Raw genomic sequence first — 103,666 nt, 5'->3', positions numbered from 1 at the left:
CCACCTCAACCGCCGCCTTAAAGTGCTACTTAAAGCGGCAAGCGGTGCCCGCCCAGGCGGCCTTCGGCGGAGGCATACTCTGATATTGAACCGCGACCCAGAGATCCGTCATGGCACGCGAAGGCGTGCCATCCACGCCTTGCCTTCGTAACGCAAGCGAAGGCGTGGATGCTCGGCCTTCGCCGAGCATGACGTGGTGGAATGGACACAGCGCGAACCTGAGACAATCTGCTCAAAAGGGCCGAAGTGGATGAGAGGGCGCTATCTCCACCCCTCCGTGCAACGGAGCGGAAGGCTAAGCTAACGCGCGGAGGCGCTTGCCTCGCTGCGCGTGGCGCCGACGCGGGCGGCGAGGGCGGCGGCCATGAATTCGTCGAGGTCGCCATCCAGCACCGCTGCCGGATTGCCGCGCTCGACATTGGTCCGCAGGTCTTTCACGAGCTGATAGGGTGCCAGCACGTAGCTGCGGATCTGATGGCCCCAGCCGATATCCGTCTTCGACGCGGCCACCGCATCGGCGGCGGCTTCCTGCTTCTGCAGCTCCGCCTCGTACATCCGCGCCTTCAGCATCGCCATGGCGGTCGCGCGGTTGCGATGCTGGCTGCGGTCGGTCTGACAGGCAACGACGATGCCGGTCGGGATATGGGTGATCCGGATCGCGCTTTCGGTCTTGTTGACGTGCTGGCCGCCAGCGCCGGACGCCCGGAAGGTATCGACTTTGAGGTCCGCCGGGTTGATCTCGATCTCGATCGTGTCGTCCACCACGGGATAGACCCAGACGCTCGCGAAGCTGGTCTGGCGCCGGGCCGCCGCATCGAAAGGGCTGATACGAACGAGACGATGCACTCCGGCCTCGGTCTTGAGCCAGCCATAAGCGCTGGGACCGGTCACCTGCATGGTCACCGACTTGATACCGGCCTGCTCGCCCTCGGAGGTTTCGAGGAACTGCACCTTGTAGCCGTGTTGCTCGGCCCAGCGCAGATACATGCGCTGGAGCATCTCGGCCCAATCCTGCGCCTCAGTGCCGCCGGCACCGGCGTTGATCTCGAGATAGGCGTCGTTGGCATCGGCCTCGCCGGACAACAGGCTCTCGATCTCCAGGCGCTTGGAGGTCTCGGCCAAGCGGTTGAGGCTCGCGAGAGACTCGGCAACGATGCCCGCATCGCCCTCGCTCTCGCCCATTTCGATGAGGCCCACCGCATCGGCCACGTCACGCTCGAGCGCGCGCAGCCCGTCGATGCTGGTGGCAAGCCGCGTGCGCTCCCGCAGCATCACCTGCGCGGCAGAGGAATCATTCCAGAGGGCGGGGTCTTCGGCGAGGGTGTTCAGCTCGTCGAGGCGAGCGACGGCGACATCCCAGTCAAAGATGCCTCCTCAGCAGTGCCACCGACTGCTTGATCTGTTCGGAGAGGGCGTCGGATTCCGCGGACATTGGCTTTCAATCACGGCAAAGGGGGAGGCGGCCGAAGGAGCGGCGCGATGGCGCGCTAATAAAGGCCGCCCACCGCGTTGTCGAGACCACCGCTGCTGCCGCTGGAACCGCCGCCGCCGCTGGTATCCGGCGCACTGCCTTGCGCCACACTCACGCTGCCGCCGCCGCTTTCGTTAGTCTTGAAGGCCTCCATAATCCCGCCGGTACTGCGCAGGCTGACGCCGGGCGGCAGGGTGAACGGAATCTGCGGCTGATCCTTGAGCGCCACGGTCATGTAGCGATTCCAGATCGGACCGGCGACGGTGGCACCCTGCTCGTTGTCGCCGAGGCTCTGGGGCTGGTCGAAGCCGACCCAGACGGAGGTCATCCGGGTGGGCGTGAAACCGGTGAACCAGGCGTCCTGGAAGTTCTCGGTCGTGCCGGTCTTACCGGCGACCTGCCAGGCGGCGAGACCCGCGTTCGCCACACGGCCGGTGCCGCGCACCATCACTCCCTTCATCATGGTGACGAGCTGCGCGACGCTCGCGGGGTCGGCGAGCTGCGCCCCGCCATAGGTCAGCGCAGGCGGCTGATCCATCGCGGGGGCGGCGCAGTTGTCACAACCGGTGCCGGGGGCGCGGTAGATGATATTGCCCTGCGCATCCTCGACCCGATCGATGAAGCTCGGCGCAACCTGGCGCCCCATCTGGCTGAATTCCGCATAGGCGGTGCCGAGCCTGAGCATCGTCGTCTCGATGGCGCCAAGAACCGCCGGGTAGAGCAGCGGCATCTTATCGACCACGCCAAAATCCTGCGCGGTCTTGGCGACAGATGACAGGCCCAGCCGCGCCGCGAGATGCAGGGTCGCGAGGTTGATCGATTGCTCCAGCGCCACATGCAGCGGAATCGGGCCGAGGAAGCCTTCCTCGTAATTGCCGGGGCGGTATTCGCCGGCGGAGCCCATGTTCACCACGAAAGGCGCGTCCAGCACGCTCGCATCCGGCGCGATATTCTGCTCCATGGCTGTCAGATAGACGAGCGGCTTGAAGCTACTGCCCGGCTGGCGCTGCGCCTGGGTCACGCGGTTGAACTGGCTGAGATCATGGCTCCAGCCGCCCACCATGGCCAGAACCCGGCCGGTCGATGGGTCCATGCTCAGCAGCGCGCCTTGAACCTGCGGGATCTGGCGCAATGCGACATCCTCGGAACCCGGCTCGTCCGAGGGCTGGATCATCACGACATCGCCCGGCTTGACGACATCCGCCATGCGGCGAGGGCCAGGGCCGAGGTTGGTGCCGAAGGGTCCGGCATGGCGCGCCCAGCGGACACCCGCGAAGCGCAGGTCGCCGCGATGGCGTGCGGCGCCGGGATCGCGCGCGTTGGCGCCAGGATCGAGCCAGCCGATGGAGGCCTGCACCGGCGTCTCCGCCAGCACCACGCCGAGGCGCCAATCCGGCAGAATGCCCGGCGGGACCTGCACGGCGGCGAGCGCAGGGCCCCAATCGCCGGTGGTGATATCGATCTGCGTCACCGGGCCGCGCCAGCCGTCATGGCTGCGATCGTATTCGGTGAGGCCGCGGCGCAGCGAGGTCTCGGCGGCCGCCTGCAGGGTCGGGTTGAAGCTGGTATGGACGACGAGGCCGCCATCGGTCGCCCGCTTCTCGCCGAACAGCGCGACGAGCTGCTGGCGCACCGTATCGACGAAGTAGCCGGCCCCGGCGACCGTTGCCGGACGGCTGGCGGCACGCGGCACCAGAGGCTCGGCCTTGGCGGCGACCGCCTGCTCATGGGTGATGGCGCCGTCATCCGCCATGCGGTCGATCACCCAGTTGCGCCGCGTCAGCGCCGCCTGAGGCTGATGATAGGGGTCGTAGTTGTTGGGCGCCTTGGGCAGCGAGGCGAGCATCGCATCCTGCGCGATGCTCAGCTGGTCGAGCGGCTTGCCGAAATAGGTTCCGGCCGCCGAAGTCACGCCATAGGACTGCTCGCCGAGATAGATCTCGTTGAGATAGATCTCGAGCACGCGTTGCTTGCTCATCGCCCGGTCGATGCGCAAGGCGAGGATCGCTTCTTTGATCTTCGTGCCAAAATTGATGTGATTCTGTAGCAGAATGTTCTTGGCGACCTGCTGCGTGATGGTCGAGGCGCCAATCGGCCGCTTGCCGCTGCCCATCTTGGCGATATCGGTCACCGCCGCGCGTGCGATGGCGACGGGGTCGATGCCGGGGTGGTGCCAGTAGTTCTGATCCTCGGCCGAGATGAAGGCCTGGGCGAGCTGCGGCGGGATATCGGCGAAGGGCGTGTAGATGCGGCGCTCGGTCGCGAGTTCCGCCATGAGCTGCATGTCGCTGGCATAGATGCGGCTCATCACCGGCGGCTGATAGGTCCGCAGCCCATCCACGCCCGGCAGGTCGGCCGTGTAACGGTGGAAGACCGCGTAGCCAGCAATGCCGCCACCGACCACGAGGACGCCCGCTAGGGCAAAGAGGCTTGTGACCGCACGAGCGGCAACCAGCCCAAGGCCGGTCCGGGCGCGCTTGCGGCTATTACGTGGGCGCTTCTCACGCCCACCGCCGATTTGCGGTGCGACGGGCGCGGGCGGCCTAACCCCATCTTGGCTAGGGCGCGGCATCATGGGATCGCCGGCTCTCAATGGCCCGGGCATAGCATGGTCTCTCTCAGCGGCGTCCGCCTCCTGGTCGCAGGATCGCGGCAGGCGGATCGCCGCCCGTCTAGCAGATATGATACGTCTGGCGCAGCTTTCGAGTTCTAGCCGGTGGCCTCGACATATGGCATCGGGCGAAAAGGCTTAGAGAACCGGTTAATAATACGCGTTTTGCGTGATCTCATCAAACTCAAGCCCGTCAGCACTCCCATCCCTGAAAGGGAGGGGTCGGGGGTGGGTTCGTCCGGGCGCCGATGATCAAGGTCTCGCCGCAGCACCGGACCCACCCCCGCTCCTCCCTTGCAGGAGGGAAGATCACGCTTCTCAGGCGGACAGCAGCCCGCCCAGCACGCCACAGCACACCGCCACAATCAGCGGGTTAACCTTGGACGCGCAAAGAATGATCGTCGCGACCGCCGTCATCGCCAGTTGCAAGATCGAGCTTTCAGCCTCCCGCGCGACGACCAGGCCGCCGGCCAGAATCAGACCCACCGCGATCGGCGCCATGCCGTTCTGCACCGCATGACGCAGGCGGTGCTCGCCATGCCCTGCATTCCACAGCCTCGCCATGACATAGACGATGATGCTGGTCGGCACGACCATGGCGGCGGTCGCGATCAGCGCGCCCCACACGCCGCCCGCACGATAACCCAGCAGGCTGACGATAAGGGTGCTCGGCCCCGGAGCCGCCTGGGCGATGGCGAAGGCATCGGTGAACTGACGGCTGGTGAGCCAGTGGTAATGCTCGACCGTCAGCATCTGGAACTGCGGGATCACCGCATTGCCGCCGCCGAAGGCGAGCAGCGAGGTGATGCCGAAAACCTGGCAGAGCTGCAGCGCGAGGGTCAGTGTCATGGCGCGGCGCTCCCCGGCGTCACTTCCAGCGATGGTCCGGGCGGCGTAGGTTTCGCCGGCGCCGCCTGCCGCCAGGCCCAGGCGATGCCGATCGGCGCCGTGATCGCCAGGGTCCACCACAGCGGCCAGCGCAGGATGCCGTTGAGAACGAAGGTCGCTGCAAACAGCAGGATGGGCATGACCGAGGTCAACGTCGATCGCCCGGTGCGCCAAACCATGGAGAGCGTCATCGCGATGGCGGCGGCGGCGAAGCCGCCTAGCACATGGTGCAGAATCGGCGACTTCTGAAAGATCGCGTAGATCGCGGCAATGCCGACCAGCAGCAGCGTCGGCACGGTGATCAACCCGACCAGCGCCCCGGCCGCCCCTCGCGCGCCAGCCAGTTTGGTGCCGACGAAGACCGCGACATTGACCTGATTGGCACCAGGCAGGATGCGGCAGATCGTCATCGCGCTGAGGAACTCGGCATCCGTCATCCAGCCGCGCCGGGACACCACCATCTCCCGCGACCATGCGGAAAGCCCGCCGCCGAAGCTCGACAACGCGATCTCGTTGAAGGTCACCGCGAGCTGCCACGCCGGCACCTTCGGCAGTTCGCCCTCCTGCGCGGCGGGATCAGCCGCCTTGCCATCCACCACCTGGGGCGAAATGTCGTTCATGCGGTCTCCCTCTTCGGGAAGGTCACTCGTGAACCAATTCGGGATCGTGGGCGTGATCGTCTTCCTCGACCAGATGCACGCTCAGCGGATCGGGCGGATCGTAATGCGAGCCGTCGTGCCAGTCCTGCTGGAAGACCGTCTGCAGCCGCTCGACGACCTCCTTGTCGTCCACCAGGCAGCCGAGTTCGCGGCGGAGGTCGAAGGCACTGCGGTCGATGTTCATCGAGCCGGTGAGCACGCGCTTGCCATCAGCCAGCAGCAGCTTGGCATGCAGGCGGAGCTTCTTCTGCTTGCGGATCTTGATGCCGTGCAGCTTCATGAGCCGGAGCGAGGCGAAGGTGTCGAGGATATCCCAGGCGCTGATGCCGTGCTTGCCGCCGCAGAGCACCCGCACGCGTACCCCGCGCTCATTGGCCTGAACCACCCGCTCCAACACTGTCGCATCGACGAATTTCGGGTGCTGCACGTCGAGCGTATGCTTGGCCCGGTCGATGAAGGCGCACATCAGCACCCGTGAGTCGCGGTTGCTCCAGAGCAGCGGGCCGGTGGCCGGGGGCGCGAACTCCCGCCTCTCCCAGTCGGCGTGGAAGCCCTCCTCGATCTCGGCGACGACACCAGTGTCCTCGGTCAGGATGCCGTAATCGCGGGTGGCGGTGAAATATTTCTCGCCGTAGTTGAAGGTGGCGATCATCGCGGTTCGCCCATCGACCACCATCGACTTCTCATGGGTCACGGCGAAGGCGGGGCTGCTCCAAGCGACTGTGATGCCGCCGTCATGCAGCCTCGCCCGCATGTCGTCATTCGCCCGGCTGCCGGAAGAGCGTGCCGGGTTGAGCATCACCCGCACATCCACCCCGCGCTTCTGCGCGGCGATCAGGCTCTCGGCGATATCATCGATCGTAAATGTGAACATCTTGAGAAGGATGGTGCGCTTCGCCCCATCAATGAGTTCACGCACCGGCGCGGTACCGTCGTCTGGCTGCACGATCGCCCGCGCGCCGTCGATAAACTTGACCCCGATATCATTGTCCATAGGCGGTCTTCTGTCCCCCCTGTTGTCCGAAGTCGAGGAGGTTTCGTTAAGAAAAGCAAGCCTTGACCCGGAGATCCCCCTGGAGGCCGGCGGCCCGGCCCCCACTTGGCCTCTTGAGACGGGGGAGGCTGGCGGTGGCAGAGATGCAGCAGGTCGCACGGCTGGCGGAGATCGCCGAGAATCGACCGTTTGGCGTGATGCTGGGCGACGATTCATTCGTGCTTATCCGCAACGGCTCCGAGGTCCGCGCCTTTTCCGGAAAATGTCCCCATGCCGGCGCTCCGCTGGCGGAAGGTGCCATCTGCAACGGCCGGCTGATTTGCCCCTGGCATAAGGGCAGCTTCGCCATAGCCGATGGCCGCTTGCTCGAACCGCCGCCGCTCGAGAGCCTGCGGCGTTATCCGACCCGGATCGAGGGCGACGCCGTTCTGGTCTCGTCTGAGGCCGAGCCGCCGTTACCCCGCACAGCTGCCGGCAGCGACCATCCCGTCTTTGTTGTCATCGGCGCGGGCGCGGCTGGAACCGCCGGGGCCTGCGCGCTGAGAGAGGCAGGCTTCGCGGGCCGCCTGGTGCTGATCGGCCCCGAGGCACCCTATGACCGCACGGCGCTCAGCAAATTCGTAGTCTCCGGCGAGATGCCCGCGGCGGAAACCCCCCTGCTCCGAGACGATGCCACCCTCGCCGCCTTGGCGATCGAGCGCGTTGTGGAGAAGGTCGCGCGGTTGGACACCACGGACCAGAAGGTCGTGCTCTGCAAGGGCCAAGCCATCTCCTTCGATGCGGCCCTCATCGCCACCGGCGGCACGCCGCGCAGGCCGGACATTCCCGGCGCCAGCGGCCCCCGCGTGCATGTGCTGCGGAACCGCGAGGATGCCGTGGCCATCCACGAGGCGCTGAAGGCTCACGGGACGGTCGCCCATGCCGTGCTCCTCGGCGGCGGCTTCATCGGCATGGAGGCGGCGTCCGCATTTCGAACCCGCGGCGTCGCTGTCACGGTCGTGACCTCCCAATCCGCGCCTTTCGCCGAGCAGATCGGGCCGGCGGCGGGCGGGCGGCTGCTCCGTCTGCATGAGGAAAACGGTGTCGCCTTTCGCAAGGCCCGCAGAGCCGTCGCCATTGCCGATGGTCCGCAGGGCGCCACGCTCACGCTCGACGATGGCGGAAGTCTCACGGCCGATCTCGTGCTGCTCGGCCTCGGCATCCGGCCTCGCACCGAATTCGTGCAGGGCATTGCGCTCGGCAATGATGGCGGCTTGACCGTAGATGCTGGCCTGCGCGCGGCGCCCGGCATCTATGCCGCCGGCGACATCGCGGCGATGCCGCTCCATGGCGAAAGCCGCCGGATCGAGCATTGGCGCTATGCGCAGCAACAGGCGCGGCTGGCGGCCCGCAACATGCTCGGCGCCGAAATCAGCTACGACGACGTTCCCTTCTTCTGGACCCAGCATTATGGCCATCGCGTCGAATGCCTCGGCGACCCGCGACATTGGGACGAGGAGATTGTCCTGGGTGATCTCGGCAGCCTCACCTTCGTCGTCCTGCTGGCGAAGGATGGTGAGGTGCGCGCGGCCGTCGCTTGTCAGCGCGAGCGAGCCATGGCTGTTCTCTCCGACGGCTTGCGCCGCCCACTGCCCGTCGCGGAGGCGCAAGCGCTGATCATGGAGTGCTGAGCGATGACGATGGACGACATCCCGATCTCCGACGCCGCGAGCGATGGCGAGGATCCGCATCCCGCGACGAAGCCAGTGCCGCCGCGCCGCAGCATCGGCCCGGAAAGCGAAACGCGCGGCGGTCCGGAAAGCCTCGACGGTCCGCCAATCGAGCGGAGCCAAAAGTCAGACGCATAGTCCTCCGCGACTTGGACTAGGCGCCGCCCCGAACGCGTGCGAAAAGCGGGTTGCCCCCGAGCGTGTGGAAGATCTCTGCCGGCCGCTCCACATTCCAGATGGCGAGATCGCAGGCCTTGCCCGGCTCTATCGAACCAATTTCGTCCCAAAGTCCGAGCGCGCGCGCCGCCTCGCGCGTGACACCCGCCAGCACCTCGTCCACGGTAAGCCCGAACAGGACAGCAGCCATGTTCATCGTCAGCAGCAGCGAGACCAGCGGCGCCGTGCCGGGATTGCAATCCGTCGACACCGCCATCGGAACGCCGAGGCGGCGGAAGATTTCGACGGGCGGCGCCTGACGTTCGCGCAACATGTAATAGGCGCCTGGCAGCAAGACAGCGACGGTACCGGCGTTTCGCATTGCCTTGGCACCCGCCTCATCAGTGTATTCGAGATGATCGGCCGACAGCGCGCCGAACTTGGCCGCAAGAGCAGCACCGCCCGAATTAGTCAGTTGATCCGCATGGAGCTTCACCGGCAGGCCGGCGGCACGGGCTTGCTCAAAGACAAGAGCAATCTGCTCAGGCGAAAAAGCAATGCTCTCGCAAAATCCGTCCACCGCGTCAGCGAGTTTGGCTGCCGCGACCGCTGGCAACATTTCGTTACACACTAAATCTATATATCGATCGCGGTCACCTTCCGCTTCCGCCGGCAATGCATGCGCGCCGAGAAACGTTGTGCGCACGCCAAGGTTCCGCTCAATTCCGAGCCGCCGCGCGACCCGCAGCAGCTTCATCTCGCTCGCGGTCGAAAGCCCGTAGCCTGATTTTACTTCGATTGTGGTGACACCTTCCGCGATCAGCCGATCTACCCGCGGGAGGGTTTGCGCGAGAAGCTCCGCATCGCTTGCATCGCGAGCGGCGGCGACGGAGGATCGGATACCGCCACCAGCACGGGAAATCGCCTCATAGCTCGCGCCCGCGAGGCGCATTTCCCATTCGGCGGCACGGCTGCCGGCAAAAACGATATGGGTGTGACAGTCGACCAGTCCGGGCGTTATCCACCGCCCGCCGAGCCTGATGGTTTCACCGGCTGACCAGCCTTGCGGGAGATCTGCCTCGGCACCGGCAAAAACGATGCGGCCACCCGACGCGGCGACCGCGCCTTTGTCGACAATCCCAAGACCGGGCCGCTCAACCGCCAGCGTCGCGAGCCGCGCGCCGGTCCAGATGCGATCGAAGGATGCGCCGGCCATATAGAGTCTCCGCTAGCCTCAAAGTATCGAGGCTAGCGCCTTCGCGTAATTCAGACGACCTTCTTGAGCGTGGGCGAAGCCTTGAAGCGCACGGTCTTGCCGGCCTTCACCTTGATCGACTCGCCCGTGCGGGGATTGAGGCCCTTGCGAGCCTTGGTCTTGCGCACAATGAAGGTTCCGAAGCTCGGCAGGGTGAAGCGGCCGCTCTTCTTCAACTCGCGAACGATCGCCTGCATGAGGTCGCCAGCCGCGCGGTTCGCGGCGACGCCCGTGGTCTCAGCCGACTCTTGGATCACCTGGGCCAGGAACGCTTTCGACATTAGAAACCTCTTTAATTAAGCGGGGCACCGGCGAACCGAGCCGAAAGCGCCGCGAATCCTGAAAGATACCTTGGGCGTATCCCCGCGCTTGTTCCGCATTGCTCCTGACACGTCAACGGTTTTCTCGGGCGAAGAGAAAGTTTGCACTGTCAGGCGAAGGAATCGGTAACTAACCTTGGCATTGCATCGCTGCCCGGAAGTATGCGCCGCTTGACAGGGAATAAAGCCTCGCGCGGGCATCGGGAGTCGAAGTCAGGGTCGGGGAGATTGCGAATCGCGCCGTCGCGTCTGTTATCATTTGTTACAAACGCGACGGCTGACTCGCAGCGTTAGAAGGTCGCGAGCACGCTCCGCAGGATATCGAACATCTGATCGATATCGGTTTCCTTGCAGATGAAGGGCGGCGCAAGGATGACGGTATCGCCGGAGACTCGCGTGACAAGCCCGATTTCGAAGCAGCGCTTGAGAAGTTCGAAGCCCCGCGCACCAGGCGACGCGCCGGCCGCGAGATCGAAAGCGCCGAGCAAGCCGTACCCTCGCGTGTCAGTTACAATTCCGACATCTTTCATCTTGGCGATCTGTTCTAGAAAGTAGGGAGCCAGCGTGCGGGCTCGTTCAAACAGCCCGTCATCCTGGTAGATCCGCAGCGTCGCGATGGCCGCGGCGCAAGCCACGGGATGGGCCGAATAGGTGTAGCCGTGGAAGAACTCGATAGCGTCAGGCGCGGCGATATCCATGATGGCATCGCAAATGCCCTCACGCACGGCGACGGCGCCCATCGGAATATTGCCGTTGTTGATGGCCTTGGCCATGCACATGATGTCGGGTGTGACGCCGAAGGCCGTGGCGCCGAAAGCATGGCCGGTGCGGCCGAAGCCGCAGATGACCTCATCGAAAATCAGCAGGATGCCGTGCTTGTCACAGATCGCGCGCAGCCGCTCGAGATAGCCCTTGGGCGGCACCAGGATGCCGACCGAGCCCGCGATCGGCTCGACGATGCAGGCGGCGATCGTGTCTCCGCCGTAGAGATCGACCTGGCGCTGTAAGTCGTCGGCGAGCGCCTCGCCGCCATGCTCGCCCTGGCCGATCTGGAAGCGGTTCTCGGGGATCATGGTGTGGCGAATATGCGAGACCCCGGGCAGGCCCATGCCGAACATCTGGCGATTTTTCACCATGCCGCCGACCGACCAGCCGCCGAAGTTGACGCCGTGATAACCCTTCTCGCGCCCGACCAGCCGCAAGCGCTGACCCTCGCCGCGCGCGCGATGGTAGTTGATGGCGATCTTAAGAGAGGTCTCGACCGCCTCGGAACCACCGCCGGTAAAGAAGATCCGGTTGAGGTCCCCCGGCGTCAGCGCCGCGACTTCGGTGGCAAGACGGAAGGAACCGGGGGTGCCAAACTGGAAGGCGGGCGCGTAGTCCAGATCGGCCATCTGGCGGTTCACCGCCTCGCGGATCTCGGTGCGGCCGTGCCCGGCGGGCGTCGTGTAGAGGCCCGAGATGCTGTCGATCAGCCGGTCACCCTGCGGGTTCCAGTAATGGATCCCCTCGGCCCGGACGATGATACGCGGCGCCTCCTTGAATTGCCGGTTGGCGGTGTACGGCATCCAGTGGTTCTCGAGCGGCTCGTTGAACCTGGAGGTGACAGCTGAGTTCATGAGGGGCCTCGTGCGGAGATTCGGGTGCCGAAGACACTAGACCTCTTGCCAAGCCCTCGCCAGCGCCCGGCTTTAACCCCGGTTTAGACCGCGTTCTCGCCCCAGATCAGACCCAGCACCTGCTCCCGCAGCGCGACGAAGTCGGCGCTCGCCTTCACATGGCGGATCTCACTATCCGCCGACTGCCGGGCGAAAGGCGCCGGAATGCGCGCCAAAATCCGGCCCGGGCGCTGCGACATCACAACAATCTCCGTGCCGAGATACACCGCCTCATCCACGCTATGCGTGATGAACAGCACGGTCATGCCGCGGCTGCGCCACACCTCGTGCAGCGCCTCCTGCATCTTTTCACGAGTCAACGCGTCCAGCGCGCCGAAGGGTTCGTCCATGAGCAGGATCTCGGGCTCGTTCGCCAGTGCCCGCGCAATGGCGAGGCGCTGCTGCATGCCGCCGGAAAGCTCATAGGGGTAGCGGTCGCGAAACTCCCACAGCCCGACTGAATGCAGCCAATATTCCACCCGCTCACGCTGCACCGCGCGCGGCAGGCCGCGCATCGCCGGGCCGAAACCGGCATTGGCGGCGACCGTCTTCCAAGGAAACAATGCCGCCTGCTGGAACACCACGCCGCGCTCCGGCCCCGGCCCGCGCACAGCCTGCCCGCCGACACTCACCATACCTGTGGTAGGCGGCAAAAACCCAGCGAGCGTCTGCATCAGCGTCGTCTTGCCGCAACCGGAGGGGCCGACGATGCAAATGAACTCGCCCCGGCCGAAAGCGAGGTCGGTGGGGCTCAGCGCCGCCACCGCCTGCGGCGTCCCCGCGCCATAGGTGACGGCGACGCCCGCGAACTCCACGAAAGGCGCGGAGGTCACGCCCGAAGGCGTGACGCTCAAGGGCGCCCCGGAATCAGGCAACCGCGCGCTCCAGATACTGGGTGTCGATGCCCTTCTGATACACCGCGAGGTCCCGCGACTTGCGAATGCTCTTCTGTTCCACGAGGAACTCCGCCGTGTGCTGCAGCTGCTCGGCGAAGGCTCCCGGCTTGCCCGGCGTTCCCAACCACTTGGCGGTGAGCTGTTCTTTCAGCGGCACGAAGTCGTATTCCTTGAGGTTGTCCTCGGCGACCTGCGCACTGACACCCGCCGCAGTGCCGACCACCGCCGAAGCCTCGGTCGGGTTGCTGGTATAGAGGTCCAGCGCCCGGCCATAGGCTTTCAGCAAGCCGACAACCGCCTCCGGATGCGGCTGCGCGAAGCCATCCCGCGCGATGATGAGATCGGCGATGACATAGCCTTTCTCATCTAGCACATCATAGGTCTTGTAGACCTCACCGCCATCGGCCAGCAGCTTGGCCTTCGCCGGGCTCCAGACATAGGCGCCGTCGATATCCTTGCGCGCCCAGGCGGCGACGATCTGCTCCGGCGGCAGATCCAGCACCGTCACATCCGACAGCGACAGGCCATTGGTCTTGAGAAAGCCAAGCAGGCGGAAATGCGAGGTCGAGCCGAAAGGCGTCGCGAGCTTCTTGCCCTTGAAATCGGCCGGGCTCTTGATGTTGTCGCTGGCGCGGACCGTCATCTCCTCGGCGGCGCCGATATTGTCCAGCATGGCGATCAGCTTGTAGGGGATGCCCTGGCTGAGTCCGGCGGCCGTCGGCGAGGAGCCGATGCCGATGCCGATATCGATGCTTCCGCCGACCACGCCGGCATTGATCTGCGCGCCGCTCGCGACCTCGATCCAGTTGATCTTGGCTTTCGCCTCATCCTCGAACCAGCCCTGCGCTTTGGCGATCATGGTGGGCTTGGTCTCGATGAAATAGCCGATATTGATGGTCGGCACCGCCGCCCTCGCCGGCCGCAGCGGCAATGCGGCGGCAGCGGCCAATCCAGCGGCACCCGCGATGAGCTGGCGCCGGGTCGGAATCAGAAGATCACTCATGCACATATCCTTATGTGTGTATGCGTTTCAGCGGCCGGCCCAATGCACGATGCGGTGCTGTGCCAGGATGAGGAGGCGGTCGAGCGCGATACCCATGACCGCGATGAGCAAGATTCCGGCCACGACATAGTCGCTGCGCAAAAACCGTCCGGCGTCGAGGATCAGCCAGCCGATGCCGCTTGATCCCGCGATCATCTCGGCGGCGATGAGCGTCGCATAGACGATGCCGATGGAGAGCCGGGCGCCGATGAAGATCTCGCCCAGCGCCGAGGGCAGCACTACATGGCGAAAGATTTGCGCCCGGCTGGCGCCGAGCGATTTCGCCGCCAGCACCCGCGCGGGCGAGACGTTGCGCACCCCGTCCCGCGCCGCGACGGCCGAAACCGGGAGGGCGGCGAGGAACAGCAGCACGATCTTGGGGGTCTCGCCGATGCCGAACCAGACGATGAGCAGCACGAGATAGGCAAGCTGCGGCAGCGGCCGGAGGAACTCGATGAAGGGCGCGGCCAGGGCATCGATGGTCGGTGAGACCCCCATCAGCAGCCCGAGCAGCGTGCCGAGTATGGTGCCGATGCCGAAGCCGAGGCCGACGCGCAGCAGACTCAGGCCGATATGGCCGCCCAGGCTGTAGCCCTTGTAGCCGTTGAGCATGAGGTCCAGCCCACCGCTCCATAGCTCGTCCGGCGTCGGCAGCAGCAGGTCGCTCACCAGCCCGCCCCAGGTCGCCGCCGCCCAGGTCACAACCACCACGATGATGGCGGCGATGGTGACCAGCCATTGCGGCCGGGCGCGGAGATATCTCATTCGCGGCCGCGCCAATGGATAAGGCCACGATCGGCGGAGAGCAGCAGGGTGTTCAGGCCCATCCCCAGCAGGCCAAGGATGAGGATGCCGAGCAGGATGACGTCATTGCGCAGGAACTGACTCGCCGAGAAGATCATCCAGCCCAGCCCATCGCTGCCCGCCATGAGTTCGGCCGCGACGACGGTGGAGAAAGCAGCGGCCAGAGCGATGCGCAGCCCCGTCGAAATCTGCGGCAGCGCCGCCGGCAGCAGGACATGGCGGAAGATCTGCCGGCGATTGGCGCCCAGCGACAGCGCCGCCTGGATTTTCTGCCGTGGCACCTGCGTGACGGCGGCGAGCGTCGCGCTCGCGATGATCGGGAAGGCAGTCAGCGCCAGCAGCCCGACCTTGGCGGTGTCGCCAGTCCCCAGCCAGAGCATCAGCAGCACAAGAAAGGAGAGAGGCGGCAGCGGTCGCAGGAACTGCACAATCCAATCGGCCCCGGCACTGGCGTAACGGTTCATGCCCATCCAGAGACCGAGCGGAATGCCGGCCACGGCACCGACGGCGAAGCCACCCAGCGCGCGTAGAAGCGTGGCGCCGATATCCTCGCCGAGGCTGGTGCCGCGATAGCCGTGCCGCGCGATGTCGATGAGCGCCGCCACCACCTCGGCCGGAGTCGCCAGCAGGCCCTTCGGCACGAGATGGAAGCTGCCGACCGCCTGCCACAGCACAACGGCCCCGGTTACCGAGACCGAGCCTAGAAAGAGTCGCTGGCGGTGCGAAATCTCGGCGGACATTTTATGTCCGTATCTGGATCGTTCTACTCAGTCAATTGGCGTCAGTAGATCGTGCTTTGGTCAGGCTCACGAACAGGCTGCGTATGGTTTGATTTACGTGGCTTTGACAGTCCGCCGAGTAACGGCGCGCCAGATCACCACGTCACCACTCGCCACGTCACCCACTAACCACGTTACCACCTAATCACGTCATGCTAGGCGAAGGCCGAGCATCCACGCCTTCCGTGCTCGACGAAGGCAAGGCGTGGATGGCACGCCTTCGCATGCCATGACGGAACTGAGGGGCCTTCGGGTACCACTAGCCCTCAACCCAGCAGATCCTCCAAACTAATCCCCATCTTGGCCTCGTTGAACACGTCATCCGCGTCTGGCGCCGCGCGGTCACGGAACAAAAGATCCTGGTTCGCCTTCACGAAGGGCCGCATACGCGTTTCGTATTGGGCGAAAGCCGTCTCGTGGTCGGCGCCGCCGCGCGCCAGTTCGCGGGCCAGCACGAAGGCGCCTATGAGGGCGAGGCTTGTGCCTTGGCCCGTAAAGGGCGAGGGGCAGTACCCTGCGTCACCCACCAGCGCGATGCGTCCCTTGCACCAGCTCGGCATCCGTACCTGGGCCAGGGCGCCGAAATACAGATCCTCCGTCGCTTCAAGCGTCTCCAGAACACGCGGCACCGGGCCGCCAATCGCGGCGGCGCGTTCGCGGATCAGCGCCTTTCGCGCCGCAAGGTCGAGCCCCCGTTCCTCATCCAATGTGAGGGCGAAGCCGATATTGACCCGCAATTCGCGATTGTCGCGGGTCGGGTAGATCGCGTAACCGGCGGTCTCGTCGCGAAAAGAGAGCTGCCAATCCTGTAGGTCGAGCAGGTTCGGCGACGCCCAAATCGCGAAGGCGACGCCGAGCGGGCGGAGGAACGGCTCCTCGTCACCGAAGGCAAGCTGCCGGACCTTGGAATGCAAGCCATCCGCGCCGAGGACGAGATCGAACACTTCCGTCGGATGGCGGCTGAAGGATGCCACCACGCCATCGGGCCGCGTCTCCAACGCCGTAAGACTATCACCGTATAGGTATCGCGGGCGGCTGCCGCAGACCTCCCGCAGCAACGCGGCCAGATCATCGCGGAAGATCTCGATATCGCCGGAATCGAAGCGGCCTCCGGTCGCCGTGCGTTCGGTGGTGCGCTCGATCTCATTGCCCGCGATATCGAGAACCGTCATGCCCTTCATCCGGGTCCGCAATGCCGGGACGCGCTCGCCGAGTCCCATCGCGGCGATGACATCCAAAGCAGGGCCGCGAATGTCGATGGCCTGCCCGCCGGGCCGGGGCTCGGGCGCCCGTTCGACAATGGTGACTTCATAGCCGGCCTCGAGAAGCCAATAGGCGAGGGCCGGTCCGGCAATACTGGCGCCGGAAATTAGAACCTTCGGCATGGGTTCGGTCTCCTTCTCTGAAACGGCCTCGGCGCAGCCCAAACTCCTGCCGCACGCCTGACGCCGCACATACCGCACCGGCGTTTGCACCGCACCATCGGCCCCTCCCAACGAGCCTTGGGAGACGCTATGTCTAGTAACTTGCCCACATGAACCGGACTCGGCCCATGCCCTACGACTTCGACCTTTTCGTCATCGGCGGCGGCTCTGGCGGAACACGCTGCGCCCGTATCTCGGCCACCCACGGCGCTCGCGTCGGTGTCGCCGAGGAGCGCTTCTGGGGCGGGACCTGCGTCAATGTCGGCTGCGTGCCGAAGAAGCTCATGGTTCAAGCCGCGGAATACGGCCAATGGGCGGAGGATGCGCGCGGCTTCGGCTGGCACATCGTGAAGGGCGGCCATGACTGGAAAGACTTCATCGCCGCGAAAGACGAGCAGATCGACCGGCTGAAAAACATCTACAAGACCATGCTGCAGAAAGCCGGCGCGCATGAATTCGAGGCGCATGTCCGCTTAATCGATCCGCATACACTCGACATCGGCGGCAACCGCAAGACGGCGGAACATATCGTCATCGCCACAGGCGGCACGCCGCGAAGGCCCGTCTGTATCGGCGCCGAACTCGCCGGAACAACCGATGACCTGTTCTACCTGCCTGAGCGCCCCAAGAGCATCGCGATCATTGGCGGCGGCTATAGCGCCGTGGAATTCGCCGGCGTCTTCGCGGCTCTCGGCACGAAGGTCCATCTCGTCTACCGCCAGCCTCTGCCGCTGCGGGGCTTTGACGGCGACATGCGCGAAGCCGTGGCCGAGGCTCTGGCCGCCCAGGGCGTCTCGCTGCATCACGGCGTGCTGCTCAGCAAGATTGAGGCGGAGCGGGAAGGCCGCTTCGTCCATCTCTCGGACATGACGAAACTCCATGTCGATTACGTCGTGATGACCACGGGACGCGTGCCAAATACGCACGACCTCGGCCTGGAGGCGGCGGGTGTCGCTCTCGACGACAAGGGAGCCGTGCGGGTCGATGAGGGCGGCCACACCAATGTGCCGGGCATCTATGCCATCGGCGACGTCACCGACCGGCTCAACCTGACGCCGGTCGCGATCGCGGAGGGCCACGCGCTCGCCGATACGCTGTTCGGTCAAAAGCCGCGCACGGCGTCGCATCGCAACGTTCCCACCGCGGTTTTCACCAGCCCGCCCTTGTCGACCGTGGGCCTGACGGAGGAAGAGGCAGCGCGGCGCGGCGCGACCGACATCTACCTCAGCCGCTTCAGGCCGTTGCGCCACATCATGACCGGCCGCAATCGTCACACGGTCATGAAGCTCGTAGTCGATCAGGCGAGCCAGAAGGTGCTCGGAGCCCATATGCTCGGGGAAGATGCCGGAGAGATCATGCAGGGACTCGCCATCGCCATCCGGATGGGCGCCACCAAGCAGGATTTCGACAGCACCATCGGCATCCACCCCACTGCCGCCGAGGAGTTCGTAACGATGCGGACGCGCAGCCGCGTTGCAGGCGTGGCAGACGAAGCCGCCGCGGCGGAGTAGCTTTTTGACATATTGAGGTAGATAAGCCGCGGCTACGCGCGGGCCATCCCGCCTGCGCGGGCGTGCGTCCGGCATGTGGACCCAAAGTCTACAAGCCCTTGCGAGGAACGAAACGATGAGTATGGCGGCAGCGAACCGTCCCTTCGACCTTCAGCCCTGGAGCCCGGCGAGCTGGCGCGCCAAGCCGGTGCGGCAGATGCCCGTCTATCCGGACGCCGACCGGCTGGAAGCCACCGAAGCGCGCCTGCGGCGATACCCGCCCCTCGTTTTTGCCGGCGAGGCGCGACGCCTCAAGACGGCCCTGGCCGAGGTCGCGGCCGGCCGCGCCTTTGTGCTGCAAGGCGGCGACTGCGCCGAGAGCTTTGATGACTTCACCGCCAATATCATCCGCGACACCTTCCGGGTGCTGCTGCAGATGGCAGTGGTGCTGACCTTTGGCGGCGGGGTGCCGGTGGTGAAACTCGGCCGCATGGCCGGGCAATTCGCCAAGCCGCGCTCTTCCGACAACGAGACGGTCGACGGCCAGAGCCTGCCGAGCTACCGCGGCGACATCATCAACGCCCCGGCCTTCACCCCCGAGGCGCGGACCCCCGATCCGGCGCGCATGGAGACCGGCTATTTCCAGTCGGCCGGCACGCTGAACCTGCTGCGTGCTTTCGCGACCGGCGGCTATGCCGACCTGCATAGCGTCCATCGCTGGAACCTCGGCTTCGTCGAGCGCAGCCCGCTCGCCGCCCGCTACCAGGATCTCGCGACCCGCATTGATGAGACGCTCACCTTCATGAGCGCCTGCGGGATGACCGGGCAGACGGCGCCGCAGATCCGCGAGACCGACTTCTACACCAGCCACGAGGCGCTGCTGCTGCCCTATGAGGAAGCGCTGTCCCGCGTCGATTCCACGACGGGCGAGAGCTATGCCTGCTCGGCGCATTTCCTCTGGATCGGCGACCGTACGCGGCAGCTCGACGGCGCGCATGTCGAGTTCATGCGCGGCATCCGCAACCCGATCGGCCTCAAGGTCGGCCCCTCCACCGAGCCGGATGACCTGCTGCGGCTCATCGAGGCGCTGAACCCGGCCAACGAGCCCGGTCGCCTCACGCTGATCAGCCGCATGGGCTCCGACAAGCTGGAAACCAAGCTGCCACGCCTGCTCCGCTCCGTGCGGCAGGAAGGCGCGGAAGTGGTGTGGCTCTGCGATCCGATGCACGGCAACACGATCTCCACCACGCATGGCCGCAAGACCCGCCGCTTCGACGCGATCCTCGGCGAGGTCCGCGGCTTCTTCGAGGCTCATGCGGCGGAGGCGACCTGGCCCGGCGGCATCCATGTTGAGATGACCGGACAGAACGTGACCGAATGCGTTGGCGGGGCTCATCGCCTGACCGAAGCCGATCTCGGCCGGCGTTACGAGACTTTCTGCGACCCGCGCCTGAACGCCGAACAGTCCCTCGAACTCGCCTTCCTGGTGGCCGAGGAGCTGAAAACGCGGCGCGTGCCCACACGTGCAGTAGCGGCCGAATAGGAGCGCCGCGCCATGGATACGCTGGTCGCCGAGGATCTGTCGCAGCCGGAAACGATCGCCGCCTATACCGACACCTACTTCAAGAAGACCAAGGCGATCGTCGCCCGCTATGGCGATATGACCGTGACCTACGCGGTCTTCCTGCGGCGGCCGGTGATTTCCGCGCCACGCCTGATGCTGGACTGGATCACCGAGGTCGCCGCCGTGCGCGGCACGGTCTTCGACATCGAGGTCCTGCATCCCGAGGGCGAGTGGGTCGGCGCGGGCGAGCCGATGCTCTACATCACCGGCAGCTACGAGCATCTCACGGATCTCGAGACGCTGATCCTGCAGAAGCTCGGCGCGGTTTCGGTCGCCGCGCATCACGCCTATCAGATGTGTATCGCGCTGCCGCATGTGACCTTCCTCGCGATGGAGGCCCGCCACTGCGCCGGCACCGAGATGCAGGCGATGATGTCCTATGGCGCCGCGGTGGGCAGCCGGGCGGCGCAGAAGGAAGGCGCCAAGGGCTTCATCGGCAATGCCAATGACGCGACCGCGCATTTCTTCGGCGCGACGCGCGGCCTGGGCACCATGCCGCATGCCCTGATCGGCTACGCCGGTTCCACGCTGCGGGCGGCCGAGATGTTCCACGAGACCTTCCCCGACGACACACTGACAGTGCTGGTCGATTACTTCGGCCGGGAGATTAGTGACGGGCTGGAGGTTTGCCGGCGCTTTCCGGAGCTCGCGGCATCGGGCCGCATGTCCCTCCGGCTCGACACCCATGGCGGCCGTTTCCTCGAAACCCTCGATCCCGCGCTGAGCTATGCGGTACTGGAGCGTCATAATCCGGGGGCGATCCGCCGCTATCGTTCCGATGCGGAATTGCGCCACCTGGTCGGCACCGGCGTTTCGGCCGCCGCGATCTGGCGGATGCGGGAAGCACTGGACGAGGCCGGCTTCGATCGTGTGCGCATCGTCGCGTCTTCGGGGTTCGGCGTGGACAAGTGCCGGGTCATGGCGGACGCCGCCGCGCCGATCGACATTGTGGGCACGGGCAGTTTCATTCCCGACCATTGGCACGAGACTTACGCTACCGCCGACATCATCGCCTACGACGGCGTCGCCCGCGTCAAGGTGGGCCGCGAGTTCCTGCTGCAACACCGGAACGGCAAGAAAGCCTAAAGACTCTGCGCGCCACACCGCGTGCCCTTGCCTCGGACTTTCGCCCGCCCCATGCGACCCACCCCGACCCCTCCCTTTCAGGGAGGGGAAACAGGCGCCGTTCCTCTTATCGCTAGGCTCGTTCCGTGACCTCTCCGCTCCTCCGCTTCGCCCCTAGCCCCACCGGTTACCTGCATGTCGGCAACCTCCGCATCGCCGTGGCGAATTTCCTTTTCGCCCAGCGAAACAACGGCCGCGTGCTGCTGCGCATGGACGATACGGATGCGGCGCGCTCCAAGCCGGAATATGAGGAGGCGATTCAGGAGGATCTGCGCTGGCTCGGCCTCAACTGGCAGGATTTCGCGCGCCAGACTGAGCGGCTGGACCGTTACGCCGCCGCCGCCGAGCGGCTGAAGGCTTCCGGTCACCTCTATCCCTGCTTCGAGAGCGAGGAGGAACTCGCCGCCAAGCGCGCCACGCGCCTCAAGCGCAAGTTGCCGCCCGTTTATGACCGCGCCATGTTGTCGCTGACGCCCGAGCAGCGGGCCGCTGCCGAAGCCAATGGCAAAACCCCTTACTGGCGCTTCAAACTCTCGCGCGAGATCATTACCTGGACCGACCTCGTTCTGGGCGAGCGGCGCGTCAAGCTATCCAGCGTTTCGGATCCCGTGTTGATCCGTGCGGACGGCACGCCGCTCTATACCTTCACCTCCGTGGTGGACGATCTCGAACTCGGCATCACCCATGTGATCCGCGGCGAGGATCACGTCACCAATACCGGCATTCAGCTCGATATCATGGCGGCCCTTGGCGCAAAGCCGGGGCGGATCGCTTTCGGGCATCTGCCGCTGCTGACGGATGGCGAGGGCGGCAAGCTCTCCAAGCGTTTCGACTCCCTCTCCGTCCGCAGCCTGCGGCGGGACGGGCTGGAGCCGGATGCGATCGTCGCCTATCTCGCGCGGCTGGGGTCGGCGGACGACATCCTGCCGCTCAGCCGGGGAGAGCTGGTGGCGCATTTCGACCTCGGCCGCATGTCCCATTCGGCGGCGGCTTTCGACCCGAAGCAGTTGCTGGCCCTCAACCGCCATTTGCTGCACCGCATGCCCTTCGCCGCCGTCGCCGACCGCCTGCCGCCGGGTGCGACGGAGGCGTTCTGGCTGGTGGTGCGCGGCAATCTCGACCTGTTCTCGGAGGCGCGGACCTGGTGGAGCGTGGTCGCCGGCGAGATCACCCCGCCGGACCTGCCGGGGGAGGCGGAATTCCTGCGCGCCGCCGCCGCCGCGCTGCCGCCCGAACCCTGGGACCAGACGGCGGCGAGTCTCTGGACCAAGGCCCTCGCCGCGGAGACGGGGCGAAAGGGGCGGCCGCTCTACCACCCCCTCCGCCTCGCGCTGACGGGCGAGGAAAGCGGCCCAGACCTCAAGGACCTGCTGCCGCTACTCGGCCGCGCTAGGTCGGAGCAGCGGCTGGCTGAGGCTAGTCGGGGCGGGACGCAAGTCTGACGGGACGCGCGCGGCAGCAGAACCAAGGTGCGGACCGCCGCTTGCGCGTGATCTGTTCGAACAATCCAGCAGCAGGAGAGGGACGATTGTTCAAACCGCGTCGCCCGAAGCGAGCGGCGGTGAGTTCAAGTGGTCGTCAGTAACCGAGAGGGGCAGCATTAGTATCGAAGGGACGCGGTGGAAGCGAGGAGCATGACACGGTCTGCGGTGATGGAGCCGCTGCGCCGGGCGGGGCCACCTAGGCGAGCCGACCATATCACTCCAATGGTCGACTCGAGGGGCACCTAGCCTGCGGGTGGCACGTATAGGTAAGGCATCTGTGCATGAGGGCCCTGATTTCCTAGCGGTAACAGATTAAATGTCGGAGCCCGCTCCCACGAAGAATGAATGCCCGGAGGCGGCGACGTTTGTACGTAACTCCTACGAGTAGGCTTGTTGCTCCAGGCATAGCTAGGCAGCAAGTTGTTCGGAAGGTAGTAGCAACTCAACAGGTTTGTCAGTCGCGATGTCGCAATAAAAGGCGAACGCGTACTCTGGGAGAGATACACCTCTAACTCCGTGCGATATCTAGGTCCTAACACTACACCCACGTTTGATGGCTCCGTTTGATTGTCGAGTTGGTCAACCGCGACGAGGCTAGCGCCATTGGCGCATTTTCGATCCATGAAGGCTCTGTCTGAGTCGGTTCGATCCCTCACAGACAATGTAGCGACGAAGCGCTAAAGAATTGTTGACGGGTAATTCCGATTTACGGAATGACTCGTAGCGTGACCGTTTCGGCTTAAAAAGCGAGCCGACTATTCCGCAGCGAATCGCTTCCTGAGAAAGAATCGCTGATGCGGCGCCGGAAACTCGTCCAGGGTGCCGAACACCTCATACCCGTGCCGCTCGTAAAAGCCGCGCGCCTGGAAGCTGAACGTGTCCAGCCAGACACCAACACAACCGAGCGCCCGCGCCTCGTCTTCCGCCATCGCCAGCAGGCGCGAGCCTAACCCCTGACCGCGCCCCGCCTCGGGAACGACCAGCAACTCCAGCCAGGCCCAATCGTAATAGACGTCGCCCCACAACCCGCCGACAATCTCGCCTCTGTCGTTCTCGATCAGGCGGGCGAGGCCACGATCGGTTTGTGGTGCGCTCGCTCCGATCTGCTTGTTGTTGAAGGCGCCCAGCGGCTCCAGGATTACCGCGCGATCCGCCGCGCTTGGCGCGGCGACTTGCCGAATGTCCGCTTCGACGCGCGCCCCATCCGCTCCTAGGCGCTTGCTGAGCAGGAAGCGGCTGTGCGGCGCCGGATAGTCCGGTAACTCGCCGAAGACTGTGTAGCCGAGGCGCTCGTAGAAGCCTCTCGCCTGGAAGCTGAAGGTGTCCAGCCAAAGGCTATGACAGCCCCAGCCCCGCGCCTGTTCCTCCGCCCTCGCGAGTAAGGCCGCGCCAAGGCCGCGCCCCCGCAAGGAGTCCGGCACGAACAACAACTCGACAAACAGCCAGTCGTAGAAAGCCTTGCCCCAGAGACCACCAGCGGCCTTGCCCGCATCGTCATGCAGCAGCAGACAAAGATCGTGCTCGGGCCATTCGCGGGGACCGGCACGCGGATCGCTATAAGCGACGAGCGCCGCGAGGATGGCCGCGCGCTGGGCCTCCTCAGGCGGATCGGGACGGCGGATCGACAAGGGCTCCATGCGCCGAGTATCGGACCTGCCGCGCTCGCCGACAAACCAAGGCTTCCGCCTCGGCGCGGGCGAAGACCGCCGAGACCCAGGCGAACATGAGACTCGCCGTCGTCGCGATCAGCGTGTTGTCGGTCGCCGAATGCGCCGCGAAGGCGAGGAAAACGCAGATCATCACCGCGCGCTGCCCTCCCGCCATGCGCCGCGTGCCGAAACGCAACCAAAGCGCCAGTGAGAGGATGAGTAAGACCAGTCCGAAGCCGCCGCCCTCGACGGCGATGCGCAGATATTCGTCATGCGCGGCATTGGTGCCGATGAGGTCGAACAGCGGCGTGCCGACTTTCACCAGCACTTTGTCGGTGCCGATACCCCAACCGACCCAGGGCGAGGCGTGAAAGGCAGCCTCGTAGGCGGGCCAGATCAGCGTGCGATTGCTGAGGTCGGTCACATCGCCCTGCCCGGCGAGGTTGAGAACGCGCACGAAGCCAAGCGCGGGCGCCGCGACGATGGCAATCGGCGGCGCGGCGGCAAGTCCAAGCACCAGCCCTGTGCGCGACCGCCAGGACCAATCCGGCGCAGGCACCATCAGGGCGACGACGAGAATGAGAATGGCGGCGATGAGCAGCGGCCCCCGGGCGCCCGTCGCGAGCAGAATGATGAGGTCGCCGCCGAGCAGCATCAGATAGGCACCCCGCGCGCGGCGCGTGATCTCCAGCAGCAACGCGTAGACACTGATCAGGGCAAACCCGGCAAGAAAGGCCGGATGGGTCGAGGCGCCGAGCCTGAGCGCCCCCACCTCCAGCTCGTAGAGCGGCCGCAGACCGAGGCCCGCGAGAACCAGGCCCAAGGCGAGAATGAGATAGGGCGAGAGGATCGCGACTCCGATGACCCGCCGTGACCAGCCAGGGGGCAGCCGAGCAAAGGAAAAGGCGAAGGGTGCAACCGACCCAACCAGGCTGCGCAGGCTGTCGACGAGAAGAAGACCGGGCCAGTAGCCATGAAGAAGCCCCGCCGCCGACATGGCCGTGAAGGCAAGGCCAGGGTTCGCGATATCGCGGCGGGGACCGTAACGCGCGACGCAGACCAGGGCGATCAGCAGTCCCACAGCCTTGTCCACGCCGATGATGAGCAAGCCATTGCCGACCAGGTCGCCAAGCCACATCTCCGGACAGGTCGCTAGAACGGCGAGCCACAATGCCGTCGCTTGGGGCGGATAGGCGAAGGAGAGGCAGATCGCCAAGGCGGCGGCGGGGAGAACGAGGCCGAGGAAGAATAGCGACGGCACGGCCCATGCGGTAGCCGCCGACGCGCCAGCAATTCCAATGCCGAACGCCCAGGCAGCCGCACGGAGCCCATACGCGGACAGCAGCCAATTCATTGTAAGACCGTATCGGAATTGTCGCCTTTTGGCGAGCGACGGTCTACTGGCTGACGACGCTATGAGTCGCTGCCGGCTCGGAGGCCATGGCGCCCGCTTCTCCCCCCTTCCTTGCAAGGGAGGGGCCGGGGGTGGGTCTGGTTGTGCGGCAGTTCATTGAGCCGTTGCGCCCGGACGAACCCACCCCCAACCCCTCCTTGCGGGGAGGGGAGCGAGGCGTCTTGAACTAGCGGCGAGCCTTGCGGGCGGCGTAGCGGCGGTCGCGTGCGGCCTTTTGCTCGGCCTTAAGCTCGGCTTCGGCGGCGGCGGCGGCGGCGGCGCGGGCTTTTTCCTCCGCGATGCGCGCGGCTTCCTCGATTTTGCGCTGAGCCTCGAGTTCTGCCTGGTGCTTGCGCTCCTCCTCCCGGGCGATCTCGCGGAGGCGCTCACGCTCGGCACGGGCTTCCGCAAGGACACGCCGCTCCTCCTGCCGCTTGAGCACGGCGGGATCGTCCGGGCCCGGGCGGGCCTGGAACTTCTCCAGCAGAGCGCGTTTCGCCTTTTCGGCGGCCTCGCGGCGGTCGTTGAAGTTCTTGTCGTTGTAACCAGCCATCGTCCTCGTCTTCCTTTGGGCACGCCGCGGTCAGAAATCCGGCGCTCCTCATACACCCGTGCGTGCTTCGGGGAACCCGGATTTGTGGCAACCCGCCTCCGCGTCCGCAAAAATCCGGCGTATTATCTTGCCGGATGGGGTAGCCGTAGCCGTCAGGTGGGGCTATCTGTCCACTTCGGCAATCTGAAGAGTGATGCGTTATGGCGACAGGCACGATCAAATGGTTCAATGGGGAGAAGGGCTACGGCTTTATTAGCCCTCAGGACGGCAGCAAGGATGTGTTTCTTCACATCACTGCGGTGCAGGCAGCGGGCCTCACCACGGTGAATGAAGGTCAGCGCGTCAGCTATGACGTCCTCAAGGAGCGCGGCAAGGACGCCGCATCCAACCTCCGCGTCCTCTAGAGCGCCTACCCCATTGCCGCTCCGGCTCACGCCGGGGCGGCGATTTCTTGTTTGGGGCTTGGCGGCTCTCATCCCGGCAGACCCGCACGGCGCGCGAATAGGTCCAGGCCGGTTTGTTGTCGCTGATCGCGCAAGGCTGCGCCTCCCGATTTCGCGGAAACGACGGGCGCGATGCCGATAAGCTTCGGCTCAGGCGCGTGCGTTCGGTTGCGAAGCGAAGGCCTAACACCACCTCGCCCAGCTCTTGGTCTAGGCCGCCCAAATCACCCTGAGGCGGCCACCGGTCCCGCGACGCGACTCGTGGTCGCAGAGGCCAGCAATGGCTTGTGTTGCGTCAGTGCTTTCGCACGAGATCGGGGCGGAACGCTGGAGATACGCGCTCCGCCCCGCCGCGTCACACATTCATGTCTGGATCGGCGACTCAAACAGGGACGAGAAATTCAAGCCACTGCCCAGACTGCCTAAACTGCCCAGACCGAAACCACTTGAGCCGAGGCCACCGAAGCAGGACTGCAACTGTGACAGCTCCTGCTGTTGCTGCTGTTGCTCATAGGTAATGATCATGTTTAGCAATTGCTCGATCTGCTGCATCGATGTCTGGGCGCCCGAGGACGATACAGCGCCGGTTGCCTGCTGGTCCGTATCCAGGTTAATCGGCGTCCCGTTCGTCGCGGTCAGCGAGTCGAGGCCGCCCGTAGAGTCGTTGGACGCAAAAAGGTTGCCATCGTCGGCCGCGTAGAGGTTCACGCCCGAGGCATTGTTGTATTGCGCTTCGGACGCCGCGCCCGGAACAAAGCTGACGCCCGTCGTTTTAGCCCCATTCTGGAAGCCTTGGCCGGCGCCGGTCTTGCTATTGATCTGGACTTGGTCGTCCCCATTCGAAACCGTCACCGCGCCGACATGGGAGACACCATTAGTGAGCGCGGTCGGATCGACGGTTACGATTGTGCCGTCCGAGAGTTTGACGTTGAAGGGGCTTTGCTGGATGTCGGCAACATGCTGACCATCGGCGTAGACATGCGGGTCGCCCTCGATCTCGTCCACGACCGTTCCGTCTTTATTGATGATCTTGACGGAGCCGTCATCCTCGGAACCCTCCTCGATCGTATAGGTTCCATCATTGACATTAACGTTGCCGGATGAGTCGGTAGATTCGGTGAGAGTTGGTGCCGAGCTGGTACCGCCGAACGAGTCGCTCAAATAACCTTCGTCACCGCCCGTCGTTTCGCCATCCGTCGAGCCATCGTCCGAGGTCGGGATCAAGCCCATCTGCGAGAAGATGGAGGTTAACTCAGAAGCCTCGTCGGTCGGCACGGTAAAGTTAAGAGTGGTGGTGCCAGTCACGCTAGACATTGGGCGATCCTTTCGTTTCCGTTCGCTTCCATCCAGCGCCTTGCCGGCGTTGCGCCGGCACTAGCCTGCTTCGCCTGGAACGGATGAAGCGAGCAGTGGCTGCTACGCCGGTGTTGAGGCGTGACCGTAACGGTCGGATCCCTAGCGATTCGTGAATTTTCCCTCACCGCTGGCCGGAGCAGGGCTATTGCGCAGAGAAATCCACGTTAGCCTTGCCGACGATGCGGTTAGTTAATCGATCGGCCGCTATCGTTTCGATACTATACCGAAACGGAGTCTCGCTCAGACGCCGAAGAGGTCGATCTGACGCGGATCCGCGTCCGCCGTCAGTGTCGCGTCCGGCGGATCGGACGGCTCGGGCAAGACCTCGCCGGCCGCGAAAGTGACCACGCTGTCGGGCACACCGATCAGCAGCAGCGGGCAGGGCTGGCCGAGCCCATGGGCGATGCGGTCACCAAGCTTGCGCCAATGTGTCGTCGCCTCGCCGAATTTATCGCCGGCGAAGACCTCGGCCAGGGCCTCGCGGCCACCCAGCGGATCGCGGGCACGGCTCATGCGACGCAGGATTTCCTCGCGCTGACGCGGCGTCGGCTCGTAACCCCAGCGGCGCATGTCCTCGACCGTGTCGATGCCGCGCTCCTCCAACAGCCGCCGAACCAGCGCGCGCATGCCAGCCTGACCCAGGGACGGGCCACGCGTCACGATGACGCCGAGGGAGATAAACCCCTCCGCATGCAGCCGTCGGAAGCTTTCCAGGTCACGGTCGAAGAAGCTGTCCTTGTTGTTCCACTCGACTTCCAGGGCGATGGCCCCCGCGCCGGTGCCGCTCGGGGCGAAGCGGCGCAAGAAGCCGATCGTCCAGGTGCGGGACTGGCGACTCTCGCCATCCACCCGTCGCTCGACCGCGATGCGCCGTTGCAGCCAGTGGCGCTGATTGAACCCACGGCGCAACCTCGCCGTGATGGGTGCCTCACCGCCGCCGCCCTCGATGATCTCGGCGATCGGGATGCGCATCTCCGCGAGCACGGCGGCGATGTCCTCGATCGCCTCGGGGTAATCGGCTTCCAGTATTGCGCCGGCATGGCCGCGATAGTCGATCGTGAATCCCGCCGCGAGGAGCGGCGCGAAAGCCAGGCAGCCGCGGCTCACGGCACGGTCTCCAGCCTCGGCGCGCCCGAGTTATGGGCATAAGTCGGCCAGTCGGGGGTATAGGCCTCGGACTGATTGCCCCAGACCGTCCAACCCGGCCGGGGTCCACGGGCGAAAAGCTCGAGGAAAGGTCCGGGACTGCAAGATTCGATGAGGGGATACTGCTCGTCGGGCTTGCGGCTATGCTCGCGCTTGCGTGTCGCCAGCAGGTTAACCTGCGAGCGGCCGGGCGCCAGGGTTCGCGCGTGGCGGCCCCGTGTACCAAAGAGCAGCAGCTCCGTCACGTTGCGAAAATAGAAGCCGACGCCGCGGCCATCGGGGCCGCCATCCCGCCGGATCTTGTGCCAGACGATATTGGCCTTGTAGGCGAAACCCCAAGCGGCGAGCACCGCGAGCCCATCGGGCAGCAGCGCATTCGGCACCCACAAATAGAGATGCGCCGGGTCGGCGACGTGCTCCGCCACCGGCAGCGCCGCGATCGCGGCGAGATCCATGGTGCCGTAACGGCTGAGGCGGCGATGCTCAGGCGCCACTTTTCCGGTGCGGTTCGTGAATTGCCAGGGCGGATCGGCCAGCACGGTCGCGAAGCGACGGCCGGAGAGCGCGGATCGCAGCGAGGCGACTGGATCGGCGGCCGCTGCGGAGGAAATCGAATCGGCGGAGAGCACGCGGGCAGGCTAGCGCAGGCGAGCCGGGTGGCGCCATCCTCACCTACGGCCAGGGTCGGGCCGCAAACTTGTCGGGAGCAGACGGATATGGACGTCGGTGTGATCGGGATCGGGCCAATGGGTTCGGGCATGGCGCGGTGCCTGCTCAGGGCCGGGCATAAGGTGACTGTCTATAACCGCACCCGCGCGCGGGCCGAGGCGCTGGTCACGGACGGCGCCACGGTCGCGGATAGCCCTGCCGAAGCGGCGGCGCGCGAGGTTGTGATTACCATGCTCGCCTCGGACGATGCAGTCGAAGGTCTCGTCTTTGGAGCGGAGGGGTTGCTCGCCGGCCTGCCCCGCGGTGCCGCCCATATCGCCTCGGGCACCATGTCGCTCGACCTCTCGAAGCGCCTGGCGGAGGCGCATGCGGGGCTTGGGCAGGACTACCTCACCGCCACCGTGCTGGGCCGGCCACCGGCGGCCGAGGCCGGCAAGCTCTTCACCATGGCGGCGGGGCCGGAGGCGCTGATCGAGCGGCTGCGGCCAGTGCTGGAGGCTCTGGGTCAGCGGCTGTTTGTGGTGGGCACGGAGCCATGGCAGGGCAATCTGGTAAAGCTCTGCTGCAACTTCATGATCTTCTCCACCATCGAGCAATTCGCGGAAGTTTTCGCCCTCGCGCAGAAGGGCGGGGTCGATCGCGGCATGCTTTACGAGGTGCTGACGGAATCCTTTTTCAGCGCGCCGGTTCACAAGAATTATGGCCGCATGATCCTCGACCGGGCCTACGAGCCGCCGGGAGGCAAACTCGGGCTCGGCGCCAAAGACAATCGGCTGATGCTGGAAGCCGGGGAGGAACTGAAGGTGCCGCTGCCCTTCGCCTCGATATTGCGGGACCGCTTCCTGGCGAGCGCGGCACGGGGGGACGGAGAGAAGGATTTTTGCGTCATTGCCCGGCGCGCCGAGGAGGACGCTGGTCTCTGACCTCCTCATCCACCCCATTCGAGGAAGGATGTTCCAGCGAAGCGGCCGGTTCGGTCAGGGCGGTTCTGACGTCAGGACTGCTCCGCGGGTCCGCCTTGCCGGAGGACCGGGAGACGCCATACATCGGCCTTCGTGCAATGGCTGGATGACGCGGTGAGCATGCTGGCCTTGGCACGCGATAAGAAAACGACGAGTTGGGCGGAGCGCGGCGTCACGGCCGGGGTGTTTCTAGGCTTCGGGCTCGGAGTCGGCGCCTGGGCGTCGTCGATCCCGTATTTCAGGGCACGTCTCGGCCTGTCCGACGGGGAGTTGAGCTTCGCCCTGGTCTCGCTGATGGCTGGCTCCATTGTGAGCATGCCGGTCATGGGCCCGCTCGCTGCGCGCATCGGATCGGGCCGATCGCTGCGGTTCCTCGCCTTGGCCTATCCGCTGACCATGCTGCTGCCGAGGCTCGCGGATAGCCTGCCGATGCTGATGGCGGCGACCTTCGCCATCGGATTGGGCAACGGCGCGATGGACGTCGTGATGAATACCCATGCGAGCGATATCGAGCGGCGCTGGAAGGTCCCGATCATGTCCTCCTTCCACGCCGGCTACAGCCTCGGCGGTCTCCTCGGCGCCGCGCTGGGCGGCTTGCTTGCGGCGCGCGGCCTGATTGTGGACGCGCTGCCGGTGGCGACAGCGATCTGCGTTCTCATCGCGGCCCTAAGCTGGACCAGCGTGGGGCGCGGCGCCGTGGCGAAGGGCGGAGGGTCGGGCCTCGCGCTGCCGAATCTCGCCGTGCTGCCGCTCTGCATGCTGTGCCTGCTTTGCCTGCTGTGCGAGGGCGCTATGGCGGATTGGAGCGCGGTTTATCTCTCGACCGTAGTGGGAACCGGGCCAGCCCTCGCGGCGGCCGGCTTCGCGGGATTCTCGGCGGCAATGATCCTCGGGCGGCTCACCGGCGATGCGGTGACCAATCGCTTCGGCCGGCGGCCAGTGGTGCGCGTGGGGGCGGCCTTGGCCACCATCGGCTTGGCCCTGGCGGCAGCCGTGCCAACGAGCAGCGCGGCAATCATCGGGTTTGCGCTCGTCGGCATGGGCCTTGCGAATGTCGTGCCGCTCACCTTCGGCGCGGCTGGGCGGCTTGCCGGGCTGTCGCCGGCGCGCGGCATCGCGATGGTGGCGACCGCCGGATACACCGGTTTCCTGATGGGACCGCCGCTGGTGGGCGGGGTCGCCTCACTGGTCGGGCTGCGTAGCGGGGTGGCTCTTGTGGCGATCTGCGCGGCGGCGGCGTTGTTGCTTGCGGGACCGGCGTTTCGCGGCGGCACGGAGTGAGCTAATTAATGGGTGATCCGCCTAAGACTCGAAATCGGGTGTCACACGGAGGTTTTCGATGGTGAAGCCATGGCGGACCGAGAGCATTTCACCGACGCGGCGGCGATGGCAGATGCAGGGGTCGGCTTCATAGCAAAGCAAACAGCTTGGTCTGGCCGAGGCGGTGCTGGCGGCTTCCTCGAGCGCCGCCACCGCCTCAGGCAGGGCCAATCTCTCCTCGACGATTTCCCAGAAGCGCGGCCATTGGCGGCGCCGGTTGGCCTCGCGGCCCTCGGGTGGCGTGCCTAGAGCGCGGAGATGGAGATAGCCGATGCCCGCCTCATCCAAACCCGCCGCGAGCTGGCGCTTGGAGAAGCCGGCTCGGCGTGAGAGGGGCAAGTCGCGCACGTCGATCACGGTCGCGACGCCCGTCCTCTTGAGAGTCGCGATGAAGTTGGCGAAGCCCGCCTTCTCATACCCGATCGTGTAGAGGATGTGTGGCGGCTGTACCAGCCTGGGATCCTTCGATGGGTGACGGGGCATCGCGACCTTGCTCCTGGGCAACGGGATAGGCTACGCCCAATAAACCCAACAAACGGCGCGGGCGGACAACCGGCTGTCCCGGAGATCCGAGCTTCCCGCCGCCCGTCATCCTCATCTTCGCGGTGAACTATGGCTTTGCCTATACGCTCGGAGTCGATCCCGCCCCTGTCGCCGCGTTCCGCGGTGCGACGCCTTCTCTGCGTGCTCGCTGCGGTCGTTTTGGTCGGCGCCGCGCCTGCCGTCCAGGCCGCCCCGGCACCGGTGCCGCTGGCCGCGCATCGCGCCTTCTATCGGCTGACCCTCGCCTCCACCGAAAATAGCGGGGTCACCAGCGCTACCGGCGCCATGGAATACGAGGTCATCGACGGCTGCGAGGGGTGGGCGACGCAGCAGCGCATGGACATCACCGTGCTCGACCGTGAGGGCGGCGATACCCATACGGTCTCCGACTACTCGACCTGGGAATCGAAGGACGGCCGCGACTTTCGCTTCCGCATTGCCCAGAGCATCAATGACAACAAGGTGGTGCGCGCGGGCTATGCCGAACTCGTGCCGGGGCATGGCGGCTTCGCGGTCTATACCCAGCCGGCGGCGAAGCGGGTGACGCTGCCATCCCGCACCGTATTCCCGATGGCTCAGACGGCGGCCGTGCTGGCGGCGGCGCGGCGGGGCGACAAATTCGTCTCGCTGCCGGTTTTCGATGGGACGGCGGCGGATGCGATCGAGAATAGCTTCACCGTCATCACCTCACACGGCATGCGCGTGCCGACGAATTTCGCGCCGCTGCGTGATCTGGACAGCGACTTCGTCCATATCGGCTATTTCGATACTGACCGGGCTCAGCAATTACCCGGCGCGCTGCTGACCATGCGGTACTGGGATAATGGCGTCGCCGACCAACTCGTGCTCGACTTTGGCAATTTCACCGTCAACGGCGTGCTCGACCGATTCGAATTGTTGCCGCATCACTGCTGAGAGTTCGTTCAGCTTCCAGCCGCCAGACGCAAACCATTGTCGCTCGCGGCCATCGGCACGCCAGGAGGCGCGGAGGGTGAGGCGCTGCCCCTTGCCGGCTGCGGCAGGATGAAGCCGAAGGTGGGGTAGACGGTCTGGCCCCAGTTGTTGACCGGCGGCCACCAGACACGCACCGCGCTCCAGTCATTCGCGGCGGAAACGTCCAGGACAGGCTGGTTGCTGGTGATGCGGTACGGGAGCCAATTCGCCTGGGTTACCAGGATGCGCCGCTGCGACGTGACGGCTGAGACGACGGCGAGATGACCGCTCGGCAACCGCGACGTGCGCCGGAACACGAGCACACCGCCGGGCGCGGGCGCGATGGTCTCGACGTATCGGCCCTGAGCCGCGTTCCACCATTCCCAGGCGTCACCACTGATCGGCAGGCCGGTGACCTGGCGGGCATAGGGAACGCAGGTATAGGAGGTCGATTGCCCGTAGCGTGCATAGCCGCCACCGCAGGCGGTGAGGCATAGTATGAGGCCGAGACTTAGCCAGCGACCGCTGTTTCGCGGACCGACAATCATCGCCTTCACCGCGACCCTGGGTTGTTTCTGAAGCTCGGGCGCAACTGAAGGCTATAAGCCTATGTAAGTCAACGTATTTTGATATGTGGCGGAGCGGCCTGAAGTGAGATGATGAGCGACACCTTCACCGAGGCTGAGATCGAGCGCTATTCGCGGCATATCATGCTGCCGGAGATTGGTGGCGTCGGGCAGGCGCGGCTGCGGCGGACGAGGGTGCTGGTGATCGGGGCTGGGGGGCTCGGCAGCCCGCTGCTGCTCTATCTCGCGGCGGGCGGCGTCGGCACGATCGGGATCGTCGATGATGACAGCGTCGATCTTTCGAACTTGCAACGTCAGATCGCACATTCCACCGGCCGCCTTGGACAAGCCAAGACAGGCTCGGCGGCGGAAGCGGCGCGGGCGATCAATCCGCTCGTCTCGATCGTCGAGCATCGGCAGCGGCTGACGGCTTCAGAGGCTGAGGAGTTGATCGGCGGTTATGATCTGGTGTGCGACGGCTCGGATAATTTCGCGACGCGGTATCTGGTGGCCGACGCCTGCCTTGCCGCCCGCCGCACCTTGATCTCAGCGGCGGTGTCGCGCTTCGAGGGGCAGATCACGACCTTCAAGCCGCATCTCGATGAGAGAGGCCCCTGCTACCGATGCCTCTATCCCGAGGCGCCGAGTGATGCCGCGCTCTCGGCTTGCGAGGCAGAGGGGGTGTTGGGGGCGGTGACCGGCGTCATGGGGTCGTTGCAGGCGACCGAGGCGGTTAAGGAGATCCTTGGTATTGGCGAGAGTCTATCCGGCCGCCTGCTGCTGTGGGATGCGCTGAGCTGTCGTTTTCGCGTGATCCGTTTGCCGCGAGACCCGGACTGCCCGGGCTGCGGCCAGCGGGGGTCGTCTCACTAGAGTCTGGCCCCCGGGATTGGACGGGTGTTGGCTGCGAGGCGACGGCTGAAAGCACTCGTAAAACCCTCGATCGTTTCGTCCTCGTTCGCCATGTCATCGAACGGCGATCTTTTTCCGCTGAGTAACCGCTGCTCGTTAGAGGTCGATTTCGGGTTGACGTAGCTGCCTGCTGGTTGACGTAGCTGCCTGCTGAGAGTGCGCCCCCGTCTACTAGCCGACGGATTGTAGAAGAACGCTGGCATCGTGCCATTTTTGAATTGCGCCCCAGAGACTGACGCGGCGAGAGCCTCATTGAAGGCCGCTACATCCTCTGGCTTCGGGCCAATCCGACGCACGTTTCCTATCGGCTGGGTCGTGATGGGCCTCCGGACCACCGGGTCTGTTGTCCTGTATCCCATCGCACTTTCCTTTCGATCGCGGTACCTAGACGCAACTCAGACCGCATCCTCCCGACCTAGGGCGATATGCTCGGCTCTGCAACTACAAGTAGCAATTCATTCATCGATAACTTCATATGGTTGAGTTTGCGAGGAAAACCCCTCGACTGCGTGAACAACGCGTCACACTCGCTCCGCCGCACCCGCTTGACCTGCGGAGCCAAGCTTGGCACCGACGCGGCATGAGACATCGATGGCTGCAACTTCTCGCCGTATGCGTAGTGGCGGGGCTGACGAGGGCGGCCGAGGCGGCTAACACGCCTGACGCGAGCAAAACCGCCGCCCCGGCCACAACCGCCGCGCCTGTGAAGCCGAAATTCGATCCGCATATCGGCAGTGCCACAGGTCTGCCGCTGCCGCGCTTCGTGTCGTTGCGGGCCGACGCGGTGAATATGCGCGTGGGTCCTGGCGACGCCTATCCGATCCAATGGGTCTATCACCGCGTCGGCCTGCCGGTTGAAGTGCTGCGGGAATATGACGTCTGGCGCCTCGTGGTGGATGTCGATGGCACCAAGGGCTGGGTGCATGAGGCGACCCTGGTGGGCGGCCGCCGTTTTGTGGTGATCGGCCAGGATCCGGTGGTGATGCGTCACCGGCCGCTCGACAGCGCGAATGCCGAGGCCGATCTCATGCCTGGCGTCATCGGCAGTATCGAGCGCTGCGATGCCGGCGCCGCCTGGTGCCGTGTCCGCGTGGCACATCATCGCGGCTGGCTACCCCGCGCCGCCTTCTGGGGCAGCCTGCCGGGTGAGGAGATCCACTGACCCGAGCCAGCCGCATCCTCGCAGTCGGCACGCCTGGCGAAATCCGGGCCGTGGCCTTCGCGGAACGGAGCGGGCGCGCGCTGGACTGCGCGGTGGAGCGGCCGGGCGGCGGACCCGCCGTCGGAGATGTCTTTGTCGGCCGGCTCGCCACCCGCCTGCCCGCCATGGCCGGCGCTTTCGTGGCTCTGCCCGAAGGTGCCGCGGACGGGTTTCTGCCGGATTCCGCCGGGGGGCGCGACGCCCGCGAGGGGGATTGGCTGACCGTCTGGGTCACGAGAGCGCCGCAAGGAGGCAAAGGCGCTCGCCTGGCCCGCACGGAAGTTCCCTCAGACGGTCCTCTCAGGCGCCTGGCGCGCGGGCCCGGAGCCGTCGAGCGGTTGGCCGCGCTGCATCCCGAAGCGACAATTCTGGTCGATCGGCCTGGCCTCGCAGCAACCCTTCCCTTCGCCTTGCGCGAGCGTCTGCGTAGAGACGATGTGCCCGATGACACTGTGCAAGAGGTCTTCGAGGCGCTCGAATCGCCCAAGGTCGCCCTGCCTAGCGGCGCGCGCCTCACGGTCACTCCGACGCCCGCGCTGACCGCGATCGATGTCGATGCCGGGGGCGCTTCCGGGGAACGATTGCCGAAGGGGCAGGCGCAGCGTGCACTGAACCGCCGGCTGCTGCCGGAAATCGCGCGGCAGATCCGGCTGCGCAACCTCGGCGGCGCGATCCTGGTCGATCCCGCCGGGCTCTCGGTCAAGGATCGCGCGGCTCTCGCGGCTGCCTTAACCGAGGCTTTAGCCGATGATCCTCTGAAACCTCGGCTGCTCGGCTTTTCCGCGCTTGGCCTGGCCGAGATCCTGCGGCCGCGCCTCCATCCGCCCATGCACGAAGTTTTGACCGGCGGTCACGCCGAGTCGCTAACAGCCTTGGCGGCCCTCTGCCGCGCCTGGGAGACCGCGCCTGCCGGGAGCCGGCACGCCATTATCGCCTCCCCCGCCATTGCCGCGCGGATCGAGGCGGATCGTGCCGCGGTCACGGAGTTTCGCGAAAGGGTCGGACAATTGCCGCGCGTGATTGCGGATCCGGCGCTGCGCCCCATACCTCTTTCGACTGGCTGGCGGCTGGTCACGGCGGCGGAAGGCTGTTAATGGCCGAGCAACCGACGCGATCATCACGCGCCAGAGGAACGTCCCTCTTCCGCCTTCCAATCGGGCGACAGAACTCCATGCAGGCTTCCGAGACGCAGACTCATCGTCCTCACTCCGCTATGGATTCGGAGGCAGTGCGCGCCGCTTACCGGCGATGGGCAGGAGTGTACGACGGCGTTTTCGGGCTGATTTCCTCCGCCGGGAGAAAGCGCGCGGTGGCGATGGTCAACCACCTGCCGGGGAAGGACGTGCTGGAAGTCGGCGTGGGCACCGGTCTCGCTTTGCCGCATTATGATCGCACCAAGCGGGTGACCGGGATCGACCTTTCCGCCGAAATGCTTGACCGCGCACGCAATCGCACCCGCAAGCTTGCCCTTGACCATGTTCTGGGCCTGCATGAGGTCGATGCCGAGGCGACCGGGCTCGCCGATCACTCCTTCGATATCGCGGTCGGCATGTTCGTCGCCTCTGTCGTACCGCATCCGCGGCGGCTGATGGCGGAGTTGCGGCGGCTGGTGCGGCCCGGCGGACATATCCTGTTCGTGAACCACTTCATCGCCGAGCGTGGCCCGCGCCGCTGGGTGGAGAAGGCGATGGCGCCGGCTTCCCATGCGCTTGGCTGGCATCCCGACTTCGCCACCGAGGCGCTGTTTACGCCCGAGGAACGCGCCCGGGCCCGCTCGCTGCCTGTGCGGCCGTTCGGTATCTTCACCCTCGTTCACCTGCCCGTGCCTGTCGCCGAAGCCGCTGCTCCTCGCGAGCGCGAGCTGGAGGCTCTGTCGGCCACCCTCTGACGCGCTACGCTCGGTTGATCCGCGGTCCGGCTCGGTCTACTTCATGAGCGTGGATTTCGCGGACAGCCACGGCGTCGCATGGAGGATGGATTGGCACAGTTGATGCGGCGTCTGCGCGGAGTTTGCGGCGGCGCGATGCTCGCGCTGCTGGCTCCGGCGGCCGCCTATGCTCAAAATGTGGACCTGCCGCCGGGCAGTGTCATCGTGCAGCCCAAGCCATGGCAGTGGTGGGTTCAGCCATCCCATAGCCCGGTCGAGCACGATATCGTCTGGCTCAACCTCTATCTGATGGCCTGGCTGCTCATCGTACTGCTGCTGGTGGCGGGGCTGCTGGTCTATGTGATGTGGCGCTTCGACGCCAAGCGGCATCCGGTGCCCACCAAGACCACCCATAATCCGGTGATCGAGGTGCTGTGGACGCTGACGCCGATCCTCTTCCTCATCGCCATGTCGATCCCCTCCTTTCGGCTCGTCTTCTATGAGGATCGCACCCACGATCCGTATATGACGGTGAAGGTGACGGGCCATCAGTGGTATTGGGAATATACCTACCCAGGCGAGAACGGGCTCGACTACACGAGCTACCTGATCCCCGAGAACAAGCTGAAGCCGGGACAGCCGCGACTACTGGCGGCGGACCATCCTTTGGTGCTGCCGATCAACAAGGACATCCGAATCCTCATCGCCAGCGGGGACGTTTTGCACGCCTTCTTCATTCCGAGCCTGGGCGTGCAGCGCTACGCTGTGCCCGGGCAGTTGATCGAGACCTGGGTGCGGGTCGATCACACCGGACTGTTCTATGGCGAATGCAATCAGATCTGCGGCACCAACCACGATTCCATGCCGATCGACGTGGTGGGACTGCCACTCGACCAGTACAACGCCTGGGTGAAGAAGACTCAGGCGGCGGTTTCCGCCATGGCGTCCCCGGTTCCCGGCAGTCCTGCCCCGGCCGTACGCCTCGCCGACGCCGTGACGACGACTTCTACGACGCGCTAGCGGCTGATAGCCGGCCCAAGGAGCACACATGTCCTTCACGACGCATGATCCGGTGCCGGCACCGCATGGGGAACCGGGTCACGATGCCCATGCCCATGACGATCACGGCCATCACCACACGCCGGGTTTCGCCGAGCGCTGGCTGTTCAGCACGAACCACAAGGACATCGGCACGCTCTACCTGACCTTTGCGGTCACCACGGGCGTCGTCGGCAGCCTGCTCTCCATGCTGATGCGGTGGGAGCTGATGACCCCCGGCATGCAGGTCTTCCATAGCGGCCAGCAATGGAACGCGGTGGTGACCTCGCATGGCCTCATCATGATCTTCTTCATGGTCATGCCGGCGCTGATCGGCGGCTTCGGCAACTGGTTCATCCCGCTCATGATCGGCGCGCCCGACATGGCCTTTCCGCGGATGAACAACCTCGCCTTCTGGTTCCTGCCGCCGGCGTTCATTTTCGCGACTTTGGGGCTGGTGATAGGCGCGGGGTCCGGCGTGGGCTGGACCATTTATCCGCCACTCACGAACATGACGTATCAGCCGGGCGTGGCGATGGACTTCACGCTGTTCTCGCTCCATCTCGCCGGTGTTTCGTCCATCCTGGGCGCCATCAACTTCATCACCACCATCCTCAACATGCGCGCGCCGGGCATGACGTTGCACAAGATGCCGCTGTTCGTCTGGGCGCAGCTCGTGACCGCCTTCCTGCTGGTGCTGGCATTGCCGGTGCTCGCCGGTGGCGTGACGATGGAGATCACCGACCGCAACTTCGGCACGGCCTTCTTTGAGCCGGCAGGCGGCGGCGACCCGGTGCTGTTCCAGCATCTGTTCTGGTTCTTCGGGCATCCCGAGGTCTACATCATGATCCTGCCTGCCTTCGGGATCATCAGCCACGTCGTCAGCACCTTCTCCAAGAAGCCGGTCTTCGGCTATCTCGGCATGGTCTATGCGATGATCGCCATCGGCGTGGTCGGCTTCGTGGTCTGGGCGCACCACATGTTCATCTCGGGCATCTCGGTCGATAGCCGCGCTTACTTCATGGCCGCGACGCTGGTGATCGCGGTGCCGACGGGCATCAAGATCTTCTCCTGGATCGCGACGATGTGGGGCGGCGCCATCGAATTCGACACGCCTATGCTGTGGGCGATCGGCTTCATCTTCCTGTTCACGGTGGGCGGTGTGACGGGCGTGATCCTGGCCAATGCCAGCGTCGACCAGATCCTGCACAACACCTACTACATCATCGCCCATTTCCATTACGTGCTGTCGCTGGGCGCGGTCTTCGCGATCTTCGCCGGCTTCTACTACTGGATCGGCAAGATGACCGGGCACCCCTACCCCGAATTCTGGGGCAAGGTGCATTTCTGGCTCACCTTCATCGGCGTGAACCTGACCTTTTTCCCGATGCACTTCCTCGGCCTCGCCGGCATGCCGCGACGCTACCCCGACTATCCTGACGCTTTCTGGGGCTGGAACTTCGTCGCCTCGATCGGCGCCTTCATCTCGGGCGCTGGCGTGCTGGTCTTCTTCTACGTCGTCTACAAGACCTTTACCTCGAAGCAACACCTGCCCGCGAACTACTGGGGCGAGGGTGCGACGACGCTGGAATGGCACGTGCCCTCCCCGCCGCCGGCCCATACCTTCACGGAGGAGCTACCGCGCTTCAACTGATGGCCAGCATGATCGACAAGCGATTGGCGGGTCCGGCCGAGGCGGCGCTTCAAGCAAGCGCCTTCCCGGCCGGCGCCGAATTGGAGGACTGGATCGCGCTGCTCAAGCCGCGCGTGATGAGCCTTGTCGTGTTCACCGGGGTCATCGGCCTGGTGCTCGCGCCGGGGCATCTCAACCCGGTGCTGGCGATCACGGCCATCCTCTGCATCGCGGTCGGCGCGGGCGCGGCGGGCGCCATCAACATGTGGTACGACCGCGATATCGACGCGGTGATGCGCCGTACCGCCAACCGGCCGATACCGGCTGGGCGGATGGACCCGGCATCGGCGCTGGGCTTCGGCATTTTCCTCGCTTGCGCCTCCGTCCTGATGATGGCGATCGCGACCAATCTGGTGGCGGCGGGCGTGCTGGCCGGTTCGATCGGCTTCTATGTGTTCATCTATACGATGTGGCTGAAGCGGCGGACGCCGCAGAACATCGTCATCGGCGGCGCGGCCGGAGCCTTCCCGCCGGTTATCGGCTGGGCGGCGGTGACGGGCACCATCGACCTCGTGCCGCTACTCATGTTCGCCATCATCTTTTTCTGGACGCCACCGCATTTCTGGTCGCTGTCGCTCTATGCAAGCGGCGACTACGAGCGGGCGGGCGTGCCCATGCTGCCGGTGGTCTCCGGCCCGCGCAGCACGCGCTGGCATATCCTCGCCTATACGCTCGTGCTTTTGCCGGTGGCGGCGTCGCCCTGGATTGTTGGTTTCGTCGGCCTGCCCTATCTCGTGATCGCGACCGTGCTGAGCCTGATCTTCATCGGCTATGCGGTGCTGGTTCTGCGGGACGGGCAAGGCGCGGGTGGCGCGAGCCTGACCGATAACCGTCCGGCTCGGCGCGCTTTCCGGTATTCGCTGCTTTACCTGGCGCTGCTCTTCGCGGCGCTCGCGCTATGCCGGCTGATCGCTTGACCAAATCCGTTGTGGCTGAGGTTCCGGCGGCGACGCCGCGCCAGGCCTTCGACCGCCGGCGGAAGCGCGTGAATTGGGCGATCGGCGCGATGCTGGTGCTGTTTTGCCTGCTGTTTTATGCGATCGCCATGGTCAAGCTTTCGCACTACGGCTTATCGTGGATCGAGTAGACATGCCGCGGGCGGCGGCGCTGAGAGAGGCTTGAGGGAATGAGCAGCGAAACCGACCACGCGGCGATGACGGTCGAACCATCCGGGATCAAGAATCCCTATTTCTTCGTGCCGCATAGCTTCTTCCCCGTGCTCATGGCCTTCAGCGCCATGTTCGTGCTGATGGGGATCATCTTCGCCGCCCATTACGGCAGTTACATCCTGCTGGTGCTCGCCGTTCTCTCGGTGCTGTCCATCATGTTCTTCTGGTGGCGCAAGGTCGTCGCCGAGAGCGAGCATCCAACCTGGCACAGCGCCTTTGACCTCATCAGCGTGCGCTACGGCATGACGCTGTTCATCTCCTCGGAGGTAATGTTCTTCGTCGCCTTCTTCTGGGCTTTCTTCAACTTCGCGCTCTTCCCGGAGCGGGTCGCCGGAAGCACCCATGCGATCTGGCCGCCCGAAGGCATTCACACCTTCGACCCCTTCAGCCTGCCCTTCCTCAACACGATGATCCTGCTGCTGTCCGGCACGACCGTCACCTGGGCGCATCACGCGCTGATCGAGAATGACCGCAAGTCGCTCACCATCGGGCTTGCCGCGACGATCCTGCTCGGCCTCAGCTTCACCGGCTGTCAGGCGATCGAATACAGCCACGCGCCTTTCCATTTTTCCGGCGGCGGCATCTTCCCTTCGGTCTTCTTCCTGGCGACCGGTTTCCACGGTTTCCATGTGATCGTCGGCACCATCTTCCTCATCGTCTGCTGGTTCCGTGCGAAAGCCGGGCAGTTCACGCCGCAGCGCCATTTCGGCTTCGAGGCTGCCGCCTGGTATTGGCATTTCGTTGACGTGGTGTGGCTGTTCCTGTTCGTCTGCGTTTATCTCTGGGGCGCCAGCAAGGTCACCGTTGCCTGAAGGCAATCGCCTAACCGTCACTGCGCTTCCCAAGGCGGCGCCGCGATCCGGCCCGCCTCGTTCGCCGGCACTGCGCATCGCCGGTTTCGCGCTGCTCTGCGGACCGGTCTTCGCGATACTGATGGGGCTCGGCGCCTGGCAGATCGACCGGCTGGCCTGGAAGGAACGCATCCTCGCCACCATCGCCGCTGCCGAACGCGCGCCACCGGTGCCGGTGCCAGCCACGCCTTCGCCTTTCGAAAAGGTTTTCCTCACCGGCACTGTCGTTCCCGGCTCCGCCGCGCTGTTCGCGCAGGACGTGCGGGATGTTGGCGCCTCGACGGTCGAAGGTGGCGACCTCATCGCGATCCTGCGGCCGCCGACGGGGCAGCCGGTTCTCGTCGATCTTGGCTGGATGCCGGACGGTTCCCTCGCGCATGCCGATCTGCCGCCTAGCCTGACCGTCACGGGCTTTGCCCAGGCGCCGCAGAGCGCCAATGCGTTTACGCCCGATGACGACGTAGCGGGCCGCCGCTTCTACCTTCTCAATCCAGCCCTGATCGGCAAGGAACTCGGCCATCCTGACCTCGCGCCCTTTGTGTTAGTCGCCATGGGCCAGCCACCCCCACGCGGCTGGCCTCAGCCAGCGACGAGCCTGCCGCGACCCCCGAACGACCACCTGCAATACGCGCTGACCTGGTTCGGCCTTGCCGGCGTGTTGCTCATTCAATTCAGCTACTGGACCTACAAGGTGCTGCGCCCATGACGACGACCGCCCGTGCCGCCTATGACCGCCTCACCGCCCGTTTCGCCAGGATCGCCACGTTGCAGGAAGCGAATGCCGTGCTGACCTGGGACTCCTCGGTCATGATGCCGCCCGGAGGAGGCGCCGCCCGTGGCGACCAGCTCGCGGTGCTCTCCGGCCTCGCGCATGAATTGATGACGGCGGACGTCATGGCGGATGATCTTGCCGCTGCGGTGGACACGCCGCCGGATGACATTTGGTCGGCGGCCAACCTGCGCCTCATGCGCCACCAGCACCTACGCGCCATCGCGCTTCCCGCCGATCTGGTGGAGGCAAAGGCACGGGCGGGCGCCGCCTGCGAGATGCTGTGGCGGCAGGCGCGCCCCGAATCGAATTTCGCCCTGGTGGCTCCGGCATTGACCGAGGTGGTGCGGCTGTATCGCGAGTCAGCGACGGCGCTCGGCGAGGCGCTCGGCCTCGCGCCCTATGACGCGCTGATGGACGGCTTCCAGCGCGGCATAGGCTCAGCCGACGTCGAACCTGTCTTCGCCGCCTACGAGGCGTTCCTGGCCGAGGCCCTTCCCCTCGCGGAGGAGCTGCAATTGGCGCGCGATGTGGCGGAGCGGCCGCCGCTGGTGCCAGTGGGTCCCTTTCCGATCGCCGGGCAGGAGACGCTGTGCCGTCACCTCTCCGCTTCGGCAGGACTCGATTATGCCCATGCCCGGCTCGACCGCTCGGCGCATCCCTTCAGCGGCGGCACGCCAACCGATATCCGCATAACCTCGCGCTACGACGAGACCGGCTGCCTCCAGGGCCTCATGGGCGTGATGCACGAGACCGGCCACGCGCTCTATTCCGCCGGGCAACCCGCCGCGCACCGGCGCCAGCCGGTCGGTGAGGATGCCGGCATGGGCGTGCACGAAACCCAGTCGCTGCTGATGGAGAAGCAGGTTTGCTGCGGCGATGCCTATCTGTCCTGGCTCGCGCCGCAGCTTCAGGCGGCCTTTGGCAATCAGCCGGCCTTCACCGCGCGCAACCTGTCGCGCCTGCTGGGCCGGCTGGAGCGCGGGTTCATCCGGGTGGAGGCCGACGAGCTGACCTATCCGGCCCATGTCATCCTGCGCTTCCGGCTGGAGCGAGCACTGATTGCCGGCGACCTCTCCGTGTCGGATCTACCCGGCGCCTGGAACGAGGGTTTCCGCGCGCTGCTCGGCCTCACGCCGCCCGATGACCGACGTGGCTGTTTGCAGGACATCCACTGGTACGACGGCGCCTTCGGCTATTTCCCGAGCTACACGATGGGCGCGATGGGCGCCGCGCAGATCATGGCGGCGATCCGGCGGAATTTGCCGGATATCGATGACGCCATCGCGCATGGCAACATGGCGCCATTGCTCGGCTGGGTGCGGCGGGAGGTTCATGGACGCGGCAATCTGCTGGGCTTCAACGACCTGCTGCGGGCCGCGACGGGCAAGCCGCTCGACCCCACCGACTTCCAGGCTCATCTCCACGCGCGCTATCTCACGCCGGCCTGATCGCCGCCCCCTTGATCCGGTTCCGTGGCTGCGCTACCCACGCCCCGCGGACCTGTGCCCAGGTAGCTCAGTTGGTAGAGCATGCGACTGAAAATTGCAGTGTCGGTGGTTCAATTCCTCCCCTGGGCACCATCCTCCTTTGCAACAACAAGCCTATCGCTCGCAGCCGGGCGCCGTGCCGGATAGTCTGGGCGCGCCCCATGCGTTGGCGGCTAGAGCCGGTTGTCCCGGCACGAAGTCCTGCCGCACCATGCGAAAGCTGGTCGGACTGTCGGATCCCGGCCGGTCGTAACGCACGATCCAGAAGTAATCGTAGTTCGACCCCCACCAGTCCTTCGGCACGCCTGGCAGGCGGTCGAGGTGGAGCAGCTGGCGCAACATCACCGGCTCGCCGGGGAAGCGTGTTTTGAGGTTGGAATGGGCGATGTGGTCATGCTCCCAGACCATCACGATCGTCTTCCCGGTCCAACGCGGGTTGGTCAGCACGTCATGCGCCGCTCGCCGGGTCGCCTGATTGAGAGCGAGCGCAAAGTCCTCCGGGGAGGCTGGAAGCACGGAATAGGTGATGAGCGGAAGTCCCCAGCTTGTCGCGGCGGGCGTTGCCGTTTCCAGCGTGTGCAGGGAGACCGCGAAAAATGCCGCCGGAGGTTGGCTGGCCGGGAAGAGCGAATCTCGCGCATCGCGGCCGAGATATTGCTTCACCAAGGCAAGTGACCGCTGGGTGCCAGCCGGACAGAGACGGAAGTTGTCGGCCTTCTCGGCGTGGCGAAGGATGATGATTTCCGCTGGCTGTGCCTCAGCCCGCAGCATTGGCGCAGCGCAACAGGCCGCGACTAACAGCAACCCGGCGAGACACGACCGCATCATGCGCCAGCCCTAAACTCTGCTGATCACGGTGTAGGACAGGTAGACGAACAGGGTCGCGCCGAGGAGGACGAGCAGACTCACGAGCGCCGTGTCCATGCGGCCGCCGCTACCGGGGCGTATGTCAACGGCGTCGATATTGAGGGCAACGCGGCGAAAGCGGATCAAGGACAGGACGATCATCGTGCCGCCAAGCAAAATCAGCAGCAGCCCCGCGACATTGCCGACCACCTGACCGAGAATCCCCGGTTTCCAGGCGCCATTCACGCCCGTCATGATTTCCAGGAACAGATCGAACTTCTCGACCAGGAAGCCGAAGGCCATGACGGCGATTGATGTGCGAACCCAGGCCAGGAAGGTCCGCTCATTCGCAGAATGGTCGCTATAGCGCTCGATCAATGGTTGCATCCTTGGCCGCGCGACGATCCGCCGTCTGGTTGCCTCGACGGGCCAAGGCATATCGCATCCTCAAGCAGCTTGCCACGTGCTCACGCCGCGGTGCCGAAGATGTCTTGTTGGTTAGCCCTCGCGTTTGGCGAAAGCGAAGGTCAACAGCGAACTGGAACCGCACTGTTCAAGCTGCGTACCGCATACAGCGCATTTGATCGAATGCTCGGTACCATCGGCGGGTCCCATCAGTCGCCTCGCATAGACGGCGTGACAGCCGCCGCACTTCACGTCCGTCGAGTCATCCGCGCCAAGCCTTTGCGCCATGCCTTACCCTCCCGTCTTCACGCGGGACTCACCCGTCAACGACGACCAAGTCTAGGCTTTGCCCTAGTAGCCGCAGCGTTCGGGAACAGCCCTCCGTCAAAGCCGAGGATACCAAGCGCGGCCCGCGAATAGCTACCAACCTGGAGGAAGAAGACCCGTCAAAGACCGGAATTTGCCCGTAAAGCTGATGTACGATCCGCCAAGCGTGGTAGTCATTCCGGATAATATGGAGCGCTAGTAAATCTTTTGGATCGTGGAGAGCGATTTTACCTGTCCGGCGGCTCGCCGGGCGACCCGCCCCCCTCACGTCTCATCACTTTGGCCGAGCAGCGGCAATACCAGAAGCCGAGTTCCGCCGCCGCTCAGCGAGGTGGTGGTGACCCTCATCAATCGAGATGGAATACCTCCTCCATGCTGGCCCACCACTCGCCCTCGGCACGGGTGGGAAGCGGGCGCTGGCAAGGGATGCAGATCTCCCACCATTTCTGCGTGATCGGATCCGCCGCCATCGCCGCCATGTCCGCGCCGAAATCCGTGCCAAGATATTCCCAATAGGCAAAGAGCAGGTTCTCAGGCTCCCGCAGGAAGATCGAATAGTTGCGGATATTGCTGGCGGAGATCCGCGCCAGCACCCCCGGCCAGACATCGGCGTGCAACCGCTTGTATTCCGCGATTTTTTCCGCGTTCAGCCCAATGCACATGCCCATGCGCTTCGCCATCTGCGTTCCTTTCGGTTTCTAGCCAAGACGATAGACGCACCGCGCATTGCCATTGAAGGGCTGTTCCACTTCGGTCTGGTGCAGCCGGCGACCGGCACGCCTGTGCCCCTCCCCCTTGGCTCGCCGATGTGCATGGGCTTCACTCGTGCCGCAAAGTTCTAGCTGGGAGTTCGGTCATGGCTCGTGAGCTGGCGTCGCCTGAAGCGACAGCGAAACCGCTGCTGCGCAATTCCTGGCGGGATGCCAAGGCCGTCGCGTTGGCGCGAGGGGATCTCGCGGCGTGTTTTCGTATGGCGGCGCGGCTTGGGCTTCAGGAGGGGATCTGCAACCACTTCTCGGCCGTTGTGCCGGGCCATCCCGATTTGTTCCTGGTCAATCCCTATGGCCTCTCCTTCGCGGAAGTAACCGCGTCGAGCCTGCTCGTCTGCGATTGGGAGGGCAATGTCCTGGAAGGCGACGGCGTGCCCGAGGCGACGGCGTTTTACATCCACGCGCGCCTGCACAAGCACAAGCCGCAGGCCCGGGCGGCGTTTCATACCCATATGCCCTATGCGACCGCGCTATCGATGATCGAGGGGCCGCCATTCGTTTGGGCAGGCCAGTCGTCGCTGAAATTCTACGGGCGTGTCGCGGTCGATGAGAAATACAATGGCCTCGCCTTGGACGAGGCGGAGGGGGATCGCATCGCCGCTTCTGTCGGCGACGCCAATATTGTCTTCATGAAAAACCATGGCGTGATGGTGCTCGGCGCGTCGATCGCCGAGGCTTGGGATGACCTCTACTACCTTGAGCGGGCCGCACAGGCGCAGCTTCTGGCGATGAGTTCCGGCCGCCCCTTGCTGCCGATCCCGGACGAGATCGCAAGCCGTGTCGCCACCCAAATCGCCGTAGGTCAAGGCGAGAGCGCGCGTCTCCACCTCGAAAGCGTCAAGCGCATCCTCGAACGCGAGGATCCGGCCTTCCTGGCTTGACGTTGCGCCAAGGGAAGGCCGGAGCTTCGAGGCTCAGTAGGGAACGCGGTCGGCCTTGTTCTTGTATTTCTTCCAGACCTCGACGGCCTCGGCTTGCATAATCTGCTGGCTCGGGATGGAGCGCTCGGTCGCCGGCTTTTTCAGCTCCGAGAAGATCATGCTGTCATCGAAATCGCCATATTTCAGCGCATCGGCATTGGTCGAGGCGAAGTAGATGTTTTTGATGCCGGCCCAATAGGCGGCCGCCGCGCACATCGGACAGGGCTCGGCGCTGGTATAGAGCGTCGCGTCGCGCAGCTTGAAATTGCCCTCTTTCTTACAGGCATTGCGGATCGCCTCGATCTCGCCATGCCAGGTCGGATCGTTTTCCGCGACGACGCGGTTGCGGCCCTCGGCGAGAATCTTGCCGTCCTGCACGATGACGCAGCCGAACACACCGCCGGCACTGTCGATCAATGCTGTTTGCTCGGAGAGTTCGATGGCTCGTGTCATGAATTTTCTGTCGTCTTCGGTCATGGACTACCTTTCCGATTGGATTTTCAGGACGCGCCGCACATAGGAGATCTTCTTATTTGCCCTAGTACAGCAGCATGAAGATCAGCACTTCCGCTGCGTACAGCGCGAGCAATGTGCAGACACCCATGACCTCTATGAGCCAGCGCCGCGCCGGGTTCGGCTGCAGCCACCAGCCCAGGAATTTCACCGCAATATTCATCAACGGCCAGGACACCAGGGAAACACTGATCGCATTGCCGATGAAAGTCGCGATCGCGACATGCTGGCCGCGCAGAAACGGGCTGAGGAAACGAATTTCCAGCATCACCACCGGAAACAGCACGAGCAGAACCAGCGTCGTTTGTTTCCAGGCTGGCGCCGGCGCCCGGTCCGGCTCGCTGGGGAACCAGCCACCGAAAGGACTCGCCATCCTCTGACTTTTCCAGTGAGAGACGAGCGGATCGGCAGTCTGGAGAAGGGCCTTTCTCTCGGTTGAGCTAAGCCAGGCCTCGAGCTGAGCGGGCGTGGAGTAGCGGACAAGCGTCGTCCAATACGGCACTTCCGCCGACAAAGGCGCCTGTACCAGCGTTCCCATATAGCCCGGGAAAATCGCTTGCTTTGCCTGGACGCTCTCGGCCCAGGCCTGGAAGGATCCTTCTTTTCCTGGTTCGACGACAGAGGTGATGACTTCGGTGACGCAGGACAGCGAATGAAAGTCGGGAGCCACTTCTTCCTGCGGCTCGGCCTTGGCCGAACCCTGCATGCGGGCGAGGTCGGCGAGCAGGCTGATGCGCTGGGCGGATTTTCGCCAAAGCTCGAGCATTTCGGCCGAGCGAAAACGCTGGATGACATGCCAATCCGGCGAACCCGCGAAGGCGGGGATAATCTCCAGGCTCACGAAACCGGAGGCGGCCGAGGCGGCCCGCGTGAAGGCGGATTGCCAGGTCGCGAAGAGATTGTCGTTGCCCGAAGCGACGGTGACCTTCGTCGTGACGCCAGTTGCGGAAGGCAAAGCCATTCCGCTCATCCAAGAAAATCCGGGCAGATTCGCCCAGTCTGGTCTCTGCAGAACTCGGTCAAATTAGTCTTCCGCCTTTATTGAGGACGAAATTTAAATTGCAATGGGAGCAAGCTTAACTAATTTTGCGCGGCAAGGGTAGAGTTAGCCTTCGACCCAAGACGGCTATTTTTCCGGCTGTTCAAGGCGAGCGGAAAGCGCCTTCATCATCATCCGGTCCCGCCAGGCCACACGATCTTCCCATTGGTCGAGCGGCAACAGAGCGCGGCGCGCTTTCTCGACTTGCCTGACCAATTCGGGCGTCCAGGGATCGTGCTGGCCGCGCTCCGCGCCCATGCGCTCATAGGCCGGGCCTATCTTGGCCGCATGAGCGGCAATTCCGCCGCGTGTATTGAGATCGGCTGTTTCGAAAGGCCCGATCACCGACCATCGCCGGCCGGGCCCATCCCTCACCACCTGGTCGATTTCGTCGACCGACACGACACCATCCCGCACCAGGCAGTATGCTTCGCGTAGCAGCGCGCCTTGCAGGCGGTTGAAGACGAATCCCTCGATTTCCTTGCGTAGCCGGACCGGCGAAAGTCCGGCAGCACGGTAAATTTCGCCGCAGCGCGCAGTTGCCGCCTCGCTCGTAAAAGGCGCCGGCACGACTTCGATGACCGGAATGAGGTAAGGCGGATTGCCCGGATGACCGACGAGGCAACGCGCCCGGCCCGGCAATTCCTCGGCGAATGACGAGGGCTGCAAAGCCGAAGTCGAGCTCGCCAGAATTGCCTCGGCGGGGGCGACACGATCGAGAGTGGCGAAAAGCTCGCGCTTGAGGTCGAGCCGCTCGGGCGCGCATTCCTGCACCAGAGCCGCGTCCGCGACGGCCTCCTCAACGCTCGGGACAATCGTGACCCTGGCAAGAATCTCGTCCGGCGTTTCGGCGATGAGAGCGTAGGTTTCGAGGTCGCGAAGCCGCTGCGTGATCTCGCCGGGCGCCGCTTCACGTCGCGCGGAGTCAGGATCCTGAAGCCTTGCGGAAAAACCCGCGCGCGCGAAAACGATGGCGAAAGCCACCCCGATGCTGCCCGCCCCGATGATCGCGATCGCGCTGCCGCCTGGTGTCTCGGCGAGCATCTTGGCTGCGCTAGCCAACGTAGTCGGACATGCCCGTGATGACGCTCTCGACTTCCTCGACACTGCTGCGCTTCGGATCGATATCCTCGGCCACCACCTTGCCGCGTCGCATGACCACGATCCGGTCGACCACCTGAAACACATGGTGGATGTTGTGGGCAATGAAAATGCAGGAGTGTCCCGAGTCCCGCGCGCCTCGCACGAAGCGCAGCACGCCCTGGGTTTCAGCGACGCCTAGATTGTTGGTCGGCTCATCCAGGATGATGAGGTCGCTGTCGAAATGCATCGCGCGTGCAATGGCGACCGCTTGCCGCTCGCCACCGGACAGGGAGCCGATGGGCGTGCTGGGCGGAATGTCCTTGCTGATACCCACCTGTTTCAGCAGCTCGCGCGCCACAGTCTCCATGGCGCCGTGATCCATCCGGTTGAGGAAACGCGGTCCCTTCAGTGGCTCGCGGCCGAGGAACAGATTGCGCGCGATGGAAAGCTGCGTGACCAGAGCGGAATCCTGGTAGATCGTCTCGATCCCGAGCGCGATAGCGTCCGTCGTGCTCTTGATATCGACCTTGCGGCCACGGACGAAAATCTCGCCGCTCGTCAGCGGCACGGCACCAGACAGCACCTTGATGAGCGTCGATTTGCCCGCGCCATTATCGCCCAGCAAGCCGACAATTTCGCTCTCGCCGACCGTCAGGGTCGCATCGGTGAGCGCCTGCACGCGGCCATAGGACTTGCTGACATGCGACATGCGGATGAGTGGTTCGGCCATCGCCTAGGTTCCCGCGTTGTGGCGGCGTTCGAGGCCGGAATGCAGCGCCATCATGCCAAGTATAATCGCACCGATGAAGATGTTGTAGGCCAGTCCGGGCACGCCGACAAAGACGATGCCGTTCCGCATGACGCGCAGGATCAGCACACCCAGAACCGTGCCGATAATCGTGCCGCGTCCGCCGGTCAAAGCGGTGCCGCCGATGACGACCATCGCAATCACCTCAAGCTCATAGCCGGTACCGCTATTGGGGTTGGCAGCCGAGGTGCGGATGGAGCTTATGATTCCGGCGAGCGAGGCCATGAGCGAGCAAAGAATGAACAGGCCGACCTTTGTCCGATCGACATTCACGCCGCGCGCGCGGGCGGCATTCGCATTGCCTCCGGCCGCCTGGATCCAGTTGCCGATCTTCGTCTGCGTCAGCACATAGCCGAGCAGAAGGGCCGCGCCGACGAACCAGAACACCGACATATAGACGCGGAATGAGCCGATATAGAACTCACCCGCCAGCGCCTGAGCGAGCCAGCTACCGCCCGCACTCCAGGTGCGCTGCGGAAAACCGTCGGTCATGAACAGGGCCGTTCCGCGCACCACCAGAAGCATGCCGAGCGTCACGAGGAAGGACGGGATTTTTAGCCTCGTCACGAACCAGCCGTTGACGAGGCCGACAAACGCCGCGACCAGCATCGAAATGACGAAGGCGACTTCCAGGGATGTGGCACCACTATTGCGCAGCGTCCACATCAGCACTGGAGAAAAGCCAAACAGCGAGCCCACCGAAAGGTCGAATTCTCCCGAGGTCATCAGCAAGGTCATCGCCAAGGCGATGAGGCCGAGTTCGACGGTGAAAGCCAGCGTATTGCTGATGTTGAGGGGCGAGAGGAAGTCGTCATTGATCGATCCGAATACGGCGATCTCGACGATGAGGAGGATCAGCGGTCCAAGCTCGGGCTTGGCGATCAGGCGTCGGACAAGGCTATTTTCCACGTGAGATCCGCGATCCTCTTGGAATGAAGGAGGAGGCCGCGCCGGATAAGGGCGCGGCCATCGTCAAGAAAAGGGGCGTTCGCGCGACGATGCGATCGCCCCTCACACTCACTTGGCGGAGAGGATCTTGCTGTAAATATCAGCGTTGGTTTTGTCGTATAGCGCGCCCGTGATGATATTGAAGCCCGGACGGATGCCGCTGGATGCCATCGCGGCGAGAGAGAGCGCCACATAGCTGGTCGCCTGCGGATCCTGCCACTGTGCCGCGACAACATAGCCGTCGAGCACTTCCTGCGTCGTATCCAGTGAGTCGCCCCAGCCGATGACTGGGATTTCGCCGGGTTTGATGCCGACCTGATCGAAGACGCGCTTGATGCTGCCATTCACCAGATCGCCGAGGCCGATGATCGCCTTGATCTTCTTATGATTGGCGGTGAGGTAGTCGGACATGCGGCTGATGATCTCGGCCTGATCAAGCGTCGAATCCGTCACTTCCCAGGTAATGCCGAGCGGTTTGAGCACACTCGCGGCGCCCTGCTCCTCCTGCACGCCATAGGTGGCGCCGGGAACCTCGACCGGCATCCAGACGAAATCGCCAGCTTTGATGAGGTGATGATCAACGAGATATTGGGCCCAGCGCTTGCCGAAAGTCACATTGTCGCCACCGACATAGGCGTCGAAGCTCGCGGTGGGGTCTGGCGTATTGAAGTTGATGATCGGGATATGAGCCGCATTCGCTTCCTTCGCGATCTGCACGAGGCTGCCGGGATCCGGGCTGCTCGTTACGATGCCGTCCGCCTTGGCAGCGATGGCGGCACGCTCGGCTTCCTGCTGGGCCGCGACATCGCCATTGTGAAAGGACGTCTTGACGGTATTGCCCGTGTCCTTCGCCCATTGCTCCGCACCGGCGAGGAAATAGGTCCAGACCGGGTCAGCCGGTGAGCCGTGGGAGATCCAGTAGAATGTCTTGGCCTGGGAGGCGCCGGGAATCGCCACCGAAAGAAATGCAGTGCAAGCAATGACCGCTAATTTTCTCAGCATCTAGTCGCCTCCCATTATGAGCCGGCCATACCGGCCGGCGACATTTATTCCGGCTTATCATTGCCGATGAGAGGGAACGGTATCGCCTCCGTCTGGAAGATACAATCAGTATGGCAAGCGGGCGTGTGGTCAGCGGGCGGAGTTCGCCTGAACTCCGCCCTTGATGATCAGCTGACGAGGCGTTCTTCCACCACGACGGTATCCACGATTGTGTTGTGCTCATACATCCAGCGAGCAAGCAGCCCCGCTACGATTGCGCCGGCGATCGGCGCGAGCCAGAACAGCCAGAGCTGGTCGATGGCAGCGCCCCCCGCGAAGAGCGCCGGACCGGTGCTGCGCGCCGGATTGACCGAAGTATTGGTCACCGGAATGGACACCAGATGGATCAAGGTCAGGCCAAGACCGATCGGGATTCCGGCGAAGCCCGTTGCCGCGCCTTTGGAAGTCGTGCCGATGATGATGAAGAGAAAGAAAAACGTCATAAGAAATTCAGTGAGGAAGCAAGCGCCGAGCGAATACTTGCCGGGGCTGAGATCGCCATAGCCGTTCGAGGCGAAGCCGCCCGGAACCCAGCCTGGCTTGCCGGATGCGATGATATACAGCACCGCCGCCGCCAGAATTCCCGCGAGCACCTGGGCGACGACATAGGGCACCACATGCTTGTTGGCGCAGCGGCCGGAAGCCCAGAGCCCGAGGGTGACGGCGGGGTTGAAGTGGCCGCCGGAAATATGGCCGACGGCATAGGCCATGGTGAGCACTGTAAGCCCGAAAGCAAAGGCGACACCGACGAAGCCGATACCTAGGCCCGGATAGGCCGCAGCCAGCACCGCTGCTCCGCACCCTCCGAGAACCAGCCAAAACGTGCCGAAGAATTCGGCAATGACACGGCGCGACATATCGGAACCCATGAGGTCCTCCCGAATTATTTACCGCACCAATACGCTCGTGAAATATTCCTCTCAAGTTCTTCATCAGGCTTATGCGAAAGAGTTAGGAGGCACCGAGAGTACTACGTTGCATAGAGGCCGACGTCTGCTCGTGGACGAGATCCTCTTCAACTTCCCTCCTCATCGGAAGATATGGACCCCTCGATTGGTCGCATTGTCGTGCTCGGCAAGGACGGGACCGCCCGCGGCCGAGCATGACGCTGGCAGGCGAGGCGAGTGCCAACGGAGTAGTTTTACTCCGCGACCAGGATCAGCGTTGCGAGCGGCGGTATGGTCACGGTGAGGGATGCGGGCCAGTCGCCGTGGGGCGCATCCTCGGCCCGAACGAAACCGCCATTGCCCATGTTCGACCCGCCATAGATGCCGGCATCGCTGTTGAGGGCTTCGCGCCAGACACCCGCGACCGGCGCGCCCAATCGGTAGAATTCGCGCGGCAGCGGAGTGAAGTTACAGATCGCGATCACCGGCTTATCCCCGAGATCGCCCTGTCGCAGATAGGCGAAGACGCTCTGTTCGCGGTCATCCATCACCACCCAGCGGAAGCCCTCGGGATCGCAGTCGTGGCGATGGAGTGCGGGCTGCTCGCGGTAGAGCGCGTTGAGGTCGCGCACCAGCGACTGGACGCCGGCATGGGCCGGATCGTCGAGCAAACCCCAGTCGAGCGAACGGTCGTGGTTCCACTCGCGCTCCTGGGCGATCTCACCGCCCATGAAGAGCAGCTTCTTGCCGGGATGGGTCCACATGAAGCCGAAATAGGCGCGCAGATTGGCGAATTTCTGCCACCGGTCCCCCGGCATCTTCCCGATCAGCGAACCCTTTCCGTAGACCACCTCGTCATGCGACAGAGGCAGCACGAATTTCTCGGAGAAGGCATAGACCAGCCCGAAGGTCATGCTGTCGTGGTGCCAGCGGCGATTGATCGAGTCCTCCTCCATGTAATGGAGGGTGTCGTGCATCCAGCCCATGTTCCACTTGTAGTCGAAGCCGAGCCCGCCCTCGTCGGCGGGCCGTGAGACGCCCGGCCAGGCGGTGCTTTCCTCGGCGATTAGGACCGAGCCGGGGCAGCGCGACTTCATCTCGCGGCTGAGTTCCTGGAGGAAGGACACCGCCTCGAGGTTTTCGCGGCCGCCGTAGATATTCGGCACCCACTCACCCTGTTTGCGGCTGTAGTCCCGATAGAGCATCGAGGCCACGGCATCCACGCGGATGCCATCGACATGGTAGTGCTCCAGCCAATGCAGCGCGCTGCCGATCAGGAAGCCGCGCACCTCGTTGCGGCCGAGATTGTAGATGTAGGTGTTCCAGTCCTGGTGGAATCCCTCCAGCGGATTGCCGTGTTCGTACAGCGGCGTGCCGTCGAAGCGGGCCAGGCCATGCGCGTCGGTCGGAAAATGCGCGGGCACCCAGTCCAGAATGACGCCGATGCCGGCCGCATGGCAGCGATCGACGAGCCAGGCGAAGCCTTGCGGCGGCCCGAGGCGTGCCTGCGGCGCGAATTGGCCGAGCGGCTGGTAGCCCCAGCTGCCGCCGAAGGGATGCTCCATGATCGGCATCAGCTCGATATGAGTGAAGCCCATGCCACTGACATAAGGCACCAGCTTCTCCGCAAGCATCATCCAGCCGTTCTCGCCCTGCTCCTCCTCCTGCAGCCAGGACGCGGCATGAACCTCGTAGACGGAGATCGGCGCGTTCGTGGCGACGCTTTCCGCACGGCGCTTGAACCAGTCCTGGTCGGTCCAGCGCAGCCGCTCATCGACGATGACGGAGGCCGTGGCCGGGGGCGGCTCGGCCAAAGCGGCCACTGGGTCGGCCTTTAGCGGAAGCAGGCCGCCGTCGGGTCCAAGCAGCTCGTATTTATAGGTGGCGCCGGCGCCAAGGCGGGGGATGAAGATATCCCATACGCCCGCGCTGACATGATTCCGCATGGGGTAGCGGCGGCCATCCCAGCGGTTGAAGCTGCCGACGACGGACACACGCCGAGCATTCGGCGCCCAGACTGCGAAACGCACGCCGCGCACGCCGTCGATCTCCGCGAGATGCGCGCCGAGCGCCTGGCCGATTTCCCGGTGGCGACCTTCCGCCAGCAGATAGATGTCGAAATCCGTCAGCGTGGGCGGGAAGGAATAGGGATCCTCAGTCTCCCGCACCACGTCGCGTGCGGTGATCCGCAGATAGTAGGGAACCGGCGTCGGCAGCAGACCGCACCAGAAGCCGGCTGGATCGATTTGGCTCAGCCGCGCCAGAACTTGCCTGCCGTCGCGGGCCAGCACCTCAACCGAAGTCGCGTCCGGGATGAAGCAACGCACGGCGATGCCGCCCGCGACCGCATGTGGCCCAAGCACCGAGAACGGATCGCCATGCCGCGCGTGAACAATGGCGTCGATCGCTCCTGGATCGGGAAGCCCGATACTTCCGCTATAACCATTCATGCGACTACCCCGACACTCAGCACGCGTTCGGCAATGCCCTTGAGGCCGCGCAACGGAATCCGCAGCCAGTTGGGCCGGTTCGCAGCCTCGTAACGGATCTCGTAGGCAGCCTTTTCCATGAGGAACAGGTCAAGCAGCGGATCCTCCGCCTCGATCGGCACCCAGGGCCGCTCGGAGGTTTCCAATGCCATGCGATAGGCGTCGAGGAAAGTCTTGGCCGCACGAGCGCGGAAATGCTCCAGCAGCGCGGCATGGCGTTCCGCCGCTTGCGGCGCCAGGGCGGCACGGCTGAGGGCAGCGGCGGCGGCGGCATAGTCGAAGCTCCGCAGGATCCCGGCGGCATCGCGCAGCCCGCTCGACTTCAGGCGCCGCTGTTCAGTCGGCCGCGCAGGCTCACCCTCGAAATCGACGATGAAGGCGTCGTTCTGCACGACCAGCACCTGGCCGAGATGGAAGTCACCATGGATGCGGGTGCAGAGCGCGCCCTTGCCCAAAGCCGCGAGGCGATAAGCCGCCTTCTCCAAAGCCCCGGCACGCGTCAGCAACTCCTCGGCGAGAAGCTTGGAGTCCTCGTCCGCCCATTCGGTGCGGACACGCAGCAGATCGAAGGCTAGGCGGAGCTGTTCGACCGCACTGTCAGCCCAGCCGGCGAGCGTCGCGTCATCCGCGATGCTCGGGGCGAAGTCGGGCTCGTCGGTCGGCTCTGTCAGGACCGCATGCAACTGTCCCAGCCGCGTACCGATAGCGGTGGCGAATTCGGTATAGGCCGGGAAGGTATCCTCGTGATCCCTGTCATCCTGCCCGGTGACGGCGATCTCCTCGACCGCGCGGTTGAGGAAGTCCTGCGTCCAGGTCCAACCATCGCCCTGGTTGCGCACGAAGCTCTGCGCCAGCATGAGGGTATGCGGCGTGCCGTCCGGCGCCATGCGCACAACCTCGCCGAATAGCGCGGGGATATTGGCAAAGCCACGCTCGGTCAGATAGCGCGTCATCTCGCCCTCAGGGTGAACGCCGGCGGCGACGTGCCGCAGGATTTTCAGCACAACGAGATCGCCGATAACGAGCGAGCTATTGGATTGCTCGGCGGAAAAGCGCCGGATCTCCGCATCCTCCGCAAGGTCGAGTTCCGCCGCGCGCGAGGTTGGAACGAAACGGATCTCACCCTCGGCCAGCGGAAGTGTGTCGCCCAGCTTCAATTGCTGAACGACGCCACGCGCAAAGGCATCGACTGCGAAGCCATCGGTGAGTACACCCATGCGGCGCCCGGCCCTGACACGGGCCAAGGCGAGTTGTTGGGCGAGCGGTCCGCTCGTGCCGCTTTCCCAGGCGATCGCCAAAGGCAACACGTAGCTTTCGAGACGGCCCTCAATAGCCGTCTGCACCTCGGCCAGCACGACATCGGGCACACCGGGCAGCTTCACAGTATTTGCGACTGTCAGCGCGCCGAGCTGCTCACCCTTTGAGGCAAACCAGCGCCGCTTCGGGATATAGGCCGGCAGCGCTTCGCCTTCGAGAACCCGCTTGCCGTTCATACCGAGCACTTCGGCGATGTCGCCGCGAATAACGATGGTGGCGAGGTCGGGCAGAACTTCAGGCGCTGGCCGATGCCACGCCGGCAACTCCGCTTCCTGGGCCAGCAAGAACCAGAAGAAGCCGTAAGGCGGCAGCGTGAGCAGGTAGCTCAGCTGGCCGACCGGCGGGAAAACCGAACCGCCGACGATATCGACCGGCACGCGCCCCTCGTAAGCGGAGAGATCGAGTTCCACGGCCTGAGCATTGCGCGCGAGATTGCAGACGCAGAGGATGGACTGCGGCGTCTCGCCGTCGATTTCCCGCAGGTAAGCGAAAATCTTACGGTTGCCGGGATAAAGGAAACGCAGCGTGCCTCGCCCGAAAGCGCCGAAATTCTTTCGCACCGCGAGCATCCGGCGCATCCAGTTGAGCAGCGAATGCTGGTCGAATTCCTGCGCCTCGACATTCAGCGCCTGGAAGCCGTAGAGCGGATCCATGATCGCCGGCAACACAAGAGATGCCGGATCAACGCGTGAAAAACCACCGTTCCGATCGTAGGACCATTGCATCGGCGTGCGTACGCCATCGCGGTCGCCGAGATGGATATTGTCACCCATGCCGATCTCGTCGCCGTAATAGATGACCGGCGTGCCAGGCATCGACAGCAGCAACCCGTTCATAAGTTCGATGCGCCTGCGGTCGCGCTCCAGCAGTGGCGCGAGGCGACGACGGATGCCGAGGTTGATGCGCGCGCGGCGGTCGCGCGCATAGGTTTCCCACAGATAGTCGCGCTCGCTATCGGTGACCATTTCGAGCGTCAGCTCGTCGTGGTTGCGCAGGAAGATCGCCCACTGGCAATTCGCGGGAATGTCCGGCGTCTGCCGCATGATGTCGGTGATTGGGAAACGGTCTTCGCGCGCGATCGCCATGTACATGCGCGGCATCAGCGGGAAATGGAACGACATATGGCATTCGTCGCCATCGCCGAAATAGACTTGCGCGTCCTCCGGCCATTGATTGGCCTCGGCCAGCATCATGCTGCCCGGCGCATGCGCGTCCATCGCGGCGCGGATGGTTTTCAGAATCTCATGCGTTTCCGCGAGGTTTTCGTTGTTGGTCCCCTCGCGCTCGACGAGATAGGGCACGGCGTCGAGCCTTAGTCCGTCGATGCCGAGATCCAGCCAGAAGCGCATGATCGACAGCACTTCCTCCAGCACCGCCGGATTGTCGAAGTTGAGGTCGGGCTGGTTGGAATAGAAGCGGTGCCAGTAATAGGCCTGGGCCTTCTCGTCCCAGGTCCAGTTGCTCTTCTCGGTATCAACGAAGATGATACGTGTGCCGGCATATTTTGTATCGGTGTCGGACCACACATAGAAGTCGCGCTCAGGCGAGCCCCGCGGTGCCTCGCGCGCGGCCTGGAACCAGGGGTGCTGGTCGCTGGTGTGGTTGATGACGAGTTCGGTGATGACCCGCAAGCCGCGCTCATGCGCCGCAGCGATGAACCGCTTCACATCCTCTAGCTCGCCGTATTCCGGGTGCACGCTGCGATAATCAGCGATGTCGTAGCCGTCATCCTTACGCGGCGATGGGTAGAAGGGCAGCAGCCAGATGGCGGTGACGCCAAGCTCGGCGATATAGTCGAGCTTTTGCAGCAGGCCCGGAAAATCGCCCACGCCGTCATTATTGGCGTCGAAGAACGACTTGATATGCAGCTGATAGATCACCGCGTCTTTGTACCAGAGCGGATCCTCGATCAGCGGTGTTGTCGGATTCACGTCCATGATCAAACTGTCTCCGGCCGCACACGCCAGGCGGCGAAGGGCATGGCAGCGTCAAGCCCGACACGCTGCCATTTCCCGGTCCAAGTGAAACGATCGCCACGCATGAGGTCGACCACGGAAAGCCTGCCCTGATCCGGCAGCCCCCACTTATAAAGCGGCAATTCGATGTTCGCGCCAGTGCCCTGACCATCCCGGGGGTCGAGATTGACCGCTACGATGACCACGTTCGAACGGTCGGGCGTGGCCTTCTCGTAGAACAAAACCTGGTCGTTATCAGCCGGTAGGAAGGTCAGGCCGAGCTGCGATTGCAGCGCTGGGTTCTGCCGCCGGATGCGGTTGAGCTGGGTGATCTCCGCCACGATGTTCCCCGGACGCTGCCAATCCCAAGCCCGGACCTGATACTTCTCCGAATCTAGATATTCCTCGCGGCCGGGCAACGGCGTCGCGTCGCACAGCTCGAAGCCGGAATAGACACCCCAGAGGCTCGAAAGCGTCGCCGCCAGTACTGCCCGTGTCAGATGGCCAGGACGGCCATGGGTCTGCAGGAAGACCGGGTTGATGTCGGGCGTATTGACGAAGAAGTTCGGGCGGAAGAAGTCGCTCATCGGCGGCGCGCTGAGGGCCGTTAGATACTCCTCCAGCTCGCGCTTACCGTTGCGCCAGGTGAAGTAGGTATAGGACTGGGTGAAGCCGAGCTTGCCCAGACGGTTCATGATCTTTGGCCGCGTGAAGGCCTCGGCGAGGAATTGAGTGCCCGGATAGGCCGCACGCACCTCGGCGATCATCCACTCCCAGAAGGCGAAAGACTTGGTGTGCGGGTTATCGACACGGAAAATCCGCACCCCCTGCTTCGCCCAGAACATGACGACTTCGGCGAGGCCGACCCATAGCTCAGGAATCGCGCCTTCGGCGTAGAAGTCGACATTGACGATGTCCTGATACTTCTTCGGCGGGTTTTCCGCATAGCGGATGGAGCCGTCCGGACGCCAGGCGAACCAGCGCTTGTGCTGTTTCAGCCAAGGGTGATCGGGCGAACATTGGATCGCGAAATCCAGCGCGACCTCCAGCCCATGGGCCTCCGCCGCCTCGCGCATCCGCAGGAAGTCATCCAGCGTTCCGAGTTCGGGATGCACCGCGTCATGCCCGCCGGCTTCGCTGCCGATCGCATAAGGGCTGCCGGGATCGCCTTCCGCCGGTGTCAGGGTGTTGTTCGGGCCCTTGCGATTGCTGCGGCCGATCGGGTGGATGGGCGGGAAATACAGTACATCGAAGCCCATGTCGCGGATGCGCGGCAGATGGCGAATGACGTCGGTGAACGTGCCATGGCGTTCAGCATCGTCACTCATCGAGCGAGGGAAGATCTCGTACCAGCTGGCGAAACGCGCCTCCAGCCGATCCGCATCGATGGGATAAGGCGCGCTACGCACCGCGCGTGGGCGCTTGTCGGTCTGCGCCATCAAAGCTGCCGTCTCGGTCGAGAGCAGAAGGCGAATCTGTTCCGCGGTATCGCTCGTCGCAAGTTTGGCATCGAGCGCGGCAAGCGGCGGACCCGCGGCCCGCACGAGATGGACGCCCTCGAGCAACTCCACTTGCACATCGATTCCGGCGGCGTGTTTCTTGGTGATCTCGTCGCGGAAGGTCGCGAAAGCGTCCCGCCAAGCCTCTACGGCAAAGACGTAGCGGCCGACATGATCGAGCGGGAACGTGCCCTCCCAGCGATCGTTGACCACGAGGTGCATGCGTGTCTCATGCCAGTCCGCTTCCTCTTCGGCTCGCCATAGAAGAGCAACGCCGAGCTGATCATGACCGTCGCAGATAATATCGGCCTCAACCGTGACGATGTCGCCCGCGACGCGCTTGGCGGCGAAACGGCCGTCATCCACCGCGGGTGCGATCTGCTCGATCCCGATACGCGGCGAATTCGCGGCTTCGAGCGCCGACTGAATCAGCTGCGGGCGAACCCGCTTAGCGCCCGGCGTCGCGGTCAGCGCCAAGGTCCGCACTTCACCGGGATCAAGCGTGAACTGTGTCTCCAAAGCGACGCCTGGCGCCGCGAAGCGGCCGCCTATGGTCGCCAGCAACGGGCGCAATGCCACCGGCCGCGCGCGGTCAAGTTCCGCATTGACCAGGGTGAGAATGGCCGTCTCGGCGTAGCGCGGGTCTTTGGCGCTGCGCAGGAAAGCGAAAGGCGCGGCGTCGGGGCCGCTGATCAGCCGGGGGATGCCCGAGCCGCGCACGTCATTGGCGGTGCGGATCTCCGCCAACAAGGCCGGATCGGCTGCGGGTGATTCGGGCAGATCGCGGCGCGCGTCCATCTCTTGGGTCGCGCCCCATTCGAAGCCCATCGGCATCATCCAGCCATCGGCCACCGCCGAGGCGAAGCGCAGCGAGCGGCGTTGCGCCCAGGGCAGCAGCGCAAGGTCGCTGACCAAGGCCGCGAAGCGCGGCTCGTACGGCGCCTCCACCGGCGCGATGACGGGAGCGATCCGATGCAGTTCCTCGAGTTCGTTCCAGAACCAATCGGCCGCGAAGTCCCACCAAGGCAGAGAGGCGAAGACGAAATCGATGCCGGTGCCGATCAGCCCCGCGCGCTCCTCCCGGCTCAGGCCTGGGGTCCAGCCGAGCAACAGAGCGTCCTTGTCCTTGCGGAGTGCCGCGATCAGTGCCCGAGCCTGATGCGTGGGCAGACCTTTCAGCGCAATGCGAAAGCCGGCGATTCCGGCGCGCCGCCAGGATTGTGCCTGGGCGTACCAAAAGGCGCCGACGGCTTCGGCGTCAGCTTCTCCACGTAGCACGGCCGCATCGCTCTCCGGGCCAAGCGCCCTCGGATCAAGTCCACTGCCGGATGGCGGGGCATAGAAAATGTCGTTATGCGCCTCCGCGACGCCCTGCGCCGCGAGCCTTGTAGGTAGTAAGTCGAGTAGCGGCACGAGGTCGCGCGACCTGCATGCCTGGGCGAAAGCTGCCAGCGCGCCGGCGGCATCGCCGCTCGATTGCAGCGCGGGATGAGGTCGGGCGAAGTCGGTGGGCAAGAAAAGTGAGGGGCCCGCGAAAAGGGGCGCGCTGAGCACATGGCTAAAGCCGAGGTCCCGGGCGCGGTCCAGCCATGCCGCCCAGTCCGCAAGTGGCCCTGCCAGGAGTGGGTTGAAGTAATAGACGCGTGGCGGTCCCACCGCCTGGCTGCGCGAGGCTGTGGCTTCGGCGGTCACGCGTTGGTCCATGGCTCTTCTTCCCGTCTGCAATCGTCCGGCGCCTGCTCTGTGCTTCGCGCCGAGATATGAGTCGGGTATCGCGCGCGGCAAGGCGATAGAATCGAAGACATTGCGCCTTCCGATGGCCGGCTCATGGATTATCGAGCGATGTCAGCGAATGCCGAGCCGAACGGGAACAAGGCTCTTAACGGCAAGGTTTCGTTGCGCTAATGAACAGGTCGCGCGTTTTTATGAAGTTCGCGCGGAGGATTGTTGCCGCCCAGACTTGTAACAGAGGGGCTGACGATGACGCGCTGCGCTTTGGTCGTGATCGCAAAGGATGAGGCGCGTTACCTGCCCGAATGGGTAGCCTATCATCTCGCGATCGGCATCGACCGCATATTTATTTATGACAATGACAGCACCGACTCGACACCCGCCCTGGTGGAGCGATTGGCACAAAGCTTCCCGATCGAGCGGATCGTTTGGCCGGGGGCGGGCCGGGCTTCGCCGCAATGCTCGGCCTACAATGATTCCCTCGCCCGGCTTTCCGATTTCGAGTGGGTGACGTTCATCGATGTCGATGAGTTCCTCGTGCCATGGGGATTCGATGGCGTGAAATCATTCGTCGCCGCCATCCCGGCGCATATCAGTATGGTTGCGATGAATTGGCGCAATTTCGGTTCGTCGGGCCGAAGCGATCCCAATTACGAGAACGTCCTCAAGACCTTTTCACGCAGCGGCCCGGAAAGCTGGACCTATCAGTGCCGGGTGAAATCCGTCGCGCGCGTGAAGGCGATCAAGGAGGTCTTCTGCCACGACGCCGATCTGCATTTCGGTGCGGCCACGCTGTCAGATTTTCAGTCCTACACGCACACGAGGCGCGGGATAGTAGATCGCGTCGTCTACAACGGCGTACAGATCAACCACTACCAAACCAAGACCTTTGACGAGTTCAAGCAGCGCATGAAGCTTGGTAACGTGAACAAGGATCCTACGCGCGCTGACAGCGTTCGCAACGGCGACAAAAGCCGATTCGATATGCTGGACCAGAACCAGGTGATCGACCGGCGTGTAGATAGATTCTTGCCTTCCTTCGAAATTCATTTCGAAAGGGTCAAGCGAGCCCTCGGCAGCCTGATGGAGCGCCCGAGCGTCTCAGTCCCGCCGGAGCTCATGACGCCAGCGAATGCGCTGCGTGTCGGCTAATCTAGTCCTGCTTTTTGTCGACAGCGATGAGTGAGACATTCGCCCAAGTTGTTTCCATGCGTAGCCCGCCAAAAATGATCTGGCCGTTATAATAGCCGGTGACTGTCCAATGAGATGGGTCGCGGCTCATCCCTTCTGGTCCGGCCGCAATGGCGGCTTTCATGCGTGGAAGCAGATCAATGCTAAGTTTCTTGGTCTCTCTATTGGAGAGAAACGGCTGCCCATGCAGCGGCAACGGATCGTCGATGCCGAAGGGTGCCGTGCGTGCGAAGAAATTGGGACGCGGCACTTTAGCGAGATGCTCACATCGCGCAGCGCGGGGATCGGGCTGGAGGCCGCAAGCCTGGCTCAGTTCAACTTGATAGAACAGCGTCTGGCGATCCACGGGATCTCGTAAGATAAGCGCGATCACCGCCGCTCCCTGAGCGACCGGACATTCGCGGTGGGGCACGCTTAGCCGCGCGCTGTAGCTCAGGGTGGCGACACTTATCAGACTCGCTAGATTGTTGATTTTTACCGAGCCGGTCTTTGCCAGATGGGCGTTCGTCTCAAATTTATTCTGCGCCTCATTTGGATGAGCGAAGAGGTCCGATTCGCGCGGTCTCCCCTCAGATGTGTTGCAGGGGAGTGCGGCGCCATCCTGCGAGAGACTGTACCTCGCCTGACCATCCGGCTGTTGCTCGACCGTGACGCTGGCCTCCGCGGCATGCGAGACGAAAATCGTGTCGGCTCCTTTCTTCGACCGCTGGAACGAGGGCAGGTCGCCGCCAGGGATATTCCACGCGATCACGCTCCAGGCGGCGTTTAATCCGGTTGCGGTGTAAGGACGAGGTCCGCCAGGCGCGGGCGGTTGGCGCGAGTCGCGAATAGAGAAATCGAAGGGCGGCTTGAACATCGACCGGGACGTGGCTGAAGCGACCGAGACGCCCAACAAAGTCGCGGCTGTCGTGACCGACGCCACCGCCAAAGCCTTCCAGCGATGATGATCCAATCCCATCGCCGCATCCTGGCGTGCCTCGATTTCGTTGCCAAGAGCGAATGTTTCGTGGCCGATTCCCAGGAACGAAAAGGGCCGGCGGAATTGCTCCCGCCGGCCCTTCTCGGTTCGGTCCGCCCGGTCTCAGGCGCTCTTCGCCATGATCTCTTCCGCGACATTGCGAGGAACAGGATCGTAATGGTGGAACTGCATGGTGAAGGACGCGCGGCCCTTGGTCATGCTGCGGAGGTGGGAGATATAGCCGAACATCTCCTTCAGCGGCACATGCGCCCGCACGATGACCGTCGAGCCAGAGCTCTCCTGGTTCTGGATCATGCCACGGCGGCGATTGAGATCGCCCACCACATCGCCGACATGATCGTTGGGGGTCGTGACCTCCACATCCATGATCGGCTCCAGGATGATCGGGCCGGCCTGTTTCATGCCTTCGCGGAAACAGGCTTTCGCGGCGATTTCGAAGGCCAGCGCCGAGCTGTCCACGTCATGATACTTGCCGTCGACGAGTGTGTATTTGAAGTCGACAGTGGGGAAGCCGGCCAGCACGCCGGTCTCGCACTGGACCTTGATGCCCTTCTCGACCGCCGGGATGTATTCCCTCGGAACCGAGCCGCCGACCACCTTGTTTTCGAAGGCGACGCCCGCGTTGCGCTCCTGCGGCTCGAAGATGATCTTGACCTCGGCGTATTGGCCGGAGCCGCCGGACTGCTTCTTATGAGTATAGGTATGCGTATGCGGCTTGGAGATTGTCTCGCGATAGGCCACCTGCGGCGCGCCGATATTCGCATCCACGCCATGCTCGCGGCGTAGACGATCGATGATGATCTCGAGATGCAGCTCGCCCATGCCGGAGAGGATGGTCTGACCCGTCTCCTGGTCGGTCTTCAGGCGAAGTGACGGATCCTCACTGGCGAGCTTCTGCAGACCCAGGGTCATCTTCTCGATGCCTTCCTTGGTCTTGGGCTCCACCGAGATGTCGATGACGGGCACCGGGAAGGCCATGCGCTCCAAGATCACCGGGTCGTCATTCGAGGCGAGGGTATCGCCCGTCGTGGTGTCCTTGAGGCCGACGAAGGCGGCGATGTCGCCAGCCTCCACTTCCTTGATCTCCGCGCGCTTGTCGGCATGCATCTGGAACATACGGCCGATGCGCTCGCGATGGTCCTTCGTGGTGTTCTGCACCATGTCGCCGGATTTCAGCGTGCCAGCATAGACCCGCACGAAGGTCAGGGTGCCGTATTTGTCGTTGATGATCTTGAAGGCGAGGCCGGCGAAGGGCGCCTTGGGATTGGCCGGAATCACGCGGCGCTTGGCCAGCGCCTCGGGGGTATCCTCCTCGCCTTCCTCGGCCGCGACCTTGATGCCGGGCACGTCGATCGGCGACGGCAGAAAGTCTAGCACGGCGTCCAGCAGCGGCTGCACGCCCTTGTTCTTGAAGGCGGTGCCGCAGAGCACGGGGCGGAAGGCGCCGCTGATCGCGCCAGCCTTGATGCAGCGCTTCAGCGTCTCGACTGAGACGTCACCCTTGTCGAAATACTCCTCCATCGCGACGGTATCGACCGACAGCGCGGTATCGAGCAGAAGCTGGCGATACTCCGCCGCCTGCTCGACGAGGTCCTCCGGGATCGGCTCGTCATGGAATGCGGCGCCGAGTTCCCCGCCCTCCCAGATGATGGCCTTCATCTCGACCAGATCGACCACGCCCAGGAAGCCGTCCTCGATCCCGATCGGGAGCTGTAGAGGCAGCGCGATGATGTCGAGCTTCTCCTTCAGCGTCGCGAAGGCGCGGAAAAAGTCGGCGCCCGTGCGGTCCAGCTTGTTAATGAAAATGATGCGGGGGACGTTGTAGCGGTCCGCGAGACGCCAGTTGGTCTCGGACTGCGGCTGCACGCCGGCCACGCCCTCGATGATGAAGATGGCGCCGTCCAGCACTCGCAGGGAACGGTTAACCTCGATATTGAAGTCGATATGGCCGGGGGTATCGATGATGTTGATTCGATGACCTTTCCACTCGCAGGTCACCGCGGCGGAGGTGATTGTGATGCCCCGCTCCCGCTCCTGGTCCATATAATCAGTCGTGGTGTTCCCATCATGCACCTCACCGATCTTGTGGGAGACGCCCGTGTAATAGAGAATCCGCTCGGTCGTGGTGGTCTTGCCGGCGTCGATATGGGCGGTGATGCCGATGTTCCGCAGATGGGATAGCGGCGTAGTGCTGGTCACGGTCAGCCTCCATGCAAGAAAAGCGCGGCAAGGGCATCATCCCCGCGCGCCTGGTCACGTTCCAGCCCATTGCCGGTGTTGTCGTCGAGAGCTTTTGCGCCAAGACGGCCATTTTAGCAAGCGTGCGCGGCCCGGCGCGGGCGAGGCTGTGACCCGAAAGGGTAACTTGCCTGACCGAAATGTTGCTGGCCTGCAATTAACGGATCGTAATGTTTTACCGCTATAGTTTGGCCGCGAAGGCATCATAAAAGCCTAATACGACAAGCATTTCGGTTGGGTCCGCACAAGAAACTAGTGTCGTGGGGGCATCCGTACAGGCTAGTCTAGAACCGGCACCGGCGCTTCCGCGCCGCATTGGCTGCGGATGTCCAGGTTCCCGCCAGGTGGTCGGGGGCCGCTCATCACAGAATAAGGTGATCGACCCGTGGATGGTCAGAACGAGATGGAATTGAGGCCCGACCGCGGAGATGGTGGCACAACCGGCCACATCGACGAAGCGTCGATCGGCAAGGACCCTGGCATGCACAGCTGGCTGGTCGGCGCGCTGGCGATTGCGCGCTATCACGGCGTGGATCTTGATCCGACAACCTTCCGGATCGACCCCGCCGAGCCCAATCCCTCCCCCGCCGCTTTGGTGGAGTGGCTGCGCGAATGCGGGCTCTGGGCCAAGGCCGTCCGCATGAAATGGCAGCAGCTGATGCGCCTCGAATCGGCCGGACCCGTCATGCTCCTCATGAAGGATTCGGGCGCGGTCCTGATGGTCGAGGTCGACCCCGCCCGCAATGTGATCTTCGTCAAGGAGCCGTCGCTCGGCGGTGGCGGCGTGTCCGTGCCGGTCGACGAGTTACGCCTCTCCCAGGTCTGGGATGGGGAAGCCGTGCTCATCCGCCCCGCGCGCGGCGATAGCGAGCAGGAGGCGCCACTCAGTTTCGGCTTCCTCGCCAAGCTTGTGATGGTCGAGCGCTCGATTCTGCGGACGGTCGCTTTCACATCGCTGATCATCACCTTCCTGATGATCGTCCCGATCCTGATCGTCTTCACCTCTGTGCAGCGCGTGGTCGAGTATCACAGCATGAGCACGCTCCTGCTGGTGTCGATCATTCTGGTCATCGCTGTCTTGCTCGACGCGGTGTTGGAGCATGCCCGCGGCAGTCTCTTGCAGGTCGCCTCGACGCGAATCGATGCCAAGATTCAGCTCTATATCTTCCGCCGCCTGCTATCCCTGCCGCTGGATTATTTCGAGCGGACCCAATCCGGTCTCATCAGTCACGCGCTTGGCTCGGTCTATCGCATCCGCGACTTCATTACCGGCAAGCTGCTGACGACCTTCATCGACATGACCATGCTGCTCGTCCTGTTGCCGATCATGTTCTATATGGAGGCGACGCTCGCTTGGACGGTGTTGGTGGCGGCGGGTTTGATCATGGCGGTCATCGCCTGCTTCCTGCGCCCCCTCCGTATCCTCGCCGGCAAGGTATCGAGCGCCGAATCGCAGAAATACTCCATTCTGATCGAGAGCATTCACGGCATTCGCACAGTGAAATCGCTGGCTCTTGAATCTACCCGCTACGCGCAATGGGACCAGGACGTCGCCCATGCTGGTGATTTGCGATTGCAGGCCGGCCGGCTGGCGCTGTGGCCCTCGACACTGACCCTGCCGCTGCAGCGCTACACGCAATATGGCGCCATGCTCTTGGGCGCCTATCTGGCCCTCACCTCTGGCGATGCTACGGCCATCGGCTCGCTCATGGCCTTCTCGATGCTGTCGATGCGGGTCGCCTCACCGCTCGTCAGTTTCGCCAAGCTCATCCAAGAATTCGAGGAAGTGCGCGCGACAATGGGCGAGGCGCAGCTCGTCTTGAACAATCCCCCGGAAATCAAGGGGATCGACCGCGGATTGAGGCCAACATTCGCTGGCGCGATCGAGTTCGACAGCCTTTCCTTCACTTATCACGGCTCGCGCCGTCCGGCCCTGGATGACGTCAATTTCTCGGTTCCTCCCGGCACGATGCTCGGCCTCGTCGGGCGCAGCGGCTCGGGCAAATCTACCATTACCCGTTTGCTCCAGGGAATCAGCCGCGACTATTCAGGCTTCCTCAAGATCGACGGTGTAGAACTCCGCTCGATCAACCTGCGCCACCTCCGCCGCAACTTCGGCGTCGTGCTGCAGGAGAACTTCCTATTCCGTGGCTCGATCCGCGACAACATCATCAGCGGACGTCCCGGCCTCACGATGGAGGATGTCGTGCGTGCCTCGCGCCTCGCCGGCGCCGAGGAATTCATCGAGCGGATGCCGCAGGGCTACGACACCTTCATCCAGGAAGGTTCGCCAAATCTTTCCGGCGGGCAGCGGCAGCGTCTGGCGATTGCCCGCGCGCTTATCACCGATCCGCGACTCATGATCCTGGACGAGGCGACAAGCGCCCTCGATCCGGAGAGCGAGGCTCTGGTCAATGCCAATCTCCGCCGTATCGGCGCCGGGCGGACCATGGTGATCGTCTCCCATCGCCTTGCCTCGCTGGTCGATTGCGACGCCATCGTCGTGATGGATCAGGGCACGGTATTGGACTGCGGTACCCATGCGGAGCTCGTCGAGCGCTGCGCCGTCTATCGCATGCTGTGGCTACAGCAGAACCGCCACATGGTCGAAAATCAGGGGAATACCCGTCATGGCTCGCCAACTCCTGTCCTCGCCCAAGGGGACTGATCCTCAGGGCAACGCCCTGGCGGTTCTGGAATTCCAGTCCCCTACGGCAGCCCTGATCGCCACGCCTATCCCGCGCTCGGCGCGATACATTTCTGCGTTGGTCGGCACGGCGGTGATAGGCTGCCTGGTCGCGGCGACCGTCGTGAAGATCGACAAGGTCGTCACCGCGCAGGGTAAGCTGGTCTCGACGGTGCCGACGCAGATGATGCAGCCTTTGCAGACGTCGATCGTCCGCAACATCTACGTGCGTCGTGGTCAGATCGTGCATAAGGGGCAGCTCCTCGCCGAGCTTGATCCGACTTTTGCCATGGCCGATAGCCATGCGGACCAGGAGCAGGTGGATAGCTACACCGCTCAGATCGAGCGGCTACAGGCGCAGATCGGCAACAAACCCTATGTGCCGAGCTCAGCAAATGCGCAGTCGGAGCTGCAGCTCGAGACCTATAACCAGCTGCAGGCCCAGTACCTCTACGGGGTCAAGAACTTCGACCAGCAGATCGCCGGCCTCCAGGCGACATACGAACACGCCCAGGCGGATATCAATCAATACGGCAAGCGCCTCGAACTCGCGGCGAATGTCGAAAACATGCGCAACCGGCTGCAGCAGATGCAGGTGGGCAGCCGGCTCGATTCGCTCGCCGCGGCGGATAACCGGCTGAACATGGCGGGCAGCCTCGCGGACGCGCAGTCCGCCGCCAAGCAGGCGCTTGGGAATATCGCTTCCACCGTCGCGCAGCGGGGTGCCTTCATCCAGCAGTGGTTCTCGAATCTGTCGCAACAACTGCAGCAGGCGTCGAACTCCCTTGCGACCGCGCAGCAATCACTGACGAAGGATACCAAGGTCCATCAACTCGTCGATCTGCGCGCCGATCAAGATGCCATGGTGCTGACCATGGCGCGGGTATCGCCGGGTTCGGTGCTGCAAAGCGGCCAGCAGTTCCTCTCGCTCGTGCCGCTCAATGCACCACTCCAGGCGGAGATCGATATCGACGGTACCCAGTCGGGCTATGTCGGCGTCGGGGATCCGGTCACGATCAAGCTGCAGAGCCTGCCCTTCCTCATGTATGGGTCGATCAAAGGCCATATCGCATCGGTCAGCGCCGATTCCTTCAATCAGCAGGACGTCCAGAGCGGTGATGTGCCGAGCGTCAGCGGCACCGCGCCACAGACCCTCTTCTACCAGGCCCGCGTGGATTTCGATGCCAAGGAGCTGCATGACACGCCGCAGAACTTCACGCTCGAACCTGGCATGCCGATCGACGCGGATGTGAAGGTCGGTCGGCGGACCATCATGGAATATATGATGAGACGCATCCTGCCCGCCTTTAGCACCGGAATGCGCGAACCCAATTAATCCTGCGCGATGCTTGGCGAGAGGTTGGGCGCTCTCCTCTCGCTACCATCGTGCGAACCCTCGGAAAGCCGGCTTGCGAGGCGAAATTCGAGCGGTTCGGCGGAGGTGGAGGTGGTGTCGATCATCTCATCGACCGATTTGCGGACTCGGTGGCACGTCGGACACGCCCGTCTCTTCGGGCGCGCGGATGGTGGGGGGGTCGCCTCGGCTGGCGTCCGTGGCGGCCGATCCCTCGCAGGGATAGCGCCAACCACAAACCGGCTCCGCCGGAGAGCGGCGTGGATGAGGTTCCGCTCCGCACTGGCGGGCACATCGTGACGTGGCGAGGCGATCGACCTAAAATCAGACGGAGCGCAGCGGTGCTCCAGGACCGGCGGATTGGAAGGACTGAACTAAGTGTTGGGTTGGCTCAAAGGCAGCAGCGCGGCCCGCCTCCTCGCCAAGGGCGAGGCGCTGATCGAATCAGGTGATCGGGAAGGAGGTTTTCGGCTCGTCGCCCGCGCCGCGCAGACCCGGCTGCCGGCCGCCGAATATCGCGTCGGACTTTGCTACCTTCAGGGCAAAGGCGTGCCGCCGAGCCGCACCGAGGGCCGGCGGTGGCTCGAACTCGCCGCGACCGAAGGCCATGCCGAGGCGCAATCCGCCCTAGCGACCTTGCTCGTCAATGGCCAGACCGAGGATGGCCCGATCACCAGCGGCGCGGGCATCTTCGCCGATGATCGCGCGAGCCAGCCGGATTTCATTACGGCGGAACGCTGGGCGCGGCGCGCAGCCGAAGCCGGCTCCGCCGACGGCCAGGCGCTGCTCGGCTATATAATGAGTGTCGGGCCGGACTCGATCCAAAATCTCGAACAGGCGGAGAGCTGGTACGGCCGCGCCGCAGAGTCCGGCAGCGCCCAGGGCATGCTCGGACTTGGGCTCTCACTGCTGCGCCGTGCCGGAACCGACCCGGAGCTGCAATCCCGGGGCGTCGGCCAGATCGCCGCCGCAGCCGACTTAAAGCTGCCGATGGCGCAGTATCTTCGCGGCGTCCTGCTCGAGCATGGCGTGGGCCTGCCAAAGGACCCGGCGACAGCCGTCATCCTCTACAAGATGGCCGCCGAGGCCGGAGTTCGCGCGGCCATGGCGCGTCTTGGCCTCGCCCTTATCGAGGGTCGTGGCGGCAAGGCCGATCCGGTCGGCGGCGAATCATGGCTGCGCCGCGCAGCCCTTGCGGGCGATATCGAAGCGGCAACCCTCATCGGCGACATCTACGCGCGCGGCGGCGACCTGCCCCCGAATTACGCCGAGGCGGCGATCTGGTTCCAACGCGCGGCTGAAGGCGGCCATGCGACGGCGGCCCGGGCCCTTGGGATGCTCTACCTCACCGGCGCAGGGGTTGGCCGCAACGCCGAGGAAGCGGCGGTCTGGTTCGAACGCGCTGCTGCCGCGGGCAACCAGCGCTCGCAAGTCGACCTCGCCAATCTCGTGCTCGAGGGCAATGTGCGCGAGGCGGATACCGACCGCATGCGCTCCTGGTTCGAGCAGGCGGCGGAAAGCGGCGACCTCATGGCCGCCTTTAATTTCAGCGTCTGCCTTTCGCGGGGCTTCGGCATCGAGCAGGATCCCGAGCGAGCGGCCTTCTGGATGCGCCGGGCGGCAGATGGCGTCGTCAATGCGCAATACCACTACGGCCGCATGCTGGCGGACGGCACCGGGGTTCCGGCGGACCCGGCCGGGGCGCGCATCTGGTTCGGCAAGGCCGCGGAATTCGGCATGACGGAGGCGCAGGTCGCGCTGGGCGAGATGCTGGTCAATGGGCGTGGTGGCGCACGCGATCACTTCGAGGCGGCGAAACTCTTCGAGAAGGCGGCCGCCAATGGGCATGGCGGCGCGATGTTCGGCCTAGGCGCGCTTTACGGCGGCGGTCATGACCTGCCGACGGATCGCCGCCTTGCCCTCCGCTGGTTCCGCGATGCCGCGGAAAGGAGCCATCCGCAAGCGCAGCTCATGCTCGGGCGCTACCTTCGACGTGGCCTGGCTGGCCCCGCCGATCCCGTTCAGGCCGAGCTGTGGTTCACCCGCGCCGCACAGAATGGCGTCAGGGAGGCCGCCGCTGAACTCGCACTGATCAATGCGGATAAAGCAGCCGCGGCCGCAGCGGCTGTGCCGCCCCCTGAAAGCAATGCTGCCGCCGAAACGGTCAAGGGTCCGCAGCTTATTCACAATTAGAACATGGCGATGACGTTCATGTTCGCGCTGCGCGATCCTAGGACCGAAACCTTGATTTTCTCGCGCTCAAGGGCAATCGCGCTCCATCCTTTGCGGCGCTAGGAAGGGCCATGCTCCACACGCAGGCCCGGCGATCCACCCGATGAGCGGCGTCCACGGCGCGCATAGCCTGCATTGGCTCATGGCCGATGGCGAGAAGAGCCGGCCGCAACCGATCGACCTCGCGCTCGATGCCTGGACCAAGGGCCAAGCCGCGCTCATGGCGGGGGATTTGCCCAGTGCTCGGCGGTGGGCGGATCGCGCTTATCGGCTGGGGCCTGACGATACCCAGGTCAGCTTCCTATTCGGCCTCGTCCTCGTGCGGCAGCACGACCCCCGCGCCATCGAGGTCTTCCGCGATCTCATCCGAAGATCGGATACCTTGCCCGCCCATGGCGGATTGATCGCGGCGACACGGATGGCTGGAACGCCGAAAGCAGCAGCCGAAGCAGTTGCCGCCCTGCTCATGCGCTTCGCCCCGCCAGAGGATGCGGGTTTCGGCGATACGGTTACGGGGCTCGCCCGGGCGACCGGCCGGCCAGGCTGGTGCGGCGCCGATGGCAGCGGCAATGTCGTCGCCGTCGCGGAGGGAACACCGCGTTTCGCCCTCGATGGCCGGCCGGCCCGGCTGGCGAAGACGGAGACCGGCTACCTCCTGCCCGCCGCCGCGGCTGGCGCCTTCAGCCTGTCGGTCGAGACGGAAGACGGTGCCCTGCTCGGAAGCCCGATCGACCTCATGCGCCGCCGCCGCAGCGAGGGCTTCGTGGAGGCCAGGGATGGCGGGTTGCTAGGCTGGGCCTGGCTCCCTGCCGATCCCAACCTGGCGCCCGCCCTCCGCATCGAAAGCGCGACGCGTCGTTTCGCGCCGATCGGCATCACGCCCGAGGGCATGGCGCAATTCCCCAATCTGGACGGCCTCACCCGACCGCTCGCCTTTCACCTGCCCGCCGAGGCGCTGCCGTCGCGGCCCGGCCTGCTGCATGTGAGGGACGTCTTCGGTCGCGATCTCACTGGTAGTCCCCTTGCGCCCAGCCTCTGGGCCGAAGCAGCGGACGCCGGGGCGCGGCTGCTTGCCCATCGGACGCCCCTCGCTCTGCCCCCAGCGCGGCGGACCGCACCACCTGCTCTGCTCCCGATCTCCGCCGCGACCTGGGTCCCCGAACGTCCGCCGCCCACCGGAACGCGGCCTCGCCAACTCGGTCCGGCAGTCGTCATGCCAGTCTATGGCGGCGGGGCGGAAACCCTGCGCAGCCTCGAGCGCGTCCTCGGCACAGTACCTGCGGGCACGCCCGTCATCGTCGTGGACGATGCCTCGCCCGAGCCGCCGCTCGTGCGGGCGCTGGATGAACTGGCGCGACAGCGGCGCATCCGCCTCATCCGCCACGCCCGCAACGCCGGCTTCCCGACCAGCGCGAATGACGGTATGCGCGCCGCTGGGCGGCGGGATGTCGTGCTGGTCAATAGCGATGCGCTGGTGCCGCCCGGCTGGCTCGAAAGGCTGCGACGTGCAGCCCATTCGGCGCCCGATATCGGCTCGGTCGCGCCGCTCTCGAACGACGCCACGATCCTGAGCTATCCGCGACGTGACGAGCACCAGCCGCCGCCGGACCGGCGCATGCTCGACCGTATCGATCGCCTTGCGGCGCGCGCGAACGGCGAGGCGGTCGTCGAGATCCCGACCAGCGTCGGCTTCTGCATGTATATCCGCCGCGACTGCCTCGAAGAGGCCGGCGGGTTCCGCGAGGATCTCTTCGCACAGGGCTATGGCGAGGAGAACGACTTTTGCCTCCGTTCCCGCCATCTCGGCTGGCGGCACGTCGTGGCGCCTGGGATTTTTGTCGCCCATATCGGTGGCCTGTCCTTCGGTGCCGCGCGTGAACACCTGCTCAGGCGCAACCTTGGCATCCTCGACGCGCTGCACCCCGGCTATCGCGACCTAATCACTGCGCATCTCGATGCCGACCCGCTGGCGCCCGCCCGCCATCGCCTTGACCGTGCCCGCTGGGAAGCGGAACGGCGCAGCGCCTCGGTCATCCTGATCACTCATGACGAGGGCGGCGGAGTGGAGCGCCAGATCGGCGCCCGTGCCGCTGCTTTGACCGCCGAAGGGCTGCGACCGATTATCCTGCGGCCGAATGACAGCGGCGGCTGCATCATCGAACTGCCGGATGCGCGAGCGAATGTCTGGCGCCGCGACTTTCCCAATCTTCGGTTCCAGCTACCCGAAGAACTAGACGCACTCGTGGATTTGCTGCGCGGTGATCATGTGCGGCACGTCGAACTGCATCATCAGCTCGGCCACGATCATGCAATCCTGTCCTTGGCGGAACGCCTCGGTGTTCCGCTCGATATTCATGTGCATGACTATGCCTCGGTCTGCCCGCGTGTCGCGCTGGTCAGCGAGTCGCGGCGCTATTGCGGCGAGCCGGATGAGGCGCAGTGCGAAATTTGCGTCGCGGATCTCGGGAGCCGGCTACGGGAGCCGATTGGCGTCGGCGCGCTCAGGCGACGCACGCGCGAGGATATGGCGACCGCCCGCGCGATCATCCTGCCATCAGCCGATGTCGCGACGCGGCTGCGGCGCTACATTCCCGAGCTTCACGCGCAGGTCCGCCCTTGGCAGGACGATGCAGCGATCCCGGCTCAGCGTCCGCCGCCGCATAGCCCGCCCGGGGGCCGACGGCGGCGTGTCGCGGTGGTGGGCGCGCTCGGCACCGAGAAGGGCTATGATGTCCTGCTTGGCTGCGCCCGGGACGCCGCGCGACGCGACCTGCCGCTGGAATTCATCGTCGTCGGCTATACCCATGACGATTCGCGCCTCATCGACACGGGCCGCGCCTTCGTCACCTACCGCTTTCCACAGGACCGGGCGGCCGCGGAAATCGCGGCTCAAGCGCCGGATATCGGCTTCATACCCTCGGTCTGGCCGGAAACCTGGTGCTTCGCGCTCAGCGATGCCTGGGCGGCGGGGCTGCGGGTCGCGGTGTTCGATATCGGCACCCAGGCGGAGCGTGTGCGGGCCACAGGACGCGGATGGGTGCTGCCGCTGGCACTGCCTTCGGCTGGCATTAACAACTCCCTGCTAGCACTCGCGGGTCACCCCGGCTGACAGGCTTGCGCTGAAAAGGGATGCGGATTGGCGCGCTGAAGATTGGGAAAGCTTGGAGAATTGCATGCGGCGCTTGTGGGCAAGGCGCGGGCCGCAGTGTAGATCAATGCGTCACTTTGCAGTCTGCGGCATTGTCCGTAAGGCGGAGCATCGCCATCGCGATGCGCTGTCGCGGAATTACCATTTTTATGAGGCATCGAAATGTCCCAGGCCGAAAGGCAAGTTCCCTCCCGGACCGCGGAAGACCGGATCCAGGAGATTAAGGCGTCCGCGCACTTGATGACGCTCGACACAGGGCTTTTTTGCCTGGTGAATGGCTCGACGCCACCGCCGCAGGGCGTGCTCGCCGGTGTGCGCATCTCGGCGGTTGACCCGGCGGATCGGCGTGTCGCGATTACCGGCTTTCGCAGTGACGGATGGCTGGATGGGGCGGGTGATTCCGCTTTGATCCGGGTTCAGAACGGACCGGCCCAGATTTTGGTCACGATCTACCAAAGTGCGACAGGACCTGAAAATCCACCAAAGCTGCGTGTTCTGCGCCTCACCGATTCGGTTCCGACCAAGGAGGCGCCGCAGGCCGGACCCGTGGCTGGCGCCGCGCCGGCTCCCGTCATGGTGCTGAGCGGGCATCACGACGTCGTCGCGCATATGCAACGGGCGGGCGATGTCGGCCGGCCCTTCGGAGAGTGGCTCGGTGACCAAGGCGGCCGCAAATGGATCGAAGGCTTCAGTATTACGCCACCTGAGGGGCTAACGCCCGCTGACATCACCTATCAGGCCGTGCTCGGCCGCGGCTGGCTGTCGCCGTGGTCAGAGGCTGGGCAGTTCTGCGGCAGCCGTGGCATGGCCCTCCCGATCCTCGGCGTGAAGATCAAGCTCAGCCCTAAGGCCGCCGAGCGCTATGCCCTGAGCTACGAGGCGACCTTCGTGGACGGCTCGGCAGTGGGTCCGTTGGATTCGGACGAGAGTTGCGAAACCGCAGCCCTCGCGCCACTCGAGGCTTTACGCATCTCGCTCGTTGCAAAAGCGAGCGGCACCGCCTCGGTCCAGGCCGTGCCCGTGTCGGCTGACCCGGCGAAGGCCGCCAAGCCGCAGGTTGTCCCTAAGCCCGCAGTGGTTAAGCCAGCCCCGGCACCAACGCCCGCTTCAACCGCCGCCGAGGCCGCGAAGAAGGTACCCCCACGCCGCCGCTGAGATCACGCACCGTCTGACGAGGCCGACTTGCGATTTCTCATCGTCCACCAGAATTTCCCGGGGCAGTTCTTCCACCTCGTGAGATCCCTGACGGAGGCGGGCCACGAGGTCATCTTCCTGAGCGAGCCCAATGCGAACCATATGCCGGAGGTTCGCAAGGTCTCTTATGTCTCGCCGCGCATCTCGGAAGCGGTCGTGCATCCGCATGCGCGGGAGTTCGAGCTTGCGCTGCGGCGCGGGGAGGCAGCCGCCACCGCGGCGCGCCAGATCAAGGCTCTCGGCTTTACCCCCGATATCATCATCGGTCATCATGGCTGGGGCGAGTTGCTGAACCTGCGCGACGTCTTCCCCTCGACGCCGCTGCTTGGCTATTTTGAATTCTACTACAATGTCGCCGGCCAGGATGTCGGCTTTGATCCGGAATTCGTCATGCCGGAGCAGAGCTTCCCCGGCGTGCGCGCGAAAAATGCCGTCAACCTGCTTGCGCTCGATCTCAAGAACTGCATCGGGCAGACGCCGACGGTATGGCAGCGGAATACCTACCCGGACTGGGCAAGGAGTCGCATAGAATTGCTGCCGGAAGGCGTCGATCTCCAAACTTGCAGTCCCACTCAGCGTGCGGCTCGAATCTTTACAATGCCGGATGGCTACAAGCTTGCGCCCCGCGCGCCGCTCGTCACCTTCATCGCTCGCAACCTGGAGCCCTATCGCGGCTTCCATAGCTTCATGCGCTCCCTCCCGCATCTGCTGGACGCCAATCCGGAACTGCATGTGTCGATCGTCGGCATTGATCGCACGGGCTATGGCGCACCGCCCGCCGACGGCACCACTTGGCGCGTGCATATGGAAGCTGAACTCGCGGGCAAGCTCGATCTGTCTCGCATTCATTTCCTGGGCCAAGTGCAGTTCGAAACGCATGTCGAGCTACTTCGCCGCTCGGACGCGCATGTGTATTTGACCTATCCCTTCGTCGCCTCTTGGTCCCTTCGCGAGGCGATGGCAATCGGCTGCGCCATCGTCGCGAGCGACACCACGCCGGTGCATGAATTCATCACGCATGAGGAGACGGGTCTCCTCACCCCGTTCCACGACCCGGAGGCATTGGCCGCTTCGGTTTTGCGCCTATTGCAGGACCGCAAACTCAACCGCGACTTGCGGCTTCGCGCGCGCGCCTTTGCCGAGCGCGAACTCGATCTGCGCGATTACCTTCGCCACTACGGCGATCTCATCGAACGACTGACTGGCAAGACCTTGGCGCGGAGCGCGAGAGAGAAGAAGAACTAGTGAAAACCGGCGCCGGCCAAGGCTGCGGACGTCATCCTCAGAGGGGCAAGACTACATGTCTGCTCGAGACGTATTTGTTAGCACTTGGTACTCAGCTCCCAACAAGCACGCTTTGCGAGCATTAAGAGACGCGCGCCGTACCGCCAGTTTCTGCGCCGATGTGGGTGGTAGCTAATCGACCTCACCGCAAATTTGTTGCCAGCGAAACCGTTTGGAAAGTGTTGTCTGGTACGGTCCACGCCTGCAACCAAATAGCGAGACGCAGACTTCGGCATCAGGATTGTCAGCTAGCAGAAATTCGCCCACATCGATTTCGTCCGAAGAGCGCCGGGCTGGAGCTCATGTTTTGGCTTGATATCACCGCAATGCAGAAACTGCGCGATGCCTGGATCAAAGCTGGAAAGACGTTGCCGATAGCCCTTAAACCTCAAAACGTCAGGCAAGTATCGGAGTAACCGCATATTGAGCGGCGCTGTGACGACTACGGCGCCGCTCGCTGCGACGAGGAGTCATGAAACCTCCTGTCAGCGGCTACCGCGCCTCAGCTCGCATTGCCTCGTGTAATCGCCGTCTTCAACGTTTGACCGACGGACGCATTCGGCGGAGCCTCGATGCCCGGGGTTGGGAAGACATCTTCCCAGCCGCCGCCTAGCGCGAGATACAACGCGACCAAGTTAGTCGCGACCTTTGCCGTGCTGTCCTGGTAATCGCGCTGAGTCGTCAACACGGCCTGCTGCGCATTGAGCACATCGAGGTAAGTCGCGATGCCCTCGGTGTAGCGCTGCTGCGCCAGGCCGAGCGCCTGCTCATTGGCCTGAACCGCCTTGCGCAACACGCGCCGCCGCTGCTGCTCCTTGTCATAGGCGGTCAGCGCATTGTCGACATCGGAGAAAGCCTGCAGCACTGTCTTGTCATAGGCGATCATCATCTCGCGCTGCTGCTGGCGGCGCAGATGCAGGGTATCGACAAGCTTGCCGCCCTCGAAGATCGGCACGGATACAGCGCCGCCCAGGATGTAGGTCCGCGCCGCGAGGTTGAAGAGATTCTCGGTATTGTCAGCCTGGAAGCCGAACGAGCCCAGAAGATTGAAACTCGGGAAGAAGGCCGCGACCGCGACGCCGATATTGGCCGTCGCCGCATGAAGATTGGCCTCCGCCGCAACGATATCGGGCCGCCGCCGCAACAGCTCGGATGGCAGACCGATGGGAATCTTCGGTGGCGTCGGCGGCACGACCTCGGTCTGCTGCAATTCCGACCGCAATGCGTTCGGACCTTCGCCGAGCAATAGGCTCAAGGCATTGATCTGCGCGGCCACCTGCTGCTCCGCCAGCGGCAGCGTCGCCAGAGTCGTGTCGAGCTGTGCCTGCTCCCGCGCCACGTCGAGTTCGTTGGTCAGGCCGGCGGTTGCGCGCTGCTGCGTGAGGCTGAGAAGATTCTGCGCCGTCTTCACGTTGTTCTGCGCGATGATGAGCTGCGCCTGGGCGTTGCGGAGCTGGATATAGTCGCGCGCCACCTCGGCGATGGTCTGGATGAGAACGCCACGTCGCTCCTCCTCGGTCGCTTCGAGCTGGGCGTTTCCAGCCTCAACCTGGCGTCGCACCTTGCCCCAGAGATCGACCGACCACATGGCGTCGAAGCCGTACTGGTAGATCGAGAGCGGGTTGATGTCGCTGCTGCCGGAGGATTGGCCCGTCGAGCTGGCGGACGGCGCGCCGCCACCGAGGGAAAGCCCGTTATCGCTCGGCTTGACATAGGCGCCCACCGCGCTGCCGGAGGCCGTGGGGAAGAACCCCGCCGCGGTAACGCCCACGCTGTAGCGCGCCTCCGCCACCCGGATGGTCGCGGTCTGCACGTCAAGATTCTGTGAGGCTGCCCGCTGCTCCAGCGAATTGAGCTCCGGATCGCGAAAACTCTCCCACCAGGCGATGTCGGCGGGCTTCGCGACAGGTTGACTGGCAGCAGTGAGCGGTGGCCGATTTGAGAACCAGCCGAGAGGGTTAAGGGGCGATACGGGACGATGGTAGTCTGGCCCAACCGTGCAACTGGCAGCCGTCAAAGCAACTAACGAAATACCTGTCCGAGCAATTGCCCGACGGAAGGAGCCTCTGTGCCCTTTGCCCGCTGTAGCCACCACCAGCATTTGCTCCCCAGCTCCGTCACGCGACATTCAATACCTCGCCGCGCACCCTTAGGGCAGCGCAGTGCTTCCCTGCGGCGCGGCCTGGAGACGCATCCTGGAGCCAGGGTTAGGACCGATGACCGAACCGTTCGGTTATCGTCTTGTATGATAGGAACGTCCCCGTCATTGTCAAACGGCGCCGGGCGCGGATGGATCACAATGAGCGGGTTAGACGACAGCATTTCCGACAGCCTCTCGCCTGAGCGGCGGCGGGCGATCCTGGATGGCGCGGGCCGGATTTTCGCGCGGGATGGCTATGAAGGTGCCAGCATGGCCCAGATCGCGCGGGAGGTCGGAGTCTCCAAGGGGACGCTGTATAATTACTTCCCAGGGAAGGCGGCCCTGTTCAGCAGCTTCGTCGCCGATGGCTGCGACGAGCGGGTAAAGCCCATCTTCGAGACCCCATCCGAGATCGAGGCGCCGGATGAGATCCTCCGCCGGCTCGGCATGGTAATCATGGAGATGCTGCTGTCGCCCTTCCGGCAGGCGATCCACCGCATGGTGGTGTCCGAGGCCGGCAAATTCCCCGAACTCGCCCGTGCCTTCTTCGAGGCCGGGCCGCAGCGCGCCCTGAGCTACCTATCGCAATGGCTGGCGCAGGAGGATGCGCGCGGGCGGCTGGTGGTGCCGGATCCGGCCTTTGCCGCCGAGCAGTTCTTCGCGCTGTGTCAGACCAAGATCGTCATGCGCGCGCGGCTGAGGCTGATCGAGACGGCCGACCCGGCGGAGGTCGACCGTGTCGTCGAAGGCGCCATTAGCCTGTTCCTGAAATCCTACGCCCCACCGGGGCGCTGATCCGCCGGACACGCGGCAGTCTTTGAGGGCCTGCAATCTTCGAGCGCAGGGCGTGATGATCTAATACTGAACTGTGGTCTAAAGCTCCGTCATGGCGCGCGAAGGCGTGCCATCCACGCCTTCTTCGTCTCGCAAGCAAAGGCGTGGATGCTCGGCCGCGGGCGCCCGCCTTCGCCGAGCATGACGTGGTGGAGTAAGCACGGTTCGAATCGAAGACATCCTCGCCCGAGCCACCGAACTTCAAAAGGTCGTCCGCCGCCTCAGGCTAGTCTGAGAGCCGCATCGACGGAGTATCTACCGGCGCCGCTGACATACAGCACGAAAAGGCCGCCTATGATGCTGACGTTTTTGTAGAAATTGATCATGCTCTCGATATGCTCCGGTCCCGTCACCGACCAGTAGTGGTGACCGATGAGTGCTGTGCCGAGTGTGTAGAGCGCCATTAGAAGCGCCAAGGGTCGCGTCAGAAAGCCGATGATGATCGCTAACGCGACGAAGACCTCCATGATGACCGCAATTGCCGTGGCGAGAACGGGCATCGGCGTGCCGATATGCGCGAAATAGCCCTCGGTTCCGCTGAAATTCATCAACTTTCCCCATCCGAAGATGAGAAAGAGTGCCATCAAAAGAATCCGCCCCACGAGAAGAACTTCGTTTCGAACTTTACTCGCGCCAAAATCATTCATCACGTTGATACCCTCATCATTTGAAATCCTTCGCGCCGAACGCGTTGGTATGCATGACGACATTCCTCCGCGCGAAGCTGGGAGCACCAACGTCGACGAGAATGATCGTCTGTATCTTTCTATCGGCCATTCAAGCGAATCCGCCTGGCCCGACTCGCCAGTTGTTGGGCGGCAAATCTAGCCTCCAATGCCAACGGCTGCCAGTCTTTCTCGTTCGCCCGTAAAGCCGGCCTGTCGGTCTGTCTGTCCGGGCGAAACGGCCGGCTTCTGATCTTCCTGCACTCCAGAGACAGGTTTCGAGTGAAGTTCCTGCAAGGAATTTGTCCCTCGCCTAGCCCGGCTTTTCGTGCGACGACTGGTACTTGAGCGATTCGCTTCTGGACGGCCAACATAAATTGCGGGGAAACCGAGGAATGCGCGACAAGTGGATGCTGTTAATTGCGCTGGCCACAATGGCCGGCCTCAGCAGTTGCGCGGCGCCTCCCGCCAATCAGCTCGCATCTGGCTGCCCCTATTCGGGGGCGGATCAACCCACTCTCAGCCAACGCATGGCCCTTGACTGCGAGGGGAAATACTACCTGAAAAAGGGAAAGTACGACCACGCGATCAAGAATTTCGACGAGGCGATACGGATCGATCCGACCCACGCGCAGACTTATTATAACCGAAGCCTAACATATCGCGCTCTCGGCGAAACGGCCGATGCCGATGCGGATCTGGCGAAGGCGCGCCAGCTCGATCCGTCCATTCCTCAGAATTAGGGCGTGATGATCTAATAGAACGGCGCCCCAGAGATCCGTCATGGCACGCGAAGGCGTGCCATCCACGTCTTGCCTTAGTGAAGCAAGCAAAGACGCGGATGCCCGGCCTTCGCCGAGCATGACGTGGCGGAATGACTAGGTTTCTACCCAAGACATCCCGGTCTGGATGTCGGAAACTCACGCTCCTAGCGATCGCCCTGCCTGTCAGTCGATCGTTCAGGCTCGTGCCTCGCGATCCGCTTCAAAAAGTTCCGACAGCTCTTGCGCTGCCTGCTGTGTGCTCTGGATCAGTTGCTTTTCGTCGCCAGCAATAGCCTGCGTCTCGAACATGCTGCGCTCGTCGTGTTCGCGGAAGAACTCCACCGCGCGCTGGGCGGCTTGCGGCGGAATATCGAGCGCCTCCAGAACCATCTCGCTGAGGCGCAGGCTGGAGAAAAACGTTTCGCGGATGATGCCGGCAATGCCCATCTCCATCAATCGATAGGCGTGGCGTCGATTGCGGGCGCGGGCGAAAATCGCCAAGTGATCAAAATGGCGCTTGGCGATTTCGACGACACGCAGCGTTTCCTCCATATCATCGAGGGCGACTACCAATACGCTGGCCGTCTCCGCACCCGCGGCGCGTAAGACTTCCTCGCGCGTGGGATCGCCAAAATAGACTTTGGTGCCGAATCGCCGCACGACACTAACCTGCGCCGCATCCTTGTCTAGCGCGGTGAAGGCGATGTTTTGCATGCGGAGCACCCGGCCGACTACCTGCCCGACGCGGCCAAATCCGCAGATGATCACCGGCGCTGAGGATGCGTCGATCCGGTCATAGACTGGCTCTGGGCGCCGATCGAAGCGTGGCATCGCCAGCCGCTCCGAAGCCGCGAAAAGAATCGGCGTGACTACCATCGAAAGCGCGACAACGAGCGTTGCCAGATCAGCCTGATCGCGTGACAGCGATCCGGCGGCCACAGCCGCGCCGAACAGCACGAAGCTGAATTCGCTCCCCTCGGGCAGAGCCAGGCTGAAACGCAGGGAACTCTTAAGGCTGCCACGTTTCACAAGCCCGAGCAGGAAGGTGACCGCGATCTTGACCGCCACCATCACGGCCAGGGCGGCGGCGACCATCCCGGGATGCTCGATCGCCAGATGAAGATTGGCGGACATGCCGACCGAGATGAAAAAGAAGCCGAGCAGCAGGCCCTCGAAGGGTTCGATATTGGCCTGAAGTTCGTGCCGGTATTCGGAGTCCGACAGCAATACGCCGGCCATAAACGCGCCCAGCGACATCGAAAGCCCGGCCCAATTCGCCAAGGCCGCCGTTCCGGCGACGAGCAACAGTGCTGTCGCGGTAAAAACCTCGGGTGTCTTGGCGCCGCCCATGAACCGGAAGACCGGACGGACGAGGAAACTGCCGCCGACCAGGATGATGGCGATGACCGCAACCGCGCGGCCTACTTCCAGCCACGAGACATGGGCAGGGACATTGCCGCCGGCTAGCAACGGAACCAGCGCGACCAGAGGAATGAAAACCATGTCCTGGAACAACAGAACCGCGAAGCTGTCGCGCCCGGCAGTGGAGGAGAGCAGCTTCCGCTCCCCCAGCATCGGCAGGACGATGGCGGTCGAGGACAAAGCCAATCCTGCCGCAAGCACAATGGCGCCTGTCCAAGGCACCCCGGCCCAATGGACCAAACCCGCCAGCAGCAAGGTGGTCGGAATCATCTGACCCAGCCCGAGACCGAGAACGGCCTTGCGGAGGATCCAGAGCCGATGCGGTCGTAGTTCGAGGCCGATCAGGAACAGCAGCATAACCACGCCGAGTTCGGCGACGGTGCCGATCTGGCCCACATTGGTCACGAGCTGGAGTCCAGCCGGGCCGATGATGATTCCGGCGATCAGGTAGCCAAGAATACTGCCGAGACCGAGCTTGCGGGTGATGGGAACCGCGATGGCCGTCGCCGCCAAAAGTGCCACCAGCGTTCCGAGCATCTCGCCTCCTCATGCCCACGAGGCGGGCTGCTAAAGCGCGATGCCTATACCGGCCGAGCGCTCAGCCTTGTAAGGCGCAACAATAGCAGCCGTCAGTCGTCAAAGCTTCAGCCTCTATGGGCAGGCAGGCGGAAGAACTCGGCAATCGGCTCAGCGAGCAGCCGCCAAAAGCGCAGTCCGCCCCGGCGTGCTTGGCGCGCGACAGAACTAAGTGTGGTGCTCTTGTTATTCGTCATCATGATCTCCTGAGAGGTTTTGGAAACCCATCGAAGCGGATGAACTCCAAGATCGATCGGGCGTGGAATTTACCGGCGATAGGTGCCGGCGGCGATCGAAGGCAGGTCGCCACGGCTGAAGCCCAGTTCGGCGAGCTCACGGTCCGTGAAACTGGCCAGTTCGCGAGCCTGCTGCCGGAACTCGCGCAACTCCTCGCGGCGCGTGACAATGTTCGTCATGGCGGCTCTAACGCTACGGCTCATAGAGGCGAAGCCAAGAAAATCGACCGCGATGGGCGATTTAGGCGCTACGCGGACTAAGCTTTCAAAGGTCTGCATATCAGGGTACTCCGGTTGATGTTGCAGTGCAGCATAACCCTCCGGAGGCCGCTTGTCTACTTTAAAGCGAACTCAAGTCGCTATAACGATGTCGCGAGCCTGCTCTGCTTCCTGCGAGTGACCGAGCGATGTGATCTGGTTCGGAAGCATCAGCTTCGGGGGCTGGGCAAACCCATCACCACCCGGCCCTCCAGGACCGGGACCGCGCGCGTCGAGGCCGCACGCGCCGGGCTACGCGCTCCGAAGCGGCTCCGCATTGCCGAGATCTCGGCGCATCAGGGTGACGCATACCCCCGCATCGACTTCCCGCCCCGCTTCGATCCAGCCGAGTCGCGCGTAGAGGCGCTTCTCTGATGCGGTGAAGAGCCAGAGGGTTGGGATGGCGGCTGTTCTGGCCGCTGCCTCGACCGCCGCCACCAGCGAGGCCGCGTAGCCACGGCCGCGATGAGGGGGCGCCACATAAACGCTCGCGAGCCATGGGGTCAGGTCCGGACGCGCGGGCAAATCCTTGTGCACGAGGCTCGCCGTGCCTGCGGGCTCCTTACCCACCAGCAGCACGAAGACCTGCTCAGGCCCTACGGCTGCTACCTGGGAGGAGACACGCGCCAGCGCCGCGGCCGCAGTCTCCTCGTCCGGGAATGCGAGGGTCTGCCAAGCCGCGACCACCGTCGCCAGATCAGGCCGTTCCGCCAAGGTGACGATGCGGACAGCCGGACCAGTCGTCACGCGGGGCGGAGGGCCGCCAGGAAGGTCTCGGTGAAGCGCTCCGGAGTTCCAGCCCATACTTTGTCGCGCAAAGCATGCCATCGCTCCTTGCGCTCGCCAAGTTCCATGTTGAGCGCCTGATCGATGGCTTCCGCGACGCCATCGGCATCGAAGGGATTGACCAGCAGGGCCTCGCCCAGCTCATGCGCCGCGCCGGCGAATTGCGACAGGATCAGCACGCCGGGATCGGCGCTCGACTGCGCCGCGACGAACTCCTTGGCGACCAGATTCATGCCGTCGCGCAGCGGCGTCACCAGCCCGATCTGCGCCATCCGGTAAAACCCCGCCAAGGTGGTGCGGTTCATCGCGCGGGTCATGTAGCGGATAGGGGTCCAGTCGAACTCCGAGAAGCGGCCGTTGATGTCGCCCACAAGCCGGTCAAGGTCGCGGCGGAGTTGCTTATATTGGTCGACATCCTCGCGCGAAGTCGCGGCGACCTGCATCATCAGGACGTGGCGGCGATGGGCGGGGAAACGATCGAGCAGTCGCGCGAAGGCCCGAAAACGTTGAGGCAAGCCCTTGGAATAATCCAGGCGGTCGGCACCGATCACCAGCTTGCGCTCGAACAGACTCTCGCGCATCCGCTTCACTTTGGTGCCGCGCACCGATCGCGCGGCGGCTGCCGCGAATTCCTCAGCGTCGATCCCGATGGGATCCACGACCACCTGCACGCGCCGCCCCTCGAAGACAAAATTGCCGTCCTTATCAGCGCTAACGCCGAGGAAGACATGGACGCATTCGAGGAAAGCCTTCTTGTGATCCTCGGTGTGAAATCCGACCACGTCATAGGCGCAGATGCCGGCAATGAACTCCCGCGCGCGCGGCATGATGGCGAGCATGGCCGGCGGCACGAAAGGAATATGCAGGAAGAATCCGATGCGATGTCCCGCGCCATGCGCCCGCAACGCGGCGCCGAGCGGAAACAGGTGATAGTCATGCACCCAAACCAGATCGTCATCCTTCAGCAGCGGCAGGAGCGACTCGGCGAAGCGGTTGTTGACCGCCGCATAACCCTCCTCCTCCTCGCGCTTGAACTCGAACAATCCCATGCGGAAATGCAGCAGAGGCCATAGCGCGCCGTTCGAGAATCCGACGTAAAAATCATCGTACTCGCGCTCGGTGAGGTCGATCGTCGCGTAAGTAACGCCCTGAGCCTCATGGAGCGCGGGCTTGGCGCCCTCCTCAACATGGCCGCGCTTGCCGCTCCAGCCGAACCACATGGTGCCGGGGACGAGGCCGCTGCCCAGCGCCACCGCCAAACCACCCGCGCGAGGATTTTTCTCGTGCGGGATCTGAACGCGGTTTGAAACGATTACGAGGCGAGCCATAGCATTTCCTTCCTGCTTCGCGACGAGCCCGTCACGCAGCGGATTAGCCCGACCCGGAGACAGGTCCGCGGGGCGTAGCCGATCGGCACGTTGTCGCAATCAGCCACGCGTCATGCCACGGGCCAGCGCCGCCGTCATCTCGCCCAGCCATTGCCGCACCTGGGCGGGACCGCCGTCAAAGTCCCGCGCCACATGCAACCCATAGCCGCCGAGCTCGGCGGCCGCCGCCATTCCTTCCTCGTCGGTCACATCATCACCGATGAAAACCGGAACGCGGCCGGCGAAAGGCGCGATGCGCATCAGCCGCTGCACCGCCGGCCCTTTGCCGACGCCCGCCGGCCGCACCTCATAGGCCATGAGCGCCGTGAGGATCTCGACCTCGCCCGGGGAACTCGCGACCAGCCGGGTCAGGCTTGCCAGGACCTCCGGTCCCGCCTCGGGCGCCTGGCGGTAATGCACCACGAAGCCGACACTCTTTTCCTCGATATGAGCACCCGGCCAGCGCGGCAGCTCGGCCCGCAGGGAGGCGAGCCAGGCCTCGCGCTTCGGCAGCCGCCCGGCGGCCTCTTCAAGCGTTCCATCCGGCAGGCGGATGCGGGCGCCATGCTCGGCCGCGTAGACCAGTCCCGGCAGGGGGAGAAACGCCTCGATGTCCCGCGCGGGCCGCCCGCTTACCACGGCGAGCGCGCCACCGCAGAGAACCCGCAGGCGATCCACCAGCCCCGGCAATTCAGGCGGTATCACCACGAGATCGTGCCGGGGCGCGATGTCGATGAGAGTGCCATCCAGATCGAGGAATAAAGCGGTATCGGGCGCCAGATCGGTCGGTGTCATTCTTCGTCCGCAGCTAGAAACCCACCCTTAAATAGAGCAGTGGCGAGGGAGCGCCAGGGTGAGAGAGGCGCGGAGGCACCGGCGACACCTCAATCGCCTGCGCGAAAGGCATCGGCCACCTGTCGCAAGGCGCCGCCCGCACCGACCAGCCACAGATCGAAACGGACGCCGGCGCGGCCCCAGCCCGGATGGGCGCCGAGCAGGATTTCGGCGGCACCAATCAGCCTCGCGCGCTGCGATGGCCCCAGAGCGTAGGCGGCGACATCAAGCGCCATCCGCGACTTGACCTCGATAATGCTGAGTATCCCGTCCTTCTCGGCCGCGATGTCGATTTCACCCGCTTCCGTCCGCAGCCGGCGGCCGAGAATGACCCAGCCAGCGGCGAACAGCGTCTCCACGACGAGATTTTCGGCGGCCACGCCATTCCGTTGCGCGGTGCGGCCACGCGCCACACGCGGCCCGAGCACCGGCGAGGGGGTCGCCGCCATGCGAGTGGCTTTCCGAATCCGCGTGGTGCTCATGGCTCATATTCATTACGATATTACAACGTAAAGCAAGACGTAGCTTCGGGTGCCGAGGCAACGGCATGCTGCCACCCCTTGCGCTGGGTGCGGGGGCAACGGAGAAGACGAGGGCGACAGGGGGTAGATTCGCAAATGAAGACAAGACGCAAGCTGGGCCTCGCGGCCGCGACGCTGGTGATTCTCGTCGCCGCGGCAGCGGGAGCGGCTCAGCTTTGGGCGCAACGGACGGCGAAGCAGCGGGTGGACGCCACCATTGCCAATCTGCCGCAGGGCGAAACTGGTCACTACGACCAGCTGCACTACAACCTGTTCAACCAGCGCCTCCACCTCGTCGGCCTCGTCATCACGCGGGAAGGCCAGACGGTATTCTCCGCCGGCCGCGTAACCCTGCTGGAAGCCTCGGGCGCTGGCACGACCGACGATCCCTTCAGGGTCGGCTCCGCCAACATCGCCGACATCACGACGACCCAAAATGGTCACCACCTCACCATCGACACCCTGACCGCCGAGGATGTCTCGGCCCTGGGCGCCGGCGTCTCCCCTCCCCTCGGCCTCGCGACCTGGCCCAGCCTGCCGGAGGGCGGCACGCTCCTCGCCGCAAGGCGCATCACCGCCAGCGGCATCCACGACGACACCGGCAGCAGCATCGTAAAACTGGCGGTCGCGGATTACCGCGCTGGCCATCTTCGCGCCGGCTCGCTGACCGCCTTCGCGGATGCCCGCGGCGATCGCGTGGCCTCGATCGCGGTGGATCAGCTCGACCTCGATGGGCTCGACCGAGTCTTTGACGCGCAGCGGTATGCCGCAGGTGCGCCAAGCTGGCCGGAGCGCCGCCCGCTCATCGGCCACCTGGCGATCAAGGGCGTCTCGATCGCTGATATGGAGAAGGGATCAGCGAGTATTGCCGATATTGGCCTCGATGGCCTCTCCGGCCGGCCCTTCGCGGCGGCGCCCGGCTCGGCCGAGGCCAAGACCATGAAGGCGGCGATGGACGACGCTCAGGCCATCGCGCTCAAGGGTCTTACGCTGCACGGCATATCCCTGACGGCGCCAAAGCAGGAGATGGCGTTCAACCTGCAGCGCTTCGCGCTCTCCGGCTACGGCGACGCGGTGTTGGACCGCATCGGCTTCGAGGGTCTCTCCGTTAAAGGAACCCTCAACCGGACTGTGACGATCGACCGTTTCGCCCTGCGCGGCATCAATGCCGCCGCCCTGCTCAAGGAATCCCCGGATATCTCGAATTTCGACCTCATGATGCGCGCGGGTTCGGGCGCCGTGAGGGTCGCCGGGCTCGAACTGGCGGGTCTCGCCACCACCACCGCGCCCGGCGTGACCTCCTCCCTCACCTCTCTTGAGGAGACGGTGGACAATGGCACCCCGCTCAGGGTGCAGATGACGATGCGCGGTCTCAGCCTACCCGCGGGCATCGCGCCGGGCCCGGACAACCCGCTCGTGGCGCTCGGCATCGATCCGCTCGTGCTGGATGCAGATGAAGTCTGGGTAACCGACCTCGCCAAGCGGGAGGCCACTATCGAGCAGGGCCGCGTTGCGGCCCGGGGTCTCGCAACCCTTGAGGTCACCGGCCATTTCACGAATCTGCCGATCGGCACCACCTCAGTCGAGGAGGCTTTCGCGCAGATCGAACAGATCGCGACCACCAAGATGATGATCCGTTTCACCAATGACACGCTGATCCAGCGCGTCCTCACCATGGTGGCGAAGCAGCAGAGCAAGACGGTGCCCGAGGTGAAGGACGAGGCCAATCTGGCCGCCTCGGTTCTCGCCGGGACATTCCTATCGGAGCAGAAGGACGCGGCGGAGCAGATCGCCGCCTTCATCGACCAGCCGAAGACCCTGACGATCACGGCGGACCCAGCCGGACCGGTCGTGCTGTCCAAACTGGACGGCCCGGATTCGCTCATCGCCCAACGGGCGCTGCACCTGCATATCGCGGGGGATTAGAGACGCTTTGGTAGCGGTTGGTTTCCTCGGGCGCCTCCGTTTACGGCCCACGCGCCATCTCGTCATGGCACGCGAAGACGTGCCATCCACGCCTTGCCTGTATCACGCAAGCAAGGCGTGGATGCTCGGCCTTCGCCGAGCATGACGGTAGCGGGTGGAGAGATGTTCGAGATTTGGCCTTGAGATTGGCCCGCGCGTTCGGGCCCTTGCGTATTCGCCCTAAAGGCTCGCTTCCGCTGCCCGGCGTAGCAACCGCCGCAAAAGGTTGGCCTCGTGGTCCGTAAGACCCGCCAGTATCTCCGCCTCCGCCTTGCGCTGAACGCGGGCTAAAAGCTCGCCCAGGGACGCATCCTCGGGAACCGCCCCGCCGACAGCGGGCTCGTTCCGGACGAACATGCCGTAACCGCCGCTATGGAAGGCGAGCGGCGCGTGGCCGTCATGGTCGAATTCCTCGACCTCGCCGACGATGATGTAGTGGTCGCCTGCTTCGTGGCGAAAGGCGGTGCGGCACTGGAAGCGCGCGGCTGCGCCCACCAGCAGCGGCACTTCGGAAATCCCGCGCTCGATCGCCACGCCCGCGAATTTGTCGGTGCCTTGGCGCGCGAATTTGCCCGACAGTTTCTCCTGATCCATCGCCAGCACATGCACGGCGAAACGCTCAGCCTGCATGAAGGAGTCGAGGTTGGTCGAGTTCTTGCCAATGCTCCACAGGATCATCGGCGGATCGAGCGAGACGGAGTTGAAGCTGTTCGCCGTCATGCCGACATCCGCGCCGCCGACATCACGCGTCGTGATGACGGTGACACCGGTCGCGAAAGCACCGAGCGCGTTGCGGAATTCTCGCGCGCGGTCCTGTATCTGAACTGGGAGAGCCTCGGCCATCAAGCCCTCACGGCGGCACTTGCAGCGGAGACCCCCAGCGCAGAGAGCGCCGTCGCCACGATATCCTTGGGCGTGAGCCCAGCCTCGGCGAGCTGGCCGGCAGGGGTGTTGTGGTCGATCAGCTTGTCGGGGATGCACATCGGCCGCACCTTGATGCCGCTGTCGAGCAGCCCTGTGGTCGCCAACAGATGCAACACTGCCGACCCAAAGCCGCCGGCCACATTGTCCTCGATGGTGATGAGAACCTCGTGGTGGCGGGCAAGCTGGGCGACCAGCGCGGTGTCGAGCGGCTTGGCGAAACGCGCATCGGCGACCGTGGTGCTGAGACCCCGCGCCGCCAATTCCTCGGCCGCCTTCAGCGCGTCATGCAGGCGCGGGCCAAGTGCCAGGATGGCGATCTTGGAACCCTCGCGGATGATGCGGCCGCGACCGATCTCCAAAGGCGTCCCGCGCTTGGGCAGCGTGAGCCCCAGGCCCTCGCCGCGCGGATAGCGGATTCCGCTCGGCCGGTCGTCGATCAAAGCCGAGGTCGCGACCATGTGCATCAGCTCGACTTCATCCGACGGCGCCATGATAACGAAGCGCGGCAGGCAGCCAAGGAAACACAGGTCGTAAACGCCGGCGTGCGTATGGCCATCGGCGCCGACCATACCGGCGCGATCCATGGCAAAGCGGACGGGCAGCGACTGGATCGCGACGTCATGCACTACCTGGTCATAGGCGCGCTGCAGGAAGGTCGAGTAGATCGCGACGAAGGGCTTCATCCCCTCGGTCGCCATACCAGCGGCGAAGGTCACGGCATGCTGCTCGGCGATACCGACGTCGAAGGTCCGGTCCGGAAACTTTTTGCCGAAGCTGTCGAGCCCGGTGCCGCTCGGCATGGCGGCGGTCACCGCGACGATCGTGGAATCCGCCTCGGCCTCGGCGATCAACGCGTTGGCGAAGACCTTGGTATAGCTCGGCGGTCCCGGCGGCGCCTTGGCGAGTTCCCCGGTGATGACATTGAAGCGGGTGACGCCGTGGTATTTGTCGGCCGAGGCCTCGGCAGGCGCGTAGCCCTTGCCCTTCTGCGTCACGACATGGAGCAGCACCGGGCCGCCCTCATCAGCATCGCGCAGGTTGCGCAGCACCGGCAGGAGGTGATCGAGGTTATGCCCGTCGATCGGACCGACGTAGTAGAAACCCATCTCCTCGAACAGCGTTCCGCCGGTCAGGATGCCGCGGGCATATTCCTCGGCCCGCTTCGCCGTCCGCTCGATCGAGCGCGGGAAGCGCTTGGCCATGCGGGCCGCGAGGTCGCGCAGGTTGAGGAAGGATTGCGAGGAGATCAGCCGCGACAGATAGGCGCTCATCGCGCCGACCGGCGGGGCGATCGACATGTCATTGTCGTTGAGGATGACGACAAGCCGACTCTTCATCGAGCCGGCATTGTTCATCGCCTCGTAGGCCATGCCCGCGCTCATCGCGCCGTCGCCGATCACGCAGATGACCTGCTGCTCGCGATTCTCGCCCTTGAGATCGCGGGCCACCGCCATGCCGAGGCCGGCGGAAATCGAAGTCGAGGAATGGGCAGCGCCGAAGGGGTCGTATTCGCTCTCGCTGCGGCGGGTGAAGCCCGAGAGGCCACCCGGCTGGCGCAGGGTGCGGATACGGTCACGCCGGCCCGTCAGGATCTTATGCGGATAGGCCTGATGGCCGACATCCCAGATCAGCCGGTCGCTCGGCGTGTCGAAGACCGCGTGGATCGCGACGGTCAGCTCGATCACGCCCAAAGCGGCGCCGAGATGGCCCCCGGTCACGGAGACGGTATCGACAGTTTCGGCGCGTAATTCCTCCGCCAACTGAGCGAGTTGCTCACCTGAGAAGTTTCGCATGTCGGAAGGAACTGAAACGCGATCCAGCAGCGGTGTATGCGGGGGCATGGGCGTCAACTCCGTCTCGAGACCACGAAATCAGCCAAGGCGATCAGATGGATAGCGCGGTCGCCGAAGCCGGCCAGATGGCCGGCCGCTTGTTTGGCCAGCATCTCGGCATGAGTGCGGGCCTGCTCGATCCCCATGATGGAGACCATGGTAGCCTTGCCGACGGCAGCATCCTTGCCGGCCGTCTTGCCGATGACCGCCTCGTCGCCTTCGGCGTCCAGGATGTCATCGGCGATCTGAAAGGCGGCCCCGAGATCGCGCCCATAAGCGGTGATCTGGTGGCGCTGCATCTGCTGCGCCCGCCCAAGGATAGCGCCAGCCTCGGCGCTGTATTGTATCAGCCGCCCAGTCTTGAGCGCCTGCAAACGCGTGACCTCGGGGGCCGTCAGCGCGCGGCCCTCGGAAAGCATGTCGATCATCTGGCCACCAACCATGCCTCGGCTACCTGCCGCGGCGCCCAAAGCCGCCACCAGCTCGATCCGAGCCGAGGGGTCGGAATGGGTGTCCTCATCGGCCAGAAGCTCGAAAGCCCGCGTCAGCAGCGCGTCGCCCGCCAGAATTGCGGTCGCCTCGTCGAAAGCCTTGTGGCAGCTCGGCCGGCCCCGCCGCAGGTCGTCGTCATCCATCGCCGGCAGGTCGTCATGCACGAGGGAATAGGCGTGCAGCATCTCGACCGAAGCGGCAACGCGGGTCGCGCAGGCCTGCGAGACGGAGAACAGGCTCGCCACCTCCATCACCAGGAAGGCCCGCAGCCGCTTGCCGCCGCCGAGCACGGCATAGCGCATAGCCTCGATGAGCCGCTGCTCCTGCCCGTCCGGCAACGGCAGCAGCACGTCGAGTGCACGCTCGACCTCCTCCGCCCGGCCGCCGAGGACCTGCTGCAGACGGGACCCTTCGTCATTGGCGACGTGAGTTGTGCTCATCTCAGGCCACTGGCCGCGTGGTGAGGGTGCCGTCGGCCCGTTCGACGATCGCCTGGATGCGCAGCTCCGCATCGGCGAGCTTCGATTCGCAGTGACGGCGGAGCGCGCTACCACGCTCGAACGCGATGATCGCCTCCTCCAATTTCTGCTGGCCGCTCTCGAGTCCGCGCACGATACGCTCGAGTTCGGCCAGGGCCTCCTCGAAGGACAAGGCGGCAACATCGGCCAACACGCCAGGGGCGGCCCCGGTCACGGCTGGGGGTGCGGCGGAGGCGGACATCAGCGGCCTTCCCGCCGCGAGTCCGGCATTAAGAGAAACATGAACATTGTCGTAATCCTTTTGACAGATTCTCGCCAACCCCTGGAAGAGTTAGACGAGACTCGCCCTATCACGGGTCTGCTAGCCGTAAGCTTTCAAAGCGGCAACCGGATCGTGGCGCGAAGACCCCCCAGAGGGCTGTCTCCGAGCAAAATTTCCCCGCCATGTGCCCGTACGATGTCCCGCGCAATCGCGAGGCCAAGGCCCGTGCCGCCACCGGGGCTGCCCGGGGACGCGCCGCTCTCGAATGGGCGAAAGACGCTTTCGCGGCGCTCCGGTGGGATCCCCGGCCCGTCATCATCGACCGTTATCTGTGCCGCCCTGGCACCATGCTGGGCGACACCCACCACCACGTGACGCGCGTGCCGCCTCGCGTTATCCACCAGATTATTGACGGCGCGGCGCATGGCATCGGCCCGTAGCGGCAGGGTGAGGTCGGGCGTGCCGTGGAAGGTCACGCGTCCATCGGCCCGCCGTGCGGCCGCCACTACCTCCTCCAGCATCGCCGAGAGATTGGCGGGTTCCGCCCGCTCCTCCCCCTCGCCACGGGCGAAGGCGAGGTAGCCTGCGATCATCCGTTCCATCTCCTCCACATCCGCCGTCATATCCGCGACTTCCGGCGCCAGTTCCTCGGTTTTGGGCAGCATTGCCAGAGCAAGCCGCAGACGGGTGAGCGGCGTGCGCAGGTCGTGGCTGACCCCGGCCAGCATGTCGGTGCGCTGCGAGAGGAAGCGGAGAATGCGGTCCTGCATGCGGTTGAAGGCGGCGGCGGCCTGCCGCACCTCCCGCGCGCCTTCTGGCCGGATCGGCCCCCGGTCCCGCCCCATGCCGAAGGTCTCGGCCGCGCGGGCAAGGCGGCGGATGCCGCGCACCTGATTGCGCATGAAGAGCCCGGCGATCAGCAGGAGCAGGATCGAGGTGCCGAAGATCCACAGCACGAAGACATAGATCGACCCGGCATCCAGCCGTTTGCGCGGAACCGTGACGTTCACCACACCGACCGGCAGGCCGATCCGCACCAGAACCGATTGCGGGTCCGAGGTCCAATCCATGTCGAAGGGGCGGCTGACATGCTGGTGCAGCGCTGCCGCCAGGTCGTCATCCATCGGCCCCAGGATATTGATCTGGTGCCGCATGACGAGCTTCTTGCCGGGCTCGAAGCTCATCCGAAGATCGAGCTGATGCTGCGCCTCGGCGATGATGCGCTGCTGAGCGCGCGTGTCCTGGGCATGGGCGATCATGTCCAGGCTGAAGGCGATCTCGCTCGCGATGCTGAAGGCGAAGCGGCGGGAGATCAGGCCGAGATGGCCGCCGTAGAAAAGCTGCAGCGTGACGGCCTCGAGCAACAGCACCGGCAGCACGATGATGAGCAGGCTGCGGCCGAAGAGGCTGCGCGGCAGAAATTTCCGCAGCACATGCTCGGGGGTTTTCATGGCTGGTCGAGCTGAAGAGGGCGCGGCCTTCGCGGAGGATGGCGGGCGTGCCGAAGCCATCATCCTAGACGCCCGGCTTCAGCACATAGCCGCGGCCGCGTACCGTGTGCAGGAAGCGGGGCTCGCGGGTGTCGACCTCGATCTTGCGGCGAAGGCGGGTCACCTGCACGTCGATCGCCCGTTCCCCCGGCTCATCCATTTCCAGCGCGGCGGCGATTTCCTCCCGCGACAGGATCTCGTTCGGCTTGGCGGCGAGCGCTGTCAGCAACGCCACCTCGCCGCCGGTCAGCCGAATGGGACCCTGCGGACCCCGCAGCTCGCCCCGCTTGGGATCGAACTCCTTGTCGCCGAGCCGCACCGCTGCGGCGTCGGTTCCGGCAACGGCGCCCAGCCCACCGGCCCGCCGCAAAAGCGCTCGGGCGCGCAATACCAGCTCGTACGGATCGAAGGGCTTGCCTAGATAGTCGTCGGCGCCCGATTCGAAGCCGGCGATACGATCCTCGGGCGCGCCGCGCGCCGTCAGCAGCAGCACCGGTAGCTCGGCATCGCCCCGCCGCCGCAGATCATCCACCAGAGCGAGACCCGATTCACCCGGCATCGTGACGTCGAGGATCATCAGATCCGGGCGCAGCGAGCGCAGGTGATCGCGCGCCTCAGCCGCATCGGCGGCGGCGGTTACGCGAAACCCGTGATCGGAAAGATACCGCACCAGGAGCCGCCTCAGCCGCGCATCGTCATCGACGACAAGGAGATGGACGGGAAGCGTCGCTTCCTCGGCCGCGACCATCACGCGCTCCGCGCGCGCGGCTCCCGCGCCGGGGTTTCGACCAAGGCTGGTCCGGATTCCCCGGTCAGTGCGCGCAATACGCGGCGGAAGCCTTCCACCGCCGGGCCGCCGGCTTCGCGATAGGCGCGCATCAGCACGTCCCTCTGACGCTCGAACAACCGGCGCTCCAGCGCCTGGCCCTCGGCGGTGAGGCTGAGCAAGCGCTGGCGGCGATCCACCCGCCCCGGTGCCTGAACGACATAGCCTTCCTCGACCAGCGTCGTTAGAACACGCGAAAGGCTCTGCTTGGTAATGCCGAGGATGGCGAGGAGGTCGCTGACCGTGATACCCGGCGTGCGGCCGATGAAATGCAAGGCGCGGTGATGGGCGCGGCCGAGTTCGGAGCCTTCCAGCACCTCATCCGCCGCGCGAGTAAAGTCCCGGTAGGCGAAGAAGAGAAGATCCTGGGCGAGGCGAAGTTCCTCCTCCCGCAGGAACAGCAGGCCGGCACCTGCGGCAGGATGAGCGGGCTGGGGCATGGCTGGCATACGGTCATTTTACGACAGCTTCGTTGACTTAACAAGCGATTCGCCATTAGGTTTTGTCCATCCCAAGCAACAATATTGCGGAAGAACAGGGTTATGGCGCTAGTTCCTTTCGACGACCGAGACGGCATGATCTGGTGGAACGGCGCGCTGCGCCCGTGGCGAGAAGGCAAGTTGCATGTCCTCACCCACGGCCTGCATTACGGCAGTGCCGTCTTCGAAGGTGAGCGCGCCTATGGCGGCAATATCTTCAAGCTCCGCGAACATAGCGAGCGGCTGAAGCGTTCCGCCGAAATTCTCGGCTACGAGATCCCCTATACGCTAGAGGAAATCGACGCCGCCTGCCAACAGACGCTCGTCGCCAACCACCTGACGGACGCCTATGTGCGGCCGATCGCCTGGCGCGGCTCGGAGCAGCTCGCGGTTTCCGCCAAGCTCACCACGATCAACCTCGCGGTGGCGGTCTGGGCCTGGCCGAACCTGTTCGGCAATGACCGCATGAAGGGCGTGCGCCTGGGCAATGCGACCTGGAAGCGCCCGCATCCCGAGACCGCGCCGACCGCCTCGAAGGCCGCCGGCCTCTATATGATCGGCACCATGTCCAAGCATCAGGCCGAGGATGCGGGTTTCGACGATGCATTGATGGTCGACTGGCGCGGCCGCGTGGCCGAAGCGACGGGCGCCAATATCTTCTTCGTCATGGACGGCGCGCTGCATACCCCGACGCCCGACTGCTTCCTCGACGGCATCACCCGCCGGACGGTGATGGGCCTGGCGCGCAAGCACCAGATCAAGGTGGTGGAGCGCGCGATCGAGCCCTTCGAAATCCCCAGCGCGACCGAGGTCTTCCTCGCGGGCACGGCGGCCGAGGTCACCCCGGTGCGCCAGATCGACACGCATCACTTCACGCCGGGTCCGATCACCGAACGGCTGCTGCGCGATTACGAGGCGCTGGTGCAGCTACACCCAGACGAAGTCGCCGCACGCGCGGCGTAAGTTTGGCTGAGGATGAAGGGCGCGGTGCCATAGGTGCCGCGCCCTTTTCAGCTATGGGCTTCGATCCGGCGATTCTCGCCCGTCCGACGATGCCAATGGGCGGCATTGTCACCCGCATGGTCGGCGGTCGCCGCATCGCCTTGGTCCGGCACCCGCCGCTGCTTGGCGGCAACGGTCTCTGCTACGGACGGTTGGATCTGCCCCTCGCCAATCCCGACATGGACATCCCCGACCTCGTGGCCCGGCTAGAACCAATGCGCGGCGCCACGATCTGGACCAGCCCGCTGTCTCGTTGCCGGTTAGTCGCGGAGGCTTTGGCTCTCGCTTGGGGTGGTGCGGCGGTGCGGGTAGACGCGCGGTTGATGGAGATGAGTTTCGGCGAGTGGGAGGGAATGCGGTGGGATGAGGTGCCGCGCAACGAACTCGACGCCTGGGCTGCGGATGTCGTGGGTTTCGCGCCGCCGGGTGGGGAAAGTGGTGTTGCGTTGGTGGAGCGTGTGACGGAAGTTTGGGGAATCATCGAAAGCTGTGCGGGAAACCAAGTCGTGGTGAGCCACGGCGGACCGCTTAAAGTCGTTGTGTAGGGCGGAATGTCTTTGGTTTGAACCTTGCCCACTTGACCACGTCTTGCTCGGCGAAGGCCGAGCATCCACGCCTTGCTTGCGTGACGAAAATAAGCCGTGGATGGCACGGGGTGCCCCGCACGCCTTCGCGTGCCGTGACGAGTGTTTGGATTGCGGTGCCAACTAAAGATATGACGCCTAAGACTTCGCCGTTCAGCCGCGTGCAGCCCCCTCAGCTCCGCGCCTCCGCCTCTCCGTAGGTCATCGGCGGCTTCGCCCCGGGATCACCCGGCTCCGCATGCTCGAGTGCCGCGAGTGCCATGATGCGTTCCTCGCTCGCCTCGTCGAAGGGAATCTCGCCCGCCAGCACGCCGCCGCGCATCACCAGGATGCGGTCGGAGATTGTCAGCACCTCGGGCAGATCGCTGGAGATCACCAGCAAGGCCAGCCCGTCATGCGCCAACTCGCGCATCAGCGTGTAGATTTCCGCCTTGGTGCCGACATCCACGCCGCGTGTCGGCTCGTCCACGATCAGCACGCGCGGCTTGGTGGCCAGCCACTTCGCCAGCACCACCTTCTGCTGGTTGCCACCCGACAACAGACCCACCAATTGCTCGACCGACGGTGTCTTGATGCGGAAACGATCGACATAGCCGCGGATCATGCGGCTTTCATCGCCCGGCCGCACAAAACCCAGGCTAGAAATATGGCCGAGTCCCATTGCGGATAACGTCAGGTTGGTGCCGACACCGAGGCCCAGAACGAGTCCCTGTTGCTTGCGGTCCTCCGGCACCATGCCGATCCCCATGCGCATCGCGTCACCCGGCTTGCCGATGGTGATGGCTTTGCCGTCCAGCGTGATGCTGCCATGGCGCGGCGGCGGCGCACCGAAAATGCCGAGCGCCAGCTCCGACCGACCGGCGCCGATCAGGCCCGCCAACCCAACAATCTCGCCCTCGCGCAAATCGAAGGAAATGCCGTTGTAGCGCTTGTCGTCACCAAGATCGCGCACCGAGAGAACGATGGGCCGCTCCGCGCCCGTCGGCCGCACGCGCTGCACGCCGGCAAGATCGCGGCCGACCATCAGCCGCACCACCTCATCCTGATCCGTCTCGGCCAGTCGCACCGTGCGCACATGGCGGCCGTCACGCAGCACCGTGACGGTATCGCAATTCTCGAAAACCTCCCGCATGCGATGCGAGATATAGAGGATCGTAACGCCGTTCGCCTTGAGGTCGTGCACGACACGGAACAGCACCAGCGCATCGGCTTCCGACAGGCTGGATGTCGGCTCGTCCAAAATCAAAAGCCGCGGGTCATGGACGAGGGATTTGCAAATCTCGATGAGTTGCTGCTGGGCGATGGTGAGTTCGCCGAGCCGCTGGTCGGGGTCGATCGCGATGCCCATGCGAGCCAGCGCCGCCTTGGTGCGCGTCCGCATCTCAGCGCGCGCCACCAGCACACCCGCCGCGCGCGGCTCGACACCGAGGAAGACGTTCTCGGCAACACTCAGATTGCCTGCGAGCATAAGCTCCTGAAAGACGATGGAGATGCCCTTGGCCGCCGCATCCCGCGTGCCGGACAAGGTGAGCGGCTCGCCATCGAAAATGAGGCGTCCAGAATCCGGTTTCAGCGCGCCGGCGATGACCTGCATCAGCGTCGATTTACCGGCGCCGTTCTCGCCCATGATGGCATGGACCGTCCCAGTCTCGACCTCGAAGGTCACGTCGCGCAGCGCCTGCACGCCGGGAAATCCCTTGGAGATCGATTGGACGGAGAGGAGAACGGTCATGCTCGGCGGCCTTTCGGCAGTGGAAGGCCCTTCGCCACGCCGGCCCGAAACCGCCGGCGTGGCGAAGACGTCAGCGAATCACTTCGCTTTTGCCAGGAAGCTGTCGACATTGGCCGAGGTCACGACATCGGTGCCGGTGTCGGTGATCTTCGGCACGGTGCCGCCATTCGAGAGCGTGTTCAGCTCATCGATCGACCCAGTGCCCATGGCATAGGGCCGCTGGCCGACCAGCACGGTCGCGAGGCCTTCCTTGAGCAGCTTGAGCTGCGGCGTCAGCGTATCGAAGGACACCACGACGAACTTGCCCGCCTTCAGATCGGCGGCGCGGTTCTTCAGCGCCTTCGCATAGGCCGCGGGCGCGAACATCGGCCAGCCGCCGGAATAGAAGATGCCGTCAAGCTTGGGGTTCTTCGCCAGGATGTCCTGGATCACCTGCACGCCCTTGTTCGAATCATCGTCGCAGGCATAAGGCGAACCCGTGACTTCCTTGAAGTTCGGCCCAAGCTTGGACTTGAACCCGGCGATGCGGTCATTGAGGTTCTGCGCCGAAAGGCCGCCGGTCAGCACGGCATAAGTGCCGCCATTCGGCAGCGCCTTGGCGAATTCCTCGCCCGCCGTGGCACCCGCGCTCTCGTTATTCGTGCCGACGAAAGCGATGCGCTTCGAGGTCGGGGAATCCGAGTCGAAGGTGATGACCGGAATGCCCTTCTTGAGCGCGGCGGCGATCACGTTCTTGATCGAGTCCGGATTGTTCGGCGCGACCGAGATGCCGGCGACATGGCGCGTGATAAGGTCACGTATGATGCTGATCTGCGCCGCGTCATCGAGCTGCGCCGGGCCGGTGAACAGGCAAGTAGCGCCGATCTTCGCGGCCTCGGCTTCGCAGCCCGTCTCGGCATCGGCATAGAAGGGCACGCCGAGCGCCTTGGGCACTAGGGCGAAAACCTTCTTCTCGGCGGCCTGCGCATGGCCGGCGGCGCCTGCCAGACCCAGCCCCACGGTCATCACGGCGGCGGCACTCAACAATAGGTTCTTCATTAGGTTCTTCCCCGATAGGACTTGGTTTTTGGATAGGCACGTTACCGCGTTCGCCAGAATCCCTTGCGGACCTGGTCGATGAACACCGCGAGCACGATGACGGAACCGACAAAGACGCCCTGCCAATAAGCATCGGTGCCAAGCAGCACGAGCCCGTTGCGCAGCACTTCCAGGATCACGGCACCGATAAAGACGCCGAGGATTGTGCCCTCGCCGCCGGTCAGGTTGGTGCCGCCGATCACCGCGGCGGCGATCACGCTGAGCTCTTTGCCGAGCCCCTGATTGGAGATGGCGGAGGACAGGTAGCTCACCTCGATGATGCCGGCGACACCGGCGAGCACCGCCGAAATCACATAGACGCT

General features: G+C 64.4%; 90 protein-coding genes and 1 tRNA gene (1 of these 91 cut by a window edge). 36 read left to right on the top strand and 55 right to left on the bottom strand.

Features of this window, described 5'->3' with window-relative positions; translation table 11 throughout:
- Positions 1 to 300 precede the first annotated feature (300 nt).
- The 5 genes from prfB to GSQ92_RS17500 all read right to left on the bottom strand — a co-directional run bounded on the left by prfB (position 301) and on the right by GSQ92_RS17500 (position 6,623).
- Positions 301 to 1,432 (bottom strand): peptide chain release factor 2 gene (prfB, locus tag GSQ92_RS17520; protein WP_158804803.1). Its coding sequence is split into 2 segments (ribosomal slippage): positions 301 to 1,362 and positions 1,364 to 1,432, totalling 1,131 coding nucleotides; the frame shifts between segments, so codons are not numbered across the junction.
- 55 nt (positions 1,433 to 1,487) lie between these two features.
- A complete protein-coding gene (locus tag GSQ92_RS17515; protein WP_254065811.1) occupies positions 1,488 to 4,046 on the bottom strand; it encodes a penicillin-binding protein 1A in 2,559 nt (852 codons plus the stop codon).
- Between the two features lie 354 nt (positions 4,047 to 4,400).
- Positions 4,401 to 4,931 (bottom strand): chromate transporter, encoded by a 531-nt coding sequence (locus GSQ92_RS17510; RefSeq protein ID WP_158804805.1) that lies wholly within the window; start codon positions 4,929 to 4,931, stop codon positions 4,401 to 4,403.
- Complete coding sequence (locus GSQ92_RS17505) at positions 4,928 to 5,590, bottom strand: chromate transporter (protein WP_158804806.1); 663 nt, start codon at positions 5,588 to 5,590, stop codon at positions 4,928 to 4,930. The genes GSQ92_RS17510 and GSQ92_RS17505 overlap by 4 nt, the downstream gene beginning before the upstream one ends.
- Positions 5,591 to 5,612: 22 nt before the next feature.
- Positions 5,613 to 6,623 (bottom strand): phosphatidylserine/phosphatidylglycerophosphate/cardiolipin synthase family protein, encoded by a 1,011-nt coding sequence (locus GSQ92_RS17500; RefSeq protein WP_158804807.1) that lies wholly within the window; start codon positions 6,621 to 6,623, stop codon positions 5,613 to 5,615.
- A 143-nt stretch (positions 6,624 to 6,766) separates the two neighbouring features.
- Between GSQ92_RS17500 and GSQ92_RS17495 the strand changes: the two genes are divergently transcribed.
- Together GSQ92_RS17495 and GSQ92_RS17490 are read left to right on the top strand one after the other, a co-directional pair.
- Entirely contained in the window at positions 6,767 to 8,293 is a 1,527-nt protein-coding gene (locus GSQ92_RS17495) for an FAD-dependent oxidoreductase (protein WP_158804889.1), read from the top strand.
- Between the two features lie 3 nt (positions 8,294 to 8,296).
- Positions 8,297 to 8,470: a hypothetical protein gene (locus GSQ92_RS17490; protein ID WP_158804808.1), complete on the top strand. Its 174-nt coding sequence runs from the start codon at positions 8,297 to 8,299 to the stop codon at positions 8,468 to 8,470.
- Positions 8,471 to 8,486: 16 nt separating this feature from the next.
- Here GSQ92_RS17490 and hutI read toward each other — a convergent pair whose 3' ends face one another.
- From hutI to GSQ92_RS17450, 8 genes are all read right to left on the bottom strand, one after another.
- Entirely contained in the window at positions 8,487 to 9,704 is a 1,218-nt protein-coding gene (hutI, locus tag GSQ92_RS17485) for an imidazolonepropionase (RefSeq protein ID WP_158804809.1), read from the bottom strand.
- Between the two features lie 50 nt (positions 9,705 to 9,754).
- Positions 9,755 to 10,024: an HU family DNA-binding protein gene (locus GSQ92_RS17480; protein WP_158804810.1), complete on the bottom strand. Its 270-nt coding sequence runs from the start codon at positions 10,022 to 10,024 to the stop codon at positions 9,755 to 9,757.
- A gap of 329 nt (positions 10,025 to 10,353) precedes the next feature.
- Positions 10,354 to 11,682: an aspartate aminotransferase family protein gene (locus tag GSQ92_RS17475; protein ID WP_254065812.1), complete on the bottom strand. Its 1,329-nt coding sequence runs from the start codon at positions 11,680 to 11,682 to the stop codon at positions 10,354 to 10,356.
- An 83-nt stretch (positions 11,683 to 11,765) separates the two neighbouring features.
- On the bottom strand, positions 11,766 to 12,596 hold the full coding sequence (locus GSQ92_RS17470) for an ABC transporter ATP-binding protein (RefSeq protein ID WP_158804811.1): 831 nt from the start codon (positions 12,594 to 12,596) through the stop codon (positions 11,766 to 11,768).
- Positions 12,589 to 13,620, bottom strand: a complete 1,032-nt coding sequence (locus tag GSQ92_RS17465; RefSeq protein WP_158804812.1) for an ABC transporter substrate-binding protein — start codon at positions 13,618 to 13,620, stop codon at positions 12,589 to 12,591. Before GSQ92_RS17465 ends, GSQ92_RS17470 begins: the two co-directional genes overlap by 8 nt.
- A gap of 27 nt (positions 13,621 to 13,647) precedes the next feature.
- Positions 13,648 to 14,424: an ABC transporter permease gene (locus tag GSQ92_RS17460; RefSeq protein WP_158804813.1), complete on the bottom strand. Its 777-nt coding sequence runs from the start codon at positions 14,422 to 14,424 to the stop codon at positions 13,648 to 13,650.
- Positions 14,421 to 15,203, bottom strand: coding sequence for an ABC transporter permease (locus GSQ92_RS17455; protein WP_158804814.1), 783 nt, complete (start codon positions 15,201 to 15,203; stop codon positions 14,421 to 14,423). Before GSQ92_RS17455 ends, GSQ92_RS17460 begins: the two co-directional genes overlap by 4 nt.
- Before the next feature lie 305 nt (positions 15,204 to 15,508).
- Entirely contained in the window at positions 15,509 to 16,627 is a 1,119-nt protein-coding gene (locus GSQ92_RS17450) for an FAD-dependent monooxygenase (protein WP_158804815.1), read from the bottom strand.
- A 167-nt stretch (positions 16,628 to 16,794) separates the two neighbouring features.
- On the opposite strand from GSQ92_RS17450, the gene gorA reads away from it, so the two are divergent.
- The 4 genes from gorA (at position 16,795) to gltX (ending at position 22,347) form a co-directional block, all read left to right on the top strand.
- Positions 16,795 to 18,177 (top strand): glutathione-disulfide reductase, encoded by a 1,383-nt coding sequence (gorA, locus tag GSQ92_RS17445; RefSeq protein ID WP_158804816.1) that lies wholly within the window; start codon positions 16,795 to 16,797, stop codon positions 18,175 to 18,177.
- Positions 18,178 to 18,292: 115 nt separating this feature from the next.
- On the top strand, positions 18,293 to 19,699 hold the full coding sequence (locus GSQ92_RS17440) for a class II 3-deoxy-7-phosphoheptulonate synthase (protein ID WP_254065813.1): 1,407 nt from the start codon (positions 18,293 to 18,295) through the stop codon (positions 19,697 to 19,699).
- A 12-nt stretch (positions 19,700 to 19,711) separates the two neighbouring features.
- Positions 19,712 to 20,866 carry a nicotinate phosphoribosyltransferase gene (locus GSQ92_RS17435; protein ID WP_158804817.1) on the top strand — a complete coding sequence of 385 codons (1,155 nt, stop codon included), beginning with the start codon at positions 19,712 to 19,714 and terminating at the stop codon, positions 20,864 to 20,866.
- A gap of 125 nt (positions 20,867 to 20,991) precedes the next feature.
- Complete coding sequence (gene gltX / locus GSQ92_RS17430) at positions 20,992 to 22,347, top strand: glutamate--tRNA ligase (RefSeq protein WP_158804818.1); 1,356 nt, start codon at positions 20,992 to 20,994, stop codon at positions 22,345 to 22,347.
- 797 nt (positions 22,348 to 23,144) lie between these two features.
- Here gltX and GSQ92_RS30320 read toward each other — a convergent pair.
- From GSQ92_RS30320 to GSQ92_RS17410, 3 genes are all read right to left on the bottom strand, one after another.
- Entirely contained in the window at positions 23,145 to 24,017 is an 873-nt protein-coding gene (locus GSQ92_RS30320) for a GNAT family N-acetyltransferase (RefSeq protein ID WP_254065814.1), read from the bottom strand.
- Positions 23,989 to 25,392: an O-antigen ligase gene (locus GSQ92_RS17415; protein WP_158804819.1), complete on the bottom strand. Its 1,404-nt coding sequence runs from the start codon at positions 25,390 to 25,392 to the stop codon at positions 23,989 to 23,991. The genes GSQ92_RS30320 and GSQ92_RS17415 overlap by 29 nt, the downstream gene beginning before the upstream one ends.
- Before the next feature lie 226 nt (positions 25,393 to 25,618).
- A complete protein-coding gene (locus GSQ92_RS17410) occupies positions 25,619 to 25,984 on the bottom strand; it encodes a DUF6481 family protein (protein ID WP_158804820.1) in 366 nt (121 codons plus the stop codon).
- Between the two features lie 200 nt (positions 25,985 to 26,184).
- Here GSQ92_RS17410 and GSQ92_RS17405 point away from each other — a divergent pair, with 200 nt between their 5' ends.
- A complete protein-coding gene (locus GSQ92_RS17405) occupies positions 26,185 to 26,388 on the top strand; it encodes a cold-shock protein (RefSeq protein ID WP_158804821.1) in 204 nt (67 codons plus the stop codon).
- Positions 26,389 to 26,790: 402 nt separating this feature from the next.
- On the opposite strand, the gene GSQ92_RS17400 is transcribed toward GSQ92_RS17405, so the two are convergent.
- The 3 genes from GSQ92_RS17400 to GSQ92_RS17390 form a co-directional block, all read right to left on the bottom strand.
- Positions 26,791 to 27,732, bottom strand: coding sequence for a DUF1521 domain-containing protein (locus GSQ92_RS17400; protein ID WP_158804822.1), 942 nt, complete (start codon positions 27,730 to 27,732; stop codon positions 26,791 to 26,793).
- A gap of 291 nt (positions 27,733 to 28,023) precedes the next feature.
- Positions 28,024 to 28,890 carry a BglII/BstYI family type II restriction endonuclease gene (locus tag GSQ92_RS17395; RefSeq protein WP_254065815.1) on the bottom strand — a complete coding sequence of 289 codons (867 nt, stop codon included), beginning with the start codon at positions 28,888 to 28,890 and terminating at the stop codon, positions 28,024 to 28,026.
- Positions 28,887 to 29,558, bottom strand: coding sequence for an MT-A70 family methyltransferase (locus GSQ92_RS17390; protein ID WP_254065816.1), 672 nt, complete (start codon positions 29,556 to 29,558; stop codon positions 28,887 to 28,889). Before GSQ92_RS17390 ends, GSQ92_RS17395 begins: the two co-directional genes overlap by 4 nt.
- 87 nt (positions 29,559 to 29,645) lie before the next feature.
- Here GSQ92_RS17390 and GSQ92_RS17385 point away from each other — a divergent pair, with 87 nt between their 5' ends.
- Entirely contained in the window at positions 29,646 to 30,521 is an 876-nt protein-coding gene (locus GSQ92_RS17385) for an NAD(P)-dependent oxidoreductase (RefSeq protein WP_158804823.1), read from the top strand.
- Between the two features lie 159 nt (positions 30,522 to 30,680).
- On the top strand, positions 30,681 to 31,841 hold the full coding sequence (locus GSQ92_RS17380) for an MFS transporter (protein WP_254065829.1): 1,161 nt from the start codon (positions 30,681 to 30,683) through the stop codon (positions 31,839 to 31,841).
- Positions 31,842 to 31,862: 21 nt separating this feature from the next.
- Here the strand turns inward: GSQ92_RS17380 and GSQ92_RS17375 are convergent, their stop codons facing one another.
- Positions 31,863 to 32,363 carry a DUF488 family protein gene (locus GSQ92_RS17375; RefSeq protein WP_158804825.1) on the bottom strand — a complete coding sequence of 167 codons (501 nt, stop codon included), beginning with the start codon at positions 32,361 to 32,363 and terminating at the stop codon, positions 31,863 to 31,865.
- Between the two features lie 183 nt (positions 32,364 to 32,546).
- On the opposite strand from GSQ92_RS17375, the gene GSQ92_RS17370 reads away from it, so the two are divergent.
- Positions 32,547 to 33,338 carry an EipB family protein gene (locus GSQ92_RS17370; protein ID WP_158804826.1) on the top strand — a complete coding sequence of 264 codons (792 nt, stop codon included), beginning with the start codon at positions 32,547 to 32,549 and terminating at the stop codon, positions 33,336 to 33,338.
- A gap of 8 nt (positions 33,339 to 33,346) precedes the next feature.
- On the opposite strand, the gene GSQ92_RS17365 is transcribed toward GSQ92_RS17370, so the two are convergent.
- Positions 33,347 to 33,904 (bottom strand): CHAP domain-containing protein, encoded by a 558-nt coding sequence (locus GSQ92_RS17365; RefSeq protein WP_158804827.1) that lies wholly within the window; start codon positions 33,902 to 33,904, stop codon positions 33,347 to 33,349.
- Between the two features lie 111 nt (positions 33,905 to 34,015).
- Between GSQ92_RS17365 and GSQ92_RS17360 the strand changes: the two genes are divergently transcribed.
- The 12 genes from GSQ92_RS17360 to GSQ92_RS17305 all read left to right on the top strand — a co-directional run bounded on the left by GSQ92_RS17360 (position 34,016) and on the right by GSQ92_RS17305 (position 45,005).
- The gene (locus tag GSQ92_RS17360; RefSeq protein ID WP_158804895.1) at positions 34,016 to 34,795 is read left to right on the top strand and encodes a molybdopterin-synthase adenylyltransferase MoeB; all 780 of its coding nucleotides are present in this window, start codon (positions 34,016 to 34,018) and stop codon (positions 34,793 to 34,795) included.
- A gap of 619 nt (positions 34,796 to 35,414) precedes the next feature.
- On the top strand, positions 35,415 to 35,996 hold the full coding sequence (locus GSQ92_RS17355; protein WP_159013782.1) for an SH3 domain-containing protein: 582 nt from the start codon (positions 35,415 to 35,417) through the stop codon (positions 35,994 to 35,996).
- Between the two features lie 50 nt (positions 35,997 to 36,046).
- Positions 36,047 to 37,129 (top strand): ribonuclease E/G, encoded by a 1,083-nt coding sequence (locus GSQ92_RS17350; RefSeq protein WP_158804828.1) that lies wholly within the window; start codon positions 36,047 to 36,049, stop codon positions 37,127 to 37,129.
- Between the two features lie 77 nt (positions 37,130 to 37,206).
- The gene (locus GSQ92_RS17345) at positions 37,207 to 37,923 is read left to right on the top strand and encodes a class I SAM-dependent methyltransferase (RefSeq protein WP_158804829.1); all 717 of its coding nucleotides are present in this window, start codon (positions 37,207 to 37,209) and stop codon (positions 37,921 to 37,923) included.
- Positions 37,924 to 38,025: 102 nt separating this feature from the next.
- On the top strand, positions 38,026 to 38,922 hold the full coding sequence (coxB, locus tag GSQ92_RS17340) for a cytochrome c oxidase subunit II (protein WP_158804896.1): 897 nt from the start codon (positions 38,026 to 38,028) through the stop codon (positions 38,920 to 38,922).
- 28 nt (positions 38,923 to 38,950) lie between these two features.
- Positions 38,951 to 40,594, top strand: coding sequence for a cytochrome c oxidase subunit I (ctaD, locus tag GSQ92_RS17335; protein WP_159013781.1), 1,644 nt, complete (start codon positions 38,951 to 38,953; stop codon positions 40,592 to 40,594).
- The gene (cyoE, locus tag GSQ92_RS17330) at positions 40,594 to 41,550 is read left to right on the top strand and encodes a heme o synthase (RefSeq protein WP_158803854.1); all 957 of its coding nucleotides are present in this window, start codon (positions 40,594 to 40,596) and stop codon (positions 41,548 to 41,550) included. Before ctaD ends, cyoE begins: the two co-directional genes overlap by 1 nt.
- A complete protein-coding gene (locus GSQ92_RS17325; RefSeq protein ID WP_158803855.1) occupies positions 41,547 to 41,720 on the top strand; it encodes a hypothetical protein in 174 nt (57 codons plus the stop codon). Before cyoE ends, GSQ92_RS17325 begins: the two co-directional genes overlap by 4 nt.
- A 39-nt stretch (positions 41,721 to 41,759) precedes the next feature.
- A complete protein-coding gene (locus GSQ92_RS17320; protein ID WP_158803856.1) occupies positions 41,760 to 42,614 on the top strand; it encodes a cytochrome c oxidase subunit 3 in 855 nt (284 codons plus the stop codon).
- The gene (locus GSQ92_RS17315; RefSeq protein ID WP_158803857.1) at positions 42,607 to 43,359 is read left to right on the top strand and encodes an SURF1 family protein; all 753 of its coding nucleotides are present in this window, start codon (positions 42,607 to 42,609) and stop codon (positions 43,357 to 43,359) included. Before GSQ92_RS17320 ends, GSQ92_RS17315 begins: the two co-directional genes overlap by 8 nt.
- Positions 43,356 to 44,873, top strand: coding sequence for a carboxypeptidase M32 (locus tag GSQ92_RS17310; RefSeq protein ID WP_158803858.1), 1,518 nt, complete (start codon positions 43,356 to 43,358; stop codon positions 44,871 to 44,873). Before GSQ92_RS17315 ends, GSQ92_RS17310 begins: the two co-directional genes overlap by 4 nt.
- A gap of 56 nt (positions 44,874 to 44,929) precedes the next feature.
- Positions 44,930 to 45,005 (top strand) — tRNA-Phe (locus GSQ92_RS17305).
- A 21-nt stretch (positions 45,006 to 45,026) separates the two neighbouring features.
- Here GSQ92_RS17305 and GSQ92_RS17300 read toward each other — a convergent pair.
- The 3 genes from GSQ92_RS17300 to GSQ92_RS17290 all read right to left on the bottom strand — a co-directional run bounded on the left by GSQ92_RS17300 (position 45,027) and on the right by GSQ92_RS17290 (position 47,170).
- On the bottom strand, positions 45,027 to 45,740 hold the full coding sequence (locus GSQ92_RS17300) for a histidine phosphatase family protein (RefSeq protein ID WP_158803859.1): 714 nt from the start codon (positions 45,738 to 45,740) through the stop codon (positions 45,027 to 45,029).
- Positions 45,741 to 45,749: 9 nt separating this feature from the next.
- Positions 45,750 to 46,136: a YidH family protein gene (locus GSQ92_RS17295; protein ID WP_216850231.1), complete on the bottom strand. Its 387-nt coding sequence runs from the start codon at positions 46,134 to 46,136 to the stop codon at positions 45,750 to 45,752.
- Positions 46,137 to 46,837: 701 nt separating this feature from the next.
- On the bottom strand, positions 46,838 to 47,170 hold the full coding sequence (locus GSQ92_RS17290; RefSeq protein ID WP_158803861.1) for an L-rhamnose mutarotase: 333 nt from the start codon (positions 47,168 to 47,170) through the stop codon (positions 46,838 to 46,840).
- Positions 47,171 to 47,346: 176 nt separating this feature from the next.
- Here GSQ92_RS17290 and GSQ92_RS17285 point away from each other — a divergent pair, with 176 nt between their 5' ends.
- Positions 47,347 to 48,141 carry an aldolase gene (locus GSQ92_RS17285; protein ID WP_158803862.1) on the top strand — a complete coding sequence of 265 codons (795 nt, stop codon included), beginning with the start codon at positions 47,347 to 47,349 and terminating at the stop codon, positions 48,139 to 48,141.
- A gap of 33 nt (positions 48,142 to 48,174) precedes the next feature.
- Here GSQ92_RS17285 and GSQ92_RS17280 read toward each other — a convergent pair whose 3' ends face one another.
- The 10 genes from GSQ92_RS17280 to GSQ92_RS17235 form a co-directional block, all read right to left on the bottom strand.
- Positions 48,175 to 48,657, bottom strand: coding sequence for a nucleoside deaminase (locus GSQ92_RS17280; RefSeq protein WP_158803863.1), 483 nt, complete (start codon positions 48,655 to 48,657; stop codon positions 48,175 to 48,177).
- A 61-nt stretch (positions 48,658 to 48,718) separates the two neighbouring features.
- Positions 48,719 to 49,663, bottom strand: a complete 945-nt coding sequence (locus tag GSQ92_RS17275) for a hypothetical protein (protein ID WP_216856865.1) — start codon at positions 49,661 to 49,663, stop codon at positions 48,719 to 48,721.
- Positions 49,664 to 49,819: 156 nt separating this feature from the next.
- Complete coding sequence (locus tag GSQ92_RS17270) at positions 49,820 to 50,776, bottom strand: 3-hydroxyacyl-CoA dehydrogenase (protein WP_158803864.1); 957 nt, start codon at positions 50,774 to 50,776, stop codon at positions 49,820 to 49,822.
- 10 nt (positions 50,777 to 50,786) lie between these two features.
- Positions 50,787 to 51,545: an ATP-binding cassette domain-containing protein gene (locus tag GSQ92_RS17265; RefSeq protein ID WP_158803865.1), complete on the bottom strand. Its 759-nt coding sequence runs from the start codon at positions 51,543 to 51,545 to the stop codon at positions 50,787 to 50,789.
- 3 nt (positions 51,546 to 51,548) lie between these two features.
- The gene (locus GSQ92_RS17260) at positions 51,549 to 52,532 is read right to left on the bottom strand and encodes an ABC transporter permease (RefSeq protein WP_158803866.1); all 984 of its coding nucleotides are present in this window, start codon (positions 52,530 to 52,532) and stop codon (positions 51,549 to 51,551) included.
- A 108-nt stretch (positions 52,533 to 52,640) separates the two neighbouring features.
- Positions 52,641 to 53,573 carry a substrate-binding domain-containing protein gene (locus GSQ92_RS17255; RefSeq protein WP_158803867.1) on the bottom strand — a complete coding sequence of 311 codons (933 nt, stop codon included), beginning with the start codon at positions 53,571 to 53,573 and terminating at the stop codon, positions 52,641 to 52,643.
- Between the two features lie 167 nt (positions 53,574 to 53,740).
- Complete coding sequence (aqpZ, locus tag GSQ92_RS17250; RefSeq protein ID WP_158803868.1) at positions 53,741 to 54,481, bottom strand: aquaporin Z; 741 nt, start codon at positions 54,479 to 54,481, stop codon at positions 53,741 to 53,743.
- A 272-nt stretch (positions 54,482 to 54,753) separates the two neighbouring features.
- Positions 54,754 to 56,949 carry a 1,4-alpha-glucan branching protein GlgB gene (gene glgB / locus GSQ92_RS17245; RefSeq protein WP_158803869.1) on the bottom strand — a complete coding sequence of 732 codons (2,196 nt, stop codon included), beginning with the start codon at positions 56,947 to 56,949 and terminating at the stop codon, positions 54,754 to 54,756.
- Positions 56,946 to 60,242, bottom strand: coding sequence for a maltose alpha-D-glucosyltransferase (treS, locus tag GSQ92_RS17240; RefSeq protein ID WP_159013780.1), 3,297 nt, complete (start codon positions 60,240 to 60,242; stop codon positions 56,946 to 56,948). Before treS ends, glgB begins: the two co-directional genes overlap by 4 nt.
- A gap of 2 nt (positions 60,243 to 60,244) precedes the next feature.
- A complete protein-coding gene (locus tag GSQ92_RS17235; RefSeq protein ID WP_158803871.1) occupies positions 60,245 to 63,463 on the bottom strand; it encodes an alpha-1,4-glucan--maltose-1-phosphate maltosyltransferase in 3,219 nt (1,072 codons plus the stop codon).
- Positions 63,464 to 63,706: 243 nt separating this feature from the next.
- On the opposite strand from GSQ92_RS17235, the gene GSQ92_RS17230 reads away from it, so the two are divergent.
- Entirely contained in the window at positions 63,707 to 64,642 is a 936-nt protein-coding gene (locus GSQ92_RS17230; protein WP_158803872.1) for a glycosyltransferase family 2 protein, read from the top strand.
- Position 64,643: 1 nt separating this feature from the next.
- Here GSQ92_RS17230 and GSQ92_RS17225 read toward each other — a convergent pair whose 3' ends face one another.
- Entirely contained in the window at positions 64,644 to 65,639 is a 996-nt protein-coding gene (locus tag GSQ92_RS17225) for a hypothetical protein (protein WP_159013779.1), read from the bottom strand.
- Between the two features lie 123 nt (positions 65,640 to 65,762).
- Entirely contained in the window at positions 65,763 to 67,859 is a 2,097-nt protein-coding gene (gene fusA, locus GSQ92_RS17220; protein ID WP_159013778.1) for an elongation factor G, read from the bottom strand.
- 11 nt (positions 67,860 to 67,870) lie between these two features.
- Between fusA and GSQ92_RS17215 the strand changes: the two genes are divergently transcribed.
- The 7 genes from GSQ92_RS17215 (at position 67,871) to GSQ92_RS17185 (ending at position 79,757) form a co-directional block, all read left to right on the top strand.
- On the top strand, positions 67,871 to 68,011 hold the full coding sequence (locus GSQ92_RS17215; RefSeq protein WP_158803875.1) for a hypothetical protein: 141 nt from the start codon (positions 67,871 to 67,873) through the stop codon (positions 68,009 to 68,011).
- 272 nt (positions 68,012 to 68,283) lie between these two features.
- On the top strand, positions 68,284 to 70,566 hold the full coding sequence (locus GSQ92_RS17210) for a peptidase domain-containing ABC transporter (protein WP_216850233.1): 2,283 nt from the start codon (positions 68,284 to 68,286) through the stop codon (positions 70,564 to 70,566).
- Positions 70,529 to 71,920 carry an HlyD family type I secretion periplasmic adaptor subunit gene (locus GSQ92_RS17205; RefSeq protein WP_158803876.1) on the top strand — a complete coding sequence of 464 codons (1,392 nt, stop codon included), beginning with the start codon at positions 70,529 to 70,531 and terminating at the stop codon, positions 71,918 to 71,920. The genes GSQ92_RS17210 and GSQ92_RS17205 overlap by 38 nt, the downstream gene beginning before the upstream one ends.
- A gap of 396 nt (positions 71,921 to 72,316) precedes the next feature.
- Complete coding sequence (locus GSQ92_RS17200) at positions 72,317 to 74,131, top strand: tetratricopeptide repeat protein (RefSeq protein WP_158803877.1); 1,815 nt, start codon at positions 72,317 to 72,319, stop codon at positions 74,129 to 74,131.
- Between the two features lie 142 nt (positions 74,132 to 74,273).
- The gene (locus tag GSQ92_RS17195; protein ID WP_158803878.1) at positions 74,274 to 77,279 is read left to right on the top strand and encodes a glycosyltransferase; all 3,006 of its coding nucleotides are present in this window, start codon (positions 74,274 to 74,276) and stop codon (positions 77,277 to 77,279) included.
- A gap of 279 nt (positions 77,280 to 77,558) precedes the next feature.
- Positions 77,559 to 78,473 carry a hypothetical protein gene (locus tag GSQ92_RS17190; RefSeq protein WP_158803879.1) on the top strand — a complete coding sequence of 305 codons (915 nt, stop codon included), beginning with the start codon at positions 77,559 to 77,561 and terminating at the stop codon, positions 78,471 to 78,473.
- Between the two features lie 27 nt (positions 78,474 to 78,500).
- Positions 78,501 to 79,757, top strand: coding sequence for a glycosyltransferase (locus GSQ92_RS17185; RefSeq protein WP_158803880.1), 1,257 nt, complete (start codon positions 78,501 to 78,503; stop codon positions 79,755 to 79,757).
- Positions 79,758 to 80,298: 541 nt separating this feature from the next.
- Here the strand turns inward: GSQ92_RS17185 and GSQ92_RS17180 are convergent.
- A complete protein-coding gene (locus GSQ92_RS17180; protein WP_254065755.1) occupies positions 80,299 to 81,897 on the bottom strand; it encodes an efflux transporter outer membrane subunit in 1,599 nt (532 codons plus the stop codon).
- Positions 81,898 to 82,095: 198 nt separating this feature from the next.
- Here GSQ92_RS17180 and GSQ92_RS17175 point away from each other — a divergent pair, with 198 nt between their 5' ends.
- Positions 82,096 to 82,731: a TetR/AcrR family transcriptional regulator gene (locus GSQ92_RS17175; RefSeq protein ID WP_158803882.1), complete on the top strand. Its 636-nt coding sequence runs from the start codon at positions 82,096 to 82,098 to the stop codon at positions 82,729 to 82,731.
- Positions 82,732 to 82,991: 260 nt separating this feature from the next.
- Here GSQ92_RS17175 and GSQ92_RS17170 read toward each other — a convergent pair whose 3' ends face one another.
- On the bottom strand, positions 82,992 to 83,417 hold the full coding sequence (locus tag GSQ92_RS17170; protein ID WP_158803883.1) for a DoxX family protein: 426 nt from the start codon (positions 83,415 to 83,417) through the stop codon (positions 82,992 to 82,994).
- A gap of 413 nt (positions 83,418 to 83,830) precedes the next feature.
- Here GSQ92_RS17170 and GSQ92_RS17165 point away from each other — a divergent pair, with 413 nt between their 5' ends.
- Entirely contained in the window at positions 83,831 to 84,178 is a 348-nt protein-coding gene (locus GSQ92_RS17165) for a tetratricopeptide repeat protein (protein ID WP_159013777.1), read from the top strand.
- A gap of 216 nt (positions 84,179 to 84,394) precedes the next feature.
- Here the strand turns inward: GSQ92_RS17165 and GSQ92_RS17160 are convergent, their stop codons facing one another.
- The 7 genes from GSQ92_RS17160 to GSQ92_RS17135 form a co-directional block, all read right to left on the bottom strand.
- Positions 84,395 to 86,158, bottom strand: coding sequence for a monovalent cation:proton antiporter-2 (CPA2) family protein (locus GSQ92_RS17160; RefSeq protein WP_158803885.1), 1,764 nt, complete (start codon positions 86,156 to 86,158; stop codon positions 84,395 to 84,397).
- Between the two features lie 107 nt (positions 86,159 to 86,265).
- On the bottom strand, positions 86,266 to 86,394 hold the full coding sequence (locus tag GSQ92_RS31450) for a hypothetical protein (RefSeq protein ID WP_256367113.1): 129 nt from the start codon (positions 86,392 to 86,394) through the stop codon (positions 86,266 to 86,268).
- A gap of 69 nt (positions 86,395 to 86,463) precedes the next feature.
- Complete coding sequence (locus GSQ92_RS17155) at positions 86,464 to 86,613, bottom strand: DUF1127 domain-containing protein (RefSeq protein ID WP_158803886.1); 150 nt, start codon at positions 86,611 to 86,613, stop codon at positions 86,464 to 86,466.
- A gap of 330 nt (positions 86,614 to 86,943) precedes the next feature.
- The gene (locus GSQ92_RS17150) at positions 86,944 to 87,438 is read right to left on the bottom strand and encodes a GNAT family N-acetyltransferase (RefSeq protein WP_158803887.1); all 495 of its coding nucleotides are present in this window, start codon (positions 87,436 to 87,438) and stop codon (positions 86,944 to 86,946) included.
- Entirely contained in the window at positions 87,435 to 88,805 is a 1,371-nt protein-coding gene (locus GSQ92_RS17145; RefSeq protein WP_158803888.1) for a trehalose-6-phosphate synthase, read from the bottom strand. Before GSQ92_RS17145 ends, GSQ92_RS17150 begins: the two co-directional genes overlap by 4 nt.
- Before the next feature lie 99 nt (positions 88,806 to 88,904).
- The gene (otsB, locus tag GSQ92_RS17140) at positions 88,905 to 89,639 is read right to left on the bottom strand and encodes a trehalose-phosphatase (protein ID WP_158803889.1); all 735 of its coding nucleotides are present in this window, start codon (positions 89,637 to 89,639) and stop codon (positions 88,905 to 88,907) included.
- A gap of 89 nt (positions 89,640 to 89,728) precedes the next feature.
- Positions 89,729 to 90,160 (bottom strand): YraN family protein, encoded by a 432-nt coding sequence (locus tag GSQ92_RS17135; RefSeq protein WP_254065728.1) that lies wholly within the window; start codon positions 90,158 to 90,160, stop codon positions 89,729 to 89,731.
- Positions 90,161 to 90,295: 135 nt separating this feature from the next.
- Here GSQ92_RS17135 and GSQ92_RS17130 point away from each other — a divergent pair, with 135 nt between their 5' ends.
- On the top strand, positions 90,296 to 92,125 hold the full coding sequence (locus tag GSQ92_RS17130) for a hypothetical protein (RefSeq protein WP_158803890.1): 1,830 nt from the start codon (positions 90,296 to 90,298) through the stop codon (positions 92,123 to 92,125).
- A gap of 219 nt (positions 92,126 to 92,344) precedes the next feature.
- On the opposite strand, the gene GSQ92_RS17125 is transcribed toward GSQ92_RS17130, so the two are convergent.
- From GSQ92_RS17125 to GSQ92_RS17095, 7 genes are all read right to left on the bottom strand, one after another.
- Positions 92,345 to 93,007: a flavin reductase family protein gene (locus tag GSQ92_RS17125; protein WP_159013776.1), complete on the bottom strand. Its 663-nt coding sequence runs from the start codon at positions 93,005 to 93,007 to the stop codon at positions 92,345 to 92,347.
- Positions 93,007 to 94,929 carry a 1-deoxy-D-xylulose-5-phosphate synthase gene (dxs, locus tag GSQ92_RS17120; RefSeq protein ID WP_159013775.1) on the bottom strand — a complete coding sequence of 641 codons (1,923 nt, stop codon included), beginning with the start codon at positions 94,927 to 94,929 and terminating at the stop codon, positions 93,007 to 93,009. Before dxs ends, GSQ92_RS17125 begins: the two co-directional genes overlap by 1 nt.
- 5 nt (positions 94,930 to 94,934) lie before the next feature.
- Entirely contained in the window at positions 94,935 to 95,852 is a 918-nt protein-coding gene (locus GSQ92_RS17115) for a polyprenyl synthetase family protein (protein WP_158803893.1), read from the bottom strand.
- A 1-nt stretch (position 95,853) separates the two neighbouring features.
- Positions 95,854 to 96,132 carry an exodeoxyribonuclease VII small subunit gene (locus GSQ92_RS17110; RefSeq protein WP_158803894.1) on the bottom strand — a complete coding sequence of 93 codons (279 nt, stop codon included), beginning with the start codon at positions 96,130 to 96,132 and terminating at the stop codon, positions 95,854 to 95,856.
- Positions 96,133 to 96,266: 134 nt separating this feature from the next.
- Positions 96,267 to 97,604, bottom strand: coding sequence for an ATP-binding protein (locus tag GSQ92_RS17105; RefSeq protein ID WP_158803895.1), 1,338 nt, complete (start codon positions 97,602 to 97,604; stop codon positions 96,267 to 96,269).
- A gap of 64 nt (positions 97,605 to 97,668) precedes the next feature.
- Positions 97,669 to 98,391, bottom strand: a complete 723-nt coding sequence (locus GSQ92_RS17100; RefSeq protein ID WP_158803896.1) for a response regulator transcription factor — start codon at positions 98,389 to 98,391, stop codon at positions 97,669 to 97,671.
- Positions 98,391 to 98,909 (bottom strand): MarR family winged helix-turn-helix transcriptional regulator, encoded by a 519-nt coding sequence (locus GSQ92_RS17095; protein ID WP_158803897.1) that lies wholly within the window; start codon positions 98,907 to 98,909, stop codon positions 98,391 to 98,393. Before GSQ92_RS17095 ends, GSQ92_RS17100 begins: the two co-directional genes overlap by 1 nt.
- 102 nt (positions 98,910 to 99,011) lie before the next feature.
- Here GSQ92_RS17095 and GSQ92_RS17090 point away from each other — a divergent pair, with 102 nt between their 5' ends.
- Together GSQ92_RS17090 and GSQ92_RS17085 are read left to right on the top strand one after the other, a co-directional pair.
- Complete coding sequence (locus GSQ92_RS17090) at positions 99,012 to 99,911, top strand: branched-chain amino acid aminotransferase (protein ID WP_158803898.1); 900 nt, start codon at positions 99,012 to 99,014, stop codon at positions 99,909 to 99,911.
- A gap of 2 nt (positions 99,912 to 99,913) precedes the next feature.
- Positions 99,914 to 100,495 (top strand): histidine phosphatase family protein, encoded by a 582-nt coding sequence (locus tag GSQ92_RS17085; protein ID WP_158803899.1) that lies wholly within the window; start codon positions 99,914 to 99,916, stop codon positions 100,493 to 100,495.
- Between the two features lie 211 nt (positions 100,496 to 100,706).
- On the opposite strand, the gene GSQ92_RS17080 is transcribed toward GSQ92_RS17085, so the two are convergent.
- The 3 genes from GSQ92_RS17080 to GSQ92_RS17070 form a co-directional block, all read right to left on the bottom strand.
- Entirely contained in the window at positions 100,707 to 102,266 is a 1,560-nt protein-coding gene (locus tag GSQ92_RS17080; protein ID WP_158803900.1) for a sugar ABC transporter ATP-binding protein, read from the bottom strand.
- A gap of 78 nt (positions 102,267 to 102,344) precedes the next feature.
- Entirely contained in the window at positions 102,345 to 103,304 is a 960-nt protein-coding gene (locus tag GSQ92_RS17075) for a sugar-binding protein (RefSeq protein WP_158803901.1), read from the bottom strand.
- A 41-nt stretch (positions 103,305 to 103,345) separates the two neighbouring features.
- Positions 103,346 to 103,666, bottom strand: the final stretch of a protein-coding gene (locus GSQ92_RS17070; protein ID WP_158803902.1) for an ABC transporter permease. The gene runs 669 nt beyond the window's last position; only the last 321 of its 990 coding nucleotides appear in the window; its start codon lies off the right edge, out of view; its stop codon occupies positions 103,346 to 103,348.

It is taken from the genome of Acidisoma sp. S159, from assembly GCF_009766125.1.
Lineage (GTDB): Bacteria > Pseudomonadota > Alphaproteobacteria > Acetobacterales > Acetobacteraceae > Acidisoma.
The sequence above is the reverse complement of the archived record's forward strand: the minus strand, read 5'-3'. Positions and strand labels throughout refer to the sequence as shown.

Excerpts from the sequence above, each read along its gene's own strand:
- GSQ92_RS17515 (WP_254065811.1), bottom strand. The coding sequence starts at position 4,046 with ATGATGCCGCGCCCTAGCCAAGATGGGGTTAGGCCGCCCGCGCCCGTC.
- GSQ92_RS17510 (WP_158804805.1), bottom strand. The coding sequence starts at position 4,931 with ATGACACTGACCCTCGCGCTGCAGCTCTGCCAGGTTTTCGGCATCACC.
- GSQ92_RS17505 (WP_158804806.1), bottom strand. The coding sequence starts at position 5,590 with ATGAACGACATTTCGCCCCAGGTGGTGGATGGCAAGGCGGCTGATCCC.
- GSQ92_RS17500 (WP_158804807.1), bottom strand. The coding sequence starts at position 6,623 with ATGGACAATGATATCGGGGTCAAGTTTATCGACGGCGCGCGGGCGATC.
- GSQ92_RS17495 (WP_158804889.1), top strand. The coding sequence starts at position 6,767 with ATGCAGCAGGTCGCACGGCTGGCGGAGATCGCCGAGAATCGACCGTTT.
- GSQ92_RS17490 (WP_158804808.1), top strand. The coding sequence starts at position 8,297 with ATGACGATGGACGACATCCCGATCTCCGACGCCGCGAGCGATGGCGAG.
- hutI (WP_158804809.1), bottom strand. The coding sequence starts at position 9,704 with ATGGCCGGCGCATCCTTCGATCGCATCTGGACCGGCGCGCGGCTCGCG.
- GSQ92_RS17480 (WP_158804810.1), bottom strand. The coding sequence starts at position 10,024 with ATGTCGAAAGCGTTCCTGGCCCAGGTGATCCAAGAGTCGGCTGAGACC.
- GSQ92_RS17475 (WP_254065812.1), bottom strand. The coding sequence starts at position 11,682 with ATGAACTCAGCTGTCACCTCCAGGTTCAACGAGCCGCTCGAGAACCAC.
- GSQ92_RS17465 (WP_158804812.1), bottom strand. The coding sequence starts at position 13,620 with ATGAGTGATCTTCTGATTCCGACCCGGCGCCAGCTCATCGCGGGTGCC.
- GSQ92_RS17460 (WP_158804813.1), bottom strand. The coding sequence starts at position 14,424 with ATGAGATATCTCCGCGCCCGGCCGCAATGGCTGGTCACCATCGCCGCC.
- GSQ92_RS17455 (WP_158804814.1), bottom strand. The coding sequence starts at position 15,203 with ATGTCCGCCGAGATTTCGCACCGCCAGCGACTCTTTCTAGGCTCGGTC.
- GSQ92_RS17450 (WP_158804815.1), bottom strand. The coding sequence starts at position 16,627 with ATGCCGAAGGTTCTAATTTCCGGCGCCAGTATTGCCGGACCGGCCCTC.
- gorA (WP_158804816.1), top strand. The coding sequence starts at position 16,795 with ATGCCCTACGACTTCGACCTTTTCGTCATCGGCGGCGGCTCTGGCGGA.
- GSQ92_RS17440 (WP_254065813.1), top strand. The coding sequence starts at position 18,293 with ATGAGTATGGCGGCAGCGAACCGTCCCTTCGACCTTCAGCCCTGGAGC.
- GSQ92_RS17435 (WP_158804817.1), top strand. The coding sequence starts at position 19,712 with ATGGATACGCTGGTCGCCGAGGATCTGTCGCAGCCGGAAACGATCGCC.
- GSQ92_RS17415 (WP_158804819.1), bottom strand. The coding sequence starts at position 25,392 with ATGAATTGGCTGCTGTCCGCGTATGGGCTCCGTGCGGCTGCCTGGGCG.
- GSQ92_RS17410 (WP_158804820.1), bottom strand. The coding sequence starts at position 25,984 with ATGGCTGGTTACAACGACAAGAACTTCAACGACCGCCGCGAGGCCGCC.
- GSQ92_RS17405 (WP_158804821.1), top strand. The coding sequence starts at position 26,185 with ATGGCGACAGGCACGATCAAATGGTTCAATGGGGAGAAGGGCTACGGC.
- GSQ92_RS17385 (WP_158804823.1), top strand. The coding sequence starts at position 29,646 with ATGGACGTCGGTGTGATCGGGATCGGGCCAATGGGTTCGGGCATGGCG.
- GSQ92_RS17380 (WP_254065829.1), top strand. The coding sequence starts at position 30,681 with ATGCTGGCCTTGGCACGCGATAAGAAAACGACGAGTTGGGCGGAGCGC.
- GSQ92_RS17375 (WP_158804825.1), bottom strand. The coding sequence starts at position 32,363 with ATGCCCCGTCACCCATCGAAGGATCCCAGGCTGGTACAGCCGCCACAC.
- GSQ92_RS17365 (WP_158804827.1), bottom strand. The coding sequence starts at position 33,904 with ATGATTGTCGGTCCGCGAAACAGCGGTCGCTGGCTAAGTCTCGGCCTC.
- GSQ92_RS17360 (WP_158804895.1), top strand. The coding sequence starts at position 34,016 with ATGAGCGACACCTTCACCGAGGCTGAGATCGAGCGCTATTCGCGGCAT.
- GSQ92_RS17355 (WP_159013782.1), top strand. The coding sequence starts at position 35,415 with ATGAGACATCGATGGCTGCAACTTCTCGCCGTATGCGTAGTGGCGGGG.
- GSQ92_RS17345 (WP_158804829.1), top strand. The coding sequence starts at position 37,207 with ATGCAGGCTTCCGAGACGCAGACTCATCGTCCTCACTCCGCTATGGAT.
- coxB (WP_158804896.1), top strand. The coding sequence starts at position 38,026 with ATGCGGCGTCTGCGCGGAGTTTGCGGCGGCGCGATGCTCGCGCTGCTG.
- ctaD (WP_159013781.1), top strand. The coding sequence starts at position 38,951 with ATGTCCTTCACGACGCATGATCCGGTGCCGGCACCGCATGGGGAACCG.
- cyoE (WP_158803854.1), top strand. The coding sequence starts at position 40,594 with ATGGCCAGCATGATCGACAAGCGATTGGCGGGTCCGGCCGAGGCGGCG.
- GSQ92_RS17320 (WP_158803856.1), top strand. The coding sequence starts at position 41,760 with ATGAGCAGCGAAACCGACCACGCGGCGATGACGGTCGAACCATCCGGG.
- GSQ92_RS17310 (WP_158803858.1), top strand. The coding sequence starts at position 43,356 with ATGACGACGACCGCCCGTGCCGCCTATGACCGCCTCACCGCCCGTTTC.
- GSQ92_RS17300 (WP_158803859.1), bottom strand. The coding sequence starts at position 45,740 with ATGATGCGGTCGTGTCTCGCCGGGTTGCTGTTAGTCGCGGCCTGTTGC.
- GSQ92_RS17290 (WP_158803861.1), bottom strand. The coding sequence starts at position 47,170 with ATGGCGAAGCGCATGGGCATGTGCATTGGGCTGAACGCGGAAAAAATC.
- GSQ92_RS17285 (WP_158803862.1), top strand. The coding sequence starts at position 47,347 with ATGGCTCGTGAGCTGGCGTCGCCTGAAGCGACAGCGAAACCGCTGCTG.
- GSQ92_RS17280 (WP_158803863.1), bottom strand. The coding sequence starts at position 48,657 with ATGACCGAAGACGACAGAAAATTCATGACACGAGCCATCGAACTCTCC.
- GSQ92_RS17275 (WP_216856865.1), bottom strand. The coding sequence starts at position 49,663 with ATGAGCGGAATGGCTTTGCCTTCCGCAACTGGCGTCACGACGAAGGTC.
- GSQ92_RS17270 (WP_158803864.1), bottom strand. The coding sequence starts at position 50,776 with ATGCTCGCCGAGACACCAGGCGGCAGCGCGATCGCGATCATCGGGGCG.
- GSQ92_RS17265 (WP_158803865.1), bottom strand. The coding sequence starts at position 51,545 with ATGGCCGAACCACTCATCCGCATGTCGCATGTCAGCAAGTCCTATGGC.
- GSQ92_RS17255 (WP_158803867.1), bottom strand. The coding sequence starts at position 53,573 with ATGCTGAGAAAATTAGCGGTCATTGCTTGCACTGCATTTCTTTCGGTG.
- aqpZ (WP_158803868.1), bottom strand. The coding sequence starts at position 54,481 with ATGGGTTCCGATATGTCGCGCCGTGTCATTGCCGAATTCTTCGGCACG.
- glgB (WP_158803869.1), bottom strand. The coding sequence starts at position 56,949 with ATGAATGGTTATAGCGGAAGTATCGGGCTTCCCGATCCAGGAGCGATC.
- treS (WP_159013780.1), bottom strand. The coding sequence starts at position 60,242 with ATGGACGTGAATCCGACAACACCGCTGATCGAGGATCCGCTCTGGTAC.
- GSQ92_RS17235 (WP_158803871.1), bottom strand. The coding sequence starts at position 63,463 with ATGGACCAACGCGTGACCGCCGAAGCCACAGCCTCGCGCAGCCAGGCG.
- GSQ92_RS17225 (WP_159013779.1), bottom strand. The coding sequence starts at position 65,639 with ATGGGATTGGATCATCATCGCTGGAAGGCTTTGGCGGTGGCGTCGGTC.
- GSQ92_RS17215 (WP_158803875.1), top strand. The coding sequence starts at position 67,871 with ATGCAAGAAAAGCGCGGCAAGGGCATCATCCCCGCGCGCCTGGTCACG.
- GSQ92_RS17205 (WP_158803876.1), top strand. The coding sequence starts at position 70,529 with ATGGCTCGCCAACTCCTGTCCTCGCCCAAGGGGACTGATCCTCAGGGC.
- GSQ92_RS17195 (WP_158803878.1), top strand. The coding sequence starts at position 74,274 with ATGAGCGGCGTCCACGGCGCGCATAGCCTGCATTGGCTCATGGCCGAT.
- GSQ92_RS17190 (WP_158803879.1), top strand. The coding sequence starts at position 77,559 with ATGACGCTCGACACAGGGCTTTTTTGCCTGGTGAATGGCTCGACGCCA.
- GSQ92_RS17180 (WP_254065755.1), bottom strand. The coding sequence starts at position 81,897 with ATGCTGGTGGTGGCTACAGCGGGCAAAGGGCACAGAGGCTCCTTCCGT.
- GSQ92_RS17175 (WP_158803882.1), top strand. The coding sequence starts at position 82,096 with ATGAGCGGGTTAGACGACAGCATTTCCGACAGCCTCTCGCCTGAGCGG.
- GSQ92_RS17170 (WP_158803883.1), bottom strand. The coding sequence starts at position 83,417 with ATGAATGATTTTGGCGCGAGTAAAGTTCGAAACGAAGTTCTTCTCGTG.
- GSQ92_RS17165 (WP_159013777.1), top strand. The coding sequence starts at position 83,831 with ATGCGCGACAAGTGGATGCTGTTAATTGCGCTGGCCACAATGGCCGGC.
- GSQ92_RS17160 (WP_158803885.1), bottom strand. The coding sequence starts at position 86,158 with ATGCTCGGAACGCTGGTGGCACTTTTGGCGGCGACGGCCATCGCGGTT.
- GSQ92_RS31450 (WP_256367113.1), bottom strand. The coding sequence starts at position 86,394 with ATGACGAATAACAAGAGCACCACACTTAGTTCTGTCGCGCGCCAAGCA.
- GSQ92_RS17155 (WP_158803886.1), bottom strand. The coding sequence starts at position 86,613 with ATGACGAACATTGTCACGCGCCGCGAGGAGTTGCGCGAGTTCCGGCAG.
- GSQ92_RS17145 (WP_158803888.1), bottom strand. The coding sequence starts at position 88,805 with ATGGCTCGCCTCGTAATCGTTTCAAACCGCGTTCAGATCCCGCACGAG.
- otsB (WP_158803889.1), bottom strand. The coding sequence starts at position 89,639 with ATGACACCGACCGATCTGGCGCCCGATACCGCTTTATTCCTCGATCTG.
- GSQ92_RS17135 (WP_254065728.1), bottom strand. The coding sequence starts at position 90,160 with ATGAGCACCACGCGGATTCGGAAAGCCACTCGCATGGCGGCGACCCCC.
- GSQ92_RS17130 (WP_158803890.1), top strand. The coding sequence starts at position 90,296 with ATGAAGACAAGACGCAAGCTGGGCCTCGCGGCCGCGACGCTGGTGATT.
- GSQ92_RS17125 (WP_159013776.1), bottom strand. The coding sequence starts at position 93,007 with ATGGCCGAGGCTCTCCCAGTTCAGATACAGGACCGCGCGCGAGAATTC.
- dxs (WP_159013775.1), bottom strand. The coding sequence starts at position 94,929 with ATGCCCCCGCATACACCGCTGCTGGATCGCGTTTCAGTTCCTTCCGAC.
- GSQ92_RS17115 (WP_158803893.1), bottom strand. The coding sequence starts at position 95,852 with ATGAGCACAACTCACGTCGCCAATGACGAAGGGTCCCGTCTGCAGCAG.
- GSQ92_RS17110 (WP_158803894.1), bottom strand. The coding sequence starts at position 96,132 with ATGTCCGCCTCCGCCGCACCCCCAGCCGTGACCGGGGCCGCCCCTGGC.
- GSQ92_RS17105 (WP_158803895.1), bottom strand. The coding sequence starts at position 97,604 with ATGAAAACCCCCGAGCATGTGCTGCGGAAATTTCTGCCGCGCAGCCTC.
- GSQ92_RS17100 (WP_158803896.1), bottom strand. The coding sequence starts at position 98,391 with ATGGTCGCGGCCGAGGAAGCGACGCTTCCCGTCCATCTCCTTGTCGTC.
- GSQ92_RS17095 (WP_158803897.1), bottom strand. The coding sequence starts at position 98,909 with ATGCCCCAGCCCGCTCATCCTGCCGCAGGTGCCGGCCTGCTGTTCCTG.
- GSQ92_RS17090 (WP_158803898.1), top strand. The coding sequence starts at position 99,012 with ATGGCGCTAGTTCCTTTCGACGACCGAGACGGCATGATCTGGTGGAAC.
- GSQ92_RS17080 (WP_158803900.1), bottom strand. The coding sequence starts at position 102,266 with ATGACCGTTCTCCTCTCCGTCCAATCGATCTCCAAGGGATTTCCCGGC.
- GSQ92_RS17075 (WP_158803901.1), bottom strand. The coding sequence starts at position 103,304 with ATGAAGAACCTATTGTTGAGTGCCGCCGCCGTGATGACCGTGGGGCTG.